114 protein-coding genes, 2 tRNA genes and 1 pseudogene (2 of these 117 cut by a window edge) are annotated in these 112,884 nt (G+C 65.2%); 66 read left to right on the top strand and 51 right to left on the bottom strand.

What is annotated here, in order from left to right:
* Both NATPE_RS13505 and NATPE_RS13500 read left to right on the top strand, forming a co-directional pair.
* On the top strand, positions 1-224 hold the 3' portion of the coding sequence (locus NATPE_RS13505) for a hypothetical protein (protein WP_006182046.1). The gene continues 949 nt to the left of window position 1, outside the view; the window shows 224 of its 1,173 coding nt (coding positions 950-1,173); the start codon falls outside the window, past its left edge; it ends in the stop codon at positions 222-224.
* Positions 225-322: 98 nt separating this feature from the next.
* Positions 323-547, top strand: a complete 225-nt coding sequence (locus NATPE_RS13500) for a hypothetical protein (RefSeq protein WP_006182045.1) — start codon at positions 323-325, stop codon at positions 545-547.
* A 32-nt stretch (positions 548-579) separates the two neighbouring features.
* On the opposite strand, the gene NATPE_RS13495 is transcribed toward NATPE_RS13500, so the two are convergent.
* The 3 genes from NATPE_RS13495 to NATPE_RS13485 all read right to left on the bottom strand — a co-directional run bounded on the left by NATPE_RS13495 (position 580) and on the right by NATPE_RS13485 (position 3,225).
* Positions 580-1,449 carry a class 1 fructose-bisphosphatase gene (locus NATPE_RS13495; RefSeq protein ID WP_006182044.1) on the bottom strand — a complete coding sequence of 290 codons (870 nt, stop codon included), beginning with the start codon at positions 1,447-1,449 and terminating at the stop codon, positions 580-582.
* A complete protein-coding gene (locus NATPE_RS13490) occupies positions 1,450-2,244 on the bottom strand; it encodes a class I fructose-bisphosphate aldolase (RefSeq protein ID WP_006182043.1) in 795 nt (264 codons plus the stop codon).
* A gap of 222 nt (positions 2,245-2,466) precedes the next feature.
* A complete protein-coding gene (locus tag NATPE_RS13485; protein ID WP_006182042.1) occupies positions 2,467-3,225 on the bottom strand; it encodes a DUF7409 domain-containing protein in 759 nt (252 codons plus the stop codon).
* A 116-nt stretch (positions 3,226-3,341) separates the two neighbouring features.
* On the opposite strand from NATPE_RS13485, the gene NATPE_RS13480 reads away from it, so the two are divergent.
* Both NATPE_RS13480 and NATPE_RS13475 read left to right on the top strand, forming a co-directional pair.
* The gene (locus NATPE_RS13480) at positions 3,342-4,196 is read left to right on the top strand and encodes a 3-hydroxyacyl-CoA dehydrogenase family protein (RefSeq protein ID WP_015299138.1); all 855 of its coding nucleotides are present in this window, start codon (positions 3,342-3,344) and stop codon (positions 4,194-4,196) included.
* 62 nt (positions 4,197-4,258) lie between these two features.
* Positions 4,259-5,605, top strand: coding sequence for a hypothetical protein (locus tag NATPE_RS13475; protein ID WP_006182041.1), 1,347 nt, complete (start codon positions 4,259-4,261; stop codon positions 5,603-5,605).
* Positions 5,606-5,647: 42 nt separating this feature from the next.
* On the opposite strand, the gene NATPE_RS13470 is transcribed toward NATPE_RS13475, so the two are convergent.
* Positions 5,648-7,126 (bottom strand): hypothetical protein, encoded by a 1,479-nt coding sequence (locus tag NATPE_RS13470; RefSeq protein WP_006182040.1) that lies wholly within the window; start codon positions 7,124-7,126, stop codon positions 5,648-5,650.
* 131 nt (positions 7,127-7,257) lie between these two features.
* Entirely contained in the window at positions 7,258-8,316 is a 1,059-nt protein-coding gene (locus NATPE_RS13465) for a phytoene/squalene synthase family protein (RefSeq protein WP_006182039.1), read from the bottom strand.
* Positions 8,317-8,466: 150 nt separating this feature from the next.
* Here NATPE_RS13465 and NATPE_RS13460 point away from each other — a divergent pair, with 150 nt between their 5' ends.
* From NATPE_RS13460 to NATPE_RS22740, 4 genes are all read left to right on the top strand, one after another.
* Positions 8,467-9,114, top strand: a complete 648-nt coding sequence (locus NATPE_RS13460) for an SDR family oxidoreductase (RefSeq protein ID WP_015299137.1) — start codon at positions 8,467-8,469, stop codon at positions 9,112-9,114.
* A 281-nt stretch (positions 9,115-9,395) separates the two neighbouring features.
* Complete coding sequence (locus NATPE_RS13455) at positions 9,396-11,048, top strand: long-chain fatty acid--CoA ligase (protein ID WP_015299136.1); 1,653 nt, start codon at positions 9,396-9,398, stop codon at positions 11,046-11,048.
* Between the two features lie 171 nt (positions 11,049-11,219).
* Positions 11,220-12,365, top strand: a complete 1,146-nt coding sequence (locus tag NATPE_RS13450; RefSeq protein ID WP_006182036.1) for an acyl-CoA dehydrogenase — start codon at positions 11,220-11,222, stop codon at positions 12,363-12,365.
* 123 nt (positions 12,366-12,488) lie between these two features.
* The gene (locus tag NATPE_RS22740; protein WP_006182035.1) at positions 12,489-12,650 is read left to right on the top strand and encodes a hypothetical protein; all 162 of its coding nucleotides are present in this window, start codon (positions 12,489-12,491) and stop codon (positions 12,648-12,650) included.
* 39 nt (positions 12,651-12,689) lie between these two features.
* On the opposite strand, the gene NATPE_RS13445 is transcribed toward NATPE_RS22740, so the two are convergent.
* Positions 12,690-12,980 carry a PadR family transcriptional regulator gene (locus NATPE_RS13445; RefSeq protein WP_006182034.1) on the bottom strand — a complete coding sequence of 97 codons (291 nt, stop codon included), beginning with the start codon at positions 12,978-12,980 and terminating at the stop codon, positions 12,690-12,692.
* A 39-nt stretch (positions 12,981-13,019) separates the two neighbouring features.
* Positions 13,020-13,919 (bottom strand): DUF3267 domain-containing protein, encoded by a 900-nt coding sequence (locus NATPE_RS13440; RefSeq protein WP_049804917.1) that lies wholly within the window; start codon positions 13,917-13,919, stop codon positions 13,020-13,022.
* Between the two features lie 107 nt (positions 13,920-14,026).
* Between NATPE_RS13440 and NATPE_RS13435 the strand changes: the two genes are divergently transcribed.
* Positions 14,027-14,320 carry a DUF7111 family protein gene (locus NATPE_RS13435; RefSeq protein ID WP_006182032.1) on the top strand — a complete coding sequence of 98 codons (294 nt, stop codon included), beginning with the start codon at positions 14,027-14,029 and terminating at the stop codon, positions 14,318-14,320.
* 42 nt (positions 14,321-14,362) lie between these two features.
* Here NATPE_RS13435 and NATPE_RS13430 read toward each other — a convergent pair whose 3' ends face one another.
* Positions 14,363-14,701, bottom strand: coding sequence for a DUF7410 domain-containing protein (locus NATPE_RS13430; RefSeq protein WP_006182031.1), 339 nt, complete (start codon positions 14,699-14,701; stop codon positions 14,363-14,365).
* A gap of 149 nt (positions 14,702-14,850) precedes the next feature.
* On the opposite strand from NATPE_RS13430, the gene NATPE_RS13425 reads away from it, so the two are divergent.
* Positions 14,851-16,272, top strand: a complete 1,422-nt coding sequence (locus tag NATPE_RS13425; protein WP_006182030.1) for a heme o synthase — start codon at positions 14,851-14,853, stop codon at positions 16,270-16,272.
* Positions 16,273-16,616: 344 nt separating this feature from the next.
* Positions 16,617-17,084, top strand: coding sequence for a GNAT family N-acetyltransferase (locus tag NATPE_RS13420; RefSeq protein WP_006182029.1), 468 nt, complete (start codon positions 16,617-16,619; stop codon positions 17,082-17,084).
* Positions 17,085-17,203: 119 nt separating this feature from the next.
* On the opposite strand, the gene NATPE_RS13415 is transcribed toward NATPE_RS13420, so the two are convergent.
* Together NATPE_RS13415 and NATPE_RS13410 are read right to left on the bottom strand one after the other, a co-directional pair.
* Positions 17,204-18,823, bottom strand: coding sequence for an SLC13 family permease (locus NATPE_RS13415; RefSeq protein WP_015299134.1), 1,620 nt, complete (start codon positions 18,821-18,823; stop codon positions 17,204-17,206).
* A gap of 56 nt (positions 18,824-18,879) precedes the next feature.
* On the bottom strand, positions 18,880-19,125 hold the full coding sequence (locus NATPE_RS13410) for a hypothetical protein (RefSeq protein ID WP_006182027.1): 246 nt from the start codon (positions 19,123-19,125) through the stop codon (positions 18,880-18,882).
* A 160-nt stretch (positions 19,126-19,285) separates the two neighbouring features.
* On the opposite strand from NATPE_RS13410, the gene NATPE_RS13405 reads away from it, so the two are divergent.
* The 4 genes from NATPE_RS13405 (at position 19,286) to NATPE_RS13390 (ending at position 22,468) form a co-directional block, all read left to right on the top strand.
* A complete protein-coding gene (locus tag NATPE_RS13405; protein ID WP_006182026.1) occupies positions 19,286-20,344 on the top strand; it encodes a M20/M25/M40 family metallo-hydrolase in 1,059 nt (352 codons plus the stop codon).
* Between the two features lie 138 nt (positions 20,345-20,482).
* The gene (locus NATPE_RS13400; RefSeq protein ID WP_006182025.1) at positions 20,483-21,649 is read left to right on the top strand and encodes a thiolase C-terminal domain-containing protein; all 1,167 of its coding nucleotides are present in this window, start codon (positions 20,483-20,485) and stop codon (positions 21,647-21,649) included.
* A complete protein-coding gene (locus NATPE_RS13395) occupies positions 21,649-22,044 on the top strand; it encodes a Zn-ribbon domain-containing OB-fold protein (protein WP_006182024.1) in 396 nt (131 codons plus the stop codon). The genes NATPE_RS13400 and NATPE_RS13395 overlap by 1 nt, the downstream gene beginning before the upstream one ends.
* 70 nt (positions 22,045-22,114) lie before the next feature.
* Positions 22,115-22,468, top strand: a complete 354-nt coding sequence (locus NATPE_RS13390; RefSeq protein WP_006182023.1) for a DUF502 domain-containing protein — start codon at positions 22,115-22,117, stop codon at positions 22,466-22,468.
* A 7-nt stretch (positions 22,469-22,475) separates the two neighbouring features.
* On the opposite strand, the gene NATPE_RS22735 is transcribed toward NATPE_RS13390, so the two are convergent.
* Positions 22,476-22,613 (bottom strand): hypothetical protein, encoded by a 138-nt coding sequence (locus NATPE_RS22735; protein ID WP_006182022.1) that lies wholly within the window; start codon positions 22,611-22,613, stop codon positions 22,476-22,478.
* 54 nt (positions 22,614-22,667) lie between these two features.
* Between NATPE_RS22735 and NATPE_RS13385 the strand changes: the two genes are divergently transcribed.
* The gene (locus NATPE_RS13385; RefSeq protein WP_006182021.1) at positions 22,668-23,903 is read left to right on the top strand and encodes an RNA-guided endonuclease TnpB family protein; all 1,236 of its coding nucleotides are present in this window, start codon (positions 22,668-22,670) and stop codon (positions 23,901-23,903) included.
* A gap of 57 nt (positions 23,904-23,960) precedes the next feature.
* Positions 23,961-24,329, top strand: a complete 369-nt coding sequence (locus NATPE_RS13380; RefSeq protein WP_006182020.1) for a DUF502 domain-containing protein — start codon at positions 23,961-23,963, stop codon at positions 24,327-24,329.
* A gap of 1 nt (position 24,330) precedes the next feature.
* Here NATPE_RS13380 and NATPE_RS13375 read toward each other — a convergent pair whose 3' ends face one another.
* The 3 genes from NATPE_RS13375 to NATPE_RS13365 all read right to left on the bottom strand — a co-directional run bounded on the left by NATPE_RS13375 (position 24,331) and on the right by NATPE_RS13365 (position 26,916).
* The gene (locus NATPE_RS13375; protein ID WP_006182019.1) at positions 24,331-25,269 is read right to left on the bottom strand and encodes an alpha/beta fold hydrolase; all 939 of its coding nucleotides are present in this window, start codon (positions 25,267-25,269) and stop codon (positions 24,331-24,333) included.
* Between the two features lie 139 nt (positions 25,270-25,408).
* Complete coding sequence (gene meaB, locus NATPE_RS13370) at positions 25,409-26,503, bottom strand: methylmalonyl Co-A mutase-associated GTPase MeaB (RefSeq protein WP_006182018.1); 1,095 nt, start codon at positions 26,501-26,503, stop codon at positions 25,409-25,411.
* Positions 26,500-26,916 (bottom strand): cobalamin B12-binding domain-containing protein, encoded by a 417-nt coding sequence (locus tag NATPE_RS13365; RefSeq protein WP_006182017.1) that lies wholly within the window; start codon positions 26,914-26,916, stop codon positions 26,500-26,502. The genes meaB and NATPE_RS13365 overlap by 4 nt, the downstream gene beginning before the upstream one ends.
* Before the next feature lie 222 nt (positions 26,917-27,138).
* Between NATPE_RS13365 and NATPE_RS13360 the strand changes: the two genes are divergently transcribed.
* Positions 27,139-27,813 carry an HD domain-containing protein gene (locus tag NATPE_RS13360; RefSeq protein ID WP_015299133.1) on the top strand — a complete coding sequence of 225 codons (675 nt, stop codon included), beginning with the start codon at positions 27,139-27,141 and terminating at the stop codon, positions 27,811-27,813.
* Positions 27,814-27,986: 173 nt separating this feature from the next.
* On the opposite strand, the gene NATPE_RS13355 is transcribed toward NATPE_RS13360, so the two are convergent.
* Both NATPE_RS13355 and NATPE_RS13350 read right to left on the bottom strand, forming a co-directional pair.
* Entirely contained in the window at positions 27,987-28,667 is a 681-nt protein-coding gene (locus NATPE_RS13355) for a LysE family translocator (RefSeq protein WP_006182015.1), read from the bottom strand.
* A 110-nt stretch (positions 28,668-28,777) separates the two neighbouring features.
* On the bottom strand, positions 28,778-29,401 hold the full coding sequence (locus NATPE_RS13350) for a class I SAM-dependent methyltransferase (protein WP_006182014.1): 624 nt from the start codon (positions 29,399-29,401) through the stop codon (positions 28,778-28,780).
* 177 nt (positions 29,402-29,578) lie between these two features.
* Between NATPE_RS13350 and NATPE_RS13345 the strand changes: the two genes are divergently transcribed.
* Positions 29,579-30,199, top strand: a complete 621-nt coding sequence (locus tag NATPE_RS13345; protein WP_006182013.1) for a TlpA family protein disulfide reductase — start codon at positions 29,579-29,581, stop codon at positions 30,197-30,199.
* A gap of 99 nt (positions 30,200-30,298) precedes the next feature.
* On the opposite strand, the gene NATPE_RS13340 is transcribed toward NATPE_RS13345, so the two are convergent.
* On the bottom strand, positions 30,299-32,830 hold the full coding sequence (locus NATPE_RS13340; RefSeq protein WP_006182012.1) for a DNA topoisomerase I: 2,532 nt from the start codon (positions 32,828-32,830) through the stop codon (positions 30,299-30,301).
* Between the two features lie 294 nt (positions 32,831-33,124).
* Between NATPE_RS13340 and NATPE_RS13335 the strand changes: the two genes are divergently transcribed.
* The 6 genes from NATPE_RS13335 to NATPE_RS13310 all read left to right on the top strand — a co-directional run bounded on the left by NATPE_RS13335 (position 33,125) and on the right by NATPE_RS13310 (position 39,120).
* A complete protein-coding gene (locus NATPE_RS13335; protein ID WP_006182011.1) occupies positions 33,125-33,364 on the top strand; it encodes a hypothetical protein in 240 nt (79 codons plus the stop codon).
* Positions 33,365-33,616: 252 nt separating this feature from the next.
* Positions 33,617-35,104 carry an MATE family efflux transporter gene (locus NATPE_RS13330; RefSeq protein WP_006182010.1) on the top strand — a complete coding sequence of 496 codons (1,488 nt, stop codon included), beginning with the start codon at positions 33,617-33,619 and terminating at the stop codon, positions 35,102-35,104.
* A 178-nt stretch (positions 35,105-35,282) separates the two neighbouring features.
* Positions 35,283-36,212 carry a sulfide-dependent adenosine diphosphate thiazole synthase gene (locus tag NATPE_RS13325; protein WP_006182009.1) on the top strand — a complete coding sequence of 310 codons (930 nt, stop codon included), beginning with the start codon at positions 35,283-35,285 and terminating at the stop codon, positions 36,210-36,212.
* A gap of 12 nt (positions 36,213-36,224) precedes the next feature.
* Positions 36,225-36,989, top strand: coding sequence for a DUF7001 family protein (locus tag NATPE_RS13320; RefSeq protein ID WP_006182008.1), 765 nt, complete (start codon positions 36,225-36,227; stop codon positions 36,987-36,989).
* Between the two features lie 82 nt (positions 36,990-37,071).
* Positions 37,072-37,482 carry an acyl-CoA thioesterase gene (locus NATPE_RS13315; RefSeq protein ID WP_006182007.1) on the top strand — a complete coding sequence of 137 codons (411 nt, stop codon included), beginning with the start codon at positions 37,072-37,074 and terminating at the stop codon, positions 37,480-37,482.
* 228 nt (positions 37,483-37,710) lie between these two features.
* On the top strand, positions 37,711-39,120 hold the full coding sequence (locus tag NATPE_RS13310) for an arylsulfotransferase family protein (protein ID WP_006182006.1): 1,410 nt from the start codon (positions 37,711-37,713) through the stop codon (positions 39,118-39,120).
* A gap of 12 nt (positions 39,121-39,132) precedes the next feature.
* Here NATPE_RS13310 and NATPE_RS13305 read toward each other — a convergent pair whose 3' ends face one another.
* The 7 genes from NATPE_RS13305 to leuS form a co-directional block, all read right to left on the bottom strand.
* Positions 39,133-39,513: a hypothetical protein gene (locus tag NATPE_RS13305; protein WP_006182005.1), complete on the bottom strand. Its 381-nt coding sequence runs from the start codon at positions 39,511-39,513 to the stop codon at positions 39,133-39,135.
* A 90-nt stretch (positions 39,514-39,603) separates the two neighbouring features.
* Positions 39,604-40,329: a class I SAM-dependent methyltransferase gene (locus NATPE_RS13300; protein WP_006182004.1), complete on the bottom strand. Its 726-nt coding sequence runs from the start codon at positions 40,327-40,329 to the stop codon at positions 39,604-39,606.
* Positions 40,330-40,343: 14 nt separating this feature from the next.
* Positions 40,344-41,243, bottom strand: a complete 900-nt coding sequence (locus NATPE_RS13295) for a thiamine-phosphate synthase family protein (RefSeq protein ID WP_006182003.1) — start codon at positions 41,241-41,243, stop codon at positions 40,344-40,346.
* A 67-nt stretch (positions 41,244-41,310) separates the two neighbouring features.
* On the bottom strand, positions 41,311-41,916 hold the full coding sequence (locus NATPE_RS13290) for a DUF420 domain-containing protein (protein WP_006182002.1): 606 nt from the start codon (positions 41,914-41,916) through the stop codon (positions 41,311-41,313).
* A 128-nt stretch (positions 41,917-42,044) separates the two neighbouring features.
* Complete coding sequence (locus NATPE_RS23305; protein WP_275040172.1) at positions 42,045-42,179, bottom strand: hypothetical protein; 135 nt, start codon at positions 42,177-42,179, stop codon at positions 42,045-42,047.
* 35 nt (positions 42,180-42,214) lie between these two features.
* On the bottom strand, positions 42,215-42,508 hold the full coding sequence (locus NATPE_RS13285) for a HalOD1 output domain-containing protein (RefSeq protein WP_006182001.1): 294 nt from the start codon (positions 42,506-42,508) through the stop codon (positions 42,215-42,217).
* Between the two features lie 108 nt (positions 42,509-42,616).
* The gene (gene leuS / locus NATPE_RS13280; protein ID WP_015299130.1) at positions 42,617-45,304 is read right to left on the bottom strand and encodes a leucine--tRNA ligase; all 2,688 of its coding nucleotides are present in this window, start codon (positions 45,302-45,304) and stop codon (positions 42,617-42,619) included.
* Between the two features lie 148 nt (positions 45,305-45,452).
* Here leuS and NATPE_RS13275 point away from each other — a divergent pair, with 148 nt between their 5' ends.
* The 3 genes from NATPE_RS13275 to NATPE_RS13265 all read left to right on the top strand — a co-directional run bounded on the left by NATPE_RS13275 (position 45,453) and on the right by NATPE_RS13265 (position 50,970).
* Positions 45,453-45,917: a hypothetical protein gene (locus tag NATPE_RS13275; RefSeq protein ID WP_006181999.1), complete on the top strand. Its 465-nt coding sequence runs from the start codon at positions 45,453-45,455 to the stop codon at positions 45,915-45,917.
* Positions 45,918-46,009: 92 nt separating this feature from the next.
* Complete coding sequence (locus NATPE_RS13270; RefSeq protein WP_006181998.1) at positions 46,010-47,008, top strand: SDR family oxidoreductase; 999 nt, start codon at positions 46,010-46,012, stop codon at positions 47,006-47,008.
* A gap of 155 nt (positions 47,009-47,163) precedes the next feature.
* Entirely contained in the window at positions 47,164-50,970 is a 3,807-nt protein-coding gene (locus NATPE_RS13265; RefSeq protein ID WP_006181997.1) for an Eco57I restriction-modification methylase domain-containing protein, read from the top strand.
* A 61-nt stretch (positions 50,971-51,031) separates the two neighbouring features.
* Here the strand turns inward: NATPE_RS13265 and NATPE_RS13260 are convergent, their stop codons facing one another.
* Positions 51,032-51,211, bottom strand: a complete 180-nt coding sequence (locus NATPE_RS13260; protein WP_015299128.1) for a hypothetical protein — start codon at positions 51,209-51,211, stop codon at positions 51,032-51,034.
* A gap of 223 nt (positions 51,212-51,434) precedes the next feature.
* Here NATPE_RS13260 and NATPE_RS13255 point away from each other — a divergent pair, with 223 nt between their 5' ends.
* The 8 genes from NATPE_RS13255 (at position 51,435) to NATPE_RS22325 (ending at position 57,671) form a co-directional block, all read left to right on the top strand.
* Complete coding sequence (locus NATPE_RS13255) at positions 51,435-52,592, top strand: Fic family protein (RefSeq protein ID WP_006181996.1); 1,158 nt, start codon at positions 51,435-51,437, stop codon at positions 52,590-52,592.
* 390 nt (positions 52,593-52,982) lie between these two features.
* Entirely contained in the window at positions 52,983-53,459 is a 477-nt protein-coding gene (locus NATPE_RS13245) for a type II toxin-antitoxin system death-on-curing family toxin (RefSeq protein WP_006181994.1), read from the top strand.
* Position 53,460: 1 nt separating this feature from the next.
* A complete protein-coding gene (locus NATPE_RS22730) occupies positions 53,461-53,604 on the top strand; it encodes a hypothetical protein (protein WP_006181993.1) in 144 nt (47 codons plus the stop codon).
* 148 nt (positions 53,605-53,752) lie between these two features.
* Positions 53,753-54,415 carry a tyrosine-type recombinase/integrase gene (locus tag NATPE_RS13240; protein ID WP_006181992.1) on the top strand — a complete coding sequence of 221 codons (663 nt, stop codon included), beginning with the start codon at positions 53,753-53,755 and terminating at the stop codon, positions 54,413-54,415.
* Positions 54,416-54,616: 201 nt separating this feature from the next.
* The gene (locus tag NATPE_RS22340; protein ID WP_152422588.1) at positions 54,617-54,961 is read left to right on the top strand and encodes a hypothetical protein; all 345 of its coding nucleotides are present in this window, start codon (positions 54,617-54,619) and stop codon (positions 54,959-54,961) included.
* Complete coding sequence (locus tag NATPE_RS22335; RefSeq protein WP_015299125.1) at positions 54,951-55,631, top strand: hypothetical protein; 681 nt, start codon at positions 54,951-54,953, stop codon at positions 55,629-55,631. The genes NATPE_RS22340 and NATPE_RS22335 overlap by 11 nt, the downstream gene beginning before the upstream one ends.
* Positions 55,628-56,488: a hypothetical protein gene (locus NATPE_RS22330; protein ID WP_015299124.1), complete on the top strand. Its 861-nt coding sequence runs from the start codon at positions 55,628-55,630 to the stop codon at positions 56,486-56,488. The genes NATPE_RS22335 and NATPE_RS22330 overlap by 4 nt, the downstream gene beginning before the upstream one ends.
* The gene (locus tag NATPE_RS22325; RefSeq protein ID WP_015299123.1) at positions 56,475-57,671 is read left to right on the top strand and encodes a hypothetical protein; all 1,197 of its coding nucleotides are present in this window, start codon (positions 56,475-56,477) and stop codon (positions 57,669-57,671) included. Before NATPE_RS22330 ends, NATPE_RS22325 begins: the two co-directional genes overlap by 14 nt.
* Before the next feature lie 387 nt (positions 57,672-58,058).
* Here NATPE_RS22325 and NATPE_RS23080 read toward each other — a convergent pair whose 3' ends face one another.
* Positions 58,059-58,370 (bottom strand): helix-turn-helix domain-containing protein, encoded by a 312-nt coding sequence (locus NATPE_RS23080; RefSeq protein ID WP_006181989.1) that lies wholly within the window; start codon positions 58,368-58,370, stop codon positions 58,059-58,061.
* A gap of 60 nt (positions 58,371-58,430) precedes the next feature.
* Between NATPE_RS23080 and NATPE_RS13235 the strand changes: the two are divergent.
* Positions 58,431-58,706: pseudogene (locus tag NATPE_RS13235) on the top strand (site-specific integrase); the annotation flags it as partial.
* 115 nt (positions 58,707-58,821) lie between these two features.
* Here the strand turns inward: NATPE_RS13235 and NATPE_RS13230 are convergent.
* Positions 58,822-58,893, bottom strand: a tRNA-Ala gene (locus NATPE_RS13230).
* Positions 58,894-59,047: 154 nt separating this feature from the next.
* Here NATPE_RS13230 and NATPE_RS13225 point away from each other — a divergent pair.
* The 5 genes from NATPE_RS13225 to NATPE_RS13205 all read left to right on the top strand — a co-directional run bounded on the left by NATPE_RS13225 (position 59,048) and on the right by NATPE_RS13205 (position 62,325).
* Positions 59,048-59,749, top strand: coding sequence for a class I SAM-dependent methyltransferase (locus NATPE_RS13225; RefSeq protein WP_006181987.1), 702 nt, complete (start codon positions 59,048-59,050; stop codon positions 59,747-59,749).
* Positions 59,750-60,009: 260 nt separating this feature from the next.
* Entirely contained in the window at positions 60,010-60,960 is a 951-nt protein-coding gene (locus tag NATPE_RS13220) for a beta propeller repeat protein (protein ID WP_006181986.1), read from the top strand.
* Between the two features lie 144 nt (positions 60,961-61,104).
* A tRNA-Gly gene (locus NATPE_RS13215) sits at positions 61,105-61,175 on the top strand.
* A 483-nt stretch (positions 61,176-61,658) separates the two neighbouring features.
* The gene (locus NATPE_RS13210) at positions 61,659-61,853 is read left to right on the top strand and encodes a cold-shock protein (protein ID WP_006181985.1); all 195 of its coding nucleotides are present in this window, start codon (positions 61,659-61,661) and stop codon (positions 61,851-61,853) included.
* 223 nt (positions 61,854-62,076) lie between these two features.
* A complete protein-coding gene (locus tag NATPE_RS13205; protein ID WP_241432759.1) occupies positions 62,077-62,325 on the top strand; it encodes a HalOD1 output domain-containing protein in 249 nt (82 codons plus the stop codon).
* A 49-nt stretch (positions 62,326-62,374) separates the two neighbouring features.
* Here the strand turns inward: NATPE_RS13205 and NATPE_RS13200 are convergent, their stop codons facing one another.
* Together NATPE_RS13200 and NATPE_RS13195 are read right to left on the bottom strand one after the other, a co-directional pair.
* Positions 62,375-63,187 (bottom strand): TrmB family transcriptional regulator, encoded by an 813-nt coding sequence (locus tag NATPE_RS13200; protein ID WP_006181983.1) that lies wholly within the window; start codon positions 63,185-63,187, stop codon positions 62,375-62,377.
* Positions 63,188-63,519: 332 nt separating this feature from the next.
* Positions 63,520-63,822 (bottom strand): hypothetical protein, encoded by a 303-nt coding sequence (locus tag NATPE_RS13195; RefSeq protein WP_006181982.1) that lies wholly within the window; start codon positions 63,820-63,822, stop codon positions 63,520-63,522.
* A gap of 234 nt (positions 63,823-64,056) precedes the next feature.
* On the opposite strand from NATPE_RS13195, the gene NATPE_RS13190 reads away from it, so the two are divergent.
* Positions 64,057-64,605 (top strand): GNAT family N-acetyltransferase, encoded by a 549-nt coding sequence (locus NATPE_RS13190; protein ID WP_015299122.1) that lies wholly within the window; start codon positions 64,057-64,059, stop codon positions 64,603-64,605.
* Positions 64,606-64,618: 13 nt separating this feature from the next.
* Here the strand turns inward: NATPE_RS13190 and NATPE_RS13185 are convergent, their stop codons facing one another.
* Complete coding sequence (locus tag NATPE_RS13185; RefSeq protein WP_006181980.1) at positions 64,619-65,476, bottom strand: hypothetical protein; 858 nt, start codon at positions 65,474-65,476, stop codon at positions 64,619-64,621.
* Positions 65,466-66,857: an outer membrane protein assembly factor BamB family protein gene (locus NATPE_RS13180; RefSeq protein WP_006181979.1), complete on the bottom strand. Its 1,392-nt coding sequence runs from the start codon at positions 66,855-66,857 to the stop codon at positions 65,466-65,468. Before NATPE_RS13180 ends, NATPE_RS13185 begins: the two co-directional genes overlap by 11 nt.
* Before the next feature lie 122 nt (positions 66,858-66,979).
* Between NATPE_RS13180 and fen the strand changes: the two genes are divergently transcribed.
* Positions 66,980-67,957 (top strand): flap endonuclease-1, encoded by a 978-nt coding sequence (gene fen, locus NATPE_RS13175; protein WP_006181978.1) that lies wholly within the window; start codon positions 66,980-66,982, stop codon positions 67,955-67,957.
* A 67-nt stretch (positions 67,958-68,024) separates the two neighbouring features.
* Here the strand turns inward: fen and NATPE_RS13170 are convergent, their stop codons facing one another.
* The 3 genes from NATPE_RS13170 to mvaD all read right to left on the bottom strand — a co-directional run bounded on the left by NATPE_RS13170 (position 68,025) and on the right by mvaD (position 70,055).
* Complete coding sequence (locus NATPE_RS13170; protein WP_006181977.1) at positions 68,025-68,312, bottom strand: HalOD1 output domain-containing protein; 288 nt, start codon at positions 68,310-68,312, stop codon at positions 68,025-68,027.
* A gap of 123 nt (positions 68,313-68,435) precedes the next feature.
* A complete protein-coding gene (locus tag NATPE_RS13165; protein ID WP_006181976.1) occupies positions 68,436-68,906 on the bottom strand; it encodes an Lrp/AsnC family transcriptional regulator in 471 nt (156 codons plus the stop codon).
* Positions 68,907-69,071: 165 nt separating this feature from the next.
* Positions 69,072-70,055: a phosphomevalonate decarboxylase MvaD gene (gene mvaD, locus NATPE_RS13160; RefSeq protein ID WP_015299120.1), complete on the bottom strand. Its 984-nt coding sequence runs from the start codon at positions 70,053-70,055 to the stop codon at positions 69,072-69,074.
* Positions 70,056-70,146: 91 nt separating this feature from the next.
* Here mvaD and nth point away from each other — a divergent pair, with 91 nt between their 5' ends.
* Positions 70,147-70,830, top strand: coding sequence for an endonuclease III (nth, locus tag NATPE_RS13155; protein WP_006181974.1), 684 nt, complete (start codon positions 70,147-70,149; stop codon positions 70,828-70,830).
* Between the two features lie 99 nt (positions 70,831-70,929).
* Complete coding sequence (locus tag NATPE_RS13150; protein ID WP_006181973.1) at positions 70,930-71,190, top strand: hypothetical protein; 261 nt, start codon at positions 70,930-70,932, stop codon at positions 71,188-71,190.
* Positions 71,191-71,239: 49 nt separating this feature from the next.
* Here the strand turns inward: NATPE_RS13150 and NATPE_RS13145 are convergent, their stop codons facing one another.
* Together NATPE_RS13145 and NATPE_RS13140 are read right to left on the bottom strand one after the other, a co-directional pair.
* Positions 71,240-72,043: an NAD(+)/NADH kinase gene (locus NATPE_RS13145; RefSeq protein ID WP_006181972.1), complete on the bottom strand. Its 804-nt coding sequence runs from the start codon at positions 72,041-72,043 to the stop codon at positions 71,240-71,242.
* Between the two features lie 77 nt (positions 72,044-72,120).
* Complete coding sequence (locus tag NATPE_RS13140; RefSeq protein WP_006181971.1) at positions 72,121-73,431, bottom strand: M20/M25/M40 family metallo-hydrolase; 1,311 nt, start codon at positions 73,429-73,431, stop codon at positions 72,121-72,123.
* A gap of 138 nt (positions 73,432-73,569) precedes the next feature.
* Here NATPE_RS13140 and NATPE_RS13135 point away from each other — a divergent pair, with 138 nt between their 5' ends.
* A complete protein-coding gene (locus NATPE_RS13135) occupies positions 73,570-74,634 on the top strand; it encodes a polyprenyl synthetase family protein (protein ID WP_006181970.1) in 1,065 nt (354 codons plus the stop codon).
* Positions 74,635-74,919: 285 nt separating this feature from the next.
* Here the strand turns inward: NATPE_RS13135 and pan1 are convergent, their stop codons facing one another.
* On the bottom strand, positions 74,920-76,137 hold the full coding sequence (gene pan1, locus NATPE_RS13130) for a proteasome-activating nucleotidase Pan1 (RefSeq protein ID WP_006181969.1): 1,218 nt from the start codon (positions 76,135-76,137) through the stop codon (positions 74,920-74,922).
* 125 nt (positions 76,138-76,262) lie between these two features.
* On the opposite strand from pan1, the gene NATPE_RS13125 reads away from it, so the two are divergent.
* Positions 76,263-76,532 (top strand): MarR family transcriptional regulator, encoded by a 270-nt coding sequence (locus NATPE_RS13125; protein ID WP_006181968.1) that lies wholly within the window; start codon positions 76,263-76,265, stop codon positions 76,530-76,532.
* A 43-nt stretch (positions 76,533-76,575) separates the two neighbouring features.
* Here the strand turns inward: NATPE_RS13125 and NATPE_RS22320 are convergent, their stop codons facing one another.
* Positions 76,576-76,995: a hypothetical protein gene (locus NATPE_RS22320; RefSeq protein WP_152422586.1), complete on the bottom strand. Its 420-nt coding sequence runs from the start codon at positions 76,993-76,995 to the stop codon at positions 76,576-76,578.
* Between the two features lie 494 nt (positions 76,996-77,489).
* Between NATPE_RS22320 and mre11 the strand changes: the two genes are divergently transcribed.
* Positions 77,490-78,863, top strand: a complete 1,374-nt coding sequence (gene mre11 / locus NATPE_RS13115) for a DNA double-strand break repair protein Mre11 (protein ID WP_006181966.1) — start codon at positions 77,490-77,492, stop codon at positions 78,861-78,863.
* Positions 78,860-81,547 (top strand): DNA double-strand break repair ATPase Rad50, encoded by a 2,688-nt coding sequence (gene rad50 / locus NATPE_RS13110; RefSeq protein ID WP_006181965.1) that lies wholly within the window; start codon positions 78,860-78,862, stop codon positions 81,545-81,547. Before mre11 ends, rad50 begins: the two co-directional genes overlap by 4 nt.
* An 18-nt stretch (positions 81,548-81,565) precedes the next feature.
* Here rad50 and NATPE_RS13105 read toward each other — a convergent pair whose 3' ends face one another.
* From NATPE_RS13105 to NATPE_RS13095, 3 genes are read right to left on the bottom strand one after another with little or no spacing between them, the layout of a single operon-like run.
* A complete protein-coding gene (locus NATPE_RS13105) occupies positions 81,566-82,024 on the bottom strand; it encodes a DUF7346 family protein (RefSeq protein WP_006181964.1) in 459 nt (152 codons plus the stop codon).
* Positions 82,021-82,635 (bottom strand): DUF7322 domain-containing protein, encoded by a 615-nt coding sequence (locus tag NATPE_RS13100; protein ID WP_006181963.1) that lies wholly within the window; start codon positions 82,633-82,635, stop codon positions 82,021-82,023. Before NATPE_RS13100 ends, NATPE_RS13105 begins: the two co-directional genes overlap by 4 nt.
* A gap of 57 nt (positions 82,636-82,692) precedes the next feature.
* Complete coding sequence (locus tag NATPE_RS13095) at positions 82,693-82,878, bottom strand: DUF7331 family protein (protein WP_006181962.1); 186 nt, start codon at positions 82,876-82,878, stop codon at positions 82,693-82,695.
* A 203-nt stretch (positions 82,879-83,081) separates the two neighbouring features.
* Here NATPE_RS13095 and NATPE_RS13090 point away from each other — a divergent pair, with 203 nt between their 5' ends.
* The 6 genes from NATPE_RS13090 to NATPE_RS13065 all read left to right on the top strand — a co-directional run bounded on the left by NATPE_RS13090 (position 83,082) and on the right by NATPE_RS13065 (position 92,088).
* Positions 83,082-87,047, top strand: coding sequence for an intein-containing DNA polymerase II (locus NATPE_RS13090; RefSeq protein ID WP_006181961.1), 3,966 nt, complete (start codon positions 83,082-83,084; stop codon positions 87,045-87,047).
* Between the two features lie 272 nt (positions 87,048-87,319).
* Positions 87,320-88,231, top strand: a complete 912-nt coding sequence (locus NATPE_RS13085) for an ABC transporter ATP-binding protein (protein WP_006181960.1) — start codon at positions 87,320-87,322, stop codon at positions 88,229-88,231.
* 59 nt (positions 88,232-88,290) lie between these two features.
* The gene (gene sufB / locus NATPE_RS13080; protein ID WP_006181959.1) at positions 88,291-89,721 is read left to right on the top strand and encodes a Fe-S cluster assembly protein SufB; all 1,431 of its coding nucleotides are present in this window, start codon (positions 88,291-88,293) and stop codon (positions 89,719-89,721) included.
* Position 89,722: 1 nt separating this feature from the next.
* A complete protein-coding gene (sufD, locus tag NATPE_RS13075; RefSeq protein WP_006181958.1) occupies positions 89,723-90,937 on the top strand; it encodes a Fe-S cluster assembly protein SufD in 1,215 nt (404 codons plus the stop codon).
* 88 nt (positions 90,938-91,025) lie between these two features.
* On the top strand, positions 91,026-91,520 hold the full coding sequence (locus tag NATPE_RS13070; protein WP_006181957.1) for a hypothetical protein: 495 nt from the start codon (positions 91,026-91,028) through the stop codon (positions 91,518-91,520).
* A 133-nt stretch (positions 91,521-91,653) separates the two neighbouring features.
* Positions 91,654-92,088 carry a metal-dependent transcriptional regulator gene (locus NATPE_RS13065; protein WP_006181956.1) on the top strand — a complete coding sequence of 145 codons (435 nt, stop codon included), beginning with the start codon at positions 91,654-91,656 and terminating at the stop codon, positions 92,086-92,088.
* A gap of 6 nt (positions 92,089-92,094) precedes the next feature.
* On the opposite strand, the gene NATPE_RS13060 is transcribed toward NATPE_RS13065, so the two are convergent.
* The 3 genes from NATPE_RS13060 to NATPE_RS13050 all read right to left on the bottom strand — a co-directional run bounded on the left by NATPE_RS13060 (position 92,095) and on the right by NATPE_RS13050 (position 96,702).
* On the bottom strand, positions 92,095-93,924 hold the full coding sequence (locus NATPE_RS13060) for a phospholipase D-like domain-containing protein (protein WP_006181955.1): 1,830 nt from the start codon (positions 93,922-93,924) through the stop codon (positions 92,095-92,097).
* 642 nt (positions 93,925-94,566) lie between these two features.
* Entirely contained in the window at positions 94,567-95,910 is a 1,344-nt protein-coding gene (locus NATPE_RS13055) for a HEAT repeat domain-containing protein (RefSeq protein WP_006181954.1), read from the bottom strand.
* Between the two features lie 66 nt (positions 95,911-95,976).
* Positions 95,977-96,702 (bottom strand): protein sorting system archaetidylserine synthase, encoded by a 726-nt coding sequence (locus NATPE_RS13050; RefSeq protein ID WP_006181953.1) that lies wholly within the window; start codon positions 96,700-96,702, stop codon positions 95,977-95,979.
* 137 nt (positions 96,703-96,839) lie between these two features.
* Between NATPE_RS13050 and NATPE_RS13045 the strand changes: the two genes are divergently transcribed.
* Both NATPE_RS13045 and NATPE_RS13040 read left to right on the top strand, forming a co-directional pair.
* Positions 96,840-97,277: a cupredoxin domain-containing protein gene (locus NATPE_RS13045; RefSeq protein ID WP_006181951.1), complete on the top strand. Its 438-nt coding sequence runs from the start codon at positions 96,840-96,842 to the stop codon at positions 97,275-97,277.
* A gap of 68 nt (positions 97,278-97,345) precedes the next feature.
* Entirely contained in the window at positions 97,346-97,660 is a 315-nt protein-coding gene (locus NATPE_RS13040; protein ID WP_006181950.1) for a putative quinol monooxygenase, read from the top strand.
* Positions 97,661-97,836: 176 nt separating this feature from the next.
* Here NATPE_RS13040 and NATPE_RS13035 read toward each other — a convergent pair whose 3' ends face one another.
* From NATPE_RS13035 to NATPE_RS13010, 6 genes are all read right to left on the bottom strand, one after another.
* Positions 97,837-98,457 carry a 30S ribosomal protein S3ae gene (locus NATPE_RS13035; RefSeq protein WP_006181949.1) on the bottom strand — a complete coding sequence of 207 codons (621 nt, stop codon included), beginning with the start codon at positions 98,455-98,457 and terminating at the stop codon, positions 97,837-97,839.
* A complete protein-coding gene (locus NATPE_RS13030; protein ID WP_006181948.1) occupies positions 98,450-98,740 on the bottom strand; it encodes a KEOPS complex subunit Pcc1 in 291 nt (96 codons plus the stop codon). The genes NATPE_RS13035 and NATPE_RS13030 overlap by 8 nt, the downstream gene beginning before the upstream one ends.
* The gene (locus tag NATPE_RS13025; RefSeq protein ID WP_006181947.1) at positions 98,737-99,951 is read right to left on the bottom strand and encodes a hypothetical protein; all 1,215 of its coding nucleotides are present in this window, start codon (positions 99,949-99,951) and stop codon (positions 98,737-98,739) included. Before NATPE_RS13025 ends, NATPE_RS13030 begins: the two co-directional genes overlap by 4 nt.
* Positions 99,952-99,957: 6 nt before the next feature.
* Positions 99,958-100,431, bottom strand: a complete 474-nt coding sequence (locus tag NATPE_RS13020; RefSeq protein WP_006181946.1) for a 30S ribosomal protein S15 — start codon at positions 100,429-100,431, stop codon at positions 99,958-99,960.
* A gap of 251 nt (positions 100,432-100,682) precedes the next feature.
* Positions 100,683-102,749 carry a type II secretion system F family protein gene (locus NATPE_RS13015; protein ID WP_006181945.1) on the bottom strand — a complete coding sequence of 689 codons (2,067 nt, stop codon included), beginning with the start codon at positions 102,747-102,749 and terminating at the stop codon, positions 100,683-100,685.
* Positions 102,746-104,602, bottom strand: a complete 1,857-nt coding sequence (locus tag NATPE_RS13010) for a type II/IV secretion system ATPase subunit (RefSeq protein WP_006181944.1) — start codon at positions 104,600-104,602, stop codon at positions 102,746-102,748. The genes NATPE_RS13015 and NATPE_RS13010 overlap by 4 nt, the downstream gene beginning before the upstream one ends.
* Positions 104,603-104,773: 171 nt before the next feature.
* Between NATPE_RS13010 and NATPE_RS13005 the strand changes: the two genes are divergently transcribed.
* The 5 genes from NATPE_RS13005 to NATPE_RS12985 all read left to right on the top strand — a co-directional run bounded on the left by NATPE_RS13005 (position 104,774) and on the right by NATPE_RS12985 (position 110,494).
* The gene (locus NATPE_RS13005; RefSeq protein ID WP_006181943.1) at positions 104,774-105,244 is read left to right on the top strand and encodes a DUF5793 family protein; all 471 of its coding nucleotides are present in this window, start codon (positions 104,774-104,776) and stop codon (positions 105,242-105,244) included.
* A gap of 89 nt (positions 105,245-105,333) precedes the next feature.
* Entirely contained in the window at positions 105,334-106,512 is a 1,179-nt protein-coding gene (locus tag NATPE_RS13000) for an ABC transporter ATP-binding protein (RefSeq protein WP_006181942.1), read from the top strand.
* A gap of 261 nt (positions 106,513-106,773) precedes the next feature.
* The gene (locus NATPE_RS12995; RefSeq protein ID WP_006181941.1) at positions 106,774-107,415 is read left to right on the top strand and encodes a DUF998 domain-containing protein; all 642 of its coding nucleotides are present in this window, start codon (positions 106,774-106,776) and stop codon (positions 107,413-107,415) included.
* 69 nt (positions 107,416-107,484) lie between these two features.
* Complete coding sequence (locus NATPE_RS12990; protein ID WP_006181940.1) at positions 107,485-107,763, top strand: UPF0058 family protein; 279 nt, start codon at positions 107,485-107,487, stop codon at positions 107,761-107,763.
* 67 nt (positions 107,764-107,830) lie between these two features.
* Positions 107,831-110,494 carry a DUF7527 domain-containing protein gene (locus NATPE_RS12985; protein ID WP_006181939.1) on the top strand — a complete coding sequence of 888 codons (2,664 nt, stop codon included), beginning with the start codon at positions 107,831-107,833 and terminating at the stop codon, positions 110,492-110,494.
* 151 nt (positions 110,495-110,645) lie between these two features.
* Here the strand turns inward: NATPE_RS12985 and NATPE_RS12980 are convergent, their stop codons facing one another.
* Positions 110,646-110,951 (bottom strand): hypothetical protein, encoded by a 306-nt coding sequence (locus tag NATPE_RS12980; protein ID WP_006181938.1) that lies wholly within the window; start codon positions 110,949-110,951, stop codon positions 110,646-110,648.
* A gap of 244 nt (positions 110,952-111,195) precedes the next feature.
* On the opposite strand from NATPE_RS12980, the gene NATPE_RS12975 reads away from it, so the two are divergent.
* The 3 genes from NATPE_RS12975 to NATPE_RS12965 all read left to right on the top strand — a co-directional run.
* Entirely contained in the window at positions 111,196-112,560 is a 1,365-nt protein-coding gene (locus NATPE_RS12975; protein ID WP_006181937.1) for an adenylosuccinate synthase, read from the top strand.
* 77 nt (positions 112,561-112,637) lie between these two features.
* Positions 112,638-112,832 carry a methytransferase partner Trm112 gene (locus NATPE_RS12970; protein WP_006181936.1) on the top strand — a complete coding sequence of 65 codons (195 nt, stop codon included), beginning with the start codon at positions 112,638-112,640 and terminating at the stop codon, positions 112,830-112,832.
* 12 nt (positions 112,833-112,844) lie between these two features.
* On the top strand, positions 112,845-112,884 hold the start of the coding sequence (locus NATPE_RS12965; RefSeq protein ID WP_006181935.1) for a DUF7524 family protein. Its footprint extends 545 nt past the window's final position; the window shows 40 of its 585 coding nt (coding positions 1-40); it begins with the start codon at positions 112,845-112,847; its stop codon lies off the right edge, out of view.

Here is a 112,884-nt window from a genome sequence, read left to right as displayed (position 1 = left end):
TCACGGACGACTTCTGCCGGCGCGGGCAGCTCCGCTGGGGCGGCGAGATGGACCTCACGGACGGCGATAGCGGCTCCGTGAGTTACCACCGCGATCCCGAGGGCGGGCCCGACGACGTCCTCATCGCCGGCTTCAACAACGCCCGGACCTGGTGGCCCGGCCAGAGCTACGTCTGGGGCGTGGGGGCCTATCGACTGACCGAAACACATGGCTATCACTTCTGAGCGACGACCGACGGGAGTCACGAGGATCGAATCGATGACCGACGGGGGTCACGAGGATCGAACCGAGGATCGACCAGAGTCACGAGGACCGAACCGCGATGCGTAACGATACCAGTCGGTCCGAGGAGGGCGCGACCGGACCCGTCAGAACGGCCGTCCGGACGATCGGCCGCGTCGTCGGGGATCTGATCGCCATCTCCCTGTGGGTCCTGTTTCTCACCCTGGCGTTCCTCGCGACCGGCTGGCCCCGCTGGGCGTTCTACGCGCTGTTGCTCGTCGGTGTTGGCGTCTACGTCGCCGTAACGGCCGCCTGGCTCGACTGACGATACCGAACAGCGAAAAACGGATCGGCGGGTTACGCGAGGGCCGCCTCGAGGCGCTCGATCAGCTCGTCGTTGCCGACGTGGACCGGCGTGCGATCGTGGAGGGCATCGGGTTCGACGGCGAGTAGCGAGCGGTCCCCGTTCGAGGAGCGCCCGCCGGCCCGTTCGACGACGTAGCCGATCGGGTTCCCCTCGAACTGCAGGCGGAGTTTGCCCTCGGGCCGGGACTCGAGGCCGGGGTAGCCGAAGGTGCCGCCGTATGTCAGTACCTGATTGACGTCGCCGATCAACGCGCCGCCGTACCGGAGTTTGAGTTCGTCCTCGATCTCGCGGGCGTACTCGCGGAAGTCCGCGGGCCAGTCCGGGACGCGGCCGCCGAAGCCGTAGACGACCGGCTCGTCGGGGAGGGTCACGTCGTCGTCGACGACGTTCCGCTCGCCCCCGGAGAGTTCGTACTCGGCGACGGTCTCCTCGGTGGCGATCACCATCGTCGTGATCGGGCCGTAGAGGACGAAGCCGGCCGCGACGAGGGTCTCACCGCGGGCGGGCAGTGCGGCGTCGTAGACGCCGAAGATCGTCCCCATGGTGTTGTTGGACTTGAGGTTCGAGGAGCCGTCGAGCGGGTCCACCGCGACGGCGTAGGCGTCGCCGTCGGCCGGATCCACACCGCAGTCGACGACGTCGGCGCGCTCCTCACTGGCGTACTGACCGACGCCGTCGATCCCGGCGAGGCGCTCGCCGAGCAGTTCGTCCGCCCAGACGTCCGCCTTGGCCTGGGTCTCGCCGCTTGGGTTTTCCTCGTCGACGGTCCCGCGGCGGCCGATCAGTCCCTGCCGTATCTCGGTCGCCGAGCGACTGATCGTCGCGACGATGTCCTCGACGACCGGGTCCGAGACCGTCATCTATTCGGTGGCCTCGAGCGCGGCGTCGGCCGTCGCTTCCTCGTAGATGACCTTCTCGAGGGCGTCCAGCAGTCGCGTCGGATCCTCGCGCTGCCAGACGTTGCGGCCGACGGCCAGCCCCTTCGCACCGGCGTCGATGACCGCCTCGACCTGTGAGAGGAACTCGTAGTCGGAGGTCTTCGAGCCGCCCGACATGATGACCTTCATGTCGCCGGCGCAGTCGACGGCGTGGGCCATCGCCTCCGGGCTCCCGGGGTACTTGACCTTCGCGATGTCGGCGCCCAGTTCGAGGGCCAGCCGCGTCGCGTAGGAGATCGTCGAGGGCTTGGTGTCGTTTTTCAGTCCCTGGCCGCGCGGGTAGGACCACATGACCATAGGGAGGTCGTACTCGCGGCCTTTCTCCTGGGCGTCGCGGAACTCCTCGACCATCTCGATCTCGTGGTTCGAGCCGCCGTAGACGGTAAATCCGAGGGCGTCGGCACCCAGTTCGGCGGCGTAGTCGACCGAGCAGTTGACCGCCGAGTCGGGCTCGCCCATCCAGAGGTTCGAGGTGCCGTTGAGCTTCAACAGGAGATTGACGTCGTCCTCGTAGCTTGGGTAGTAGCCCTCGGCGATCCCCTTCTGGACCGCCATCGCGGAGACGGCGTCGTGGGTCGCCGTCTCGAAGACCGTCGCCGGGTCGAGCTTCTCGGGAACCTCCTCGAAGTCGACGGGGCCGTGTTCTAAGCCGTGGTCCATCGCCAGAATCAGTGACTTGCCGTCGCGTACGATCGGGGAATCGTCGATCGGAATCATCTGTTAGACGGTCCAACAGTGCGCTATAAATCTCTGATGGTCCTGGTTGTCGATATTGAGTACACGTGTAGTAATAGCACGCTCTCGAGCCGTGCGACGTGACGGCGATCCGACTCGCCGAGGACTCGAAACGGGATCGAAATCAGCTATCGGGAGCTGACTGCCAACGCGGCGTCGGCTCGAGCGACGAGTGCTGCCAGCGTCACCGTGCTATCGCAGTCCTCACTCGAGTAATTCGCGGGCGTTGTGTCGCCACGTACGGACGTGCAGGACATTCAGATCGAGCGCCGTGGCGACGGTCATCGCGCTGATCGTCGCCAGCCGCTCGGCCGACTGGATTCCGGCCTCGGCCAGCCGATCGGCGTCGTCCGGGCCGACCCCGGTGACGGCGGTCACCGGGGTCGGCTTCGGATACGGCCGCTGTGAGGGACGCTCCCGACCGATCGAGACGGTCGCCTCGTCGTACTCGAAGGCCTGCCAGTCCTCGTCGTCGCTGACCGCGATCCACTCGCGTTCGGCCTCGCCCAGCCCGCGGACCTCGCTCGAGCGCCGCCCTAAGTCGCCGTTGGACTCGAACGACCACGGCAACGAGAAGCGCCTGCGGAGGGCGGCCGCGACGTCCTCGTCGACCCCGTTCTCGAGCAACAGTCGATAGGAGTACTCCTTGTCGACGACCGCCTCGGGGTCGATGTCGGCGGCCGCGAGCGCCTCGCGTTCGGCCGGCTCGATCGCCGCGTCCCGCTCCGAACCTGCGGGGGCTTCGTCGTCGGCGTCCGTGGTCGCGTCGTCAGTCGCCGCGAGCAGTTCGTCCTCGTCGAAGGCGAGTTCGACGGGGTCCGAACCGGCGTCGGCGACATCGGCGGTGTCGTCGCCGACGTCGACGGTGATCCCGATGTCGACGACGGTCGTGTCCCCGTCCTCCCCATCGCTCGCCGGGTCGGCTCCCGTCTCCGCGTCGCTGACGACTTCTTCCTTGCTCACGCGATTCACCGGTCGTGCGTAGCTCACACTGTCTCGTCTTGAAAGTTGCCCTCGCGCGCCGACACGACCCGCCAGCTGACCAGCACGCTTACGGCCGCGACGACGGAAGGGAGCGTATGGTTCGCGAGCAGCTCGACCGGATCGGCGTCGTCGGCGCGGGGACGATGGGCAGCGGCATCGCACAGGTCGCCGCCACGAACGGCTACGAGGTCGTCATGCGCGACATCGAATCGCAGTACGTCGAGAACGGCTTCGACACCATCGACGATAGTCTCAGCCGCCTCGAGAGTCGGGGTGCCCTCGAGGAAGCGCCGGCGACGATCCGCGACCGGATCGAGGGGACCACGCTCCTCGACGATCTCGGCGACTGTGATCTGGTCGTCGAGGCCGCCCTCGAGGAACTCGCAGTCAAGCAGGAGGTCTTCGCCGACTTAGAGCGGGTGTGTGCCGACGACGTAGTGCTGGCGACGAACACGAGTACGCTCTCGATCACCTCGATCGCCAGCGACCTCGAGTACCCGGAGCGCGTGATCGGGCTGCACTTCATGAACCCGGTGCCGATCATGGAGGGCGTCGAAGTGGTCGTCGGCGAGAAGACGACCGACACAGTGACCGAACTGGCCCACGACCTCGCCGCGGACCTCGGGAAGACGACCTGGGAGGCCGACGACAAGCCCGGCTTCGTCACCAACCGCATTCTCATGCCCTGGATCAACGAGGGAATCCGGGCCTACGACGAGGGCGTCGCCTCCAAAGACGACATCGACACGGGAATGGAACTCGGGACCAACGTGCCGATGGGGCCGCTGACGCTGGCCGACCACATCGGCCTCGACGTCTGTCTCCACGCCTCCGAGACGCTTCACGAGGAGTTAGGTGATCGGTACAAGCCCGCGTACCTCCTCAAGCGGAAGGTCGAGGCCGGCGACCTCGGTAAGAAGACGGGGCAGGGGTTCTACGAGTACGAATAGCCGCGCCCGTTCGTTTCACCTCGTCATAATTTATTTGGTGCCGACATGCGTCTGCGAAGACGATGCGAACCGCCCGCGTTCTCCCGCTCCTCCTCTGTTGGTGTCTCGTCGGACTGATCGCCGTCGTCGCGGTGGCGGCCGCACCGCCTCCGACACAGCTCTGTGGCGTCTGCGGACCCAGCGTCGCGAACGACGCCGAAATAGCGGGCGCGACCGGCCACGGAACCCTCGACATCTACATCGACGAGAACGGTGATTCGCTGTGGCACGCCCGGATCCCCGTCACCGCTTCGGCTGCCGAACGCTACCGGACCAACGCGAGCGCGCTCGAGGCCGCAGTCGATGCCGCCTGGGCTCACACCCACGCCGCAGAGGGCGACGTTCGGGCCGTCGAGACGGCGATCGAGGACGATACTGTCGTGGTGAACTACACCGTCGACGACGTCGCTCGTCGCGGCGTCGGCGACAGTCGGATCGTCGACTACTTCGCGACGGGCACGTCGTCCACGCGCTACGAGTTAGCGGCCGAGCGACTGACGATCCATACGCCCGACGGAACGACGATCACGAACCGTCTCCCCGCCGCTACAGTCGACGGTAACGAGGCGACCTGGGCGACCGAGGACGGTGGGGACCGTGACTTCGACGACCAGACGTACGTCACCTACGGCGAGGGTGGCCTCTTCGGGACCGCAAGGGGCTACGCGACCATCGGCCTCGCGGTCGGACCGTCGGCGCTCGCTCGCGGGTTGGCTATCGGGGCCGTCCCTGGCGCGCTGGTCGGTCTCCTCGGTATCGCGATCGGCCGTCCCGGACGCGGGTCTCCCGTGTTCGGGCGACTGGCAAGCCGCCTCGGCCTCGAGCGATCGACGGTCGAGGCAACGACGCTCGAGCGGTTGCTCGTCGCCGTCGGCGTCGGCGGCGCGATCGGCTTCCTCGGCTACGGTGCGGTGGCGACCGGGCGGGCGTTTCCGCCAGTCGCCGTCGTGCTGTCGTCGCTGGGGGCCGGATACGCGTTGCTCGGGCTGGCCGCCGCGCGAATCGGTCCCCGACTCGAGACGCGCGGGCTGTTCGTCCTCGCGGTCTTCGCGACGCTCGTCGCCGCCGCTTACACGCGATCGCTTGCCGGCGGGATCGCGTACCCGCTCCCCCTCCTGTTCGGGCTCGCTACCGCGCTCTTCCTGCCGATCGGCCACGCGTTCGAGTGCGGTCGGACGCCGGGGGCGCTACTCGGGGTCGTCGCGCTCGTTCCGAGTGTCGTCATCGCGATCGTCTATCCGACGAGTTCGATCGGCGTCTTGACCGTCCTCATCGGAACGATACTCTTTCTCCCGTGGGTCATCGTCGTCGGAGTCTTCGGCTGTCCGCTCGCGCTGCTCGGACGAACGCTCGCGGCAGAGGACGACTAACGACGCGATCGTTCGACGCCACGTCGCAACCCTCGCCCTCGATCAGCACGATCGTTCGACGACCGTCACCGTCTCCGCCGGCGGGGCCGCCCCCTCGAGCGCGATCCGCCGTTCAGTGTACGTCACGGTGACGCTCTCGACGGAACCACCGCTCGTCACGCTCGCCCGTTCGCACATGTAGCCAGCGAACCGTTCGGCGCGAGCATCGTTCTCGAGTAGCGAATAGAGGTACTTCCGCCAGCGGAAGTCGGGACCCGTGTCGGCCGCGGGCGGGTGATCGGCCCGAACGGCGGTGCCGCGAAGAACGTCGATATCGGGCCCACCGTCGACGTGGCCGACCACTGCGAATCCGCCGTCGGTCGTACTCGGATCGGGTGCGAACATCGTCCACTGATAGTCGTCCGGGACCCTCGAGTCGGCCGGCTCGAGACCGGCCGTCGCACCGAGCAACAGTCCGCTCCACAGGAGGACGACCGTCAGGACGCCGACGAGTGCGGCCGACCGGTACCGATGCGTTCGGTCCCGAACCGCCGCCGGCAGCGGGGAGCCGACGGACTGCGGGGGTGTCACGCGATCGATCCCGCTTCGGCAGGCCGTCAGGGGACGCTCGAGCGGGGCGACCCGACCGACCGCACCGGCGGCGACGCGCTCGAGGACGTCCCAGACACCCGGTGGGAGAAAGAGGAGGACCGCGGTGAACAGGACCGCCGGGAAGAGGCCGACCGCCATCGAGAACGCCATCCCGGAGACCGCGGCGAGAAACGCCGCGGCGTAGGCAGTTCGGAGACGGCCGGTGAGCAGGAGCAACAGGGGTGCGCCGGTCACGAGTCCCGCCCAGGCGTAGGTGCCGGCCGTGAGCGCGAGCGGGTCGGTCGCGACGGCGTCGGCGAGCGGGAGCGTCAGTTGGTCCTGCCGGAGCGCGTAGCCGAGGGCATCGCCGCTGTACCAGGTGCTGCCCTCGGTCTTGAGGACGGCGTTGCCGACGAACAGGGTGACGACGTGAACGAGGACCGCCGCGGTCGCCGGCGTCGTGATCAGCGCGTCGTTGCCTGCTCGCGTCGCGGCGTCGTTCCGTCCCGCCCCCTCTCGAGCGTCGATCGACCAGCGGTTGCCGAGTGGGAGAAAGACGGCAAGCACCAGCAGTTCGCGCAGGAGTCTGTCGGCCCCGTTCAGGACGAACGGGTTGCGAACGTGCAACGAGAAGAGCAAGAGTGCAGCGAGGGCCGTCGCGGTTCTCGTCCGGTAGCCGACCAGCAGTGCGACCGCGAAGAGCGCCGAACAGCCGAACAGAACAACCTGGAGCCACGGCTCGCCCGACAGCGCGTGAATCGAGTAGCGTCCGAGCGCGTACTGTTCGTAAAGGAGCGCCCGCGGCAACACGCCGTCGTCGGTGTAGAAGGCGCTGAGAAACCGCACCCGGTGACAGAGGTCGAACAGGAGGAGGGCACCGAGCGCGATGCGAAACACCGCCAGCGCGCGCTCGTCGATACCGACGCGGCGCTCGAGGGCGGGACGGACCATCGGGGTAGAACTCGTCAGGACGCTCGCATACGTCTTGTGTCTCCGCCGCGGGCCGGGCAACGGCGCTGCCGGTTCGGGTCAACGGCTCGAGAACGGCCCTCGTCGGGCGTTTCAGGCGCAGTGGTGGCCGTTCACTGATGGAGCGGCTGGTTGGCCATCTGCTCGCGCAGTTCGGCCAGTCGCGAGCGGGAGACGCCGTCCTCGAACTGCTGGAGGAGGGCAAAGACCTCCGCCCGCGAGACCTTCACGTCACCCTCGCGGACGACGTCCTCGGGCCGTTCGCGCAGTTCGCGGAGCGTGCCGACCGCGAGCAGATAGGGGATCGCCCACGCCGAGAGGCGGTTGCCGTTGTGTTCGGGGACGACCTCGAGGTATCGCTGGGCGTCGTCGAGGTAGCTCTCGGCGCGGCCTGTCACCCGCTTGATGACGTTCGTGACGCCACCGTGGTGGGCCTCGTCGGTGACTGCCTCGACATCGACGTCCTCCGCGGCGAGCCATTCGGCGGGAAGGTAGACGTTGTTCTCCTCGCGGTAGTCGTCGTCGACGTCTTTCGCGATGTTGACCAGCTGCAGGAGGAGGGCGAACGAGCGGGCGTTCTCCCGCATCTCGTCGGCCCGGTCCTGTGAGGTACCGCGGGCGACCAGCCCGGTGATCAGGGTGCCGACGGTCCCGGCAGCGTACCAGCAGTACTCCTCGAGTTCCTCGATTGTCTGTAAGCGCAGGCCGCCCTCGTCGGCGTACCGGTCGGTGAACATCGCCATCCCGTCGACGAGTTCCCGGACGGGGTCGCGCATGATCTCGCGAGGCTCTTCGTCGAGGGACTCGAACGTCCGCAGGACGCGGGGGGTCCGGGCGACGACCTCCCAGTCGTCGTTGCGGTCGTCGGGAATCCAGGGCTCGATGTCGTCCATGAACGCGTCGACCGACTCCGTCGCATCGGGATCGAGCAGCCGGTCGTACCGCGTGAGCAGTTCGGTCTGTCGCGCCGGCGGGATGTGGCCGGCGTCCTCGATGGTGTCCGCGATCCGACAGAGGAGATAGCCGAGACAGATGTGTCTCGCCATCGGCTCTTCGAGCCGATCGATCGTGATCGAAAAAGTCCGCGAAACGCCGTGAACCGCATCGTAACACCACTCGAGGTCGTCCTCGAGGTCGGCGTCTGGTTTGGGTTCGGGCTGGCCCGTGGTCATCTACTCGAGTTAGTTTCGTTATCATCCCGGAAAAACACCGCGGTCGCGGCGCGCTCTTCCGCCCGGCGCTCCGAGCGGGCCGGCCCGACCGATCGGGGGCCGGCAACTCCCGCCGAAACCCGTATGCGTGCGAGCGGCGAATCCGGACCCATGCATCAGTCGATACTCGTCGCCGGCTCCCACGGCGGGGTCGGTCAGCACGTAACGGCGCTGCTAGCCGAGGGCGACTACACCCCGCGAGCGATGATCCGCGACGAGTCCCAGCGGGAGGAACTGGAACGACTGGGCGGGGAACCGGTCGTTGCGGACCTGACCGAGCCGTCCACGCTCGAGCGCGCGCTCGAGGGCTGTGACGCCGTCGTGTTCGCGGCCGGCTCCGGCGGCGAGGACGTCTACGGCGTCGACCGCGACGGCGCGATCAATCTGATCGACGCCGCGGGCGAGGCGGGCATCGACCGGTTCGTCATGCTCAGTTCGATGGGGGCCGACGACCCGGATGCGGGGCCGGAGCCGCTGCGGGACTACCTGATCGCGAAGGCCGAAGCCGACGAGTACCTCCGACACAGCGGGCTCGAGTACACGATCGTCCGGCCGGGTGAACTGACAGACGAGTCCGGCACCGGCGAGATCCGGGCCGCCGAGGGGCTCGAGCTGGGCGAGGATGACATCCCGCGCGAGGACGTGGCCGCGACGCTCGTGGCCGCGATCGACTGCGAGCCCGTCGTCGGCGAGACGTTCGAGATCCTGTCGGGCGAGAACCCGATTCCGGACGCGCTCGAGGCCGTCGGCTCGATTTGAGCCCGTCGCGGAACGGACTGCAGAGACGAGTCCCTGTTCTATACTGGCAGTCGATGCATGTCCGACCGTACGGCTGCCGTGCGGTCGGTGTGTGAACCGTTTCGGTCGCCGGTGGCCGGCCACCTCTCGGACTCACACTTGTCTCGGCCGAGACGGATTGTATCGCCGAACCTCCAGCCGTTACGGGGACTGCAGACGATACGTTGGGCGAAAGAAGCGTCCGACCCCCATCATATGTATGGAAAGAATAATACAGTATTTCCCCCTCTATATAGGACGACATGCCAGCAGGTACTGATCAAACGCTTCGGCCGTTCTTGTGGCGGGCAAGCAAGCTGTATTCCGACACGGAGATCGTCTCCCGGAATCACGACGGGATGCAACGATACACGTACGGCGAGTACGAGCAGCGAACGAGCCAACTCGCGAACGCGCTCGACGAGTACGGAATCGAGGAAGGTGATCGGGTCGGAACCTTCTGTTGGAACCACTCGCGGCACTTCGAGACGTATTTCGCCGTGCCATCGATCGGGGCACAGCTCCATACGATCAACCCGCTGCTCCCCGACGCACACATCCAGTACATCGTCGACAATGCCGACGACGAACTGATCTTCGTCGACCAGTCGCTCGCACCGAAACTCGCGGGTGCCGTCGCCGACGCCGACGATGAGTTCGACGATATCGACTTCGTCGTCATGGGCAGCGAGTCGGCGGACGACCTCGAGGCAACACCGTACGAGTCGTTCATCGACGGCCACGAGACCGACTACGACTGGCCCGACGTCGACGAGGAACAGCCCGCGGGGATGTGTTACACCTCGGGGACGACCGGCAACCCGAAAGGCGTCGAATACACCCAGCAGATGCTCTGGAGCCACACGATGGCCTCCCAGACGCCCCAAGGAATCCCGATGGCCGACGACGACGTCGTCATGCCAGTGGTGCCGATGTTCCACGTCAACGCCTGGGGAATGCCGTTTACCGCGACCGCCGGCGGGGCCAAACAGGTCTTCCCCGGCCCCTCTCCCGAGCCCGAAGACCTCGCGTCCCTCATCGAAAACGAGGGCGTGACGATCAGCGCGGGCGTCCCGACCGTCTGGCTGGGGCTGATGGAGTACTGTACGGAGAACGACGTCGACCTCTCGACGCTCGATACCGTCATCGTCGGCGGCTCGGCCGCGCCGAAGTCGATGATCGAGTGGTTCGACACGCAAGGCGTCGAGGTGCTTCACGCCTGGGGGATGACCGAGATGGCGCCGATCGGTGCGGTCTCCCATCTCAAATCCGACCTGCAGAACGCGGACTACGACACGCGGGTCGAAAAGCGCGGTAAGCAAGGGCTGGTCGTTCCCGGCCTCGAGTTCAAGGTCATCGACGACGACGGCGAGGAGATCGAGTGGAACGGACAGGAGTTCGGCGAACTGTGGATCCGCGGGCCGTGGGTGACGACGGAGTACTTCGAGCGCCCCGAGGCCAACGAGACGGACTTCGAGGACGGCTGGCTCAAGACGGGTGACGTCGTCACCGTCGACGAGGACGGTTACATCAAGATCGTCGACCGCGAGAAGGACGTGATCAAATCGGGCGGCGAGTGGATCTCTTCGGTCGAACTCGAGAACGCGATCATGGCCCACGACGGCGTCGCCGAGGCGGCCGTCGTCGGCGTGCCCCACGAACGCTGGCAGGAACGACCGGTCGCGTTCGTCGTCCCCGCCGAGGGAGCCGATCGGGACGCGCTCGTCGACGAGGTCAACGAGATGCTCGCCGACGAGTATCCCAAGTGGTGGCTCCCGGACGAGATCGAGTTCATCAAGGAAGTGCCCAAGACGGCGACGGGCAAGTTCTCGAAGAAGGACATCCGCGAGGAGTACGCCGACCAGTCCCTCGTCGAGGGACAGGTTCCGGAAGACGCCGCGCCGGACGAGAACTGAGGCGATCGGCTGCCGATTTTTTGGGTCCGCGTTCGTACCGGGACCGAGTGCGGTTCGTCGTCGATTACTGCCGGTCGAGACATTACTGCACGACGTTGCTTCTCATGACACTAATGGGCACGATAGCGCAAAGAGAGAACAGTAAAGGATCATGATTCCTAATTCCGCCGTATGGACTTTGCACTCTCGGCCGAGCAGCAACAGATTCGGGACATGGTGTCGGAGTTCGTCGACGAGGAGGTCGTCCCCGTCGCCGAAGAGATCGACCACGACGACGAGTTCCCACAGGACCTCGTCGACCAGATGGCCGAACTGGGGCTGATGGGGATGCCCTTCCCCGAGGAGTACGGCGGTGCCGGGCTGGACTATCACTCCTACGCGATCGGGCTTGAGGAGATCGCCCGTGGCTCGGGCGGCCTGGGGACGATCGTCGCCGCCCACACCTCGCTGGCGGGCAACATGCTCTACGAGTTCGGCGACGAGTCCCAGAAAGAGGAGTACCTGACCCCCGTCGCGGCGGGCGAGGACATCGGGGCGTTCGCGCTCTCGGAAGCCGGTGCGGGCAGCGACGTGCCGGCGATGGAGACCACCGCCGAGAAAGACGGCGACGAGTACGTCATCAACGGCGGTAAACTCTGGATCTCGAACGGCTCCGTCGCGGATACGGTCACGCTCTTTGCCAAGACCGATCCCGATGCGGGGAACAAGGGCATTTCGTCCTTTATCGTCCGGCCCGAGGAGGACGACGGCTTCATCGTCGAAGGCACCGAGGACAAACTCGGTGACAAGGGCTGTCCGACCGCCGAACTCCGGTTCGACGACCTCCGGATCCCCGAAACGCGCCGGCTCGGCGAGGAAGGTGACGGCTTCGTCCACGCGCTGAAGACGCTCAACGGCGGTCGGATCACGATCGCCGCCCGCGGGGTCGGCATCGCCCGCGCGGCCTTCGAGGAGGCCCGTGACTACGCCGGCGAACGCGAGCAGTTCGGCCAGCCGATCGGCGAGTTCCAGTCGATCAAACACAAGCTCGCGGACATGGACACCAAGATCCAGGCCGCGAAGATGCTCATGCACAAGGCCGCCGACAAGAAGATCCGCGGCGAGGACTACATCAAGGACGCCTCGCAGGCCAAGCTCTACGCCTCCGAAGTCAGCCGCGAGGTCGCCAACGAGGGTATCCAGATCCACGGCGGCTACGGTTACACCAAGGACTTCGCCGCCCAGCGGTTCTACCGCGACGCCAAGCTCAACGAGATCTACGAGGGCACCAGCGAGGTGCTGCGGAACACGATCGGCGACCAACTGCTCGAGGAGTAACTCCCCGGCGCCCCCGCGAGTCGATACGGCTCGTGGATCGGTTGCCCTCACTCTTTGTCGCCCGGTTTTGTTTCTATTCTATCTATTCGTCATACTTATACAAGTGCCGAGCGCAGTGTGTCTATGGACCGAACGGAGTTGTTCCTCGCGATCATCGCGTACACACTGATCGTCCGAACGTTCGGCGAGGAAGCCGAGGGCGCGATGATTCCGCTGTTCGTCTTGCTGTTTGCGCTCCCGATCTACGTCGTCGTCCATCTGCTCAGAAACCCCTCGCTCGAGTGACGGCATGGCGAGCCGACCGCAGCCGCCACGCCGTCGCCGTCAGTCGTCGTCCTCGAGACAGTCACTGACCCAGTCGTAGTGGTCCCGGACTCGCCGTTTCCCGCCGTCGGTCAGTGCGTAAACGTCGTGCAGTCCTTCAGTCCGCTTCTCGACGAATCCAGCGTCGACCAGCGCCGACAGCGAGCCGTAGAACGATTTGGGCTCGAGCCGGTCGTCGTAGTGGGACTCGAGGCGCGTTTTCAGCTGCTGGCCGCGCAGTTCGCCGTCCGCGGCCGCGGCGAGCAGGAAACAGATGTCCCGCCGGCGGCCGCTCCGGAGCCACTTGGTCATACCGCGGGGTGGGCTACCGGCGGCTCGAGCGTTACGGTTTCACTCGAGGCGCTGTCGCAGCGTCGCGACGATCGTCCATGCGAGCCCGCCGAGGGCCGCTGCGCCGAGCATGGCTCGATCGCCGATCTCGAGGAGGGCGCTCCCGTCGGGGCGGCGGTCGTGCCGGACGAGCAGCCACCCCTGATCGGGATCGCCGAGGACGACGTCGCCGGAGCCGAAAGCCAGCGAGAGCAAGACGGCCACCAGCGCGTAGGTCACGACGGCGGCGAGGGTCCCAACGCTCCCGGTCACAAAGCGCGAGAGGATCCGCATTCCGGGCGACCGGTCGCTCGCACCCTCGTCGGTCCCGTAGATGCCAAAGCCCTGGACGCCGCCGGGCGGATCGCCGACGCGGACGTCGGCGGGGTACTGACAGAGGACCGCGGCCATCCAGAGGTCGCCGATCGAGCCGGCCGCGTTCGCCGCCAGCGGGACGACAAGCAGCGGCGACGGGGAGACGACCATCGCGGCGAGGCCGACGACGGTGATCACGGCAAACGGTGCGAGCAGGGCGATCAACAGCTGGTTGCGGGTGTAGCTCGAGCCGTCGGTCTCGGCGTAGGCGTAGGGGAGGACGAAGTGGGAGACGCCGACGCCGTAGCGCGGCGAGCCGCCGTATCGGGCCAGAAAGAGGCCATGCAGCAGTTCGTGAGGGACGACCACGACGACCAGCAGGCCGACGGAGACGGCCAGCCAGACGAGGACCGTCGGCGGCGACGACGGCGCGATCACGATCGGCTCGAGGGCGACGCCGCGGAGCCGGGCGAGGACGCGGGCGAACGCGTAGACCGCGCCGAAAAACCCCGCGGCGGAGACGACGAGCCACTGGAGGGCGACCGCCCGAGTGAGTCGGAACGTCGCGAGCGGGCGACGGGCCGTAGCGGCATCCGATCGGTTCACGGCCCGCATCTCGAAGGCGACCGAAAAATCGGTGTCGATGTTCGCCCCTCCCGGCGGGCTCGACCGGAACCGACAGTTTCCCGGTGATCGGTTCCCCACTGTCGCCCATGACCGACGAACGGACGGCCGACGCCAACGGGATCGCCGCGACCTACGACGAGACCGAGACCGAACGGATCCTGTCGTTCGAGCGCGACTCCGGAGCCGGCCCGAGCGCGACCGCCGCGATCGCACAGAACGTCGAGGGGTACGCCATGCTGAAGGTACGCCCGACGGCCGACGGCGACGAACTCGAGCGCTACTACGGGTTCGACATGGCGCTGGATCACGTCGGGGAACTGCTCGGCGTCCCGCCACACGACCTGCCGGTCCCCGAGGCCGCCGAAGATATGGGGATGTGAACGGACCGGCAACGAGGCCGGGAGAAGACGACGCTCCCCGGATCAGACGACGAACGCCGCGACGATTAACAGGCCGAAATAGATGACGACGACGGCACCGACGGCGTACAGGCGGACTCGTCGCATCGTCTTGCTTTCCGCACGGCGGGCCCGCTCGAGGGCTGCCCGCTCCCGGTCCGAGAGTCGCGCGGGGTGGGCGCGGCCCCGGTGGAGTCGTTCGTAGCGGACCCGCCGAAACGGCCGCCCGCAGTACGGACACCGCGCTGGCGGGTCGCCGTCTTTGCCACCCTCGGGCGCGTCGACTGCAGGTTCGGTGCCCGTCGTGGCTCCGCGGGTGGAACTCGCACCCGTCGGCGCGTGATCGCTCGAGTCGCCCGACACGGCGACGACTACGACGACCCGTCATATGCGTTTTCGGTCGGTTTTCGCCGACTGTCTCGCCGGCCGAGACGACCGGCATCGGTGTCCCGCTGTGGGAAAAAGCGGGAGCCCTAAATACGCGGAGTCGAAGGGTGTAGACGAGAATAGCCGTGGCAACAGAGTCGTTTCCCCGCCCCGTCGGCACGCGACATCGCTTCTCCGCACTGCTCGCAGCGACCGCGCTGGGCGTTTACCTCCTCCTCATCGTCGGCGCGACGACGTCGCTGACGAACGCCGCCGCGTCGTGTTCGACGTGGCCGACCTGTCACGCACCGGTCGATCCGCTGAGCCAGACCGAACTCGCGATCGCGTGGGCCCACCGGCTCGCCGCCGTCGTCGTCGGCCTGCTCGTGGCCGCGACGGCCGCCGCCGCCGTTTTCGGAGACGTCTCGAGCCGCGTCCGAACGACGCTGGCCGTCGCCGCCGTCCTCTATATCGTCCAGGTCGGCGTCGGTGCCGTCACCGCGACGATCGGCCCCGCCGCGATCGTCCCCGGGCTGCACCTCGGGCTCGGGCTCGTCATCTTCTCGGCGGTCGTCCTCGCGCTCGCCTGGGACTTAGAGATCGCGACCGGGAGCGAAGACGAGGACGGCGTCACCTCCCCGGAACCCCTCGAGGAGTCGGTCCCGACCGCGAGCGAACGCACGCTCCCCTCGAGTCGCCTGGCACGCGCCCGGCTGACCGCCTTCGCCTACTTCCAGATGATGAAGCCGCGCCTGATGTGGCTGCTCTGTCTGGTCGCCGCCGCCGGGATGGCCTTGGCTGCCGGCCCCGGCCTCGAGATCTATACGATCGTCGCGACGCTCGGTGGCGGCGTCCTCGCGATCGGTGCCAGCGGGACGTTCAACCACGTCCTCGAGCGCGACGTCGACCAGAAGATGTCCCGGACCGCCGAGCGCCCGCTCGCGGTGGATCTGATTCCGGTCCGGAACGCGCTGGCCTTCGGGCTCGCGTTGACCGGGCTGTCGCTTGCGGCCTTCCTGACGATCAACCGGCTGGCCGCGGCGCTCGGCCTGGCCGCGATCCTGTTTTACAGCGTCGTCTATACGCTCCTTCTCAAGCCGAACACGGTCCAGAACACCGTCATCGGCGGCGCTGCGGGGGCACTGCCCGCGCTGATCGGCTGGGCCGCCGTGACCAACGAGATCGGCTGGCCCGGCCTCGCGCTCGCGGCGGTCATCTTCCTGTGGACGCCGGCGCACTTCTACAACCTCGCGCTGGCCTACAAGGACGACTACGCCCGCGGTGGCTTCCCGATGATGCCGGTCGTCCGCGGCGAGACGGAGACCCGAAAGCAGATCATCTACTACATCGCCGCGACGCTCGTGAGTACGATCGCGCTGGCCTGGATCACTGACCTCGGCGCACTGTATGCCGGGACCGTCGTCGTCTTCGGCGGGATCTTCCTCTGGACCGCCGTGCGACTCCACTTCGAACAGACCGAGGCCGCCGCGTTCCGCTCGTTCCACGCCTCGAACGCCTTCCTCGGAGCCGTGCTGGTCGCGATCCTCGTGGACGCGCTGGCGTTCTGACCGATCGCGGTCTCGGCTCGAGCGGGCCGGTTCCGTCCCGGTTGGACGGCTGTCCGATGGATACCGCAACGTTACGGCCGGGGTGGAAGCCAACTCCGATGCCACGGAATACGCGCCTCTCCCGCTGTCGAGACAGTGCATCTGGGACACGGATAACACAGACGCGATCGATCTCATCGTTAGCCCTTGAGAACAGCGTGTTGAATAGAGCGTGTATTCAGTGACTGCTCGGCGTTTATTCCGCAGTTACTTGGGGTGGAGATACCGGTCACAGAACGATGTATCGTCCTGTTTTATTGACGCTTCCCCTCCGAATATATTATTGGAACGTAAGAAGTCGACGTATGGAACTCATAGAAGCCACAGCAGACGATCTCGATGCGTTAGTTGACCGCTGGCACTCCCTCGCACAGTCGATGGAAGCATACGACGAATTGAACCGACTCGTCCGTACGGATGTTCGTGATATCGCCAAGGACGGCTTCCAGAAGTACCTCGATGCCGAGAAGACCACTGCCTATCTCATCGTCCGCGAAAACGAGACCATCGGTTACGTCATCCTTCGGGAAGGCCACCACCCGTCCCGCCAGTATTCGGATTTCCTTCGCATCGTGGACCTGTTCATCGACGACGACCAACGGAGTCGCGGTCACGGCACATCGGTCGTCGAACGCGTAACAGAGATGGCCCGCGACAGAGGCTGTGATCACCTCAAAGTATCTTGTGAGTGGCAGAACGAAGATGCACGGCGGTTCTACCGGGAGACGGATTTCAGACCGAAACAGATCGAATACGTACAGTCACTGTCGTGACCACTCGCAAGATTCTGCCCTGCCGTACCGATCGACCTGGGATTTCGCGGATCTCGCAGCCCCTTCGATCCAGCACAACGACGAGATGCCTCGGTTGAATCACGTACCCTCGAGGCGGGTTACCAGAGCAGGTGTGGCCAGACGAACGTAAACAGGACCCAGATGATGGCCGTCAGCACGACCGTCATGATCGCGTTCAGGACCAGTCCCGCTCGGAGCATGTGGCGTTGTTTGACGTATCCGCTGCCGAAGACGATGGCGTTGGGTGGCGTCGCGACCGGCAGCGCGAACGCGAAGCTCGCGGCGATCGCGCCGGCGACGGAGAGAAAGAGCGCGGTCGAAAAGTCGGTCAGCCCGAGCGTCGCCGAGAAGACGCTCCCGAGGCTGATCAGAATGGGGACGATGATGCTGGTCGTCGCGGAGTTCGACGTCATTTCGGTGAGGAAGATGACGACCAGCACGACCGCGCCGATGACGAGGATAATCGGCGCGCCGACGAGCCCGCCGAACACGGTGTCTGCGATCCACTCCGTCGCGCCCGTGTCCGCCAGCGCGTTCGCGAGGGAGATCCCGCCGCCGAACAGCAACAGCGTTCCCCAGTCGATGTCGACCAGTTCGTCCCACTCCATCGTGTCGGCCAGCACGAGCGCGGGAATCGCCGCGACGCCGACCATGACGTAGTAGAGCAGCCCCTGATGGCCCTCGACGCCGAAGACCGTCATCCCCTCGCCGCCGAACACGGTCGTCATCCAGGTGGCTGGGAGGTACGGCTCGAAGAGGTCACCGAGCCCGCCGAGCATCCAGAGCCCCGCCGTCACGGCGAAGATCGCCGCCACCCGTTTCCCGCGGGGATCGAGTTCGCCTTCGGCCTCGAGTTGCTCCCGGGCGGTGGCTCGCGCCCGTTCGACGTCCGGCACCTCGGGCGGATACAGCACGTACGTCAGAAGGAACCAGACGAGTGGCAGCGTCACGACGACGACCGGGAACCCGACGAGGAACCAGTCGGTGAACCCGATCTCGTAGTCCAGAATGGCGTTGAGCTGGCCGACGAGGATCGCGTTCGGCGGCGTGCCGATGATCGTCCCGACGCCGCCGACGCTCGCGGCGTAGGCGGTCCCGAGCAGCATCGAAATCTGGAGGTTGGTAAAGGCAGCCGTCGATTCGGCGGTCCCGCCGTCGGCGGCCGTTTCGGCGGCATCACTCGCCCGATCCTGCTCGTCCGACGACGCAAGATCGTCCCGATCGAGGACCTGACTGAGGACGCCGACTGCGATCGGCATCATCATCGCGGCCGTCGCGGTGTTTGACACCCACATCGACAACACGGCGGTCACGACCATGATCGCGAAGATCAGCCGCCGCGGCGAACTGCCCATTTTGGCGATGGAATACAGCGCGATCCGCCGGTCGATATTGTACTTCTGGATCCCGTTAGCCAGCATGAACCCGGCTAAAAACAGGAAGATGATGTGATCGGCGAACCCGACGAGGGCCGCGTCCATCGAGTCGTAGACGCCGGTCCCCGTGAGCAAGACGGGAATCGTCAGCGCGGTGACCGCGAGCGGGAGCGCGCCGGTGACCCAGAGGAACCCGGCGAAGAACATCGTTGCGAGCGCGTACTGGCCCGTCATCGACAGCCCCGACGGCGACGGTGCGGCCGCGATTGCTACTGTCCCGATCCCTGCGAGGGCGAATAGGGATGTCCGGCGGTCTAAACCACCCAAAAGTCCGTGTATCATTGATACACGGAGGAATTATCATTATGGATCTTAAGCGCTTCCATTCGAGAGTTCCCTTAGAAGTGGTCGACGATCGCCCGCACCTGTTCGACGGTCAGTTCCGCAGCGTAGAGTTCCAGCAACGTCTTCCGGCGCGGTCGGGACAGGGACCGGCTCCCGCTCTCGAGCATCGAGAGGTGTGCCTGCATGAGGTCGTCTATTTCCCGTTCGACCGCCCGTTGTTCGTATCCGGCCGCAACACGGAGGAGTCGCCACGCCAGCGGGGAGATTCCCTCGGGATCGGGGAGGTCGGAAGTATCCATGAGCGTCAGTTACGGGAGACATACTACGGTGACTTGAAATGCGTTCCGTCCGGCGGCGGTGGAATCGTCGTTTCTGGCCCACGATCACCACGAATGTCGCGACGGGTGTGTCCGCGAAATCATAGTCGAATTTTTCACCTATCGGGACCCATGTCGGTACATGGAGCAACAACGCCGTCAGTTTCTCGACGAATTACTCACCACAGCGACGCCGTCGGGGTTCGAGACCCCGGGTCAACGTCGCTGGGTGGAGTACGTCGAGGAGTTTGCCGACGAGGTGAGAACCGACAGTTACGGCAACGCCGTCGCCGTGCTGGAAGGGAACGAGACGTCGATCGCCCTCACTGGACACAGCGACGAAATCGGCTTCATGGTGCGGGATATCGAAGAAAGCGGCATCCTCCGAATAACTCCTGTCGGGGGGTCGGACCGGACCGTCTCGAAGGGCCAGCACGTCCGTATTCATACCGATGCTGGGCCAGTTTCGGGAGTGATCGGTCAGACGGCGATTCATCTTCGTGATCACGAAGACGAATCGGTCGCCGATATCGACGAGCAGTATCTCGATATCGGCGCTGACGATGCGGCCGAAGCCGAGGAATTAGTCGAACGCGGCGATCCGGTTACGTTCGATCAAACGGTCTCCGAACTGGAGAACGGACGGATCGCAGCCCGTGGATTGGACAATCGTATCGGTATCTGGGCTGCGGCGGAAGCACTTCGGCGGGCAGCCGAACGTGACCACGAGGCAACGATCTATGCCGTCTCTACGGTTCAAGAGGAGGTCGGGTTACAGGGCGCGAAAATGGTCGGCTTCGATCTTGCACCCGATGCAGTAGTCGCGATAGACGTAACTCACGCGACGGATACTCCGGATATCACGTCAGCGCAACAAACCGGTGTCGAACTCGGTGATGGCCCAGTCGTCGTACGCGGAAGCGCGAACCATCCGCGACTCGTCGATGCGGTTCGGCAGACCGCCTCCGAGGCCGATATCGATATTCAGCTACAGGCATCGGGAACGAACACCGGGACGGATGCCGATGCGTTCTATACTTCGCGCGGGGGGATTCCATCGGTGAACGTCGGCGTCCCGAACCGCTATATGCACACACCCGTCGAGGTCGTGGACCTGGCGGATCTCGAGACGGTTGCCGAACTTCTGAGTGGCGTCCCAGCTACTGTTGCTGACTGCGATCTTTCCGCTGGCATCGAATAGTGCGAGCAGCCCCTCGTAGCGTTCGCCGTTCGTCGTGGGACAGGGCGATATCGATCGACCCGCCACCCAACTCACGCAAGTGGCATTCGTCGCCGTAACCGCCGAGTATTAACGGATCCGTCCACTACGCGTGTGTACATGAGTGACGTACGTGTTGCAGGGACAGGGCTGACGCCGTTCGGGAACAGTCCCGAGCGGACCAGCCGTGATCTCTTCGCGGAGGCGAGTATCGCGGCCTTCGAGGACAGCGGCGTTCCCCGCGAGGACGTCGAGGGCGTCTTCTATGGCAACTTTATGGGCGAACTCTCCGAGCATCAGGGCCACCAGGGGCCGCTGATGGCCGAAGCGGCCGGTGTCCAGGCCCCTGCGACCCGGTACGAGTCCGCGTGTGCCTCGAGCGGTACCGCGGTCCGCGAGGCGGTCACACGGATTCGCAACGGCGAGAACGACGTTCTCCTCGTCGGCGGTGCGGAGCGAATGACCAACCTCGGCACCGCTGGCGCGACGGAGGCGCTGGCGATCGCCGCCGACGACCTCTGGGAGGTACGGGCCGGCGTGACCTTCCCCGGCGCGTACGCGTTGATGGCTCGGGCCTACTTCGACGAGTTCGGCGGCGAACACGAGGATCTCGCCCATATCGCGGTCAAGAACCACGCCAACGCCCTCTCGAACGAGAAGGCCCAGTACCAGAGCGCGATCGAGGTCTCGGACGCCCTCGAGGCACCGCCGGTTTCCGAACCGCTCGGGCTCTACGACGCCTGTCCGATCTCGGACGGCGCGTCGGCGCTGGTCCTCACGAGCGAGTCTTACGCTGCGGAACACGACCTCGAGGCCCCGGTCGCGATCACGGGCACCGGACAGGGTGGCGACCGGATGGCGCTGCACGACCGCGAGTACCTCGCCCGCTCGCCCGCGGCCCGCGAAGCCGGCGCGGAAGCCTACGCCGACGCCGGCGTCTCGGCCGGCGACGTCGACCTCGCGGAGGTCCACGACTGCTTTACCATCGCCGAAGTGCTGGCACTCGAGGCGCTCGATCTCGAGCCGATCGGCGAGGGGATCACGGCCGCCCGCGACGGGCGGACGACCGCGGACGGCGAGACGCCGATCAACCTCTCGGGCGGGCTGAAGGCCAAAGGCCACCCGGTCGGTGCGACGGGTGCTTCCCAGATCGCCGAGGTGACCGACCTGCTGGCCGGTGAGCATCCAAACAGCGACCACGTCGCGGACGCGACGACCGGCGTCGCCCACAACGCGGGCGGCACGGTCGCGAGCGCGACCGTTCACGTTCTGGAGGTGATGGAGTAATGAGCGACGCCGAAGACACCGTCACTGACGCCGGCTTCGACGACTGGCTCGATGCCGCCGAGGACGGCACAGCCTACTACCTCGAGTGTCCCGAGGATCACACGTCCCTGCCACCGCGTCGGGTCTGTCCCGACTGTGGCGCGACCGACCTCGAGGAACTCGCCCTCCCGGACACCGGCGAGATTCGGACGTTCACCGTCACACACGTCCCGACGCCGGCCTTCGAGGAGGACGCCCCCTACGCGACGGCCGTCGTGGACTTCGGCCCCGTCAGCCTGACCGGCCAAGTCGTCGGGATCGACGTCGACGACGTCGAGACCGGCCTCGCGGTCGAACTCGAGATCGCGACCTCCGAGACGACCGGCGAGCGCGTGATCGGCCTGCGGCCGGCGTAAGCCGCCGGACGGCAGCAGCCATCGTCGTGTCTGCCGATGAGTATTTCATCCGCAAGACGATACGGCCGCTATGAACGTCTGGGACACTGTCAGGCAAAGCTTCGTTGCCGGACTCATTCTGGTCGCGCCACTGGTCGTCACGCTGTACGTCCTGCGGTTCCTCGTCAACTGGTCGTTACAGTTCGTGGATCCGCTCGTACGCACCGCGGGTTTGGCCCAGTACACCGGCAACGTGACGGTCGTCGCGCAGGCGTTTGCCGTGATACTGATCGCTGTTGCGGCCGTCGTTCTCGGCTTTCTCGCCCAGTTGAGCGTCGGCCGACACCTGTTCGGGAACGTCGGGCGACTCGTCAACGTCGTCCCATCTTTCTACAAGCAGGGAATCCCGCCCTTTAGGGCGGGAGGGAATGCGACACGGTGCTGACCAACGGCTACTCGGTGGCCGGGCCGGAATCCAACTCCCGTTGTGCGTGGAGTAGCATACCCTTCCACGTCAGCCCGTGGCGCTTCTTCGTCTCTTTCAGCGACTCGTACTGTTCTTCGTCTACCTCGAAGTTGATGTGTGGCATAAATCATTCTCGCACTCCGGTACACTTAACTTTGTCTACGTTCTATCTACGGGTGTGTCCGAGACGGTGACGAAGACGCTACAGGCCACGCTCGTCACGCCCACCACGGGCAAAGAGCAACGCCTACAGCGACTCTTAGACACTTACCGCGAAGCGCTCCACGACGCCTTCGACAACAAGGCTGACACAATGTCAGCCGTCAACGACATTGTGACGCCCTACGACCTGCCGTACCAAGCAAAAGACGCGCTCAAATTCTACGTCCCGAAACTCCGTTCGACGTACAACGCCGAGGAGTTGGACGACGAGCATCCGCTTCGACTCGTCAATCGGGCCGCGAAGTTCGACTACTCCGACGAGCGCGAACACGGCTTCGTGTGGCAGGCCCCGCAACCCGGACGCGGGACGAACTTCTGGATTCCACTCCGTATCAACCCGGAGCAAGAATCCCTATGGTTCGACCTGCTCTCCGAAGATGCGACGGTGGGCGAGTTGCGGCTACAGCGACACCGCATGTCGTGGGAGTTGCACGTCACCGCCGAGTACCCGGTCGAAGAACCGACCGATTCGGACGACCCGACGTACATCGGTTTCGACGTAGGCGAGAGCGCGTTGATTACGGGCTGTGCCCTCAAACGCGACGTGCCACGGAAGCCGATGCTCGTCAGCGGCAGTCGAGCGCGACACCTTCGCAAAGAAATGTTCACCACGCTCCGGCGGCTACAGTCGAGAGACGCCGCCGAGTGGCGCGTGGACGAACGATTCGATCACTACCAAAACTCCCTGACGGATGTTGTCGAGAAGGCGTCTCGGCAGGCCGTCGAATACGCCCAACAGTTCGAGAATCCCGTTATCGTCCTCGAAGACTTGTCGTACATCCGAGAGCGGTTGGACTGCGGGAAGTTCATGAACCGGCGGCTTCACGCGTGGGCGTTCGCCCGGCTACAGGGTCGAATCGAGGACAAAGCGACCGAGGCAGGCATTCGCGTCGAGTACATCAACGCGGCGTACACTTCACAAACCTGCTACGCCTGCAACCGGCTCGGTCGGCGGAAAGAGCAAGCGGAGTTCGTGTGTCCGCACGACGACTGCCACGTTTCTGAGTTCCAAGCAGATATTAACGCGGCGGCGAACATCGCCGGTCGCGCTAACCCGTGGGGAGAGAGCGTTCCTTGGGAACCGGAACGCGATGACTCACCTCGGGATAGGAGCGCCTGTGACAGCGCCACAGTCCACCGGGAGACGAGCGAGAAATCCTCGCAGATGACGCTCTCGGCGTACTCGGACTGAAACCTGCCAAGCCGGATTCCCACCGTGTGGGAAGCCCCGCCGTTCACGGCGGGGAGGATGTCACTGGTCAGTACGATCTACGGCAGCGTCCGGCAGGTCGCCGACTCGCTCGTCGAGCGCAAGACCAGCTACGAGAGCGTCGTGTTGGTCGAGTACCCCCGCGAGGGCGTCTACATGATCGGGCTCGTCACCGGTGAGGGACCCCGGGAGGCCGAGGCGATCGCCGGCAGTGACGTCTACAACGTCTTTCTGCCGAACAGTCCGAACCCGACCGCCGGCCGGCTCCTCTTGCTCCCCGAGGACCAGGTCCACGAGACCGATATGAGCGTCCGCCGCGGGATGCGCCTGATCGTAACGACCGGGATGGGCGACGAGCGGGCACCGGAGGGGGTGTCGCCGCAGCTACTCGAGCGCGTCGAACGCTGACTCAGTCGCCGGCGTCGGCCCGCGGAAGCTCCGCGGACAGGTATTCGACGAACTCGTCGGGGTGTTCGGCGTGGGGTAGTTGGGTCGCGTAGTCGATGACGACCAGATCGAGATCCGCGGCCGCCGCCAGATTCCGCCCGTCACGCAGCGGGACCAACTCGGCGTCGCGGCCCCAGACGAGCGTGATCGGGGTCTCGAGGGCGGCCAGCTCCGTCGCGAGGTCGAAGTCGGGATCGAGGGTGCCGGCGGCGAAGGAGGCTGGGGCATAACGCGACCCGGGCTGGTGGGCGCTCTCCCAGGCGTACTGGACCTCGTCGGCATCGATGCGATCGGCGTCGTAGTAGCCGTCGCGGTCGTAGAAGTGGCGGATCGAGGGCTTGCTCGCGAGCAGGTTGTACAGCGTCGTGCCGACGATCGGCGTCCGCAGGAGGGTGCGGACCCACGGCCGTTCGTCGGCCGTTTCGCCGGTCGGACAGATCAACACGAGGCGTTCGAAGTCGGTCTCGTCGGCGGCCTCGACGGCGAAGGAGCCCGACAGCGAGGAGGCGACGACGATCGGCTCGTCGGTCACGTCGCTTGCGAAATCGCGGACGAACTCCGCGTACAGCGTCGCGGAGTAGACCAGCGGCGGTCGTTCCGAGCGGCCGAAGCCGGGCAGGTCGACCGCGTAGACGTGGTAATCCTCCGCCAGCCGGTCGACGATCGGCTCGAACTCGTGGCTGCTCGCGCCCGCGTAGACCCCGTGGAGAAGCAACATGTCGGGGGCGTTGGGGTCGCCGGCGACCGTATACTGCGTCTCGATTCCGCGCCAGCGATACGTCCGTTCGATGCCGACGAGCGGGTTCTCGAGGTCGCCAGCGCGCCGCTTCAGGAGGCGGTTACCGAGAACGGCTCCACCGACGGTTCCGAGGGCTGCACCGAGGACTGTTCGGGCTTTCATACGCTGCCGTAAGTTGCCAACGAACTTAGGTCTCCGGTTCGGGAACGGTTTCTGCTAGGGTCCCGGTCACGGCCGGCGGAGACGGCGGTTTCGCCGGTGGGTCGAAGACTCGAGCGACGCCGCGTCGGTGCCGGCCGGCTCACTCCGTGCCCGATCCGTCCGACCCGGTCTCGAGGTTCTCGAGGCAGGTCGCGACGGGCTCGAGAACGTCGGTCGCGATCGAGTAGGGATCGGTCTCGCCCTGCCGGACGTCTTCCGCGAGGCCGTCGATTCCCCCGGCGGCCTCGAGTTCGGTCTCGAGCATGGCGTGGACGTCTTCGCGCAACAGGGTGCGGATCTCCTCGGCGTAGCGGGTACGTACCTGCTCGGCGTGTTCGCCGGAGGCAACGAGGTAGTCCCGATGGGCCGCGAGTTCGTCGATGAACTCGTCGACGCCGGTGCCGTGGATGGCGACGGTCTCGACGATCGGCGGCGTCCAGCCCGTGTCGGTCTCGTCGGCGTCGTCGGCCTCTCCGTCCCAGTCGTCGTGGGCGTCGATGATCTCCTGGCTGTGGTGGCCACCGCCCTCGTGGCCGCTCCCGTCGCCGAGTTGAACCATATCGCGGAGTTCTTGTACCGTCCGATCCGCGCCGTCGCGGTCGGCCTTGTTGACGACGAACACGTCGGCGATCTCGAGGATGCCCGCTTTCAGCGTCTGGATGTCGTCGCCCGAGCCAGGTGGGACGAGGACGGCGACGGTGTCTGCGGTTCGGACGATGTCGATCTCGTTCTGTCCGGCACCGACGGTTTCGATGATGATCTTGTCCTTGCCGAAGGCGTCCATGGCCTTGACGGCGTCCGCGGTGGCGGTCGAGAGTCCCCCGAGGGTTCCTCGGGCACTCATCGAGCGGACGAAGACGTCCATGTCGCCCACCGTGGAGGCCATCCGGATGCGGTCGCCGAGTACCGCCCCGCCGGTAAAGGGTGAGGACGGGTCGATCGCGATGACGCCGACCGTCTCGCCCCGATCGCGGTAGGTCTCGGCGAGCTTGTCGACCAGCGTCGACTTACCCGCGCCCGGCGAGCCGGTGATCCCGATCACGTCCGCGTTCCCGGTGTGGGCATACAGCTCCGAGACGAGGTCGCGATAGCCCGGTGCCCGGTTCTCGATCTTCGAGATCACGCGGGCGAGCGCACGGTGTTCCCCCGCGAGCAGGTCCTCGAGGAGCGACCGGTCGTCGGCGTCCATGGTCATCGCTGGGGCGCGTTCTCGCGGACGAACTCGATCGTCTCTTCGACGGAGGTTCCGGGGCCGAAGATGGCTGCGACACCCTGTTCTCTGAGTTCGTCGCGGTCCTCCTCGGGAATGACGCCGCCGGCCAGCACGAGCGTGTCCTCGGCCGCACCGTACTCCTCGAGGCCGTCCATGATCTTCGGGACGAGCGTGTCGTGGGCCCCCGAGAGGATGGAGATGCCGAGGACGTCGACGTCCTCTTGGACCGCTGCCTGGACGATTTCGTCGGGCGCTTTGTGGAGCCCGGAGTAGATGACCTCGAAGCCGGCATCCCGGAACGCGCGCGCGATGACGTGTGCGCCGCGATCGTGACCGTCGAGGCCGACTTTGGCGACGAGACACCGAATCGACTCCGCTTCCTGTTCGCTGCTCATACCCCCTACTTCCCGAGCCCGCGGTTTGACTTTAACGGAAGATCGTGGGAATCGTCGACGGAGCGTCGGGATTTCGCCGGGAGTCTGTCCCGTCGATCGGGGACGCTGTTCGACTCGTGACTGTCACGAGCGGGCGAAACCGTCACGAACCAAAGGCTAAAGAGCGAAACGACCGAACATTCAGTCAATGACTATCGTTCGTCTACTGCGGAGGGATCTATCGTGGGCGTCGAAATAAAGGAGACGCGGGTGTCCGACGCCGAACTCGAGGAGATGAAAGGGTTCGTCTTCGAGTATCTCGCGGCCAGTGTCGAGAAGGAAGAGGAGGGCGGCCGCATGCGCTGGTACCCGTGGCACTCCGCCGAGTACCGACACAACCACATCCTCAACGTGGTCGATCTCGCGACCGAGATCGCCGAGGAGGAGGGTGCCGACGTCGACGTCACTCGCGTCGCCGCCCTCTTTCACGACGTGGCCAAACTCGAGACCGATCAGGAACTCCACGCCGAGGCCGGGGCCCGGGTCGCCCGGGAGTTCCTCGAGTCGCGTGCGGACTATCCCGAGTCGTTCATCCAGCAGGTGTGTCGCGCCATCGAACACCACTCCTATCAGGGCGACCTGACGGACCTCGATTTGGAGACGCAGTGTCTCATCGAGGCCGACCTGCTCGACAAGGTCGGCGCGAACGGGACGGCGTTGATGCTGTTGCGGATGGGGTATGAGGCCCGCACACACATGGACTGTGACGAGATGGTCCAGCGCGTCTTAGAGCGGGGCTACGACGCCGCCTCTCGCGTCCAAAGCGACACCGCGGAGGGAATCGCCCACCAACGCCTGAAACGCGTCAAGTGGTTCAGCGAGTGGCTCGAGGACGAGATCGCCGCGCTGGGTGAGTGAGCCGTCGGCGCGCCAGTCCCCGCAACGACGGCCACGTATCGGAGCGTCGACCAGTCGACCAGTGGGTTCTTGCAGACATAGTCGCGAGACTGTCGGTAATAGTACGTGCCCCCTCGATCGCCGTCTATCGCAGCCCCCGCCATCTGCGAGCCGTTTCTCGTCGCGTCCGCGACTCAGACGAACTGTACCGTTCCCAATCCCAGGAAGGCGAGTCCGAACCCCGCGAGGACGACGGCGCTGCCCGCCGCGACGAGGGGGGCAAACGTGTCGACGCGTCGTCCGGCCCCGACCAGTGCCGCCGGGTAGCCCACGATCCAGCAACCGATCCCGCCGAAAAAGCCGAGCAAGAGCGCGGGTGAGCCGGTCCGGACGACGAGGGCCCCCTCGAGCAGCTCCCCGACGGCCGGCACGTACGCCAGCACGTCGAGCGTCCCGGGTTCGAGCAGGCCGACGCCGACGGTGAGCCAGAAGCCGATCTGGTAGGGGTTGGTCAGCGAGAGGACGAACGTCTTGTGGAACCCCCTCGAGACGCCCCGGTCGGCGTCGGTAAACGAACTCGCGGTCCGGGCGTCCCGGATCGCACCGACCGCGAAGTACAGCATGAGGACGCCGCCGGCGAGATAGAGCGCGGGTCGGACGATCGACACGCGGTCGATCACGGCGACGAACCCTGCGAGCGTGAGGCCGAAAAAGACCGCGTCGGCCAGCATGGCACCGAGCCCGGCCCGGAAGCCGGCGGGCCAGCCGCGGACGACGCTCTCCTCGGCGATGATCGCGTTCATCGGTCCCGGCGGGGCCGCGAGCGCGAGCCCGAAGACCACGCCGGCCAGTCCCGTCACGACGAGTTCGATCACGGCTATCGGGTTCGGGTGGGAGCCGCGGCGTGAAAAACACGACGAACCGCCCGTGGCGGGGACCGATCGTCAGTGGGACTGTCGGGACCGCACGGATCAGTTCCAGAGTATTACGGCTCGAGCGCCGCGTCCGACAGCCGCGGATAGGACTGCCTGCCGCCGCTCGAGCGTCTCGCGACGAGCGTCGCGACCGCGACCGGGTCGCCGTCGTCGGTCGGCCGCCGCCACTCGGTATACGAGAGGATCGTCAGGTCGAGACACGCCCGCAGCAGGTCGTTCGAGCGGTACCGATAGCGGTCGGTCGAGGGGCCCGCGACCGGGTCGCTCGAGCGGAGGTGGTGTTCGGAGACGAGGACGCCGCCGGGCGCGAGCGCCTCCTTGAGATCCGGGAGGTACTCGAGGGCGGCGAAGTAGCTCACGACGATCAGGTCGTATCGGCCCGGTTCCGGATCGAACTCGGCTAGGTCGGCCCGGGTCCAGTCGACATCGAGACCGCGCTCGTCGGCCCGCTCGCGTGCCGTCTCGATGGCCGCGTCGGAGACGTCGACTGCGTCGACGTCGTAGCCGCGCTCGGCCAGAAAGAGCGCGTTTCGCCCACTGCCGGTCGCCACATCCAGCGCGCGACCGTCGGGAAGCGTCTCGATCCGGCGCTCGAGGACTCCCACCGGATCGTCGCGGGGTTCGCGGTCTCGCTTCTCGTAGCGCTCGTTCCAGCGCTCGCGGTCGTCGTTCACGACCGTTCCGACGACTGCGGGTCCCTTAGTTCGTGTCCTCTCGCCGGCAGGTTCGACGTTCGGACCAGTGTCTTCTTTCAGTCTCGCGTACGTACTGGGACGTATGACGGCCCATCGAACCCGACCGTCGATCCCCACCACCGGCTCGCACGTCCGCGCCGCGGAGGTGAGTCGGCGATGAGACGGCGCGAACTGCTCGCGGGCGTCGGCAGTATTGGCGTCCTCGCGGGCGGAACCGGCGTTGTCCTCGCTGGCCTCCCGTCGTTCGGGACCGACGAACCGGCCGCCGACTCGGACGGCGACGACGGCTCGGAATGGCCGATCGAAGTCGAGACGATCGACGCTCGCGGCAGCGACGGCGGGACCGTGACGGTTCCAAACGACGGGATCACGGTCGCCGAGTTCTTCGTCACGGGCTGTGGCATGTGTCAGTCCCAGATGCCGCGCCTCGCCGAGGCTCGGTCGCGACTCGTCGACGACTACGGGGATGATCTCACGGTCCTCTCCGTTACCTACCAGTCGGCGGACTCGATGCCGGACGACGAACTCCGGTCCTGGTGGCGAACTCACGACGGAAACTGGGCCGTCGGCCGCGATACGACGTCGTCGCTGGCGGCGAACTACGGCATCGTCGGCTACCCGGTCACGACCGTCATCGACCACACGGGTGAGAAACGGTGGGAGAAACTTGGCGTCGGCTCCAGCGACGACATCGTTCGGGCGGTCGAGGACGCGTTCGAATCGTTCGAGGAGCGCGACGACGCCGGGGCCGAAACGAACGAATCCGCGACGGCCTGATCGGCCCCTGTCAGGTCGACCGTGACTGTTCTCACGCCCGCCGCTCGAGGGCGTGGACGACGTTCGACATCGCCTAGACGGCCAGCCGTGAACGGTCGGTCAGGCCTTCGCCTGCCAGCTCCGGATGCGATCCGCACTGACTCCCTCGACGTCGTCCGCAACGGCGTCGGGATCGGCCTCAGTTAGATCCTCGAGGTCCTCGATCCCTGCGTCGGCGAGTTTCTCGACGGTCTTGGCGCCGACGCCGTCCAGCGACTCGAGGTCGGAGCCGGAGTCGCTCTCGCGGGCCTGGAACTCCTGGTAATTACAGATCGGACAGCCCAACTCCCAAGGGTCGTCGCCGCTGTGGACGACGAGTTCTGGCAGGTCGTGGTCGTCGCAGTACTCGTCGGTGACCTCGATCTCGCCGCGGCGGGGCAGCGGCAACGAGTACTCGCAGTCCGGATAGCGGGTACAGCCGACGAGCCGGGAGCCGTTCTGGAGGGTTTTGATCGCCAGCTCCCCCCCGTGTTCCGCACCGCAGTCGGGACACTCACCCAGCACCGGCCCTTCGCCGGCGTCCTCGGCCTTACAGAGCGGACAGCCGTGAACGAACGTCTGCCGGCCCGCGAGCATCTTGACCTCGTTGAGCCCGTGGTCCTCGCACTCGTCCTCGAGGATCAGCGGCTTGCCCGTCGAGGGCAGCGGCAGGGTGTTCTCGCAGTCGGGATAGCCGTCACAGCCGATGAAGTACGAGCCGTGGCGGCTCCGGCGGACGAGCAGGTCTTCGCCACACTCCGGACAGGGGCCGAGTCGCTTGTCGTCTTTCAGCGACTTCCGGAGGTGGTCGCCGATCTCCTCGCGCGACTCGGCGAGGTTCTCGAAGATCTCCTCGAGCATTTCCCGGGACTCGTCGGTCACGTCGTCGAGCGTCGCCTCGCCGTTGGCGATGGCGTCCATGTCGGCCTCGAGTTGGGCGGTCATCTCCTCGCTGACGACGCGGTCGGCGTAGTTCTCGGCGGCGTCGACGACGGCCATCGCGAGCTTGGTCGGGCGCGGCGGATCGCTCTCGATATAGCCGCGGTCATATAATTTTTCCAGAGTATTGTGTCTCGTGCTTTTTGTCCCGATCCCCATTCCCTCCATGGTCTCAATGAGCCGGGACTGGCCGTATCTCCGGGGCGGCTGGGTCTGTTTGGCCTCGAGTTCGACGTCGGAGAGCGCCAGTTCCTCGCCCTCGTCGACGTCGGGGACGAAGTTCTCCGTCGTCGAGAAGTACGGATAGACGTCGTGGTAGCCGGGCTCGACCAGCCGCTTGCCGTTGGCCTTGAGCCGGTAGTCGTCGACGTCGGCGACGACCTTGAGGTGTTCCCACTCGGCGGCGTCGGCGACGGTCGCGTAGAACCGCCGGACGACGAGTTCGAAGATCTCCCACTCGTCGTCGGAGACGTCGCCGCGGCTCGGGATCTCGCCCGTCGGATGGATGGGGGGGTGGTCGGTCGTCTCCTCGTCGCCCTCCGTCGGGGTGATCTCGTCGGCCTCGAGCAGCGACTCGGCCGAGTCGCCCAGCGTCGAGTGCCCGGTGAACTCGTCTAACAGTTCCTCGGGGTCGAGGTCGTCGGGGTAGACGGTGTTGTCGGTCCGCGGGTACGTGATGTAGCCGGCAGTGTAGAGGTCCTCGGCGATCGACATCGCGCGCTTGGCCGAGTAGCCGATGGCACCGGCCGCCCGGATGAACTGGGTGGTGTTGAACGGCTCCGGGGGCGTGTCGGTTCGGGTCCGGCGGTTGACGTCGACGACGGTCGCGCTCTCGCGATCGGCGAGCGTCTCGTAGACCTCGTCCGCAGTTTCCTCCTCCCAGACGCGCTCGGCCTCGTTGCCGTCCTCGTCGCGGTAGAAGTACTGGGACTCGAAGCTCGTGTCGTCGTCTCGCGGTTCCTCACCGCTCGACGTCTCCGAGGCGCGTTGCGCCTCGCTCTTTCGTAAGTCCGCGAAGAGTTCCCAGTAGTCCTCGGGATCGAACGCCTCGATCTCGCGCTCGCGGTCGACGATCAGTTTCAGCGTCGGCGACTGGACCCGGCCGACGGAGATGAAGTCGTCGCCCAATTGGCCCGCCGACAGGGAGAGAAAGCGCGTGAGCGCGGCCCCCCAGATCAGGTCGATGATCTGGCGGGCCTCGCCGGCGGCCGCCAGATCGAAGTCGAGGTCGTCGGGCTCGTCGAACGCGTTCTGGACCTCGTTTTCGGTGATCGAGGAGAACCGCACCCGACGAATGGGAACGTCCTCGTCAACCTCCCGGACGATATCGTAGGCCTCCTTGCCGATCAGTTCGCCCTCGCGGTCGTAGTCGGTCGCGATCGTCACGCGCTCCGCGCGACGGGTCAACAGCCGCAGCGTCGCGACGATGTTCTCCTTCGTCGCCGTCTTCTCGACGTCGGCATCGATCAGCTCGACGGGCTCGACGTCGCGCCAGTCCGAGTACTCCGACGGGAAGTCGACGCCGACGACGTGGCCCGACAGCCCCACGCAGCGCTTGCCGCCCCACTCGTAGACGTTGACGCCGTTCTCCCGGCTCGAGTCGTAGGTCCCACCGGAGAGGATGTCGGCGATCCGGCGGGCCGCGTTGTCCTTCTCGGTGATTATCAGCTCCACCGCGGCTCACCTCCGGCTCGGCCGTCCGGTCGGGGTCGTCGCGGACGAGTGTCGGTCATCGTCGCTCGGTACGACTGAAGATCTGATAACGCTTTCGCCGAAAACCGGGAGACAGCGCGGGTGTGCGTGCGGTCGGGCGTCGCGCAGGCGCGTGGGGAGTACGAAAATAACTGCGCGGCGCACCGGCAGCGGGGACGGCTCGCTCGAGCGAACATCATGTGGTATGTTACCAGCCACCTTATATTCGCTCGAGTCATAGAGGAGATCGCGTGAACTCACGCGGAGAATACTGCAATGAAACAAACTCTCGGTGGATTCGATCTCGCGTGGCGCCTGATCGGCGGCGCACTCGTCGCGTTCGTCTTCGTCGCCTCCTTCGTCGGCCTCGTCTCGATCGGACTCGCCCTTACCGTGGTTCTGCTCGTCGCCGTTCCGGTGGCGCTCTCGACCGGTGCCCGTCGGCGGCGCGTCGTCAGCCGGTTGCCGGGGGTCGACACCCTATCGCGGCGACCCGGCGGAGGCAGAGTAGGCTGACGACGTCTCGATATAGTAGCCGCTGACAGTCATTGCACACCTGATCGAACGACGGCGTTGCGATCAGTGTGTGAATCGTTTCAGCGGCTACTGTAGAACGGCCGAACTAACCGATCGACTGGGTCTGTGATCCGCGAGCGGTTCGGAATCATCGCCAGAAGCGGCCGAGCGCCGCCGGCACCGGAACCGGCAACGGCTCCCGTGGGCCAATCCTTTTTACGATACCTGGCTGAGATTCACACACGAGATCTCGTGGCAGCGACGGACCCCGAGCGAAAGCGCGTCGACATGACGACGGGGGCGATTTCCCCGAACCTCCTCCGACTCGCGTGGCCGCTGGTCCTGGGGAACCTCCTCCAGACCGTCTACAACCTCGCCGATATGTTCTGGGTCGGCCGCGTGAGCAGCGACGCCGTCGCCGCCGTCTCGCTGATGTTTCCCCTCTCGTGGCTGTTCGTCTCGACCGCGATGGGGATCACCGCCGCGACCATCGCGCTGGTTTCCCAGTACGTCGGTGCGGGCGACGAACGAATCGCCGATCGCGTCGTCGCCCAGACGATCCTGCTCACGCTCGCCGTCTCGGCCGTCCTCGCCGGTCTCGGGTTCGCCACCCGGCGGCCGCTGCTCGAGTTGATCGGCGCTCGCGGGCCGGTGTTCGTCGAGGCGCTCGCGTATATCGAGGTGATCTTCCTGGCACTGCCGTTTACGTTCCTCTTCTTTGCCTTTCGGGCCTCGCTGCAGGGGGCGGGCGACACGAAGACGGCGATGTGGCTCGTCTTCGTCTCGGCCGGTCTCAACGTCGTCTTCGATCCGTTCTTGGTCCTCGGCTGGGGGCCGTTCCCGGCGATGGGGACGCGAGGCGCGGCCATCGCGACCTTCGTCTCGCGCGGGCTCGCCACTGCCGCCGGGATCGCCGTCCTGCTGGACGGTCGGTTCGGCGTTCGGCTCCGACTCGGCGATCTTTCCCCCGACGTTGCCCTCCTGAAACGGCTAATCGACGTCGGGTATCCGGCCACGCTCGATGGCTGGGCCCGGAGTTTCGCGGCGGTCGCGTTGGCCGGGTTCGTCGCCCGGTTCGGGGCCGCGCCCACGGCGGCGTTCGGGATCGGCGTTCGACTCATGTCGGTGACGTGGGCCGTGGCCGGGGCCGTCGGGCAGGCGACCGCGACCGGCGTCGGACAGAACCTCGGTGCGGAGTCTCCCGATCGGGCCGTCGCGGTCACGCGGACGGCCACCGCCGCGACGACGGTCTGTATCTTCGCCGTCGCGGCCGTGCTGTTTGTGTTTCCGGCGACCGCGATGGGGGCCTTCGTCGCCGATGCCGCCGTGATCGCCGAGGGCGTGGTCTTCCTGCGGATCACCGCCCTCTTCTGGGCCCCCTACGCCGGAGTCATGGTCATTCAGGGTGCGTTCCGCGGGGCCGGAGACACCCGCAAGGCGATGGTCCTCTCGATCCTCTCGCGGTGGGTCCTCCGGTTCCCGCTGGTGGTCGTCCTCGCGTTCGTCTGGTCCGTACCGATCCCCGGAACCGGCCTCGAGATCGCCGGGCTAGGCTGGGGTCCCGAAGGGATCTGGTGGGCGATGGTCGCCGGGATGGCCGGGTCATTCGTTGCGGCCGTAGTCTGGTTCCGTCGTGGGACCTGGACCGAGGGCGTCATCGACGACCGTCCCGAGCGAAGTCGGCCGCCGGATGGACGGCCGACCGGCGACGAGGACGACGCCGGGTTCGTCGACGACTGAGACGGACCGTCTCGGTTCGCACCCGCTTCTGACGCGACTCGAGGACCGGAGCCGCGTTCGACCGTGTTGATGCCCTCTTACACGGACGGAGCCGTCCGCGGGCCGCTCACGACCGCCGATCACGTTCGGGCATCGGCTGCGATAGACTTTTTACTACTAGGTCATACCACCTAGTTGTATGAGCGAATTCGAGCAGTTCAGTCAGGTCGGTGAAGCCGATGTCACCCGCGCGATCGGACAGGAGTGGACCGAGGAGTTCATGGACTTCTCGGACTCGGACGTTATCATCGTCGGCGGCGGCCCCTCGGGGCTGACCGCGGCGAAGGAACTCTCCGAGCGCGGCGTCCAGACGATGGTCGTCGAGAAGAACAACTACCTCGGGGGCGGCTTCTGGCTCGGTGGCTTCCTGATGAACAAGGTCACGGTACGGGACCCCGCACAGGAGATCCTCGCGGATCTCGACGTCGACTTCAAGGAGTCTCAGGACAGCGAAGGGCTCTACGTCGCGAACGGTCCCGAGGCCTGTTCGGGCCTCATCAAGGCCGCCTGCGACGCCGGCGCGAAGATGCAAAACATGACCGAGTTCACGGACATCGTCATCCGCGAGGACCACCGCGTCGGCGGCATCGTGATGAACTGGACGCCGGTGCATGCCCTGCCCCGCGAGATCACCTGCGTCGACCCGATCGCCGTCGAGGCCGACCTCGTCATCGACGCGACCGGCCACGACGCGATGGCAGTCAAGAAACTCGACGAACGGGGCGTCCTTGATGCGCCGGGCATCGGCGACGCCGAGGCGTCGGCGACCGGCATGGACCAGACCGGCGACGACTCCTACGGCGCGCCGGGTCACGACTCGCCGGGCCACGACTCGATGTGGGTCGGCAAGTCCGAGGACGCCGTCGTCGAACACACCGGCCTCGTCCACGACGGCCTCATCGCCACCGGAATGGCCACCGCGACGACCTACGGCCTCCCGCGGATGGGCCCGACCTTCGGTGCCATGCTCGTCTCCGGGAAACGGGCCGCCCAGGAAGCGCTCGACGAACTCGGGGTCGACGCCGACCCCGTCGAACTGACCTCGCGTGCGACGCCCGCGGACGACTGATCGCGGCCCCACATGGTCGAGCGTATCATCTGCTATCGAGCGCCGTCGACCGTCGCAGACGTCGACGCGGTCGCCGACTGGCTGGCCGCGCGGGTCGACGCCGACGTGGCCGTCCGGGACCGGTTCCTCGACGTCCACCGCACGGACGACCTCGCGGAGCGGTTCGCCGAGGCGCGGGTCCCCTCGCCCTACGAGCGCGAGACGGGCAACACGATGCTGGGGACGATCCGCTACGAGGAACGCGCCCTCGAGAACCCCGAACGTGAGGGCGGGGTCCTCTACGACGGCGTGCAGGTCCAGCGCGCGCTCAACGCCGCACTGCCCGCGGCCGAGCGCGGCCTCGAGACGCTGCACGTCCCGGTTCTCGACCGGGCGATCGGCACCTGGGGCGACCACGACGGCCGCTGGCACAAGCGCGTGACCGTCCTCGGGCAGCCGGCGCTGGTCTCGGTGCCCGGGCTCTACGAGGCTCCCGCAAAGCCCGAGTCCTACTACAAAGAAAAGCAACGTCACGCACTGCTCTCGGGCGATACGCCGCCCCGGGAGGTCCTCGAGAATCAGGTCGACGGCGAGTTCCTGATCGCGGACGATCCCCGGACCACCGACGTGCTGAAAGGGACGGTGTTACAGGGGCATCACTACCTCGAGACCGGCGAGGCGTTTTGCGACCGCGAGGGCTGTCGCCTGTTCAACGCCCACTATCAGGCGGACCTGCTCGCGGCCCACCTTCGCGAGCCGGCGTTCTGTGACGACCACGCGCGACTGTACGGGCCGTGAGATCGACCGTCCGCGTCGCCGTCTCGCGGACGGAGCCGTAACCGGTACGTATTTTTGATCCAGTCCGCTTCGACAACGTACAATGAGTGCGGAGTTTACCGTCGACGTTCCCGTTCGCTATCGCGATCTCGACCCGTTGAATCACGTCAATCACGCCGTCTACGCCAGCTACCTCGAGGCGGCCCGGACCGACTACCTCGGGGACGTCGCCGAACTGCGCTCCGAGGACATCTCCTTCGTCATCGCGAACCTCGAGATCTCCTACGAGCGGCCGATCAGAATGGGCGACGAGCCGACGGTCGCGCTGTGGGTCTCGCACCTGGGCGAGACGAGCTGTACGATGCACTATGAGATTCGGGTCGACGGCGATATCGCGGCGACCGCCGAGACGACTATCGTTCACGTCGATCCCGAGACGGAGCGGCCGAGCCCCATCCCGGACGGGATCGCCGACCGCATTCGGGCGTACGAAGGGCTCGAGGCCGCGGCGTAATCGGCGAATCTGCGTCGCGCTCGCGTCCGCCGCGGGCGTCGGTCCGAACGAAGCGGTCCGGCGACCGGAACTCTCAGGGGCTGCAATCGCACGGTCACGGTTTTCCGTTCGGGTGTGGCCGAGTCGATACGGGTTCGATGACGCGACTCGCCGATCACCGTTACGCCAGACGGGACTGCGACGGAACCGCTACGGACGAGCCGCGTCCGGCTCGAGGGGGACCGAACCGTGGGTGACGGATCACAGTCGCGCGGTCGGGTCCGGTCGGGTATCGCCCGCGTTCGAGTGGGAATCACGCGGACCCGGCTCCGTGCGCTCTTCGCCGTGTTGCTCCTCGCCTCGGCAGTCGTCGTCGCCAGCGCGGCATCCGAGAGCCTCTCGACAGGGTCCGCCGACGCCGTCCCAGAGGCCCCACCGACGGAGAATCACACGGTCGTCACCGAGTCGGGGCGGGCGGGGACGATCACCGCCTACGCGCCCGACGGCGAGGTCGTCTATTACAACAACTCGCGAACGAAGTACTTCGACGTCGACCCCGTCGAGGGACAGCCCCTGACGGTCGAGTACACCGCGACCGACACGATCCACACGGCGGGACCGACCTGTGGCGACCCGCCGTGTGCCCGCAACGTCATCGAGCGGGCGAACCTCACCACCGGCGAGGTCGAGGTCGTCTACGAACGCTACGACCACGCGGAGAACGCCGGCGAGTGGCACGACGCCGATCGCATCGACGAGGACCACGTCGTCGTGGCCGACATCATCGCGGATCAGGTCTTCGTCGTCGACACCGAGACGGAGATCGTCGAGTGGCTCTGGGACGCCCAGAGCGCGTTCGATCTCGAGAGCGGCCACTCTTTCCCCAATGATTGGACCCACATCAACGACGTCGAGTACGTTGAGGACGGTCGGATGGCGGGCCGGATCATGGTTAGCGTCCGCAATCAGGATCAGGTCGTCTTTCTCGATCGCGACGAGGGTTTGCTCGAGGACTGGACGCTGGGCAGCGAGAACGAGTACGATATCCTCCACGAGCAGCACAATCCAGACTACATTCCCGAGCGTCGGGGCGGCCCCGCGATCGTCGTCGCGGACTCGGAAAACGGCCGCGTCCAGGAGTTCCAGCGCGAGGACGGCGAGTGGACCCGGACCTGGCAGTGGGAAGACGACCAGGTCCAGTGGCCTCGCGACGCCGACCGACTGCCCAACGGCAACACGCTGATCACCGATACGCACGGCAACCGCGTGCTGGAAGTCAACGAGAGCGGCGCGATCGTCTGGCAGGTCGACTCGACGCTGGCCTACGACGCCGAACGCCTCGAGACGGGCGCCGAGAGCGCCGGCGGACACAGCGCCCGGTCGCTCGGGCTCGAGTCGCGGACGGTCGCCGAGGGTGCCGGCGGTGGGTCGGGACTCGGACCGCTCGAGTTCCTCGGCGGTCTCGTCGAGTCGGTCCTCCCACACCGGGTCACCAACGCGTTGCTCTTCGTCGCCCCGGTCTGGGTCGGCAAGACCGAGGCCGTCGCCATCGCCGGCGGCGTCCTGACGGGGTTGTGCTGGGCCGTCCTCGAGGCCCGGTGGCGACTCCGCGACGCCGGTATCGGATTCAGATCCCCCGTCACTCGCGACCGCGAGTGACCGTCGCGGCTATCAGCGGCGGCCGTCGCCGTCTGCTCGACCCGAGGGCGCGACTTCGCTCCGGCTCTCGACGCTGCTCGAGCGCGAGACGCCGTGCCGGAGCGGCAGCCGCATCCAGAGGACGCGGCCGATGATCGCACAGAGTGCGGTGGCAAGCAGCAGCGAGCAGAAGTACCACGGCTTGGACTGGACTACCGCGAGCCCCCGCGTCGATGCGGGCACGACGCCGATCGCCAGCAGGTAGAACCCCGAGAGGGCGGCCAGCGACGACCGGTGATGGCCGTGCCAGTAGAGGATCCCGACGAGAACCCCCGAGAGCAGCCCCAGCTGCCCGGAGTGTAGCTCCGGGATCGTGCTGAAGATCGACGAGAGGACGTTCGCAACGGTCGCCATGTCCGACACTCCTCGGGGGTGCCTCTATCGGTTGCCCTGTACGTGGACAGCTACTATGACGGCCCCGCTCTCCCCGTGCCGACGGCTAGCCTACTCGAGCCGACCCCCGGTCAGCCGAACGACGCCGAACAGGTGGGTTTCGTCCGCGACGGCGACAGCCCGTTCCCGGAGCCGGGCGTGGGCGGCGTCGATCTTCGCGTCGAGTCGCAGATGGGGCGGGTCGTCGTAGCGCAGTCGCGTCGTCGGCGGCGTCGAGAGGACGACGATCGCCCGGAAGACGGCGTTGACCGGCGGCGCGTACCACTCGTCGCTCCGGGCGGCGTTCGCGAGGACGACGTGCCCCCCGGAGCCGACCAGCTCACACCAGTCGTCGACCGCGCCTGCCGGGTCTGCGAGCATACCGACGACGAACGTGGCGAGGACGGCGTCGACGCCACCGGCCGCGACGTCCTCTCCGTCCACACTATCATCGCCGTTCGCGAACGACCGCGCCGCCTCGAGCCCGACCGGGGGTTCCGTCGCGTCCCCCTGTAGGACGTGGACGTTGTCGTACTCGGCGGTCGCGGCTCGCGCCCGCTCGAGGACCGGCCGGGTGAAATCGATCCCGATCACGGTCCCCTCGGGGCCCACCTGTTCGCGCAGATACGGGAGGTTCGCACCGGTGCCACAGCCCATCTCGACGACGGTGTCGCCGGGCTCGAGGCGGCAGGCAGCGGCCGCTCGTCGTCGGAGACGGGCGATCCCCGGCGTCTCGCGCGCGATCAGGTCGTAGCACCGGGCCCAGCGGCCGTAGAACTCCTGTGCGGATTCGGACATCGTGCGGCGTCGGCTCAGACCAGCGATCGGATCGTGTCCGCGACCGACTCCGCGTCCGATCCGAGGACGTAGATCAGCGGCTCGATCCCCATCCCGCCGGTCTGGTAGAGGACGGTCGCTTCGGGTTCCTCCTCGATCGCCGCGCCGACGCTCGAGGCGACGTCGCCCGACTCGTCGAACTCGGCGGCGACGTGGCCCCGCTGAGCCAACTCATCGATCAGATCCGGATCGTACGTGACGTTGATCCCGGCCGCGACGGCGGCCCCGTGGCGGCGGGCGGCGAGCAGCACGCGCGCGACGTGTTCGGAGACGCCGAACTCGGGGTCGGCGGGGACGGTCGCCCGCCCCTTCACGTCGAAGATCCGGCCCGGGACGCCGGCCACGTCGTCGACCCCTTCGGCGTCGGGCGTACAGGCGACGAGGTTCGAGCCGACCGCAGGGATCAGCCCCGTAAAGCCGCTCGTGGTCTCGAGGACCCGCAGCCCCCGGCGCAGCGAGGAGAGGACTCGCTCGCTCGAGCGCAGGTCGCTCTCGGGGTCGTGGACCCGAAAGCTCGAGCCGTGGTCTGCTAGTTCCGGGACGGCCTCCTCGTGGAGCTGTGCGAGGAGGTCGCCGCCGCTCTCCAGTTCGCGGATCAGGACCTCGAGTTCGATCAGGGCCTGGACCGGCGAGGTTTCGCCGCCGGCCAGCCCGCTGCCGAGTTCGTCGACGAGGGACTGGACGCGGTCGTCGTCTGCGATGCGGTCGTTGACGGTCACGTCGCCGTGGGCGTACTTCGAGACGGCACTCTGGCTGATGCCGAGGACCGCGGCCACCTCGCTCTGGGTGAGTCCGCGATCGCGGAGATCGCCGGCAAGCAGCGAGCGGACGGTGGGCAGAAACTCGTCCACGACGATTTCTTCGACGAATTGCATTCGTTGCTCGAGGCTATGACCGGCGCGGGGATAACTTGTGGGTCCTGCGGGACGGTGGTCCGGTCGGTCAGAACAGTACTGGGACCAGCATCGCCGCGAACTCGTAGTCGAAGACGTGATTGAGCAGGACGTAGGTGACGACCCCGAGGAACAGACTCAGGATCCACGCGGCGGCGGCGATCCGCCCGACCCGGGCGTGAGCCGTTCGGCGCAGTTCCGCGGGCGTGTGGGTCAGCCCGAGAATCAGGGCGTAGAGGACCACGGGGACGGACACGATCGAGAGGATGATGTGGATCGCGAGCATGACCAGGTAGGCGTAGTAGACCGGATCGGGGCCGACGAACTCCTTGGTCCCGCCGCCGCCGACCTTCAGCAGGTAGACGACCAGAAAGCCCAGGATCAGGACAAATCCCGAGACCATCGCCAGCCGGTGTTTCTCGACCTCGCCGTTGCGGATCCAGTACCAGCCGAGCGTCAGGACGATCGTCGCGGTGGTGTTGATACCCGCGATGAGATGCGAGAGCAGGTTGACCTGTGCGTTCGTCAGGTCGGGGTAGATCGGCACGTCCAGCAGGAAGGTGCCAAGTACCAGCGCGTAGCCGACGATGGTCAGGAGGATCGTCGCACCCTTCGGCCGCTCCCGGAGTCGCCGTCTCGCGTCAGCGGTTGCCATTGCCGGACGTTAGGAGTACCACCCTTTCACCCTTGCTGTTCCAGCAGACCGCGTCCGAAACGCAACGTCGTTCGCTCGAGTCGGCCGAGCCGTCTCTCGCCCGTCTCCTCGTCCGCCATCGCACGGTTTCAGTCACGCTCGAACGGCAGCCGGTTGCGCCGCTCGCGGACCAGCGGTCGCAGTTCGAAGCGGGAGCGCTCGGTGTCACCGGCCCCGCCACTCGAGCGGCCGGAGGCCGGTGTCGGGAGCGCGGAGAAAGCCACTGTTCCGAGACGCCGATCAGGGTCCGACGGGCCGTTCAGTCGGCCGGCTCAGTCGGCTCCTCGAGCGCGACCCGACCGTCCCGATCGACGGTCACGTCGTAGCCACAGAACCGAAACGAGACGGTGCCGCTCGGTCGGTCCGTGCCGTCCGACCGGGCAGCGAAGAGCCCGTCGAGCGCCGTCGGATCGACGACGGCGTGTAGCGGTTCGTACGCCGGCGGGGCGAGTCCCTCCGGTGTGACGCCTTCGGCCTCGGCGACGGCTTCGATCACCGCCTGACTCGGCGGCCGGTTCGACGGTTCGCCAACGGTATCGCCACCCTCCACCATCGTGTTCGGGGCTTTCCATGCCGGTAGAATAAAACTACCTCTCGACCGCCGGGCCGCCCACTCACTGCGGCCGACCACCGAGCGGCCGACCGCCGCCGCTGCCCCCGATCACTCGATGCGGATCGCGGGTTTGCCCGGCCGGGCCTTGGCCGCGAGGTCGTCGGCGGCGTCGGCCTGTCGGACGGCGACGGTCGCGCCGAACTCGTCGGTGACGAGCCAGTCGGCACGCTCGAGGACGGCCAGTTCGCGGTCGGCCGGCAGCATGTCCTCGCCGTCCCCGCCGTCGCGGCCGGTGAGTCGACCGACAAATGCGGCGACTCGCTCGCGGTCGGCAGCAATCTCGAGCGCGCCGTGATCGAAGAGTCGGTCGACGATCCCGTCGACATCGATCCCGTCGCCGCCGGCGGCGTCGGCGACCAGTTCGGCCGCCCGGTACTTCCAGTCGGCGGCGACGACCAGTTCGATCCGGTCGGGCTCGTCGATGTCGGCGACGTCGACGATGTCCCGGACGTCCTCGAGGGTGCGGTCGACGAGTTGGCGTTCTCGCTGGTAGGCCCCGACGTCGCCGTCGGGTTCGGGCCAGTCGGCCTCGACGACCAGTCTCTCGCCGCGGAGCTTGTTCCAACACTCCTCGCCGAGGTGGGGGGCCATCGGCGCGATCAGCGCGGCCAGGGTCAGCAGACCGCGTCGGTGGACCGCGCCGTTGGGACGGTCGTACTCGCGGTAGCGCCGGAGCAGTCGGGCGAGTTCCCGGATCTCGGTGGCGGCCCGATGGAATCGGAATCGTTCGTACTCCTCGGTCGCCGCCGCGATGGTTCGGTCGATCTCCCGGGCCACGTAGTCGTCGTGGTCGCGGCGCTCAATTCGGGTGTCGCCCTCGTCGACGAAGTCCGCGGCCATCCCGTAGAGGGTCTGCTGGAGGTCGTAGGCCCCGCGGACGTTGTTGGCGGTCCACTCGAAGTCCTGTTCGGGGTGGGCCGCCGAGAGGACGAACAGCCGGGTCGTCTCCGCGCCGTACTCCTCGGGGACGACGACGTTGCCTTTCGAACTGGACATCTTTTCGCCGTCGTACAGGACCGTCCCCTGACTCTTGAGTTCCCGAATCGGTTCCCGTTCCTCGAGCAGTCCGAGATCGGCAAGCGCCTTCGTGAAAAAGCGGGTGTAGAGCAGGTGCAAGACGGCGTGTTCGTCGCCGCCGACGTAGACGTCGACGGGCAGCCAGTCGTCGGCACGGTCGACGTCGAAGGGTGCGTCCGCGAGGTCGGGCGAGAGGAATCGCAGGTAGTACCACGAGGAGTCGACGAAGGTGTCCATCGTGTCGGTCTCGCGCTCGGCCGACGCGCCGCAGTCCGGGCACGTCGTCTCTTTCCACTCCTCAGCGGCGTCTAACGGGTTTCCGGTCGTCCGGACGAACTCGGGGAGTTCGACGGGAAGTTCGTCCTCGGGCACCGTGACGGGGCCGCAGTCGTCGCAGTGAACGATCGGGATCGGCGTCCCCCAGTAGCGCTGCCGGGAGATCAACCAATCGCGCAGCCGGTAGGTGACGTCGGCCTCGAGGGCGTCGTTTTCCGCCACGATCCGCTCGCGGGCACGCTCGCTCGCCACGCCGTCGTACTCGCCGCTTTCCTCGAGAACGCCCTCGCCGGTGTAGGCCGCCGTTTCGACGTCGGCGTCGTCTGCGGGTCGGATCACGCGCTCGATCGGCAGGTCGTGTTCGTCGGCGAAGGCGTGGTCGCGCTCGTTGTGTGCGGGGACGCCCATCACGGCCCCGGTCCCGACGTCCTCGAGGACGTAGCCGGCGACGTAGACCGGCAGTTCGTCGCCGGTCAGGGGGTGGACGGCGGTCGCGTCGGTCTCGACACCGTCGAAGCCGACCTCGTCGGGGTCACGGGTGCGGGCGGTGTCGACGTACTCGGCGACGGCGTCGTCGGTCTCGGCCAGCTCCCGGGCGAGGTCGTGGCCGGGCGAGACCGCGAGGTAGGTCGCGCCGTGGATCGTTTCGGGGCGGGTGCTGAACACGTCGACGGTGCCGGCGTCACTACCGTCACCGCGGTCGTCGTCGCTGCCCCCATCGTGGGACACGTCGAACGTGATCCTTGTTCCCTCCTGTCGGCCGATCCAGTTTCGCTGTATCTCGCGGACCCCCTCGGGCCAGCCCTCGAGGTCGTCGAGTCCTTCGTGGAGTTCCTCGGCGTAGTCGGTGATCGTGAAGAACCACTGGTCGAGTTCCCGCCGCCCGACGGGCGTCTCACAGCGCCAGCAGACCCGCTCGCCATCGTCCTCACTGACCTGCGCGTCGGCCAGCACCGTTTCGCAGTCCGGACACCAGTTGACCGCCGCCGCCTCGTACTCGACGAGGTCCTCCTCGTAGAAGCGTTCGAACAGCCACTGGTTCCACCGGTAATAGTCCGGCTCGCAGGTGGTGATCTCGCGCGACCAGTCGTAGCCAAAGCCCATCGTCTCGAGTTCCTCGCGCATGCGCCGGATGCAGGCCTCGGTCCACGAGCGGGGGTCGGTCTTGCGCTCGAAGGCAGCGTTCTCCGCGGGGAGGCCGAACGCGTCCCACCCCATCGGGTGGAGGACGTCGTCGCCGCGCATTCGCCGATAGCGGGCGTAGGCGTCCGTGATCGCGTAGTTACGGACGTGTCCCATGTGAAGCGTCCCCGACGTGTAGGGAAACATCCCAAGGACGTACGTCGGGTCGACGGCGTCGTCGTCGAGTTCGTAGACGTCGTCGCGTTCCCAGACGTACTGCCAGAACTCCTGCACCTGCGCGTGATCGTAATGACTCGTCATAGTCGGCGAGATCCGTTGGCTGTCACTGTGCGGGCCGCCCATATCATTGTTCGGACGCGCTCGAGCGGACGGCAGAGACGGCGGGCGACGCCGTCCCGGCTGTTGGCCGCGCGTAACAAAGCGGGAAGCGCGCCTATTGGCGAGCCGAATGCCCCAGTCTCGAGACGATTCGCCGTCGACGGCAGCGCTGCTCGGGACCGTCACCGCGGTCCTGCTCGCGGTCGCCGTGGTTGCTGTCGCCTTGGCTCCGAGCCTGCAACCGGCGAGTCCCCCGGGCGGCGGGGGTTCGATCGACGAGTCATCGGCGGCCGGCGAGAACGCGACCGATGCGAACGAGACGGCGGCCGGCGACCGGTCCGATGGGCCACTCGAGCGCGTCGACACGACCGCCGAGGGGGACGAGCCCGGCATGGCGGATCGGGATCGAGCGGCCGAGGGCGACCCCGAAGCGCCGACTGACGACGACCGCGGATCACCGGAGGACGACCGCGGGCAGCCGGCCGGCGACGGTCGGGGACCGCCCGACGGCACCGAGCGTGGCCCACCGGACGGGGCCGGACCACCCGGCGGTGATCGCGGTCCGCCCGACGGCGCCGGTCCGTCGGGCCGGTAACGCCAGCTACGCCCGGACCTGTCGGTTCCCGTGACGGTCCGTTCGATCGGCCGACGCGGAACCCCTTCTGTCGGGCCGTCGTAGGCGCTCGCATGCCATCGACCGCACTCGTGACCGGCTGTTCGTCCGGGATCGGCTACGAAACCGCCCGCGCCCTGCTGGACGAGGGGTGGCGCGTCTACGCGACCGCTCGCGATCGTGACCGGCCGGGCCTCGAGCGGCTGGCCGACCGCGGGGCCGACATCGCGGCGCTCGATCTCACCGAGCCCGAGGCGCCCGGCCGCGTCGTCTCGCGGATCCGCGAGGAGGCCGGCGGCGTCGACTGTCTGGTCAACAACGCGGGCTACGGGCAGTTCGGGCCCGTCGAGGACGTGCCGACCCGCCTGCTCGAGCGCCAGTTCGCGGTTCACTGTTTCGGGCCACACCGGTTGATTCGTGCGGTATTGCCGGGGATGCGCGAACGGGGTCGCGGCCGGATCGTGAACGTGACCAGCGCCGCGGACCGGCTCGCGCTTGCTGGTATCGGGGGTTACACGGCCTCGAAGTGGGCGCTGGCGAGTCTCAGCGACGCGCTTCGACAGGAGTTGTCGGAGACCGAGATCGCGGTCGTCGTCGTCCAGCCGGGGATCGTCGCGACGCCGTTCTACGACCGCGCGCTGGCGGCCGTCGAGGACGCGGCCGCGAGCGCGGAGTCGCCGCGACCCGACGCCGACGGGGCGACCCCCGATCACGACCCCACGACCGCGGCGCGCAGGAACGTGACCGTCGTCGGATCGGACGGGAACACCGACCTCTATCGGATCCTCGAGCGGCTCCGAGCCGTCGAGGGCGGCGGGCCGTTCGTCAACGAACCCGAGCGGGTTGCCGAGACGGTCCGGGAGGCCGCGACCGCTCGAACTCCCGACACGCACTACCGCGTCGGGCCGGTCCCGCTGCTGGGCTCGCTGTACGGCACTCTCGTTCCCGCGACGATCCGGGACCGACTCACTCGACTCGGGATCCGCCTCGCCGCGAGCGAACCCGTGCTGGACCTGCTCGAGCGACGGACGCCCGACGCCGCGCCGGATCGGTATCCGCGCGGTGATCGATGACGCGGCCGGGTCATCGTCTCGAGTCGTCGGAGACTGAGGAAAACCTATGTGTCGCGGGCCTGACGTGGGAAGGGACACAGCACCGGAGCCGCCCGATCGCTATCGGCTCCTCGCGTCCCGCCGGCCCGCCCGGCCCGCGAGCTGTCCACACAGCCATGCAGTCGCCACACGTTCGCGCCGTTCACGGCCCGTTCTCGAGCGCCTTCCTCGAGCGGCGGCTCCCGGAGACCGACGAGTGGGATACGATCGACGACGCCGACTGCCGCGAGACGTTCGACGACCTGCGCCGCTGTTGGGAGCGGGTCCGTGACTCGGCGGCGACCGACGCCATCGAGGAGCGATTCGTTCGTCCGGCGTTCCGGACTCTTGGACTGTCGGTCGTCCCGATCGAGTCGACCGGGCCACCGCGAAGTCGGCCGGATTACGCGATTCTGGCGGGCGACGACGGGGCCGAGCGCACGGCGCGAACCGACCGTCCAGATCGTGCCGATTTGGACGCGGCCGCGAGCGAGGTCCCGGACGCGGCCGTCGCGATCGCCGACGTCAGGTCGTGGGGCCGAGACCTCGACGGGCGCGGGGCCGCCGGAGACGATCGACCCGCCGAGAACCCCAGTCACAGGCTCCACGTCGCCGTGCAGGAGAACGACGTTCGCTGGGGTGTCCTGACGAACGGCCGGCGATGGCGGCTCTACGACGCCTCGACCAGCGGCCGGCTGGATTCGTACTACGAAGTCGACCTTCCCGCGATCCTCGAGGCCGACGATCACGAAGCGTTCAGGTACGTCTACTACTTCTTTCGCGGCGCTGCCTTTCGCCCGAACGCCGAGGGCGACTGCGTCCTCGATCGCGCAGCCGAACGGTCGGCCGGCCACGCGCAGACACTCCGGGACAACCTCCGATCGAACGTCGCCGAGGCCGTCGCCGTCGTCGCCGACGGCTTACTCGCGTCGCCCGCTACCGACCTCGATCGGGACGCCCTCGACGAGAGCGACCGCGAACTGCTCTTCGAGGCCTCCCTCACCGCCGTCTATCGGCTGCTGATCGGGGTCGTGGTCGAACGCGAACGGACGGACTCGAGCGCGAACGACCGGTTTGACGGCGGCGGCCTGCGGTCGTGCATGCGCTCGATCGCGCTCGGTCCCGACGCGTCAGTGCAGTCCGACGCATCCGACGATATCGGCGGGGACGACGCCTGGACGTGCCTCGAGGATCGACTCGAGCGACTGGCCGGCGTCTCTAGCTCCCGCTCCGCGGACGAGCGCTCGAGCCCCGCATTGTGCTTTCTCGCCGCACACGGTGTCCGCGACGACAGCCTGTCGCACGCGCTCGACCTGCTCGCCCGACGGGACGGGAACGGGCGGCTCGCGTTCGTCCCCGCGTCGCTCGACGTCCGCGACCTCGGACGCGTCTACGAACGGCTGCTCGAGGCGCGCCTCGAGATCGCCGACGAACCACTCGCGCTGATTGACGGCGAGTACGTCCCGGCCGACGGGGGCCCCGTCGCCGTCGACCGGGGGGAGCCGTATCTCGCCGCCGACGGGAGCCACCGGAAGACCTCGGGCTCGTACTACACGCCGCCGTCCATGGTCGAGTACGTCGTCGATCGAACCGTCGGGCCGCTCCTGTCGGAGATCCGCGCCGACCTCGCAGATCACGACCCCGAGGCGGACGCGCCGTTCGCGGAACGGGTCGCCGACCGCGTGTTCGATCTCGCCGTCCTCGACCCCGCGATGGGCAGCGGCCACTTCCTGACCGCGGTCGTCGACGCGCTCACCCGAGCCCTCGTCGCCGCACAGGAACGACAGGCCCGCGAGCGGGGACTCGAGTCCCTCGCCTCCGAGCGCGACGCCGACTGGGCCCGCCGACGGGTCGCCCAGCACTGCGTCTACGGCGTCGATCGCCGTCCCCTCGCGGTGGAACTGGCGACCGCGTCGCTCCGGCTCCGGACGCTGACCGCCGACCGGCCGCCCGTGGCCCTCGAGGGTCATCTCCGGGCCGGGAACGCACTGGTCGGCAGCGACCGCGACCCGCTCGGAACGGCGACCCCGGGACGGGGGGAACCGATCGATCGCGATCCCCACCGCCGGCGACTCGAGACGATCGCGAACGTTCGGACCGCCCGCGCGTTCGGCCTCGAGTGTGTCCCGGACGACGCGGTCGATCGGCTGCTGGCCGCGCTCGACGGTGACGGAGACGAAGCGTGGGATCGTCTTTCACGGACCGAGTGGTTCACCGCCGCACAGCAGGCGGCTGCGGCCAACGGCTTCCTCCACTGGGGGCTGGCGTTCCCCGAACGGTTCTCCGACCCGGCTGGCCGCCCGCTCGACGACCCCGGCTTCGACGCGGTCGTCGGCAACCCGCCCTGGGTCGCGACCGCGGGCCGGGCCGACATCAGCGCGTCGCTCGAGCCCACGCTCCGCTCGTACCTCGCGGACGCGTTCGTCACGACCGAGAACCAGTTCGACCTCTACGTCGCCTGCTACGAACGGGCGGTCCGCCTGTCGACGGACGGGCGCGTCGGGTTCGTCGTCCCTGACTCGATCCTCACCCGCGAGGGCAACGCGCCACTCAGGGAATTCCTTCTGGCGAACGCCCCGCCGTCGACGATCGTCCGCGTCGGCGCGGCGTTCGACGGCGTCGAAACGGGCGCGGCGATCGTCGTCAGCGGCGGCGACACCTCCAGCGACGGCGATGCCATGGTCGACTGTGCCGATACGACCGACGTAGGTGACCTCGACGCGCTGTCCTACAAATCGATCCCCGGCTCGGTCTTCGAGTCGCAGGACGCCGCCCGGTTTCGCATCTATCTGGACGCCGAGACGCGACGCGTGCTGTCGACGCTCGAGGAACGGCCGGCTCTGGGTTCGTTTATCGACATCTCCCGCGGCGAAGAGATCGGCAAGCGCGCCGATTCCCTCGCCGACAGCCCGGGGGCAAACCGCCGTCCGATCGCGCCCGGCGCGGCGATCCGCCGGTACGGACTCGACACGGACGAACTCCGATACGTCGATCCGGCCGACCTGGCGAAAGCCGAGCGACAGTACGAGAGCCCGAAACTCCTCCTCCGACAGACCGGCGACGCCCTCGTCGCCGCCTACGACGCCGACGACCTCGCGACGATCAAGTCGGTATACAACGTCCGGCTCGAGTCGGGATCGGCGGCCGCGCTGAAACACCTGCTCGGCGTCCTGAACTCGTCGGTACTCGCCTTCTATCACCACTACAAACACGCCGCCTATCGCGCCGTCTTCCCCCAGCTCAACCAGTCCACCGTCGAGTCGTTGCCCGTTCCGATGGCCGACGCTCCCGATCCGGAACTCGTCGCAGCCGTCGACGAACGGCGCTCGCTGACCGCCGAGCGAGCCACCCTCTCGCTGGCGCTTCCCGACTACCTCGGCGACTACCGAACTGGTCCGTCGGTCGGCGACCTCCCCATCGTCCGTCGAGCTGACGGCGTAGCGACGACGCCCCTCGTGGCGACGACGACCGATCGGCCGACCCTGAAACTCGGCTCCGTCACCGTCGACGACGGCACGACGTTCCGACTCTCGGCGACCGTCCGGTACAAGCCCGACGACGCTGCCGTCGACACCGACCGCTGGGGGTACGCCGAAACCGATCCCATCCCCGCTCTCGAGATCACCGATCCCGACGACGACCGGGCAGCGCTGCTCGCGGCGTTCGTCCCCCACGCGGTCTCGGCAGGCGACGGGGCCGCGAGTTGCAGACGCGACGCGACGAAGACGATCTCCCCGCTCGATCGACTCGAGTCGCTGGCCCTACCCCGACTCGAGGACGTCGCCGACGGACTCGCGGCCTATCGTGAGGCTCGGGAGCGTGTAGCGGCGTTGGACACACGACTCGAGGCGCTCGACCGCCGGATCGACGAGCGAGTCAGTGCGTTGTACGACCTTTCGGAGACGGAGCGCGAGACCGTCCGACGCGAGTTCGGGGACGAGTGAGCGCGGTTGGCGACGGCCCGTAGACGGTTTCGTTGTTCAAAAACTCTCGAGCGACTGCCCGCTACTGGCACCGCGACGAGCGCTCGTCAGCGTGGTTCTCACGCTTCACTTCGTCGGCGCTTCGATCCGTGGTGTCTTCCCCTCGATCGAGGGCGCTGCGTCGCTCGTGCCGGTGGTTCTCGTCCGTCCACACGTCGCTGTCAGTCAGGGCCTGCGTAGCCGGATCGAAATTCATCGCCATGCGCCGGTCGACCGGCCGAATTCGGATATAAGAGCGCGTCAGGTCCGCAGTTAGCCGACGTAGATGGTGGCGGTCCGCGGTAATCCGCAGTCAACCGCTGTCACGAGGGGCCCGTTCTCCAAACCTCCCGTCTCGTATTTTGAGTGGGGCCGCCTCAGACACGAGTAATCAAATCGGTTTAAAAGCGGTATGATTAACACGCCGGAGTTCGTGGTCTAGTCAAATGCGGACTCGAGAACTTCCGGAAGAGGCTCCTGGCCACTATCTCGAGTCTCATCCACATCCATACTACGTTCCGGACAAGCTCCCCCTCTCGAGGGGGATCGATATCGACGACGAACTCACGGAGCGTATCGCCGACGCGTCCTTTCAACTCGGCCGGATCGACGGGATCAGTCCAACCGTCGATTTCTCGCCGGTTCTCTACACGTCACTCGTCCGCCTCGAGGCCGTCGAGACCGCCGAAATAGAAGGGGCCGATGTCGACGTGGACGAGGTATACGCCCATCACACGCGGACCAGCGGAGACGAGACCGTCGACGTGAGTCGGGACTTGCAGGAGGTTCTGAACGCCGAACGTGCCCTTCAGAAGGGATTCAACGCGATCAAACAGGGCGAGTCGATAACGCTCGATCTCCTCCAGTCGCTCCACGAGTTGCTCCTCGAAAACGTCCGGAACGAGGGTGAGGTCGTCGGAGACTGGCGGACGACCGATGTCCACCTTCCCTCTCCGTACGCCAGTCAACCGCCGTTCGTTCCCCCGCCGCACGGATCGGTGTCCGAGCTGATGGACTCGCTAGAGACGTACATCCAGATGGGCGGCCAATATCACCCGCTCGTCGATCTCGCGATTACGCATTACCAGTTCGAGACGATTCACCCCTGTGAGGACGGGAACGGCCGACTCGGCCGCATTCTCATCGTCCTACAGCTCTGCGCTGCGGGCTATCTGAGCGAGCCGTATCTCTATCCGAGCGCCTACTTCAATCGCAACAAGCAGGAATACGTCGAGAAGATGCGCGCTGTGAGCGAAACCGGGGACTGGCGCGACTGGATCGCGTTCTTCATCGAAGGGATCGAGGTGCAGGCACGGGACTCGTACGAGCGGACACAGCGGCTGATAGAACTTCGGCGCGACTACGAGCAACGGTATCCGCACCAGAAAACGAGCCATCGCCTTGCGCGGGGCGTCTTCGACATGCCGTACTTCACCCCCAACGATGTCCAAGACGAGTACGATGTCAGTCGACAGACCGCGTACAACGCCATCGAGGAGTTAGTATCCGACGGAGTCCTCGTCGAGACGACTGGCAAACAGCGGAATCAGGAGTACAAAGCGATCGATATCTTCGACATCCTCGAGCGACGGCCGGATCACTAACTCGGCGATCGCGAGGAGATTTCGGTCGTGATAGACCTCGTCGATAGGCTTCTCGTCAGTCGGTGGCGGGTTGTCTGACCCATGCTCAGATGGGACTCTCGAGCGAGTGATAGCGGTCGGGAATATCATAGTCTTGTACTGCTGAGACCAATGTTTAAACAGTTTCAGGACCAGTTAGGAACGTAGCCATGCCGATCCACCAGTTGACACAAGTTGGTCGTACGTCGGGCGGTGTTGTACTCCCGAAGGGCGAACTTCGGGCGCTCGGATTGGTAGACGAGGACGGGAACGTGAAAGATCAGCCGGTGCGGGTGACGCGGACCGATACCGGGACGTGGGAGGTATCAGTGATCGATCCGAACGACTACCCGAACGCAGAGGCATGATGCGATGAGATATCTGAGCGTCGACGACGTACTGACGATTCACGAACTGATCGTCGAGGACGATCCGGAGACGGATCCGGGTGTGCAACACCGATCGGACATCGGATACGCGACCGGCTTTATCGAAGCCGGCGCGTTCGGCCAGAAGCCTGAGACGATCCACGAAAAGGCATTTCACCTCATGCGGCTGTTGACGGCAAACCATCCGTTCGTCGACGGCAACAAGCGGACCGCACTTTCGTCGACGGTCGCCTTCTACGCCCTCAACGGGTTCGACTTTGACTACGGAAACGAGATTCGGACCCTCCTGAAGCAACTCGCAACGGACGAGAGCGAAGTCGACCAGCAAGCCGCTATCGAGCAGTTCGAAGAGACGGCGGCTCCGATCGATCCAGACGTACAGGTCGCGGTTCTCAGTTTCTTCGATCTCGAGGAACGGGCACGAAACGACTATCCCGGTAGCGATCAAAACGAGGGATAAGATGGCGAGTCAACCAGACCAACCGGACGCCGACGAACTCACGGACATGGATCCTGACGAAGTTCGTGAGCGGATGCTCCGGTTCATCGTCAAACGAGATATGGATCGGCACCGCGATATCTACGACGCGCTGGCCGACGAGTAGCTCTTTTTCGAGAGGCTAGCCTTTCGGATTACCCTGTCCGCGAAGCCGGTCTTCGAGGACAATTTACCCCGAGACCGGGTCCGATTCCCGTACTGATAACCCTATTCTTCATGGTTTGTTGGGCTAAAACTGAGTATCGAGGACAGCGATGAGACTGAAGCCCTACCCGCAACGCGAAGGGAAGCGCGTGTGGTTGAGTGAAGACGAACTGCAGGCCGTGATCGACGAGGCGGAGGACAACCGCCAGATGATCGCGTTCCTGCTCGCCGGTCGATGTGGACTCCGTCGCTGCGAGATCGTCCAGATAACGCCCGCCGATGTCGTCGAGACGCCGACCGGGACGCACCTGCGCGTCTGGGAGGATGTCGCGAAACAGGAACACTACCGTGAGCCACCGGTCCCTGACCAACTGGCGACGTATATCGACGCCCACACCGACGCCGCCGGGATCGCACCGGACGAACCGGTCGTCGACGTGACCGCCAAGACAGTCTACCGCTGGGTGCAGCGAGCTGCCGAACGACTCCACGCCGAGAGCGGCGATCGCGGCTGGTCGTTTCTCGATGTCCACGACCTGCGGCGGACCTGGGGGACGAATCTACTCGAGCAGGGTGTCCTACCGTCAGTTGTGATGGACTGGGGCGGCTGGGAAGATTGGGAAACGTTCCGGCGGCACTACCTCGGTGAATTCTCGCCAGAGGCGATTCGACGGGAGCGGGGGAAGGTAAATTACCTCGAAGATGATGTCTCAAGTAGGATCGAAGTCGTGCAGCCACCGGCAACAACGACCGAAACGAACCACGTTCACTGACTATCGAATGGAATCACGGCGAGAGTGGGGTTATACTGATCTCTCCTCGATGTTCACAATCTACGCCCTACTCGGGGTAACCTACTCGAGTTGAGCATGGTGCTGTCATACATATCACTTAGCTAAAATTTGATGTATGTAATACCACCAAATTCGTCTCAGACGAAAAATATAAATGTTGTACACAATGTTCTTCGGGTAATGTCTGAGGATGTGTCGGATGAATATGACCCAATAAAGTTTAATCCTTTAAGAGAAATGTTGAAAGATGAAACAGATTGCCAAACAACGAAAGATGGTGTAGAATTACTAAAGGACCAGTTGGAATTTCTTGCTATACAGCTCTGGATACAAGCGAGCAAACAGACTCGTGATGATGGCCGAAGCCAAGTTACAAAGGATGATGTCCAAGATGCTTATGATGAACTCAGAGAGCCGCATGATCTATTGAAAGAATCTGCAGATGAAATGCGTGAGAAAGCACGAGAGATGGATAAATTAGCTGAAAAGTCTCCTGTTTTCGCAAACAAAGATAATGACGACTGACGCTTTCTTTCTCCGGGAAGATGAATATTCTACACCAGAAAAGAGAGATAGAATCGTTCAGGATGTTATTGATCCAAATGACCCGAAAATTCGGGAAATGTTCGAAGATATTGGGGTGAGTCATTCAGACAATATAAATAAAACACAGCATCTCGACTTGGTTAAGGAAGTGTGTAGTACAGGGAATTATGAAGAATATATTGACTATCTATTTTCCGAATATGGGAAGAAAGGCGATAAGTTTAATATTCAGCTATTTGAGAATAGTGGCGGTACGTTGAATAGGAACACACTAACTGAGAATTTAGCAACAAGGGAGGGAAAGGACCTCCAATCCGAATTCAGTCACCGACGGGATTTGCCCTTGGTTCTGAATGAAGTAAATGAGGCTGAGAATACAATAGACGTATCTTTCCAAACCATCGAGAAGGAAGAAAAAATAAACCCTACTGATGACTTGCCTGTTGTTATTTACAAAGACGGTAATGAAGTCGAGGAGTACAGGGGAGAGGGATATGAAATAAGGGCACCAGCAACATACAAAATTGAGGCCAGGATTTATATCGACAAGGGGCTTATTGCGGTTTCCAATCAATCGGGAATTCGTGAAGGCGATCAAACAGATATCGTAGAAATAATTGGTGCACTTGGACGGAAAACAGAACAATGAACTCCGGAAGTATTCCGCGAATTGAATTAAATGGGACAGAACTCCTGCTATTAGCACTAGAAAGGGATGGGAAGGTTAGCGATATGGGGTATAAGTTCTATAGTGATCTTCGAAGAGCAAACTATAGTGGTGACCCCAGTGGAGATACGATGGGCCACCAACTTGTAGAAGATTCACATGACAGAGGTGACCTAAGAAAAATTTGGTTTTATGTGAGCTATCCAGAAGATCCGTTCGAAGGTGAACGAAATGTTCAACTAAGGGTCTACGAAGATGGTCACATCACCTCGACCCAACCAGTCGAGCCAAACCTATTCGATGAGATTGTTGATGATATAGATAAAATAAAGAGATATCGAGACTATCTATCAACAATAGACGAATTAATAGATTTGTTCTTAGAAGATGAATACCGGACAACATCTAGATCTAGACGTAGAAGAATCGCCTCTAAATTTAAACAATCTTTTGAGGACTCGATCAATGAATATTTCGACTATAACAATTACTCTGAGACAGAATTGGAATTATATATGAATATATTTGCGAACTTGGGTGTTGGGATTATTGATTCTGGTGTTCCAGATACAGACGACATAGATGGCGTACATGAAATCAAGAGAACTGAATTTGATAATTATTCAGAGGACAAGTATACCGTTGATAGGTTTTTCGAACTTTATGCGGACCATGTATTAGATATACAAACAATCAATCAGGGAGATTTAGCAAACCACCTGAATTATATTCTATCTATCCGAAAAGACTTGCCATCAAATCGGAGTTCAGATGTCGAGTCTTGGGCAAAACCACTCTCACTCATTGATCATATTCGGGAAAAGTATGAGCTTGCCTGAACGTGCAGCTTTTCTTCAGGATTGCTACTTTCATGAGCCTCATCCAAACCCATTTGAAATCAAAGTTGAAAGAAAGAGACTAAAGAAGTCCGCAGATTCTTTTGGATATCCTCCTGATGTTGTTGATCGCTCAAAGAGATTCTTTTCTGTGAGCGAGGTGGATATTTGTGACATCTGTGAGGACCGTCCATCGTATTGTACTCACAATGCGGGAAAAGAAACAATTGAAGAATGGACTCTCGAGATAGAGCAGTTTGTAAAACAGGAGTGGGCAGAGTGGTTTAAGGAAAACACCTCTTTTGGTGTAGGTGATGTGGAAAAAAGACCGTCAGGAATCTTAGTATTAGAGTGTGAAGTCGACTCTGTTAAGGTTGATTTTCTTCTCTTTACAACGGAGCGACAAGCTTCTGAATATACTTTTTCTGATGAGGCACCCGAGTTTGGTATTGGTTTTTTGCATCCAGATATCCTCGAGGGGTTATCTGAATCGGAGAGGATATTTGCTTGGACTGAGCCATTAGAAGATCGGTTTGAATCATCTGCCGACGAAAAATTAGACGACTTTTTTGGCACATCTGGAAACCGTTTACTGAATGTGGATCAGATAAGTACGAAAAAGTCAGTTATTATATCATCTATTCAGGAATACCTTAATAAAATCGGATATGATCCACAGTCAAATATTGGATCGTCTGTGAGAGAAGCAAACCGTCATAGAATACCTGTCTCCGAACGTGGGCTAACCGCAGGAATTAGATCTGACGACGAAAAAGTTGTTCTTTGCGAGTGTGACCTGGTTAATGACCTACATATACATCGATTTTCGGGCGGAAAGTTGACTGATGCAGAAGAATCCCCAGAACTTAGTCATTTGATTGATGAGGTAAATCGACTATCTGACTCAAGAGCAGACTTAGACAGTACAATCAACTCACTTAGTAAAATGTCTAGTTGGTTTAGCGCTGTAGCAGCATTAACTGGAATCCTATCCCTATTCGGGAATACTGATGAACTCTTGAACTATCTGGTAGATGATTTGGGGCTCGATTTCATCGATCCCACCGTCGGATTCATACTCCTGTTGGTGACCATTGGAGTTCTTCTCTTTGTTGGGTTATTCTCTCTTTCCGTGTTCATACTCGAATGGAGGTTTGATTGGGAGATAGTCGACTATGTAGACTGACTAATTCTCATTACCTCATAGAATAGCGTCATTTGAACTCACGCCCAAAGGACACTCTTGGCGTGATTTTGACGGTTATGGGAGGGTTGTGAGAATCCTTATTTTGGAGCGCTCGAGGCGATGGCACCGGCCGATTCTCAACATCAAACTCGCCATCGAGGTACCTCTGTCCTTCGCAGGTGATTTCGTACATGTTGCTATCCTCGAAGATCGGAGCAACTAGTCCGACCTGAGAAAGCATTAGACATCGCTCCTCGACCCGCCCACGTGACGCAGTGAGTTTGACAGCTTGAGACATATGCTGCGGTGTCGACCACGGATCCTCCGAAAGATGCTCGAGAATCCGTTCATCAAGCGTACACATCCAGCGGGCGGGTTTTCGGCTCATTAGGATTGAGTGGTTCCACTGGCACTCGGTCCGTCTCTCGAGTCGCCGCCGTTGAGGTAGGTCTCGTTTTCGGCGTCGTACTCCTCATCGAGGTATGCTTCGCCTCGCTCGGTAATCGTATAGACTCCGTTTCCAAGAGGAGTAAGAAGACCATGTTCTGCAAGTTTCTTGCATCGTCGGGATACCGAGGACGGAGAGATACGAATAGCGTCCCTCTCAGTGAGATCCCCAACCCGACCTGCATCTTCGTCACGACTGATCTCGAGGATCCGATCATCCCAGATCGTCATCCATGTCCCAGATTGTCTCATTACGTTCTCAAACGGCACAATAATACCTAACTCTCCGCAATTTACTGATTAAACCAAAGTCTATCTGTACCCTGCATGATCGAGGACTGTCCCCACGACCACGAGCCGATGGGTTGCGAGGCGACGGAGTACGGCCACTACTCGCAGTGTCCGAGCAGTCTCTCGCCGCACACGATCCGGCGCGGGGCGATCACCCACCAGCTCCGTGAGGACATTCCCGAGAAGATCGTCAGCGATCGCTGCGACGTATCCTCGGAAGTCCTCGAGCGCCACTACGACCGCCGTACAGACCGCGAGAAGAGGGAACAGCGACGCGACTTCATCGAAGACCTATAGACAGGAACATGACCCACGAACAAGCGGCTGAAAGCATCGACTCACGGATAGTCTTGAGAACACCCTCAAACGTACGTATTCGGGAAGTAGAAGGTCTGAAACGACAAAACAGCGATGGACTCGCCGGGATTTGAACCCGGGGCCTCTCCCATGCCAAGGGAGTGATCTACCCCTGATCTACGAGCCCTCGAGCGCATTCTCCAGTTCCCGTCGGGAATAGATAAACCCCTCGAATTCATCGAGGTCCGTCACGGATACACATTCGTCGGGGCGACACGGGCAACCCGCCGTTGCTCGCGGTGGCGAACGCTTTTTGACCGTTCCGGGACGAGGGCCAACGGATGGCCGGGAACCGGGACCGAACGCAGCGTCGGGACGAAAGTGATGTGAAACGCGGCGATGTCCGGGAGACGTACGACCGGATCGCGACTCACTTCGCGTCCACGCGCGAGTACGCGTGGCCGGAGGTCGAATCGTTCGTCGCGTCCCACGCGACCGATCGGGGCTCCGATGCGGTGGGGCTCGACCTGGGCTGTGGCAACTGTCGCCACGCCGAACTGCTCGCAGCCGAGTGTGGGTCCGTCGTCGGCCTCGACGTGAGCCGTGGCCTGCTCGAGACGGGTCGGGAACGCGCCCTCGAGCGGAGGTTCGACGTTGAGTTGGTCCAGGGAGACGCGGCCGCGCTGCCGCTTACTGACGACGGCGTCGACCTAGCGGTCTACGTCGCGACGCTGCATCACCTGCCGACGCGAGCGGCACGGCTGGCAAGCCTCGACGAACTCGCTCGCGTGTTGTCCCCGGACGGTCGTGCGTTGGTCAGTGCGTGGTCGACCGCTCACGACCGGTTCGATGCGACTGAGGGATTCGATACGACCGTCGAGTGGACCCTCCCCGGCGGCGAGCCGGTCGATCGGTTCTATCATATTTACGCGCCCGAGGAGTTCGAGGCCGACCTCGCTGCCAGCGACCTCACGCTCCGGGAGTGGGAACTCTCGAGCGGGAACTGTTATGCCACGGTCGTGGGCGCGGGCCAGTCGGGATAGACAACCGTGCCCCGGAACCGGTTTCGGTCGCGATCGTTCGGCCGACAGTCGCCCGGTGGCTGTGGTGGTAGTTGTTCCCGTGACAGGTGATTCCACAAGCGATCCGACTCGCTATTTTAGCCGGTCGAATCCGTAGATATCGGCTCCAGTCCCACTCGATGAAAACGGTTTGAAATCGAGTAAAAGGTCCGGAATAGACGCTAACGATCTGAAGAACGTCCGGCTTTTATGATGGTCTCGTCACCAGACCGAGATGCGCTATGACGCGCTTGACTCGACGTTCGACGCTGAAGGTCGCAGGCGCATCGCTTGCCGCAGCCACCGTCCCCGCGACGGCTGCCGCCGCCGAGAGCGACGACGGGTGGACCGTCGTCGAGACGCCGGTCGATAGCACCCTCCACGACGTCGCCTACACGGCCACGAACCCGCACGCGGTCGCGGGCGGCGGACTGGTGATCGAACGCACCGCCACCGGCTGGGAGGTCGTCCTGCAGGGCGGCCCGACCGGCAACGGGAACGACCTCTACGGGGTCGACACCACCGACGACGGCGAGCGGCTCTGGATCGTCGGCTCGAGTGGTGCGATCGGCGAGTACGACGTAACGACCGGGAACCTGGTCGACCGCTCGGCGCCCAACGATTACACGGCGAACTTCAACGACGTCTCCGTCACCGGTCCCGCCGGTGAGGCTGACGTCTACGTGGCCGACGACTCCGGCTCGATCCACTACAGCTTCGACAACGGTAAGGAGGGCACCTGGAACTACGAGGTGCCGGGCAGCGGCTCCGGGCTGAACGCGATCGAGTGCTACGCCGACGGCGCGGGCCACGTCATCGACACCAACGGGAAGGTCTTCGCCACCGACGACGGCGTCACCTGGAACCCGATCGGCATCGAGGACGCCGGCGTCACCTACTACGGACTCGACAGCGACGCCGAAGACGACGTCTACGTCAGCGGCGGTAACGCGTCCGTCTTCGACTACACCGGCAGCCGCTGGATCCCCGAGAGCCTCGGCGACGCCGCCCTCTTCGACATCGAAACCGAGGCCGGCACGGGCTACACCGTCGGCAGCGGCGGCGCGGTGTTCGAACTCGAGGACGGCGAGTGGGTCCAGAACACGACGCCGGTCGGCGAAAACCTCCGTGCCGTCGCCACCGGCGATGTCGACATCGTCGTCGGCTCCTCGGGCTCGCTGCTCGAGCGGTAACCGCCGGCCGACCCGCGGACCACCCAGTAGCCCGCTGATCGCTGAGTACCGATCTCCCGTTTTTCCCTCGGCGACCGTGATCGCGAGCGGGCGGCGACACAGAAAAGGAAGAGCCTTAAACGTGGACCGAAAAGCCGGTGATGCGCGCGGATGGTCTAGTGGTAGGACCTGAGCCTTCCAAGCTCATGGCCCGGGTTCAAATCCCGGTCCGCGCATTGCTGTCGCGAGCAAACTCGAGAGCGACAGCAATCGGAAGAGAGACTTGAAGCACGCGAGTCGCAGCGCGACCGTCGTGAGTGACCGTCTCGCAGTCGGGTTCAAATCCCGGTCCGCGCACTTTTCGACGAGCAGACGACGGGAACAACGCGTCGAGGCCACAGTTCCGAACTCGCTAGAGACAGCAGTACTCGGCCCCGTTTGCGGGACGCTGTGCGATGACTCGAGCCGGTGACAGGCCGGACCGACCGCCGTCGGTCGCGGGGTGGCTCGAGCGATGGCGGATCGAGCGGTTCAGAAGTGTCGATGCGGCGGAAGCAACAGATCATTCCGACGGTGCAGTCGCTTATTCGGACAAAAATACGAGTGATGGACGAAAACACAGACAGACTATGCTATTCTAAACACTCGTCTACTCGATATGGGTTTTGGAAAACAGATGCAGAACACTTATCCGTGTATCGGACTTTCGTCTAATCGCAATGGCAAACGGAACGGTTGATTTCTTCAACGACACGGGCGGTTACGGTTTCATCGAGACTGACGACGCGGACGAGGACGTTTTCTTCCACATGGAGGACGTTGGCGGTCCGGACCTCGAAGAAGGCACAGACATCGAGTTCGACATCGAGCAGGCCCCCAAGGGCCCGCGAGCGACGAACGTCGTTCGTAACTAACACGGGTTCGCACCGTCGTCTTACGGCGACGTCGCGTGACTTCGTTTCTTCGACACCCTTCCCCTCGAGAGCCATCGGTCGATACCCGCGGTGACGACCGGCGTGGCTCAAGAGTGACGACGCCGCCGAAATCGGTCGCCGGCTGTCTCTCGAGTCCTCACAACGGTTATATAGTCCTCCATGTCGTCGTGGGTTTACTGCACCGGTGATCACCGTGGACGATGTGATCGTACGACGTGAGTTCGATTGGTCGGAGACGCCGCCGAGCATCGCTATCGTGACTGTGATCGCCGATCTCGAGAACGTCGATCCGATCGACCTCCCGACGACCGCCGAGATGACGCTGTACTCGTATATCGATCCCGGTGCGCTGGACGCTCTCGTCGCCGGTGATCACGTCGTCGTATCGTTTTCCATGGCGGAGTATCGGATTCGGATCGACGGCACCGAACTGACAGTGGCTACCGATTGATTTTCACCGACGACAGTCGTGAACTGCTGTACGCAACGCCCGCTTGCGGTTACGGTTCCGAGTCCTCGACGGCGGTCAGTCCCGACGAGATCAACCGCCGGAGTAACACGACGATTCCGTTCTCGAGGCCGCTGGCGAAGATCGCCTGTTCGGCCGAGTCCTCGCTGTTGGGATAGTACGAGCCGATCAGCAACGCCTCCCGATCGACGAGCAGGATGCGACTGATCGCGACTTCGTGGTCGGTTCCCGATCCGATGAGAAAATCCAGGTTCGTCTCGAACACGCGGGCGGCCGGGAGTTCCGTTTCCAGCCGGGAGGTAATGCCGTCGGTCCGGCCGCCGAGGATGACCTGGACGTCCTGATCGACCGCATCGTGTAACGTCTCGTAGAGCGGGTCAGACAGGAGCGATTCGTCGGCAACGACCAGTGCGATCTCGCTGGTGGCCTCCGTGAGTAGATCGAGCGTTCGCGATTCGATCGCGTCGCGTCCGGTCAGTGACCACACCTCCTGCATCCGGTCGTCATCGGACTCGGTCTCGCGGTGTTCGACGGTTTCGAGATATGACTCGAGGGTGTCGACCCGGTCGTCGTATTTCTGGCGGAGGGTCCGCGTGGCCTCGTCGATGCCGACCGCCCGAAACTGTTGGGGGCTCGAGTGTCGTACTTCGACGAGTCCCTGTGACTCGAGTACCCGAATGGCGTCGTAGACCCGCGTTCGGGGAACCTCCGAGATCTCGTGTATTTCCTTCGCTGTACCGCTGGGTAGCCGCGTCAACGCCAGAAAACACCGGGCTTCGTACTCTTGAAGACCGAGATCCTGGAGTAGACTAACCGCCTCGTTCGTAATGTCGTCCTGTGTCATGGCCCAACCACGTGTCCGGCGTTCCGAACACGTACAATAGGAACTGACGGCGGGAAAAGGATTCGTGTATGGCTTGGAATCAGTAGTGGGAACCGCCGAAAACGGCGGTTTTAGCCGAACTATCGCATTCACCCGGATTATCACACAAGCTACTTGAGTCTACGCCCGATATGGTTCGCTGGCGCGCCCCGTTACGGCCCAACCACGGCGGGGCGTGTCGTTTCGTTCGCGGATCCGTTCGACTTCGCTTCTCAGCAGTCGCCACTAGTGACGGGACAGCGTCTCCGCCAATCCGCTCTCGAGATCGGTAACACCGAACTGCGGTCCGCCGCTCAGAACCAGCCATCGGGGAGTTCGTCCCGATTGTCGTCCAGTAGCTCGAGCAGCGGCTGTATCTCGCCGAACCGCGGCCCTTTGACGACGGTTTCGTCCTCGCGGTGCCACTCGATGTAGCCGTAGTCGGCCAGTTTCGGGAGGTGGACGTGATATTTCCGTGTCAGCTCGTCGCCCGCCTCGTCGATCTCCCAGTGAAGGCCGTCGCCCGTCGAGACGTCTTGTGGGTTGTGAGTCAAGAGACTGAGCAACAACCGTCGCCGGTGACCGTCTGCCAGCGCATCGAACGCGTCATCGACCATATGGGGGTACCTCTGTCAGTTGACAGCATGACTGCTCACTTGACGTAGTGCGGTTTTCACGCAGCGATTGTGTTTTGAGTAACCGAGTGAACGGATCGTTTGAGGCGACGGAAACTGGCCGGAACCGATCGATAGGGACGGGTCTCACCATCGTCTCCGTCGACATCGACGACGATTGCCCCACGGGACCGTCCGATTCCGAGGGTTGTTGTGCGATCCCCGCGAAGCGAAGCCGTGGAGTACGATCTGCTCGGTTGGCCACCCGACGGCCCGACACTCCGGCTCGATCACGAACGGTTCAGCTACGCCGGCAAGTTCGTCATGACGAACACGGGCAAGGCCGTCGCCCGTACTGACAACGGCCGGCTCGTCGCCGCCGTCGCGTTCAACGAGGACCGGACTGACGCCGACACGCTGTGGCTACGGTACGTCACCGTCGATCGGGACCGGCGTGGCGAGGGGATCGGCCCCGCGCTCTGTCGGCTGGTCCGCGATCGTGCCCTCGAGCGAGGCTACGAGCGACTCCGGATCGCCGTCAACAACCCCTTCGCCTACGAAGCACTCTACCGGACCGGCTTCGCCTACACCGGCGAGACGACCGGGATCGCCGAACTGATCCTCGAGTACCCGATGCCGGACGATCCCGATACCGCGACGTGGACCGACCGCGAGCGGTACCAGGCCGGCCTCGAGGAATACCGCGATCGGGACCTCTCCGACGCGGAGGAACGGTTCCTCGAGTCGCGAACCGGGAGCGACCCGCCGGAGATCGGCTGTGAGTGAGTGTATAGCGCGGCTACTGCAGTCGGATCCGATACAGCGCGGTGACCGCGACGGCGTGGGCCGTCCCCGTGACGGTCGCGCTGAGGACGGTCGCCAGCGTGGCTCCGGCGGTCGTCGACGACGCGAGCCGCGAAACGCCGGTTAGTGCGTAGCCGACGTAGCCGAGGCCGACCAGTATCGCTAGAATGGTGCCGGGACTCGCAACCGCGTAGTCGAGGCTCTCGATCACGGCCGCGATGGGTCGTTTCCCGCCGACGACGATGATTGCGGGAGCGACGAACAGCCAGACGAGGAACGGAGCGAGCGTGAACAGCGCCACGAGTGCGAGTCCGACGCCAGCACTGGCCGGGCTCGACAGGAACAGCGCGCCGAACAGGACGCTATCGATGACGACGACGTACGCGACGAGCCAGGCGACTCGATCGAGCGGCGGCGTGAGCCCGTCCGTGTCGGCGTCCGCCAGCCACAGGCAGCCGGCGAACGCGACCGCCGTCGCGGCGCTTATCGCGACCTGCCAACCGACGAAGGCGACGAGAAACCGGGGTTTCATTCCGGTGAGAAGCGCGGGGCTCATCTCGACCGTCGGCTCGAGCCGCGGGACGAACGGCAGCGAGAGCCGGACCAGGCCGCCCTCGGGAAACGGGGCGAGGCCGATTGGATAGGGCGACTCGAGCCTGGCGACCGTGCTTGTGGCTCCGAGCGCGCCGGCGACGGCGAATGGGATGGCCAGCGATGGCCGCCCGCGGAGCAGGGCGAACGCGGTCGCGAGAATCGACCTGAGACCGGGACCGGCCCCGAGGTTCGAGACGAGTGGCTCCGAGTTCGTCTCGCCCTCGGTTACGGTGTCGGAATCGGAGTCGTCAGTCGCCATCGTCCCCGAGCCCGTAGAGCATCAGTGTCGTCCCAATAACGATACGGTCGCCGGCGACGATCGCCGGCGTCAGGGCGGCGCGTTCGATTTCGCCGCCGCCCGAGGTCCCGACTGTTTCCGTGAACGTCCACAGCCGTTCGCCGTCCGCCGTCGCGAGGGCGTGGAGGCCCGCACTGCCAGGGACGAGCAGGAGATCCCCGGCGACCGTCGGCGGCGGGTCCCCCTCGGTCAGGGTACTGCCGGGCACGTCGTCGAGGGTTTCCGTCCACCGAACGGCGCCGTCCTCACGGTCGACGGCTGCGACGCCGATCGGGTCCGATCCCTCGTCCGCCTCGATCGTGCCGACGTGATAGATGGTCGTCTCGTCGACGGCGAGTCCGACGTGAGCGCCGCGGTCGAGCGGGCGAGTCCAGCCGCGATCCCCCGATGCCGCGTCGAGTTCGCGGATCCGAACCGCCCGTCCCGAGTCCGATTCCGTCCATCCGACGGTGTAGACCGTCCCGCCGCGTGCCGTCATGCTGTTGCCGGCCTCGACCCGCCACTCGAGCGTCCGTCCCTCGCCGACGGTCCACTGGCGAGTGCCGTCCACGAGGTCGAGTCCGACAAGCACCGGTCCGCCCAGGACGCGCCCTTTCACGACGACGGTCCCGGTTGTGGTGTCGACGACGTGGTCGATGGGAACGAGCGAGTACTCGTCGTCGGGGTTGGCGGCCGCGAGGGCGTATCGCCAGCACTCACTGCCGTCGTCGGGGGTGACGGCCGAAACGGTTCCCTGCGGATGGAGGCTAACGACGGTCCCGTCCGCGACGACCGGTGTACCGGACAGTGTCGCATCCGCACCGAATCCGCCGGGCGGTGCCACATCGACCCCCTCATCGTCGATCCACCAGCGAGCCAGATCATCGCCGAGTCCCGAGACGCTCTCGGGCCAGCCGTCAGGGTCGGCGGCGTAGCCGGCGATCACGCCACCGTAGGGGACGAGCAACACGCCGTCCCGGTAGACCGTCGTCGAGGCGAACGCCATCGGGCCGGCGCTCCGGCCGAAGCCACCGTAGGTATTGGAGACGTCACCGTCGCCGGTCTCCGCGTCGACGACGAACAGGCCGTTGGCGGACTGGCAGTAGACGGTCCCGTTCGCGACGACTGGCGGGAGCCACCCGGACGCACTGACCGAGCGCGACCAAGCGACCTCGACGCCGTCCCGTGGCAGGGTGGCGTCCGGGACGAACCGTGTCCGGCCCGGATCGCGGCCGTACATTCGCCAGTCGGCCTCGCTCGCGGCGGGCGTCCGATCGGCGCCGAGACAGCCCGCGCCCGCGCCGAGTAGCGTTCCGACGCCGGCGAGTACTGCTCGACGGCGAGGGCTCGAGGCGTTATTCATGTTATCAATTAGTGTATATTCATTTCGTAACCGGAATAAAGATTCGTATCGACGCTGATCGACTCGGTACCGCAGGCGGCCGAAGCCAACGATTCAAATCCCGGTCGACCCAACTACCGCCAATGGGAAACGCTGCACTCCGGGAGATCGCCGCGATCGAGGAGATCCCCTTCGACGATATCGAGGGTGTCGTCGCCGTCGACGCGCACAACTGGCTCTATCGCTATCTGACGACGACGGTCAAATGGACCGACAGCGCGAAGTACACGACCGCCGACGGGACCGAGGTCGCTAACCTCGTCGGCATCGTGCAGGGGCTGCCGAAGTTCTTCGAACACGACATCACGCCGGTGATGGTCTTCGACGGCGGCCCCTCCGAGTTGAAAGACGACGAGATCGAGTCCCGGCGCGAACAGCGCCGCAGCTACGAAGAACAACTCGAGACCGCCCGCGAGGAGGGCGACGCGGTCGCTATCGCACAACTCGAGTCCCGAACCCAGCGGCTGACGCCGACGATTCAGGAGACCAGCCGCGAACTCCTGCGCCTGCTCGACGTGCCGATCGTCGAAGCGCCGGCGGAAGGCGAGGCCCAGGCCGCCCACATGGTCAAACACGGCGACGCCGACTACGTCGGCTCCGAGGACTACGACGCCTTACTCTTCGGCGCGCCGCTTACCTTGCGGCAGCTGACCAGCAAGGGCGACCCCGAACTGATGGACCTCGCGGCGACGCTGAAGCGCCACGACCTGACCCTCGAACAGTTGATCGACGCGGCGATCCTCATCGGGACCGACTTCAACGACGGGGTGTCGGGGATCGGTCCGAAGACGGCGCTGTCGGCGATCGCGGAACACGGCGATCTCTGGAGCGTCCTCGAGGCGCGGGGCGATCACGTCGAACACGGCGACCGGGTCCGCCAGCTGTTTCGCGATCCCGACGTAACCGACGACTACGGGTTCGACCCCGAGATCGAACCGGATCTCGAGGCCGCACGCGAGTACGTCACCGGAGAGTGGGGCATCGACGCCGGCGAGGTCGAACGCGGCTTCGAGCGCATCGAGGAGAGCGTCACGCAGACGGGACTGGACCGCTGGACGTAGCATCGCGGAGCCGATCGATCGGCGGAACAGTGACCCGTACTGACTGGTCGGTTCGTCTAAGACGCAGTCACTCGCACCCGGTAGCCCCCTCGCTCGAGCAGTCGTTCTCGGTCGCCGCCGGGAGTTCGACGCGCCCGTCTCCCGTTACGACGACGGGCCGGCCCTGATATCGGAATCGGACGCGAAGGTCCCTCGAACCGGAGCGGACGAGCGAGTCGAGGGCTTCGGGATCGACCCGCTCGTACAGCGGCGGCCTGAGATCTAGCGGGGTCGTATCGAGAGCCGATGCGACCGCCCTGACGACGGTCTCGCTCGGTGGGCGACGCTCCGTGATCTTCGAATGGGGGTCGGACATCACCCCACGCTATCGGTGTCGGCTCCTAAAAACTATCTCCGATCGTATATTTCTTCGGCGGGACTTCAATCACCCATCGAATCGGCCGAGGACGGAATACGCTTCGGAAAACTTGCCACGAAATCAGCCGTCGGTCGTATACTTCTTCCCGAGGTGGTTGAACGTCCGGTCGTTCGCCGCGACGACGACGCTCGTCTCCGTGACCTCGACGCCGAGATCGTTGAGATCGTCGGCGATCTCCTCGGCGCGTTCTTGCGATCGACTCACGAGTTCGATGTGGAGGTCGTCTTCGTCGGTCAGCAACTGCCTGACGCCGATGACGTTCTCGATGTCGGCGACCTCGTCGACGATCCCGTCGTCGTCGCCCTGCATCGTGCCGACCAACAGCATCCGGTGTTCGAACCCGGCCGCCTCGTAGTCGACCCCGGGCGTATAGCCCGTGATGATCCCTCGCTCCTCGAGGTCGTTGATCCGTGCTGCGACGGTACTCGAAGCGAGATCGACTCGATCGCCGATCGACTCGGTGGTTGCGTTCCGGGCGTCGTCCTGCAGTACGTGGAGAATCGCCATATCGTCCCTGTCGAGATCGGCCATCAGCGAGTCACTACGCCCATACTCGGCCACACGGTATATAAGGTTCATTCAGCACAGCCTACTGAAAACGAGGATCCGGAACGGCAGTACGACGGCCCTCTCGCCCTCGAGCCGACGAAACGACACCGATCAGCAGCGGTCGGGGGCCGTCTTACGGCCCGGTCCTCAGAACAGGTGGTCGTCGTCCTCGAGCAGCCGTGCGGGGCCACCGACGTCCCAGACGGTGGTGGAGACGCCGCAGTCGGCGACGGCTTCCTCGACCTCGTCGGCGTGTTCCTCCGTGGTGTTGACGTAGACGCTGGCTCCGGTGTCCGTCGAGAAGTAGACGGGGATGTCTTCCTCCTCGCGGAGTTCACGGACTGTGTTGAAGATCGCGAGGGTGGCCGGCTGCCAGTAGACCCAGCCCGAGGGACCGGTCATGGTCGTCGCGGCCAGCGACAGCGAGTCGTGTTCGGCGCGTTCGAACACGCCCTCGAAGTCGTCGTTGCGCAGGGAGTCACGCATCTTCGCGATCTGTTCGTGGATGTGGGCGTTGCGGGCCTGGAACATGTGGCTGTCGGCGGCCTCGCGGTGGGCGTCGTCGGTATCCTTGTGGTAGGGAACGAGGCCGACGATGATCTTGAGATCCTCGTGGAGGTTCGAGGGGACCCGTTCGGAGCGACAGTCCTCGTCGTTCATCCCGGTGCGGAGATGCGAGAAAGCGCCGGTGACTGCTCGCGCGGCCGAGGCCGACCCGACGCGGGCGATCGTCGAAATCTCCCCCTTCGAGGCGTCCAGTTCGGCCGCCTCGGCCAGGGCCATCGCCGCGGCCGCAAAGCCCGAGGAGGACGACCCCAGCCCGACGTTCGTCGGGAAGCTGTTCTCGCTCTCGAGGCGGACCGGGTAGACGGTGTGGGCGGCGTCGGACTTCGAGCGGGCCTTCTCGACGACGGCCTCGACCCGTTCGTACGCTCGCCCCTCGAGTTCCTCGCCGTCGACGATGAAGGTGTCCTCGTCGTAATCCATCGAGAACTCGACGGTCGTGCGGGTGTGGCTGGGGGCCGTACAGACGCTGATACTGTCGTGATAGGGGAGCCGCTCGATCTCGTCGCGCATCCCGTGATACTTGACCAGTCCCTGAATGGGGTGGGCCATGGCCGTGGCTTTCATACCCTGATAGGTGGCTGAAGGCCGCTTAAAGCTCACGGCATCCGCCGACCCGAACCCGAACGCTGAAACGAGCCGACGCTAACCACGCCTTATGGGAACGCCACGGGACTCGACGCAGGCCCAAGCCGAGGTAGTGGTCGACCGCCTCGAGGACGAATACCCCGACTCGACGATCTCGTTGCGGTACTCGAACCGCCTCGAGCTGCTGATCGCGGTGATCCTCTCGGCCCAGTGTACGGACGAACGGGTCAACAAGGAGACGAAACACCTCTTCGAGAAGTACGACGGCCCCGAAGACTACGCGACCGTCGATCAGGACGAACTCGCCGAGGACCTGAACTCGATCACCTACTACAACAGCAAGGCGGGGTACATCCGCGACTCCTGTGCGACGATCCTCGAGGACCACGACGGCGAGGTGCCCGACACGATGGACGAACTGACCGAGCTATCGGGAGTGGGTCGGAAGACGGCCAACGTCGTCCTCCAGCACGGCCACGACATCGTCGAGGGAATCGTCGTCGACACGCACGTCCAGCGGCTCTCGCGGCGGCTAGGGCTGACCGAGGAGGAGTACCCCGAACGCATCGAGGAGGACCTGATCGAGATCGTCCCCGAGGGGAGCTGGCAGGAGTTTACCCACCTCTGTATCGATCACGGACGGGCGGTCTGTACGGCACAAAACCCAGACTGCGGCGACTGCGTACTGGCGGACGTCTGCCCCTCGGAGAAGGGTGACGGCGAGATCGATCTCGCCTCCGGCGATCCCTGGTAACCGGTGCGCTACGGGCCGGAAACGGCGGAACATCCCAGGCCGCCAGTCGCAAGCCCAACGCCTTTTCGCGGACCGCGGGTATCCCCGGACGGGATCACCATGTCCGATACATCCGACGAACGCGACGACACCGGCAAGGACGAACACGGGCGCGACATCCAACTCGAACACGAGGCGACCGATCCCGAAGAGGCCCGCGACGAAGAGGGGCTCACTGAGGAGGAGAAAGAGGCCCGCGAGCGGGAGGCCGAACGAGAGCGCGAGCAGGACATCGACGAGGGATCGGTCGACCGGGAGGACGACGCCCTCGAGAACCAGAACCCGGATAACCACCGCGACGAGGAGCCGTACAACGGGTAGCTCCCGTGCGGTCCGTCGCTCCGCGATCGACGCCGTTTTTCGCGCGCTTTCAGTCGTCCGCGAGACGCCGTTCCGGGACCGAGAGCGTCGATAGCCGGTCGGTAACGGCGACGGTGACTCGCCGGTCGGTAGTGACGGCGCCGACGGCGTCGCCGTCGGCAACGAGCGTCACGTCGCTTTCCTCGCGCTCGACCGTAACGTCCAGCCCGTCGTTCGGCAGGACCCACTGTCGCGTCTGGGTCACGAACGGACCGATGGGGGCGACCGCGACGGCGTCGACGGCCGCCGATAGCTGCGGTGCGTCGACGGCGCTGGCGTACCCGTGGGTGCCGGCCGGCGTGGCCACGACGACGCCGTCGGCCCGAAACGTCGCAACGGACGACCCACGGCTGTAAACGCCGTACTCCGAGATGCGGGCCGGCTCGTCGGTGATCAGGGTGACATCGAACAGTGCGCGCTCTCGAGCGATCGGATCGCTCTCGCCGGAACGCGATTCGAGTGCGGCCTCGAGAACCGGTCGGTCCTGGCGGGTCGCCGCCCCCCGAAGTACCTGCCGAACCGCGTCGGACAGCCGCTCTCGGTCGACCGACTCGATTCCGCAAACCGGACCGACCGGGAGGACGGGCGTGTCGACGCCGGCACGGGTGAGTGCCGACAGCCCCGCTTCGCCGGGGATCACGAGCAGCGACGGCGTCGCCGCGAGAACCCCCTCGAGCCCGCCGTCGACGACCGTCCCACCGGCGTCGGCGACCGCCCCCTCGAGGCGGTCGACCTCGATGGGCTCGGTCTCGTCGTCCTCGGGGTCGACGACGCCGACGACGGGGGAGTCGCCCGCACTCCACGCGGCATCCATGGCCGCCAATTCACACGGCCCGCTCAAAAGCGTACGGTTGTCGTTGTGTGACGGCGGCCGGACGGGGGGCGGCGTCGCTACCCGTCGTAGGGCCAGTCGCCGGTGATCTTCATCCCCTCGGCCAGCCCCTGTGACTCGAGATCGGCGGCGATGGCGTCGGTATCCCGGTGGTCGACGGTCGTGTCCGCCCGGGCGAGTTCGACGACGTACTCGGTCAGCAGGATCGCCTGTTCGCGCAGGGTTCTGGGCTCGAGTTTCTCGATGGTGTCGGCGAAGGTATGTCCCCAGCCCCGACCCGGCCCCTCGGACTTCGCTTTCACGTGACAGCCGGGGACGCCCCGCTCGACGAACGGCCAGTGGTCGCTGTGGGGGCCAAGCGTCGGGACCGTCTCGATCGGGTGGTCGTACCGGTCCGCGACCTCGTTGGCGGCCGCTTGGAGGCCGCCGAACCCGTGGGTGACGATCGACAGCGTCCGATCGCGGACGACGCCGTCGTTGTTGACGACCGCTTTGATGCGTTCGGGATCGGCCGCCGCGGCGAACCGTTCGGAGCCGGTCAGTCCGACTTCCTCCGCGCCGAACGCGACGAACTCGATGCGGGTCTCGAGGTCGGCTTCACGGGCCGCGAGCGCGTTCGCGAGTTCGACGACCATCGCGGTGCCGGCCCCGTTGTCCATCGCCCCCTCAGCGATGTCGTGGGCGTCGACGTGGCTGGTCACGAGGACGCGCTCGTCGGTGTCGGGCCCGAGTTCTGCATGGACGTTCTGACTCTCAGCGGCGTGGATATCGGCGTCGACCGACAGCGTGATCTCGTCGCCGTCGAACCGGCGCGCCAGACGCGCGCCGACCTCGCTCGAGACGCCGACGGCCGGGATCGGCCCGATCGGCTGGTCCGTCCAGCCGACGCTGCCGGTCGGCGGCAGACAGCCCTCGACGTGGTTGCGGTAGACGAACCCGACCGCGCCGTTCTCGATCGCGTGGAAGTACTTCTCACGGCGGTGGAGATACCGGTCGTAGTAGTCCGGCACGTCGCTGCGGACCATGACGATCGTTCCCTCGAGGTCGGTCTCCTCGAAGTCGGCGGGCAGCCCGTAGCCGAGATCGACCAGCGGTGCGTCGACCCGGTCCGCAGGGCTGCGCGGCAGTGCGATACAGTCTTGGCTCGTCTCGCCGGCTTCGATCCCGCTGTCTGCCCGTTCCCAGCCCTGTATCTCGAACGGCTCGAGGCGGGCGTTTCGCGCGCCGGCGTCGGCCAGCGCGTCCCGGGTCAGTTCGGCGGCCTCGCGTTCGCCCTCGCTGCCTGCCATGCGGTTCCCCACGTCGACCAGGGCCTCGAGGTGGTCCCAACCGACGTCGCTCTCGAAGACGTTGCCGATCCACTCGGACATGTCCGAGCTATCACGGTAAGCCCGGGTAACGGTTCCGCTCGCGGCGCCGGTCCGCCGTTGGAACTGTCCCGGGGTTGATGACAGTTCAGTCACACGGAACTACGAATCTTTTTTACGCCGCTCCCTCTCGGACCGCGTATGCGGGAAACGCTTGCCGACTGGCGACCGGCTATCGACGACGCCATCGCTGAACTGGTCCCACGTGAGATCGACGCCGACTACCTCGAATCGTACTTCGGATCACCGACCTACGCGTACGATCCCAAGGGTATCCAGCAAGCCCTCGCGACACCGTTGTGGGACCTGCTCGACCGTGGCGGCAAACGCTGGCGGGCGGTCCTCTTTCTCGTCTTCATGGAGGGGTTCGGGGAGGATCCCGCCGAGTATCTCCCCTACGCCTGCATTCCGGAGATCCTGCACAACGGGACGATTATCGTCGACGATGTCGAGGACGGGGCCACGATCCGTCGTGGAGAGCCAGCGCTCCACCGCGTCTACGGCCGCGACATCGCGCTCAACGCCGGCAACGCGATGTACTTCCTGCCGCTGAAGATCATCACGAACGACCCGGCCGACCTCCCGGCCGACCGGCAACTCGCCGCCTACGAGATGCTCATGGAGGAACTCAACCGGACGCATCTCGGGCAGGGCATGGACATCTGCTGGCACAACGAGCGCGAGGTCCGAATCGGTACCGAGGAATACCTCGAGATGTGCGCGTGCAAGACCGGCTGTCTCGGGCGGATCGTCGCGCGACTGGCCGCGATCATCGCCGACCAGCCCTCCGAAGTCGAGGCGGCGGTCGCGAAGTACGCGGAACTGACCGCGGTCGCCTTCCAGATCGGCGACGACATCTTGGACGTCGAGAACTCGCTGGGGCGGGCCGGCGACTTCGGCAAGGCGTTCGGCAACGATATCCGCGAGGGCAAGAAGACGCTCATGGTCATTCACGCGATCGAAGCGAGCGATCCCGAACGCGCCGACCGACTCCAGACGATTCTGGCGGCCGACGACACCACCGACGACGACGTCAGTGAGGCCCTCGAGATCATCGCCGACGCCGGCAGCATCGAGTACGCTCGCGATCGCGCCCTCGAACTGGCGGCGCAGGCCCGTGCCGAGATCGACGGTCTCGGCTTCGACGACGAAACGACCCGCAAGCTCGAGGAATTCACCGAGTTCGTCATCGAACGCGACGAGTGACGCCGGGTCGAAACGGGCGTCGCTTCGGCCGTCGAACGGCACTGACGCCGCTCGAGAGCGGTGATAAATCGGTGGACAGAAACTGCGAGTACCCCTACCCGCTGTCCACCGTCCTACCCGATGGGTAGGCGTTGGGCAGAATATGTCTTGTGGTCCCGTCCGCTCTCGAGGGGGCTCGACCGAACGAGTCGCTCGTCGTTCTGCAACGAAGCCAGTAGTTACGGCACCGACCGCGGTTTGCGTCGAAAGCGGTGTGAGAAACGGCGTCGACCTCCCGACGCGGTCTCAGGCGAAGGTCTTCGAGACGTCCTCGGTCTCGTCGGACTCGGCCTGAACCTTGTCCCAGGCGTTGCGGAAGTCCTCCATCCGGATCTCGGTGCGGTCGTCGCGGATGGCGAACATGCCGGCCTCGGTACAGACGGCTTTGATGTCGGCACCGGAGGCGTTGTCGGCCTCTTCGGCCAGTTCGGCGAATTCGACGTCGTCGGCGACGTTCATCCCACGGGTGTGGATCTCGAAGATGATCTCGCGACCCTCGGCGTTGGGCTTTGGTACCTCGATCAGGCGGTCAAACCGACCGGGCCGGAGGATGGCGCGGTCGAGCATGTCGAAGCGGTTGGTCGCGGCGATGATCCGGATCTCGCCTCGCTCCTCGAAGCCGTCCATCTCGCTGAGTAGTTGCATCATCGTCCGCTGGACCTCGGCGTCGCCGGAGGTCTTCGACTCCGTTCGCTTTGCCGCGATGGCGTCGATCTCGTCGATGAAGATAACTGCGGGTTCGTGTTCGCGGGCGACGTCGAAGAGGTCTCGAACCAGCTTCGCGCCCTCGCCGATGAACTTGTGGACCAGTTCCGAGCCGGCCATCTTGATGAAGGTGGCGTCGGTCTGGTTGGCGACGGCCTTCGCGAGCATCGTCTTCCCCGTCCCCGGCGGCCCGTAGAGTAAAACGCCGCTCGGCGGATCGATGCCCACGTCGTCGAACATCTCGGGCTTCTCGAGGGGCATCTCGACGGTCTCGCGGACCTCCTGCATCTGCTCCTCGAGCCCGCCGATGTCCTCATAGCTGACCTCGGGGCTCTCGGTGACTTCCATCACACGGGCGCGGACGTCGGTCTCGTTCGAGAGGGGCTTGACGATCGACAGCGAGTTGTTGACCGCGACCCGGGCGTCGGGTTCGAGATCGTCGCGCATCTCGTCGGTGACCTCGGTCAGGGCCTCCTGGTTGTTCCCGTGCTGTTTGATGATGACGCCCTCCTCCGTGACTTCCTGCACGGTGGCGACGAACAGCGGGGACTGCTTGAGCTTCTTGTTCTCGTGTGTGAGCCGCTCGAGTTTCTGCTGGTACTTGTTGTTCTCGGCGTTGGCGTCGAGGAGTTTGTCGCGCATCTCCTCGTTTTGCGCCTCGAGGATCTCCAGCCGTTCCTCGAGCGCCTGGATTTTCTCCTGTTGGGACGCCTCGTCCTCGTCGTATGGGAGGTCGACGTCGTCCACGGTGTCGCTCATCACCCGACCTTTGGGTGTTGGTTCTTAAGAGACTTCGGGTAGGTGCACTCAACTCGAGGTATAACTGATGGACATTAATAGGAATAGAAAATATTATTACCCCGTATTCGGAATGGAGGAGTAAGATGAGTGCTTCAGAGCCGCTTCGACAGGAGACCAACGAGCGTGGAACGTGGGATGACGTCCGAGACCTGCCCCCGAGTGCGAAACTCGTCGCGAAGGTCCTCGAGTACAACGACACGATGACTCAGCAACAGCTCGCCGACGAGACGCTGTTGCCCTCGCGGACGGTTCGGTACGCCCTGAACCGACTCGATGAGGAGAACGTCATCGACTCGCGCTTTTCGTTCTCCGACGCCCGCAAGCGGCTGTACAGCCTCGACATTCAGTCGTAGCCCTCATTCGAGTAGACGTCGCTGTTCTCGTCTCCGAGTCCGTTCAAGAAGAGCGTCGCTGACCCCGCCGCTTCCAAGCGATAGCGATGCACACTCCGCCCCCGACAAACGCGAGGAGACGAACACCGACGAGCTGGGTCGGCTCTCGCGGACGCTGTACTTCCCTCGCCGTCCGATAGTATACGTCGCCGTCGTGGACGACCGGATCATGCCGCTCGAATACGGGTAGTCGCCGGTCGAGGACGGTAACTGATCCCGTCTCGGCGGCTTCCCGTACCGCGACGGGCATTCGTCGGCTCGGAACTGCGATCCGCTCGACTGCGTCCATGGGCGAGACCTCGCGCAGCGACAGTCGCGTCGTGTTCCCCTCGGTCCGTGTGTCGGGGACGTAGAACCCGTCGTCAATCGACACGAGCGTATATCTGCTCCACGCCCGCTTATACCGCTCCGTCGAGACGTTCAATCGGCCCATGGGTCGATCGGACTCGATCGGTCCCTGCTCCAGTATTCTCCTCTCGAGTGTACACGCCCGTTCGACGGGGTCACCACCACACTGGAGGGTCTGATCGGATCGATGGATGACCGTTTTCGCGGTCGACTCGTTGGTAACTCGCTCGATGTCGTACCTGACTCGTGTTTCCGATCCGTCGAGAGTTTCGGGGACCAGATAGATCGGATTCAGTAACAGCCCTACGCCGATCAACAGCAGGACGCTTGTTTTCAACTTGTTAGAATCCATACAAATAATTTAATTTTTATTTATATATTAGTTACGTCAACAGGGTAGTCCGCCTCGAGCGGAACGGGACGTAGCCACGTTGCCGACGGGCCCTGCGTCGACTCGATCGCTCCGACGCTTCCCTCGGTCTGTCGGGTCTCGCCGCCGTTCGGACCGGCCGGTTTACTTTCACCTCGATCACCGAACCCCTTTAGGGCGGGCTCGCCAACGACTGGCCAATGACGCGGGTTATCCATACGGGCGATACCCACATCGGGTACCAGCAGTACAACTCGCCCGAGCGACGACGGGACTTCCTCGAGGCCTTCCGCTCGGTCGTCGAGGACGCCGTCGCCGATGACGTCGATGCGGTGATCCACGCCGGCGACCTCTTTCACGACCGCCGGCCGAGCCTCGTCGACCTGCAGGGCACCGTCGATATCCTCCGAACACTCTCGGCGGCCGAAATCCCCTTTCTGGCCGTCGTCGGCAACCACGAGTCGAAACGCGACGCCCAGTGGCTCGATCTCTTCGCCGATCTCGGCCTCGCGACGCGACTCGGTGCCGAACCGGTCGTCGTCGACGACGTCGCCGTCTACGGCCTCGACTTCGTCCCCCGGTCCCGGCGTGAGGACCTCGAGTACGAGTTCGATCCCGTCCCCGCCGAGGCCGACCATGCGACCCTCGTGAGCCACGGTCTCTTCGAACCGTTCGCGCACGCGGACTGGGATACGGACACCGTCCTCGCGGCGTCGACGGTCGATTTCGACGCCCTCCTAGTGGGGGACAACCACAAACCGGATACCGCCGAGGTGCGTGACACCTGGGTCACCTACTGCGGGTCGACCGAGCGAGCGAGCGCCAGCGAGCGCGCGGACCGGGGCTACAACCTCGTGGATTTCGACGACGAGGTCGCGATCAGTCGCCGCGGGCTGACCGACACCCGCGAGTTCGTCTTCGTCGACGTGGACCTGGCCGAAGGCGAGGGCGTCGACCGCGTTCAGGAGCGGGTCCGCCAGCACGACCTCGCGGACGCGGTCGTTATCATCACCGTCGAGGGCGAGGGCCGGCCGATCACCCCCGCTGCGATCGAGGAACTCGCGATCGATCGCGGGGCGCTGGTCGCCCGGGTCAACGACCGCCGGGAGCTACCCGACGAGGACGAGGATGTCTCGGTGAGCTTCGCCGACCCCGACGCCGCCGTCCGCGAGCGGGTGCGCGAACTGGGCCTGAGCGACGCCGCCCGCGAGATCGACGAAACCGTCCGGACCGACGACCTGGCCGACGCGAACGTCCGCGAGCGCGTCGAACGCCGGGTCCGGGACCTCCTCGAGGAGGACACGTCGGCGCTCGAGCCCGCGCCCGACCGGGAGCCAGCCGACGACGACGTGACGACGGTCGCCGACGAACTCGAGACGGCGGAAGCCGACTCGAGCGGTGCCGGAGCCGACGGTGAGACGGAGCCGACGGCCGCCGACGGCGACGGTGGGGCGGCCACCGACGAGGACGGTGCAGTCGCCGATGCGGCCGACGGGTCCGGAGAGGGAGACGCCCGAGCGGACGACGACGCCGACGCTGACGCCGACACCGCCTCGCTGGGTGATTTCGCGTGAGGGTCGACCGCGTTCGCCTGCTGAATTTCAAGTGTTACGGCGACGCCGACCTGACGCTCGAGCGCGGGGTCACCGTCGTCCACGGCGTCAACGGCAGCGGGAAGTCGACGCTGCTCGAGGCGGTCTTCTTCGCGCTCTACGGCTCGAAGGCCTTGGACGACCGCACCCTCGACGACGTGATCACGACCGGCGAGGAGGAGGCCGAGGTCGAACTCTGGTTCACCCACGACGGCCACGAGTACCACATTGAGCGCCGGCTCAAACTGCGCGGCGACCGCGCGACTACGACCAAGTGCGTCCTCGAGACGCCAATGGAGACGATCGAGGGGGCCCGCGACGTCCGCCGCGAAGTCACGGAACTCCTGCGGATGGACGCCGAGGCGTTCGTCAACTGCGCGTACGTCCGCCAGGGCGAGGTCAACAAGCTCATCCACGCCTCGCCGAGCGACCGCCAGGACATGATCGACGACCTCCTCCAACTGGGCGCGCTCGAGGACTACCGCGAGCGGGCCAGCGAGGCCCGACTCGGCGTCAAAACGGTACTCGACGGCCAGCGGGAGATCCTCGAAAACGTCCGACGAAAGGTTCAGGAGAAAGAAAAGAAGGACCTCCACGAGCGGTTGAACAGCCTCGAGTCCAACCGGAACGACGTCACAGAGGAGATCGATCACTACGAGACACAGCGCGAGCAGGCCCAAGAAACCCTGGAAGCCGCGGTGGACGTCCTCGAACGTCACGAGGAGACCCGCGAGGAGATCGCAACGCTCGACGAGGAGATCGAGGAGTTGCGCTCGAAGATCAGCGACACCGAGCGCAAGCGCGACGAGGCCGGCGACGAGATCAGCGAGATCCGAGACCGACGCGAGGAACTCGCAGACGAGCGCGCCGACCTCGTTGCGGCCGTCGATCTCGAGGTCGACGAACCCGACGAAACAGTGGTTCAGGACCACATCGACGACCTCGAGGACCGCGACGAGGAACTCCGGGACGAACTCGAAGACGTTCGCGTGACGATCACGGAGGGGAACAACGAGGTCGAGCGGCTCCGTGAGGAGGCCGACGACCTCGAGGAAAACGCCGAAGCGGCCCGGAAGGAGGCCGACGACCTCGAGGAACAGATCGAGGCCGACGAGGCAGCCATCGCGGATCGCGAGGCGAAACTCGACGACCTCGACGACGACATCGAATCCGCGCAGGCGACGTTCGACGACGCGCCGGTCGAGTTCGGCGCGGCCGAATCATACCTCGAGGACCTCGAGACCGAGCGCGACGAACTGGTGTCGCGAATCAACGACGTCACCGCCGATATCAGGACTGCCGAGAACGCGATCGAGGATGGCGAACGACTGCTCGAGGAAGGGAAGTGTCCCGAGTGCGGCCAGCCGGTCGAGGACTCACCGCACGTGGATGTCCTGGGTGATCGCCGGGAGGAACTCGCCGACCTCGAAGCCGAGCGGGCGACTCTCGAGACCGAGCGCGACGAGATAGACGAGCGGATCGATCGCGCCGAGGAACTGCGAGACGCCGAGCGGCGGGTCGACCGGCTCGAGGAAAACCGGGACAACATCGAACAACTGCTCGCGGAAAAACGCGAGAGCCTCGCGGACCGGCGCGAGCAGCGCGATCGGCTCCGTGACGACGCCGAGGAGTACGAGGCCGAGGCCGAGGAGAAACGGGCGGCAGCCACAGACCGCGAGGACGAGGTCGCCGATGCCCGGGCGGAACTCGGCGAAATCAACACCGAGCGGGGGGAGATCAAAGAGACGCTCGAGACGCTCGAGCGAATCTCGGAGATCACCGACGAGCAGGCCGCTCTCGAGACGGAGATCGAGAACCTGCGCGAGCGGCGAGCCGACTGGGAGACGATGAACGACGAGCGCCGCGAGACGCTCTCGGAAAAGCGCGACCGCAAGCGCGACCTCGAGTCGGAGTTCGACGAGGACCGCGTCGAGACCGCCCGCGAGGACAAGGCCAACGCCGAGCAGTACATCGACAAGGTCGACGGGAAACTCGACGAACTCGAGGCCCAGCGCGACGAGATTCAGAACGCGATCGGTGCCGCCGAGAACGAACTCGCGGAACTCGAGGAACGACGCGAGGAACTCGAAACCGTCGAAGAACGGTGTGAGCGTCTCGAGTCGCTGTACGAGGAGGCCGAGACGCTCCAGACCACCTACGGCGAGTTGCGCGCGGAACTGCGCCAGCGCAACGTCGAGACGTTAGAGCGATTGCTCAACGAGACGTTCGAACTGGTCTATCAGAACGATTCCTACGCCGCGATCGATCTGGACGGCGACTATCGATTGACGGTCTATCAGAAGGACGGCGAGGCCCTCGAACCCGAACAGCTCTCGGGCGGCGAGCGGGCGCTGTTCAACCTCAGTCTGCGGTGTGCGATCTACCGGCTGCTCGCGGAGGGCGTCGAGGGATCGGCACCGATGCCGCCGCTGATCTTAGACGAGCCGACGGTCTTCCTCGATTCGGGCCACGTCACGCAACTGGTCTCGCTGATCGAGTCGATGCGCAACGACTTCGGCGTCGAACAGATCGTCGTCGTCAGCCACGACGAGGAACTCGTCGGCGCGGCCGACTCGCTCGTCCGCGTCGAAAAGGACGCCACGTCGAACCGCTCGCGACTCGAGCGAGGCCAGCCGCCCGAGTCGGAACTGCTCGCGTCGGACTGAGGAAACGGGACCGCCCGCTCAGGCGGTGTCGTCATCCGACTCGGCCGTCGAGTCGACGGTCGGTCGGATCGTCTCGAGCGCCGTCTCGCAGTCTGCGGTCACTCGATACCCGCGTTCCCCCGCGACCTCGGTCTCCTCGAGCAGGCCGGCGGCCGAGAGGACCGTCAGGCGGCCGTGCAGGTCGCTCTCGCAGAAGTCGTAGGCGTCGAGCAGGGTCCGGACCCCGAGCGGCCCCCGCTCGGTGAGTTCGATGAGGAGGCCAAGCGTCTCCGCGTCGTGAACGTTCGTCAGGAGGGTAAGAACCGGGTCTGGGACGCTTTGTGCTGCCGTCTCGAGGGCCGTTTGATCGACGGCCTCGAGGCGGTCGTTTCGGATGTAACACTCGTTGCCGGTTTCGGGATCGCGGACCAGGCTCGCGCCCTCGGAGCGTTTGCGAAGCAGGTACCGCTTTCCGGTATCGTCCTCGACTGTGTTCATGAGCGGTCGTTTCCGTTCGGTGACTGGCGTTGGGTCACCGACCCTGAAGTAGTTTCGGCCGCGTCGTCGGATGCCGTCTCGGCCGGCTGGCCGTCGGCCTCCACCGCAGCGCCAGACTCTCCCCCGTCGGAGTCCGATGACGGGTCGGGATCGGCCTCGTCGGGTTCGTCGGCCCCATCGCGAAACCGCCGGTAGCGCCGGACGGCGAACCCGAACAGTACCACGCCGGCGACGACCAGTGCAACCGCGTGTGTCGAGCCTCCCTCGAACACCAGCATGAGGGACCCAAGCGAGACGGCCAGAACGGCGGCGTTGAGAACCAACACGAGCGCCCAGAAGGTCTGGAGGAGGTCCGCGGATGCGTCCGTTTCCCCCATCTCCACTTCGGGGGGTTCGATCGCGCTCGAGAGGTCATCGAGATCGTCCGGACCGTCGTCTCCCGACACCTGTGGGATGGTCAACCCGTCGCTGTCGGGGTCGTAGTACTCCTCTTCGGGGTCCCACTCCTCGGGTTCGTTCTCGGTCCGGTCGAAGACCACACGCGAACCGTCGGGCAGCGGAAGGAAAAGCGTTCGCTTCGCGGCCGGTTCATACGGCCTGTTGTACGTCATTTACGGTGCAACCCCGACCGCCTTGCGGTTGCACCGGGCTCGGTACAACGGACCGTATCAGGCCAGTTCTGAGAGGGTAAGCGTCCGGGAGGTTTCCACCCAGGCGAGCGGGTTCTCGGCGTCATAGAAGACGACGCCGTCCTCGGTCTCGTAGGACTCGATGGTCGCAGTCCCCGCCGGCTGGCTACTCGGTTCGCGCCGGTCCGTCGCGTCGTCGTTTAGGTAGGTGGACACATCGATCACCTGAACGCATGCTAAGTGTTACCACGTTATATGTCTTGTTGCCCCCGCAAGTGTTCCCTCGAACGCCGTCTCGCTGGTCCGATGAGACCGTGTCCTGCGCGTGACTGTTCGCAATGGCCGCCCCCTTCCGAACGACCCGCCGCGAGCCCTTCGCGGGCGGGGATTGCAGGGGTTTTTATCCGGCGACTGCCAACCGGAGTACCATGACTGAGGCGGGCCAGACCGGACTCACGGAGTTCGGCGGCGACTCCGAGGCAGCCGACGACCGGCCGGAGGAAGAGGCCGTCGCCGTCGCCGGCAACGGCGGTAGCGACGCCGCGGAGGTGATCGACGTCGTCGAGGAAACCCTCCCCGAATCCGAGGGCGACCTCGAACTCGCCGTGATGCAGGTCGACTACACCATCGTCGGCTACGGCGACGAGGAACGACCCATCATGCACGTGTTCGGGCGTACCCCCGATGAGGAACTCGAACACGTCCAGATCGTCGGTTTCAAACCCTACTTCTACGCGCCGACGGAGAGCCTCGAGCGACCGCCGGCGGAAGAGTACGACCGACTGACCGGCAGCAGGGAGTACGACCACGACGGCGACCCCTACGAGAGCATCCGGGGGGAGAGACTCACCAAAATCTTCGGCCAGACCCCCCGCGACGTCGGGCAGGTCCGCGACGACTTCGAACACTACGAAGCCGATATCCTGTTCCCGAACCGCTTTCTGATCGACAAGGACATCCGCAGCGGAATGCGGGTACCCGAACGACGGGCCGAGGACGACTCGCTGGTCGTCCCCCACGACGAGGTCGAACCGGTCGACGTCGACGCCGACCCCCGCATCAACACCTTCGACATCGAGGTCGACGACCGGTCGGGCTTTCCCGAGGACGGCGAGGAGCCGATCGTCTGTCTCACCAGCCACGACTCCTACCGCGACGAGTACGTGATGTGGCTCTACGAGGCCCCGATCGGCGACGGCGAGACTCCGGCCGAGATCGACGACTACGACCCGATCGAGGGCGAGATCGACCACGAGGTCCGCAGTTTCGAGGAAGAGGAGGCCATGCTCGAGGCCTTCATCGAGTACGTCGACGAGACCGACCCCGACGTCCTGACCGGCTGGAACTTCGAGGACTTCGACGCGCCCTATTTCCTCGACCGACTCGAGGAACTCGCCGGGTCCCACCACGAGTACGACCTCTCGATCGATCGGCTCTCACGCGTCGACGAGGTCTGGCGCAGCAACTGGGGCGGCCCGGACATCAAGGGTCGCGTCGTCTTCGACCTGCTCTATGGCTATCAGCGGATGGTCTTCTCCGAGCTGGATTCCTACCGGCTCGACGCCGTCGGCGAGGCGGAGCTGGGCGTCGGCAAGGAACGCTACGCCGGCGATATCGGCGACCTCTGGGAGGAGGACCCGACCCAACTGCTCGCGTACAACCTCCGGGACGTCGAACTCTGTGTCGAACTCGACCGCCAGCAGGAGATCATCCCCTTCTGGGACGAAGTCCGGGCGTTCGTCGGCTGCAAACTCGAGGACGCGCCGACGCCGGGCGATGCGGTCGACATGTACGTCCTCCATGAGGCCCACGGCCGCTTCGCGCTGCCCTCGAAGGGCCAACAGGAGGCCGGCGAGGAATACGAGGGTGGCGCGGTGTTCGAGCCCATCACGGGCGTCAAGGAGAACGTCACCGTACTGGACCTGAAGTCGCTGTACCCGATGTGTATGACGACGATCAACGCCTCCCCGGAAACGAAAGTCGACCCCGACGAGTACGACGGGGAGACCTACGTTGCGCCGACGGGGACCCACTTCCGGAAGGAACCCGACGGCGTCAACCGCGAGATGATCACGGAACTGCTCGCCGAGCGCGAGGAGAAAAAGGAACTGCGAGACCAGCACGAACCCGGCTCGCCAGAGTACGAACAGTACGACCGTCAGCAGGGCGCGGTAAAGGTCATCATGAACTGCTTTACGCCGGATACGGAGGTCTTGACTCCGAACGGCGTTCGCGATATCACCGACCTCGAGGTCGGTGACGAGGTGTATTCACTCGATCCGGAGACGGAAGAACTAGAGGTTAAGCCCGTCGTCGAAACGCACGACTATCCCGACTACGACGGTGACCTAATAGACATCGAGACGAGCAAAATCGACTTCCGCGTTACGCCGAACCACCGGATGCTCGTCCGCAAGAACGAGACGAACGGGATCACCGAGGACGAATACGGGTTCGTCGAGGCCGGGGACCTCGACCGAGCAACGAACTACGAGCTACCACACGATTGGGACGGGCCCGGCGGAGAGGAACTAGCGGAAGTCGATCTCACGGAACTGATAGACGGTGAATACGAGGTTTGGGTCCGACCGTCGGTTCATGGTCGGACGTTCACCGCAGAACTCGGTTGGACTCCCCGTCGTGTTCCGAAGGCCGATATCGGGAAAACGGGGTACGTCTTCACTGCCGAGGAGTTCGAAGAACACCGTGAATATATCGAAAGTGTCTGTGAGACGAGCTTCGTCCACCGAGAATCCGGCCGGAAGTGGATTCCACGGACGTACGATGGCGATGACTTCCTCGACCTGCTGGCATGGTTCGTGACGGAGGGGAACGTCTACACGTCTGAAGACAAGCAGTTCGGCGAGAACTTCCGTGGATCGGCGACGAAAATACAACTTGCACAGGAAAAACTCCCCATGACCGATGGGGGTGGTAATCACCACGCGACGATCGGCGAACTACTCGACGATATGGGATTCGACTACTACGTCGACGACCGTTCGTATTCGGTCACGTCGAAGCTTCTCGGTAATCTGCTGCGGTCTCTCTGTGGGGACGGGAGCTTCGAGAAGCGAATCCCGGAGTTCGTCTTCGATTGCAGTCGCCGACAGAAACGACGGTTCCTCGAGGGACTCATCGACGGCGATGGCGACCGTCAGGTAAATTCATGGCGCTACTCCACATCCAGCGACCGGCTTCGAGATGATGTCCTTCGACTCTGTGCGCACCTTGGTTTAACGGCCAACTACAGTCGAGACAGCGGCACGTGGCGGATCTACGTTACTGAAGAGTCGAAGAATACGCTTCGGATGCACCGGAGTTCCTCCCGAAGCACGGCCGAAAACGGCGTCTACTGTGTCACTGTCGAGGATAATCACACGCTGCTCGCAGGTCGAAACGGGAAGTTCCAGTTCGTCGGTCAGTCGCTGTACGGCGTCTCCGGCTGGGAGCAGTTCCGGCTCTACGACAAGGAGGCCGCCTCGGCGATCACCGCCACCGGTCGCGAAGTCATCGAGTTTACTGACTCGGCCGCACAGGAACTGGACTACCAAGTCACCTACGGGGACACGGACAGCGTCATGCTCGAGTTGGGCCCCGACGTGCCCAAGGAAGAGGCTCTCGAGCAGTCCTTTGAGATCGAGGAGTACATCAACGGCCGCTACGACGACTTCGCGAAAGACGATCTGAACGCTGAGTTCCATCGCTTCCAGATCGAGTTCGAGAAGCTCTACCGGCGGTTCTTCCAGGCGGGCAAGAAGAAACGCTACGCGGGCCACATCACCTGGAAGGAAGGCAAGGACGTCAACGACGTCGACATCGTCGGCTTCGAGTACCAGCGGTCCGATATCGCACCGATCACCAAGGAGGTCCAGCACCGCGTCATCGAGATGATCGTCCGCGAGGGCGACATCGAGGGTGCCAAGGAGTACGTCAACGGCGTCATCGAAGACGTGTTGGCGGGCGAGATCTCCCTCGAGGAGATCGCCATCCCCGGCGGGATCGGCAAGCGACTCGACAACTACGACACCGACACGGCACAGGTCCGCGGCGCCAAGTATGCCAACCTGCTGCTCGGCACCAACTTCCAGCGGGGCAGCAAGCCCAAGCGACTCTATCTCGAGCGGGTCGATCCATCGTTCTTCGAACGGCTCGAGGCGGAGGAAGGGTTCGACGCCCGGACTGACCCGCTCTACGGTGCGTTCAAGCGCGATCCCGACGTGATCTGTTTCGAGTACGAGGACCAGATCCCCGAGGCGTTCGCGGTCGACTACGAGAAGATGCTCGAGAAGACCTTGCAGGGGCCGATCGAGCGCATCCTCGAAGCACTGGACATCTCCTGGGACGAAGTGAAAAACGGCCAGGAACAGAAAGGTCTCGACTCCTTTATGTAGCACGTCGGGACGCTTCGGTCCCGGTCGTCGCTTCTTATCGCAGCCGTTCCGACGAGTTTTCCCGCCGTCTTCGGGGTTCGAACAGCCCCGTAATCCGTTCCTGTGGCCCTGCCGATCCCATCGGGGAATAGGGGTCTATATGGCGGTATTTCTCCATCTACCCAAAGGCTGGTTTTCGAATGGGAAACTTATTTTGCTAATGCAGGACTGTATCCAATTGGATACGAAACCGTTATCAGTCATACGGCCCATCGTTCGAGTGACAGAGTACTATGGCACGTCTCGAACTATCCAACCTGCACGCGGAAGTAGCGGAGGGCGACGAGCAGATTCTCGAGGGGGTCGACCTCGAGGTCCAGTCGGGCGAGATCCACGCCCTGATGGGCCCGAACGGCTCCGGGAAGTCGACGACCGCGAAGGTCATCGCCGGCCATCCCGCCTACGAGGTCACCGAGGGCGAGGTTCTTCTCCACCTCGAGGACGACGAGTTCGGCGAGGACATCGAGATCGACGAGGACCAGCGCACCTGGAACCTGCTCGATCTCGAACCCAACGAACGTGCCGCGCTCGGGATCTTCCTCGGCTTCCAGTACCCCGCCGAGATCGAGGGCGTCACGATGACGAACTTCCTCCGCACGGCGCTGAACGCCAAGATCGAAGAGCGCGAGGAACTCTTCGAGGACGAGGACGGCGAGGACGAAGCGGAAGAGGACGACGAAGGCTTCGAGAACTCGCCGATGGAAGGCCCCGCGGACGAGGGCGAGGTCGGCGTCGCCGAGTTCCAGGGCATCCTCCAGGAGAAGATGGAGCAGCTGGAGATGGACGAGAAGTTCGCCCAGCGCTATCTCAACGCCGGCTTCTCCGGCGGCGAGAAGAAGCAAAACGAAGTGCTGCAGGCCGCCATCCTCGAGCCCTCGGTCGCCGTACTGGACGAGATCGACTCCGGGCTCGACATCGACCGCCTGCAGGACGTTTCGGAGGGCATCAACGCCCTGCGCGACGAGCAGGGCACCGGCATCCTGCAGATCACCCACTACCAGCGCATCCTCGACTACGTCGAGCCCGATCACGTCCACGTGATGCTCGACGGCCAGATCGCCAAAAGCGGCGGTCCCGAACTCGCCGAGAAACTCGAGGACAAAGGGTACGACTGGGTCCGCGAAGACGTCTACGGCACTGCGTAACCGGATTCGACTAGAACAACCGTAATAACGCTACAGCCGTAAACACAACTACATCAATCATGAGTTCCGATCAAGACCACCTAAAAGAGACAGACACTGAGGCCCGGTTCGAGTTCAAGAAAGAGGAGAACTCCGCCGTCAGATCCGGCAAAGGCCTGACCGAAGAGGTCATCCGCATGATCTCCGAGGACAAGGACGAGCCCGACTGGATGCTCGAGCGGCGTCTCCGTGCGCTCGAGCAGTATCACAACATGCCGATGCCGTCCGACTGGCCCGGCATGCCCGACCTCTCCGAACTGGATGTCGAGGAGATCATTCCCTACATCCGACCGGACGTCGACAAACGCGAAGGCGTCGACGACTGGACGGAGCTGCCCGACGAGATTCAGGACACCTTCGACAAGCTCGGCATCCCGGAAGCGGAGAAGAACGCCCTCTCGGGCGTGGGTGCCCAGTACGAGTCCGAGGTCGTCTACCAGAACATGCAAGAGCAGTGGGAGGAGAAAGGCGTCATCTTCTGTAACATGGATGAGGCCGTCCGCGAACATCCCGAGCTCGTCAAAGAGCACTTCATGACGACCTGCGTGCCCCCGAGCGACAACAAGTTCGCCGCCTTGCACGGGGCCGTCTGGTCCGGCGGGTCGTTCGTCTACGTCCCCGAAGACGTGACCGTCGAGATGCCGGTGCAGGCCTACTTCCGGATGAACTCGGAAGGGATGGGCCAGTTCGAACACACGCTCATCATCGCCGAGGAAGGCTCCGAGGTCCACTACATCGAGGGCTGTTCCGCGCCCAAGTACGGGACCCACAACCTCCACTCCGGCGGCGTCGAGGTCTTCGTCGGCGAGGACGCTCACGTTCAGTACTCGACCGTGCAGAACTGGTCGAAGAACACGTTCAACCTGAACACCAAGCGCGCCATCTGCGAGGAGAACGGGACGATGGAGTGGGTCTCTGGCAGCATGGGCTCGAAAGTGACCATGCTCTACCCGTGTACCATCCTCAAGGGTCGCGGCTCGACCGACACCCACATCACCATCGCCCTGGCGGGCGAAGGACAGGACATCGACACCGGCGCGAAGGTCTACCACAACGCGCCCGAGACGAGTTCGACCATCGAGTCCAAGTCGATCTCCAAGGACGGCGGCCGCACCAACTACCGCGGCCTCGTCCACATCGCCGACGGCGCCGAGAACGCCTCGACCGCCGTCGAGTGCGACGCCCTGATGTTCGACAACGAGTCGACCTCGGACACCATGCCGTACATGGAAATCGAGGAGTCGAAGGTCGACGTCGCCCACGAGGCGACCGTCGGCAAGATCGGCGACGAGGACATCTTCTATCTGCAGTCGCGCGGACTGGACGACGACGACGCCAAGAAGATGATCGTCGCCGGCTTCATCGAGCCGATCACGGAGGAACTGCCGATCGAGTACGCGGTCGAGCTCAACCGCCTCATCGAACTCGAGATGGAGGGGAGCCTCGGATAATATGAGTACGCAGGTACACGCCAATCTGACGGAGGAACAGGTACGCGAAATTTCGGGCGACCTCGACGAGCCCGACTGGCTCCTCGAGACGCGTCTCGAGGCGCTTGCGGCGCTCGAGGACCTCGAGATGCCCGAAGTCATCCGGACGCCGGGTCGGGACTGGACGAACCTCCACGAACTCGACTTCGAGTCCCTCGTCGATCCGCTGAACGCGGCCGAGGACAAGGACCAGGTCGGCCCTGAGGAGGCCGAGGTTCTCTCGTGGGCCGACGCGGTCCAGGAACACGAGGACCTCCTGCAGGACCACTTCGGCAGCATCGTCGACCCCCAGGAGAACTACCTGACGGCGCTCTCTACGGCGCTGTTTAGCACCGGCACGGTAATCTACGTCCCCGAGGGCGTCGACGCCGAGGACGTCACCGTCCGGACCGAGCAGAACTCCCGCTCGCTGTTTAACTACACGCTCGTCGTCACCGAGGAGTCGTCCTCGGTCACGATCCTCGAGCGCCAGTCGACTGGCGAAGAGGCCGAGGAGCAGTACTACAGCGGGATTGTCGAGGTCGCCGCCGGCGAGAACAGCTACGTCCAGTACGGCAGCCTCCAGAACCTCTCGGAGGAGGCCTACAACTTCACGCTCAAGCGCGGTGTCGCTGACACCTACGCCACGATCGACTGGATCGAGGGCAACCTCGGCACCCAGCTGACGAAGACAGAGGTCTCGACGGAACTGCGCGGCGACTCCTCGGAGACGCAGATCGTCGGTGCCTTCTACGGCCACAACGACCAGCACTTCGACCTCGACGCGAAGGTCTGGCATCGTGCGGAACACACGACGGCCGACCTCGTGACCCGCGGCGTCACCGACGACGTCGCCCGCTCGGTCTACGAGGGCGTCCAGGACGTCGGCTCCGACGCGTGGGACACCAGCTCCTACCAGCGCGAGAACACGCTGATGCTCTCCGACGAGAGCGAGGCCGACGCCTCCCCGAAGCTGATCATCAACAACCACGACACTGAGGCCAGCCACTCCGCGACGGTCGGCCAGATCGATCAGGAGGACCTGTTCTACATGACCTCCCGCGGTGTCGACCCCCGCGCGGCCCGAAACATGCTCGTCGAGGGCTTCTTCGTGCCCGTTCTCGCGGAGATCGACGTCGACGAACTCCGCGAGGACCTCGAGGACCTGATCGGAGCGCGACTCCGCCAGCGAGACTGAGCGCCGTCGCCGATCGACCGTCGTTTTTCCGCGATTCCGACATCCGCGCTCCGAGACGACTAAGTAACCGCGGCTCCCTTGTCGTGATATGAGTCTGGGACAGCGTGTCTCGAGCGACCACCAGCTGACCCGATTGCTACAGATCGGGGTCGTGCTGGAGGAACTCGTCGAGTCACGCGCCGCCCACCACATCGAGTCGCTCCCGCCCGACGAGCGGGCGACGGTCGACGCGGAGGTGGAGGAGTTGCTCGCGGAGGCCGCCACGGAGTCGGCCGACCACCGCGAGCGACTCGAGGCGCTGATCGACGATCTCGAGGCCGAGACGGTCGGATACGAGGAGATAAACGCCTTAGTCGACGCCCAGTACGGACCGCCTGAGGACACGGACGGCGTCCTCTATGACCAACTTGCAAACGAGGAGACCGCCTACAAGTTCTACGACGACCTGATCGAGGCGATCGAGGCCTCCGACTCCGAGTTCGCGGTCGACCGCGAGCGACTCCTCGAGACGCTGTCCGGCATCCGCGAGGAGGAAAAGGAGGGCGTCGAGGAAGTGACCGCAATTATGGAGCAGCGAGCATGATCGGGGCGATCGTCACCGCGACCGGGGCTGGAACGGCCGCGGAGTCGGCGGCATCGTCCATGACGCGTATCGACGCCCGGCCGCGAGACTGCCGGCGAGGAACCGACGTGTCACACACCGACGGAGGGACGGCATGAACACTGCAGATCAATACCTCAAGGCGATCTATCTGGCCCAGCGCATCGAGGACGGGCCTGCATCGACCGGTACGCTCGCGGACCTGCTCGAGGTGAGCCCGGCCAGCGTCAACGAGATGATCGGCAAACTCGAGGACCGCGAGCTAGTCGACCACGAGAAGTACAAGGGCGCGAGTCTGACCAACGAGGGGCTCGAGCGCGCCCACGACGCCCTCCAGACCTACTGTATCATCGAGCGGTTCCTCGCGAACGTCCTCGAGGTCGAGGAGTTCAAAGACGAGGCCCGCGCCCTAGAGAGCGTCATCGACGACACCGTCGCGGAGCGGCTCGACACGATCATCGACCGACCCGACCAGTGTCCCGACTGTTTCGACGCCGAGGAGGACTGCTGTGAGCTGCTCGAACTCGAGGCCAGCGGCCACGCCGACTGAGCCGGCTCAGTCCTCGTCGTTCGCGTCCGGCGTGACCGGGTCCACAGCCGACTCGTTCTCCACGGCCGACTCGCCCCCGAACCTGACATAGCGCCGGCCGACGACCGCGGCGACAGCAAGTGCAACCGCGACCGCGACGCCGGCACCGATCGGGAACGACCACGAGTCGCCCGCCCAATCCGACTCGAAGACGGTCGCGTAGTAGTCGGCGACCGCCTCGCCGTGAAGTGCCACCAACACCTCCCGGTTGTTCTCGAGCGAGTTCGAATTCCAGTTGGCGCTGCCGACGACCGCCGTCTCGCCGTCGATCACGATCCCTTTCGCGTGTATCTTCTCGAAGCGGTCCGTGTCACCGACGAGTCGAACCTCGAGGGGCAGGTTCTCCCGATCCGCGATCCGCTCGAGATCCGCCGCCAGCACCTCGTTCTCCGCGGCGTTGTACCGCGCCGAGCCGACCAGGATACGGACCTCGACCCCACGGCGGGCGGCCGCGAGCGTGGCCTCGAGCAGCGAGACGTCGTCGGCGATCGACGGCTGGAGGACGAGGATCTCCTCGTCGGCGCTTGCGAGCATCGCCGTCAGCCGGGCGTCGGCGTTGTCCGGCGCGAGCAGGAGTTCGGCCGACTCGACTGGCACCGGAGTCGGCTCGTGGGTCGTGGGATACTCGGGAGCGGACGAGGAGTAGACCGGCCCGTCGTCGGTAAACGTCGTGTTCCTGCGATAGGCCGCGCCCGTGGTCGTATCCCGGCCCGCGAAGTCGGCCCTGAAGACGGTCGCCAGGTCGGCCGCGAGGGGGTCGGACTCGAGGCGAATACCCCAGCCGCGGCTGCTCTCGCCGCCGACACCGGACGGCTTCCAGTTCTCGGTGGTGACCAGCAGGTGGTCGTCGGCGACGGCGTATTTGGGGTGGTGATACCGGTATCGCGAGTCCTCGCCGCCGATGACGCGTACCTCGACGCCGCCGTTCGCGAGCGTCTCGAGGACGCCCTCGGTCGCCGCGGGCGTACCCCCGACTGGGCTGGCTTCGAGGAGGACCGCGACCTCGACGCCGCGATCGGCCGCGTCCACGAGGTCGGCAGCGATCGCCTCGGAGGTGACGGTGTAGCCGGCCAGCAGGAGTCGGTCGTCGGCGTTGCGGATCGTCTCCCGCGGGATCCCGGGACCGTCGGGGAGGACGAACGCCGTGGCGTCGTCGACGGCGGCCGTCGAAACGGGGAGGCAGGTGGCGTCGCGGGGCCACCACTGGCCGTCGCTCCGGCGGTTCGCCTCGCCGTCGGCCGGTGCCGTTCGATACCATTTTTCGGCCGTCGGTGCCCGGTCGTAGGAGACCGAGTCGACGGTCGCCGTCGCGTTTCGGAGCCGGAGGTCGTCGCCGTCGGCCGCAAGCCGGAGCCGACCCTCGAGTTCTCTGACGGGAACGTCGGTCAGTGTCTCCGTCACGTTGGGGGCCATCGAGAGGGCGATCCGTCCGGTCACGGTTTCGTTCGGAAGCCGGGCCGTCGTGTGGCCGTCGGTCAGCGTCAGGTTCCCGAGTCGGGTATCGGGCGGCGTCTCGAGGACGACGAACTCGCCGACGTTCTCGTCGGTCGTCGGATTCGGATAGAGGCCGGCGATCCGGGGTTCGTCAGGCGTCTCCGTGCTGGTGGAGTTCGTTTCGCCCGCTCGAGGCGGGCAGGCGAGGTCGGTTGCGTTCGCCGGCTGATCGGCGGTCGCTCGAGCGAGGGCACGATCGGCTACTGCCGGTTCGTTGGCGACGGCAAAGCCCGCCAGTAGCGCCGTGCTGACGACGAGCCCACAGACGACCGCGGCCGCGAGGGCGGCCCGCAGGGGATCCATCGCTCCGTCTGGCCGGCCGTTCGTACTTAAACTGTCGGGGCCGACTCGAGCGGACTGGGTACCGACCGGACGAGCGGCCCGTACGAGATGAGGGAACCGACGGCTTCCGACGGACTGACCGGCCGACGTGCGGTGGCGCGCGCTGTCGGTCGACTGAACGAACGTGAAGGCGGCCGATGACACTGTGCGAGGGATGAGCGAACGAACGGAGCGCGGCGCTTCGCGCCGCGCGAGTACGTGAGTGAATCGGCTGGGGAGGGCGTGGCGACTCCCCGTCGCCACGATAGCAGGACGAGTATCGATCGATACCCGTCTTTCCGAAACCGGACGGGCGTCCTGCTATCGTGGCAGCTAGGGGATCCACATCCTCCCCAGCCGATTTCTCCTCACGGGTGCGACGCACCCGTTCGGATGGTTCGCGGGACCGCAGGTCCCGCGCTAACGCTCGGTCGCCTTGCTCCCTCGCTCAGCCACTGGAAGACGCTTCGCGTCTTCCAAGCAGTCGCTCGTTTCACTCGCGACGACCTCGCGCAGTGTCGAATCGCGGCGAACCCGCGGGTGAGCCGCGATCCAGCGCGCGCCACCGCAGCAGCGGCTGTTGGGCAGGACCGAACGACGTGACAAACCACCGCCGACACCGCGTCAGGCCGCGGGCTCGAGGTCGGCGTTCTCGGCCTCGGCCTGGACGAGATAGGCCCGGTCGTCGTCGTAGTCGGCGACGATCTCGAGGGCCTCCTGTGTGCCGATGCGGTTGAGCGCCCACGCGGCGCTGGCCCGGACGCGGTCGGCCTCGTCGTCCGCGAGGACGTCCGCGAGCGGCTCGATGGCACGGGTGTCGCCGATCAGGCCGAGCGCGCGGGCGGCCCAGCTGCGGACGTCGGCTTCTTCGGCGACGAGTTGCTGGGCGATCGGCTCGACCGCGTCTTCGGCACCGATCTCGCCGAGGGCACGGAAGGCGGGTTGCTGGAGGTTCGGATTGGAGTCGACGTAGTCGACCAGCGTCTCGACGACCTCCTCGTCGGCGACGCCGATCTTCCCGAGGATGCGCATGGCGGCCTTATCGCGGCGGTTGGCCTTCTGCAACATTGCGTCGGTGGCCGGTTCCGCGCGCGAGCCCATGCGCTCGAGCGACTCCATGCAGTGTTCTTCCATGAAATCGGAGTCGAAGGTCTCGAGGGCAAGCAGGATCATCTCGACGTTGCCCTGCTTCTCGTGGACCTTCAGCGCGTGCCACTCCGGCGGGAAGTCCTTGACGTGATCGAGGACATCGTAGTAGCCCTCGCGGCGCAGCTGTTCGCGAATCTCGAGGTCGGTCCACTCGGTGGCGTCGTCCACGCCGCCCTCCAGGTCGTCGGTGGCCGTGAGCAGGCCGGCGATCGTCTCGGCGTCGTCGTCGGCGTCGAGACCGGCGTCGGCGACGGCGTCGGCCGCGTCGTCGAGCGTGGCCTCGAGTTGGTCGGACACGTCGTCGCCCTCGTTGACCAGCGTGACCGACGTCTCGAGCAGGTCGTTCAGCTCGTCGAGGAAGCTATCGACGGCCTCGATCAGCTCGGCGTTGCCCTCCTCGGTCCAGCGGGTGCCCGTGATCGTCCCGCTGACGCCCTCGATCTCGCTCACCACGTCCTCGCCGTAGGGACCGCGCTGGTCCTCGAGGTCGGACTCGAGATCCGAGAGATCGCTCTCGATCTCGTCGTACTGCTCCTGGAGTTCCTCCTCCGGGGCCGGCTCCTCGTCTTCCTCGTCCTCGTCGTCGGTTTCCGGCGGCTCCGGCACCTCGACGCTCTCGAGTTCCGCCCGGAACGACTCGAGGTCGGCCTCGACGACATCTAAGTCGTCCTCGGTCTCGGCCGCCTCGAGGCTCGATTCGAGGGCCTCGAGGTCGGCGGCGAGTCCGTCGAGGCGCTCCCGGATCGCCTCGAGGTCTACGGGTTCTTGCTCGTCTGCCCCCGCTTCGGCCGCGTCGTCAGTTGCCTCGTCCTCGCTCATGGTTCCACCTCGGGACGACGCCGACGCGTGACGGTGTACATATCCTACGGTCGTGTCAGGACGGCCCTAAGCGTTTCCATGCACGTCGACCTCGCCGGTGCGTTCGGCGTCGCCCCAGTAGAACCAGGGGCTGAGTGTCATGTAGGCCAACCCGAGCGTCAGGAGGGCGTAGGGGAACGTCCGGCCGGCGAGGTCGGGGACGAGAATCGCGAGCGCGTGGACGATCCCCATGATGCCGGCGTCGCGGGCGAGCAGGTCGGGGTACTGGATCCGGGAGACCATCAGGTAACAGAACGCGCCGGTGACGCCGAGGACGAGCCACGGCTGGGTCTCGCCGGCGAGGATCGCCGCACCCAGCACGGTCGCAGCTAGTGTCGTCTGGACGCCCTCGGTGTAACTGCCGGAGATGTCGTAGGCGGTGTACATCCCGAGCCGGGTGACGGCCATGGCGACGAACAGCGCACAGACGCCGGCCACCGCGAGCAGTTCCGGCGTGATCGTGTCGAAATCGACCGCGAGGCCGTCCGTGACGACGGTAAAGGAGAGGACCGCGGGGGCGAGGGCGAAGGAGGCGACGTCGGCGAGCGAGTCGAGGTACGGCCCGGCCTCGGTGCCGCCGTAGCGGCGCGCGAGGATGCCGTCGAGCCCGTCCGCGATCGCCGCCAGGAGGATCAGTCGGGCGGCCAGATCGATGTCGACGGCCGCGACGACGACGGCGACGAATCCCAGGGCGGCGTTCGCGATCGTCACCGCGTCGGCGACACCGAGTCGACCGACGAACCGGGGGAGCATATCGCCGAGTCGGCGGGGCGTTCCCTTACGTGTTTTCGTTTCCACGGATCGGCCGTCCGCGAGTCGGGGCGGAGGCTACTCCTACGGACCGGGAATCGAACCGGGGTGATTATACCGGGAGTCCCCTAAGCGCCCGTATGAACCGGCGCGCCTATCTCGCTACCGTCGGCACTGCCACCGCTGTCGGACTGGCCGGCTGTTCGTCCGCGCTCAGCGTGTTCGACGACGATTCCTGTACTGGCGAAGACTGTCATATCGGCATGACTCGGACCGAGTTCCGGCCCGAATCCTACGAGGTCTCCGTCGGCGAGACCGTCGTCTGGAAGAACACGAGCGAGGCCTATCACACCGTGACCGCCTTCGAGTCGAGCATCCCCGACGGGGCCGACTACTTCGCCACCGGCGGGTTCGAGGACCAGGCGACGGCGTACGAAGCCTGGCACGAGGATCAAGGCGGTCGTCTCTCGTCCCGCGAGACCTTCGAACACACCTTCGAGGTTCCCGGCACCTACGATTACGTCTGTATCCCCCACGAGCGAGCGGAGATGCTGGGCGAAATCGTCGTCACCGAGTGAGCCGCGGACCAAAAACGGGGTCCCGCCTTGCCCGTGTGCCTACCTTTATCACGCCTCGCCCGCACCGTGTGCCCGGCACGATCGTTATCCACGCGAGTTTCCCGATCGACCCTGACCGCCGCGAAGAGGCCCTCGAGCTGATCGCGGACCTCGTCGCCGAATCGCAGGCCGAAGACGGCATCCTCGACTACCGAGCCACGACCGATATTGCCGAGCCGAACGTCGTCCGCTTCTTCGAGCGCTACGAGGACGAAGCGGCCGTCGGCGCACACGCCCGGAGCGACCACTACCAGGAGTTCGAAGCCACGCTGCCGGACCTGCTCGCCGGCGAGCCCGAGGTCACCCGGTTCGACGTCGACTCGGCCGCGGACGTCGAACTGTAGCGGCCAGCTACTCGCTCGAGCGATCGGCGACCACCTCGAGCGGAGCGGCGGCGGCGCTGCCCACCGGTAGCTGCGTCGGTTCGGGCGAGCCGGAATAGCGACGGCTCACGGTTCAGGTCGTCGTCAAAATACGAAATTTCGGTCGGGCGAGCGATGACGAGCCGCGCCGATCGCGGTCAGTCCTCGACGTCGACCGCGGTCGCTTCCTCTTCGGCGACTTCCTCGGGGTGGGCCTCGAGGGTGGTCTTCTGGATCTCGACGCGTCGCAGCGGGTAGATCGTCTTGGCCTCGCCGTAGATGGCGGAGGAGAGACGACCTTCGACGACGCTGTCGACGAGTTCCTCGAAGGAGCGCTCCTCGGCGGCTTCCTCGATCATCTCGACCATCTGCTCGCGGATGGCCTTCTCCTGGCTCGCGTCGGCCTTCTTGGTCGTGAAGGCGACGGGCTGGATCTGGACGCGGTAGTCGTCCGTCGTGAGGACGGTGACGTAGGCCTCGATCTTGGAGGCACCGCGTCGGACGAGCGAGCGCAGGTAGTCCCGCGTCAGCGAGTGCTCGACGAACTCGGTGTAGGCCGAGTCGCTGCCGACGTCCGTGATCTTGAAGGTCAGCTTCGTGTTGTTCTCGCTGGCGTTGTTGTTGAGGTCGCCAAGCGTCGTTTCGATGGTTCGGTCGTAGACTTTCTCCGGTTCGTCAGCGGGGGTTTCGCCGAGTTCCTGGCGGTCGAACTGTTCGGGTGCCAGGACGGTGTACCACCGCTTCTCCTGTTTCGCGCGTGAAACTGATCGTTCACTCATTGTATGTTGTATCGGTGTCGTGGTCGGACACAGGTCCCGTGTCCGTCGGTCGGTCGTCCTGTTCGGTTCGCGCCGTCGACGCGACGTCGATCGCGACGGCGAGGTTGACGACGTAGTCGTCGACCGTCGACTGCAGGCCGCTGGTCGTCTCGCGGTCGATCCGCGTGACGACCGTGCCGTCGTCGACCGTCGTCGCCATCTCGTCGGTGTTGTCCGGCTCGAGCGCCCGTGCGACCAGCGCTGCGTCGTCGTGGGTCGTCCGGATCGTCGCTCGCCGGCTCATAGCAGTTCCCTCGCTGTCGTGACGATCGTCTCGTCCTCGAGTCCGGGGCCGAAGCGCAGGTAGCCGCGGCGATGGCCGACGTCGTATTCGACGCCGCCATCGGCGTCGGGCTCAGCCGTGTCGGTCGCCGGGACCGCATCCGCGAGGTCCCGCGAAATCGCCTCAAGCGCCGCGCCGAGAGCGTCGGCGTCGCGGGTCGCGATCGCAGCCTCGTCCTCGCCGAGTGCGAGGGCGGCCGGCTCCGGCGACCGGAAGTCGACCGCGAGCCGTGCGACCGTCTCGACGGGGGCGTCGTCGACGTCGACGACGACCAGCCCGTCGTAGCGGTCGATCGAGGCGTCGGCAAGCGCCGCGTGGGCGCGGCGGCCGTGATCGCGCCAGCCCTCGAGCGCCCGGTCGCGGACGTCGTGGCCGAGCGCGAGCGCCGTTGCGGTGCCGGGCTCGGTCCGGGCCAGTGCCGCGAGGACGTCGGCGAAGCCGCCCAGCGTCGCGACGGCGGCCTCGGGCGTGGCGTAGGGCCGGAGCGCCCGGCCGATCGCCTCGGCGGCGGCGTCGGTCGCCGCGTCGGCACCGACGGTATCGAGCGCGACCAGCGATCCGATCGCGCGGCGATCGTCCGCCTCGAGCGCGTCGGGATCGGCGGCGAGGTCGGCGAGCGCCTCGCGCGTCGCCTCCGGGTCGCCGGACCACGGCGCGTGCAGCCGCGTCGAGTGGGCGAGTCCGTCGACCGGATCGGCGGTCGGCACCGCGACGCCGGGTCGCCGGTCGACGACGCCGCGCTCGAGCGCGCGTTCGACGAGCCACTCGCTTTCGCCCGCGCCGGGGTCGCCCCCGGCGGCGACGACGCCGGCCAGCGCGAGGACTGGATCCGGAATCGTGCCGAGATCGCGGACGAGATCGACGGCCTCGAGCGCCGCGGGTCGGTCGGTCGCCGGTAGCCGGATCGCATCGGTGGCAGCCGCGTCAGCGGTGCCGACGACGACCGTGGCGTCGCCGTCGGCGGTCGGCGCGCGCATGCGCCGCGCCCGCTCGGCGATCGTCCGGCCGACGGTGATCTGATACGGCGTATCGCGCTCGGCAAGCGCCCTCGCGAGGAGGGCGCTGGCGGCGATGGCGTCGCCGTCGGCCCGCGCGATCAGCCGGACGAAGCCGGCGCTCTCGAGCGCGGTCGTGGCGGACGACGACGGTGCGGATCGACCCTCGGTTGCCATGTGGCGTTACTCGGCGTCTTCGATGAGTTCCTTCGCGAGTTCGGGCGTGTACGTGAAGTCAGGCTCGAGTTCGTCGCCGCGGTAGTAGTCGGCCAGGCGACGGACCTTCGCTTCGGTGTTCTGCAGAGCGCGTTTGTTCTGGTGGTCCTGCTGGTTCTGCTGGACGTGTTCGCGCAGGCGCACCGCACGCTCCATCAGGTTCCAGAGGTCCTCGGGGATGTCCGCTCGCGCGTCGTTCTCCTCGAGGATCTCGGTGATTTTCTTCCCGGTCGCCAGCTTGACGTCCGGAATCGGGGTGCCGGTGACGCCCTCGTCACGCAGCTTCATCCCGATCTGGCTCGGGTCGTGACCCTGCTCGGCCAGTTCGACGACCCGCGATTCGATGTCTTCTGGGTCGACGTCGCTCCACTCCGGTGGTTCGTCTGCCGAGGGCTTGTCCGAACCGGACGAGCCGCGTCGGCGGGTGTGCATTCGTGCCATTGTTGAGGATAGGAATCGCACTGACCGCTGCGTTGTACTGCTCTCGTCTGCACTTCCGCAATCCCAAGCCGCCCCAAAGAGCGGGCGGCGGAGTCGGATTTGCGGCCGTGCGCTTCCCACTACCGCTTCCGGGGTCGGAGACTAAAGGGTTTCTCATCGCCGGTCAACGCCTCGGACGGTTCGCTGTCTCGATGTCCCTGGGATCGCAGGGCGGTCGCGGTCCCATCGGCAATGACTGACAGGAGACCGTATCACAGGACGACCGTGAAGAGCCCGATGGTAAGTGCGAGCATGATCGCGGCGTGTTTCGCGCCGGCCCTGACGTCGCCGGTACTCAACTGGCCGGCGATCAGTCCCGACAGCAGCCCCTGTACCAGCGTCGCGTGGTAAAACAGCGTCGCGTAGGCCTCGGCGTCGCCTCCCGAGAGACCTCCCAGTTCGGTCGTGCCGGTCCCCGAGGCGATCTCCGCCCCCTCGGTCGGGAGGTTCGGCAGGAGATAGCCCGACAGCACGCCGATGATGAACAGAAAGACCAGAAAGGAGACGTAGACGACGACCACGTACTCGAGCATCGCTTGCCGGCGTTCGCGCTCGAGTCGACGGTCGGCGGCGGCGCCGCGAGCGGCGATGCGAAGCGTGGTCCCGAGGTTGCCGCTGGCCGCCATCGATTCGGTCAGCAGCGTCACGACCCGGGAGACCGACCGGGTGCCGACGCGACCCTCGAACCGGCGGAGCGCGGTCTGAAGGTCCGCACCCCACTCGACGTCGGCCCAGACGCGGTCGAGTTCGTCGCCGAGCGGCCCGAGTTCGGAGTCCCGGACGCGGTCGATCGCCGCGACGATCGAGGATCCGGCCTCGTTGGCGCTGGCGAGTCGATCGAGCAGGTCCGGCACCGCGGCCTCGATCGCCGAGAGCCGGCGACGCCGAACCTCCTCGGCGACCGCGAAGACGCCGATCGCGAACAGCGCCCCGACTGCGATGGTGTCGTCGACCGCGGTCACGGCGACCTCGCCCGCGAGGGGCGAGTGGCGACCGACGAACGCCGCGAGGACGAGGGGAACGGTAATCACGAACGTCAGCGACGGCCGTCCGACGAGCGTTCGGAGTGGCTGCCCGAGCCGCTCTCGAAGGCCACGGAGCCGCCGGTAGTACCGAACGCGCTCGACGTTGGGATGCGGCCGCGCCCCCGGCAGATCGGGGGCGCGTTCGGTCGGGACGGCGTCGACCGACGGGGACTCGAGGGCCTGTTCACCTCCGCTGGAGCCACGGCCCGGCGTGAGGTCCTCGGTTACCGTACTCAGGTAAACGACGAACCCGAGGTTTGCAAGCGGCAGGAACAGGTAGACGAGGAGCTGCAGTTGCCCGAACGTCTCGCCCGCGGCGATCCCGATGACCACGAGGATGGTGATCAGAAAGAGCGGCCCGGCGACCAGCACCGTGACGTAGGCTTCGGCAAGCGTCGCGAGCAGCCCGAGCGCGCTCTCTTGCTGGGACTCGGCCTCCTCCCGGTAGTCTCGATACTGGCGCTCGAGGAACGTCGAGAGGGGCTGTCCGCTCCGGAGGACGCCGACGAGGTTCTCGGTGAACTCCCGGAACTGGGGGCTCGGCGAGCGCCGCCCCATCGTCTCGAGGGCGGTGATCACGTCGGTACCGAACGTGTCCATCTCCCTGACCGCGACCGAGAACTCGGCGGCGACCTCGCCGTAGGTGTCCTCCTGGTCGGCGAGGACCCGGACTGCATCGGGGACGGCCATCCCGCTCTTCGAGAGGGCATAGAGGAAGGCGACGGCCGCGGGGAGACTCGCCTCGATTCGGCGGGCACGGCCGTCCGCGAGGTAGCTCGGATACCACCACCGGAACCAGTAGGTCCCCGCGCCGGCGACGGCCCCGACGGTCACCGCCGAGCCGAGCAAGAGCGCGGCGAGTTCGATCGCGGACAGCGACGGGACACCGGCCAGCCCCGCGAGGAACGCGAGGGGTCCCGGGACCGCTGCCCGGATGGTCTCGGGATCGATCGCGAGCAGCGACAGCAGTCCCCAGCCGGCGTAGATCCCGAGGACGGCACCGACGACGGTGGCGATCGTGGCGTACAGCAGCGTCGTCGCCCCGTACTCGCGATCGGTCGTCGGGAGCTGTGCGGCCCGCAGGGCCGCCCGTCGGTCCGGTCGCTCGCCGCGAAACAGATCGACGTGGGACCCGAAGCAGCGATTCGCGATCCGGGCGAGAACGCGATCGACCCGGGCGACGTATCTCGCCGCCGCGATCGGGACGAGACACGCCAGTGCGAGCGCCAGCGGGAGGAAAGGGACCAGTCTCATCGGTCCCGAGGGACGTCCGGTCCCCCGCTCGAGTCCGCAGCATCGGAGTCGGCGGCCGGAACACTCCCGTCCGCGAGCCCGTCCTCGCCTCCGGTTCGGTTCTCGTCCCCGTGCCCCTCGTCGGCCCCGTCTTCGGCCTCGAGCCGGCTCTCGACCCCGATCCGCTCGAGGACGCCCGCCTTGTCGCTGTAGTACTCGTTGACCATGGCGGTGAACCGTCGGTAGTCGCTGATCCCGTTCTCGCGGAGGTACTCGAGGAACTGCTTGCGGTTCTCGAGTTCGGCGAGCAACTCCGTCTGGCTCCAGCCACGTTCGTCGCGGATCTCCGAGAGGACGCGGCTCTTGGCGCTCCGAAAGCTGTCGCTCTCGCTGTCCCAGCTGTAGGCCGTCGAGTAGTCGAGTTCGCCAGTACGCTGGTCGACGCCCTCGATCTCGGCGAGGACCTTGTTGCGGCGCACGCGCCCGTCGCCGGCCCGGGTCAGGGTCTGGACCGAGAGGATGTCGAGACTCTGGACCATCGATCGGGGAACGTTGATCGGCTCGCTCTCGAGGCGGTTGATCGCCGTCTGGACCGAGTCGGCGTGCATCGTCGAATAGGTCGTGTGGCCGGTGTTCATGGCCTGGAAGAGCGTCATCGCCTCCTCGCCGCGGACCTCGCCGACGACGATGTACTCCGGGCGGTGACGCAGCGCCGATCGCAGCAGATCGTACATCGTCACGTCGGTCCCCTCGTGGACCCGCTCGCGGGTGATCGCGGAGAGCCAGTTGTCGTGAGAGAGTTGCAGTTCGCGGGTGTCCTCGATCGTCACCACCTTCGACCGGGGCGGGACGAACATCGAGACGGCGTTCATGCTCGTCGTCTTCCCCGAGGCGGTCCCGCCCGCGAAGATCAGACTCTTGTTGTGTTCGATCGCCAGCCAGAGGTAGGCCAACTGTTCGACGCCGAAGGTCCCGTACTCGAGCAGGTCGATCGGGGTGAACGGCTCGTCGGCGTACTTGCGGATGGTAAAGGCCGAGCCGCGGGGAGTGACCTCCTCACCGAGCGCGAGTTCGGCCCGCGAGCCGTCCGGCAGGGTCGTCTCGACCATCGGATCGCCGATCGAGATGTGTCGCCCCGAGTGTTGGGCGAGTCCGACGACGAACCGATCGAGCGCGTCCGCCTCGAACGAGACGTCGGTCTCGATGTCGGTGTACTCGTCGTGATAGACGAAGATCGGCAGCTCGTAGCCGTCACAGGAGACGTCCTCGACGTGGGGATCGTGCATGATCGGCGCGAGCCGGCCGTAGCCCCGGAAATCCCGGTAGAGGTAGTAAAACAGGCGATAGAACGTCGCGGTGTCGACCGCGGCACCGTAGCGCTCGAGGTACTCGCGGACCGTCTCCCGGAGCAAAGACTCGACGTCGTCGCCGTCCTCGGCGCGATACAGGAGCGGATCGCGGACGTCCTCGAACAGCGTCTCGAGCAGCACCGCTTCGTCATCGCGCAGCCGCGGTTCGACGGGCCGGTAGCGGTGTTCGTTGGCCTCGTGATCGTAGCCGATCGTGATGTACGAGAAGGGGGCGTCGACCCAGTAGCGTTCGATCACCTCGAGGTCTCCGGGATCGTCGAGTTCGACGAGCGGCCCGTGCGTGTCCGGTTCGTAGTCGCCGACATCGACGGTCGATCCACGGAGCGTCTCGACGACCCGCCGGACGACCCGCCGCGCGGTCTCGATCGTCGAATCCTCGGCGTCGCCGCCCGCGGCCGCGGCCGGTTCCGCGATCTCCTCGATGGCCCCGTCGGCTGCGCTATCGGTCGCGCCCGCGACCGCCGGCTCGTCGTCGGCTCGAGGAGTCGTGTCCCGCTGGTCCATGATCAGGGCTCCGTGACAGTCCGGACGCGACCGGCATAAATGAGGCGGCCGTTTCGATCACCGATCGACGTAGCGCGTGCGACGGCGAGGCGACGTGCGTCGACCCCGTCGTATGAACGGGTTGCTGTGCGTTACGTTCATACCGTGGGAGTCCGAACTACCGCGTACGGAATGAGGCGCGAGCACTTCACGCTAGACGTCACGCACATCGACTGGGTCGAAACCGACGGCGAACCACGCAAGCCATCGGTATCGATCGACTTCACCGGCCCGGCGACGATGCTTCGCGAGCGCCTGACTGGCCCCGACGGCGACGTCCTCGACGCGAGCGAGACCGACGTCGCACTCCGGCTCCAGGGGCCGCTCGGGGACGACACTCAGGGAGTCGTGAGCGTGACCAACCGGGTCACCGGCGAGTTCATTCTCGAACTCAACGAGGACGCTGACGACGTCCTGCAGTTCATCCGCGCGGCCCGGGGCTACGGCGAGGCGGCCGCCGAGGACGACGGCCGCTACGAGGTCACGATCACGCTCGATGGCGACCAGTTCGTCAGCTACGACAAGGGAACGTTCCTCGTCTACGACGACGACGGGAGCCTGCTTCGCCAGCACAGCCTGATCCCGAGCGGCGTCGAACTCTAGGCTCCCAGCGACTGGGAGCCGACCGGCAATTATAAGTGTTTTAGGGCCGCCTAAAGGGAATGTACGCCGGCAGACGCCGGAGAGGACCCATGGCGAACGGACACCTACTTACTACGGCCGCCGAGGACGGAACGCGGGAACCTACTGGAGCGCCGACGGCCGATGAGGCGGTCCTCGAGCTCGACGGCATCGCCAAGCGATACGGCAGCGAGGACGTCATCGGCGACCTGTCGCTGTCAGTTCGCGACGGCGAAATCTTGACCCTGCTTGGCCCCTCCGGCTGTGGGAAGACCACGACGCTCCGGCTGATCGCCGGCCTCGAGCGACCCAACGACGGCCGGGTTCGATTGGAAGGCGACACCGTCGCCGGTGAGGGCCGGTTCGTGCCGCCGGAACAACGCGACGTCGGGGTCGTCTTTCAAGACTTCGCCCTCTTTCCACATCTGAGCGCACGCGAAAACGTCGCCTTCGGGCTGAAAGACTGGACGGAGAGCGAGCGCGACGCCCGTGTCGACGAACTGCTCGAACTCGTCGGGCTTGCCGACCACGGCGACGACCACCCGGACGAACTCTCGGGTGGCCAGCAACAGCGGATCGCGCTCGCCCGATCGCTCGCGCCCGAGCCGGAGATGCTGTTGCTCGACGAGCCCTTCTCGAATCTGGACGTGGACCTCCGCGTCGAGATGCGCGAGGAGGTCCGCCGGATCATCAAAGAAACGGGCGTGACCGCGGTTTCGGTCACTCACGATCAGGAGGAGGCGCTGTCGATCTCCGACCGAGTCGCCGTGATGAACGACGGCGACATCGAACAGATCGACACCCCACAGCGGGTCTTCCAACAGCCCGAATCACGGTTCGTCGCGGGCTTTCTCGGCCATGCCAGTTTCCTCCCGGGCGAGGTCCATGGCGATCACGTCGATACCGCGCTCGGGCGCGTCCTCCGCGACGACGTCAACGGGCTCGCCCACCAGTACGACGGCAGCATCGTCGACCTGCTGGTGCGGCCCGACGACGTGACGGCCTACCCCGCAGAGGGGGCGGAGGCCGACGGCCGGGTCGTCTACCGCCGCTATCTCGGTCCGACGGTCCTCTATCGGGTCGAACTCGACGGCGGCGAAACGATCGAGTGCATGCACAACCACTCCGACCGGATCGATCTTGACGAACGCGTCGGGGTCCGGGTCACCGCCGATCACGACCTCGCGTGGTTCCCCGCCGACCACCGCGAGGACGAGACCGACGCGGCTGTGACCTCCGACGACGACTGAAACGGACTGTCGCCCCGACGTCACGAGTAGACGAGCAACAGCGCCAGTACGAGCGTCGGACTGAGCCGGACTCCACCGAGGACAACCACCGGTAGTACCGCGGCCGGAAGCGTCGAGGCGACGATCACACTGAGGATCACGACCTGGAGTCCGATGACCGCGTTCAGTCGCCGGACGACTCCTGTAATTAAACAAACATAATCGGAAATAGATATATGTCTTCGGGACTCCGTCCAGAACGGAACTCCCGCGACGCTATCCATGACTGAGACGAAGCGAATCGCGACCTACTGTGGAATCGCCGCCCCGGTCGTCACGCTCGGGGCCATCCTCCTCGCGACGTTCGTGGCTCCCCCCGAGACGTTTACCTGGCGCACGCGAGCGCTCTCGGACATGGGCCGGTACGGTGCGCCGACGTTCCCGCTTTTCAACGGCGGTCTGATCGTCGGCGGACTGATCGGCTTCCCATTCGCCTGGCGGCTGTGGACCGCGAGTCGCAACCGACTCGAGCGGGCCGGCATCGTATTGCTCGCGGTGACCGTACTCGGACAGATCGGCGTCGGGATCTTCTTTCTCGAGCATACGGCCGTCTACCTCGAGCGGAGTTTCCACGCCGTCGCGGCGCTATCGGTGTTCGGCGTCGCCCCGTTCGCGGGCTGGGTCTACGGGGCCGGGGCGGCGCTGGCCGGCGACCGCCGATTGGCCCTCTCGTCGATTCTCATCGGACTCGTCCACCCGCTCGCGTGGGCAGTGTGGATACTCTCGCTGGACGGCGGGGCCGATACCGACACGTGGTTCGCCGTCCCCGAGTTCGTCGCCGCCGTCGCCTTCGGCGGCTGGGTCCTCCTGCTCGCGGTCACGATCGCATCCCGGAACGACGACACCGGCTGGTCGGCACGCTGAACGCCTCGAGCCGGATTTGCGACGTCTCGCCACACAACGCTTAACTTCAAACCGTTCCAAGCGGTGTGTATGCATAAAGACGAACTTCTCGAGCTCCACGAAGAACTCGTCGTCATCATGGAGTACTTCTCGGAGCGCGAGGAGGTCGACGAAACGCTGTTCGATCCCTACCGCCAACTCGACGTCGATCCCTCGCACGTCCACAAGTCCAAGAGCGAACACAAACACGCCGTTTTCGTGCTTGGCAACGCCCTAGCGAGTGCGATGAGCGAAGACGAGTTCTCGAGCGCCGGCCGGATCGGCAAGCGGATGAAGGAACTGGCCGAGGACGCCGAATCGAAAATATAACTCGCGGCGGAATTTAGCGCCGTAGTCTAGGCGAAACGTATTTGGTGTGGTTCCCGCTTGTTGACGTATGGACCCGCGCACGCAAGAGCGCGTCGAGGAGTGGGACTCCCGCCCGTTCAGCGGCGGTTTCGATGGCCTCTCCGATCTCGCTGCCGCCGATTTCTCGGGTGCCGTCTCGGGACACGGCACGTGGCTCTTTATGCTCAATGGCCGGATCGTCGGCGTCGTCGACGGCGACATCGACGACTTCGAAACCGCCTCGGGGACCCGCTACGAGGCACCACACCCGTCGCTGCCGCTACTCTGTGCGATGGAGGAACGCGGCGGCGACACGAGGGCGAAGTACTACACCAACGAGACGCCGCTCCGGGAGGTCGATAACACCCTCCAGAGCGGCTCGTTTACCGGCTACATCGAACTGAGCGAGAACGTCCTCAGCGGCGACTACTACGCCGTCTACTACGGTGGTCGCCGGATGGCCGCCGCCTACATCGGCAACGCCGAACGGCTGCTGACCGGCGACGAGGCCTTCGAGCGCGCGGCCGACGAGGTCGGCATCTACGAAGTCATCGACGTCGATATCGACGTGACCGACGTTCCGGGTGCGGCCGACGACGAGCCGGCGGCCGGGGACACGACCGACAGCGCGGCCGGCTCGAGTCGGACAGCGGGCACCGACTCGGCGTCCAGTACCGGGACGGCCGGGGCCGGGGCAAACGCCGCGACCGATGCCGATCCGGCTTCCGACTCGACCGCATCCGCGGCCGACAGCCCGACGACCGATCCGACGGACTCGTCTATCGAGCCGATCGACGTTTCGGGAGCGGACTCGGTCGAGGCCGATCCGATCGAGGACGTGGCCGCCGCCGACACCGAATCGACCGAGGGCGTGGCCGACGACGCGTCGTCGCTGTCGTCGGAGATCGATCTGACGGAGGACCCGTCGGGGATCACCGCGACCGACGAGGTCGACACCGAACCCGAACCGACCGGTATTACCGACGCGGAGTCGGCTATCGATACCGACCCGTCCGGCAGTCAGGAGCCGGCCCCCGACGGTACTGCCGACGCCGGTTCGGTGACGAGCCCCGCGGCTGCAGAGACGAAACGGCAAGACGCCGCCGACACTAGCGCGACCTCGCAGTCCGACGCCGATCGAGGGACGACGGAGCCGGCCGATCCCACGACCACCGGGGCCGAAGACGGGGCCGCCGACGGCCCGACAGCGACGGAGCCGGCGGCATCTGCCGAGGCGGCCGAACCCGTGGACGACGCCACCGACTCGAGCGAACCGACCGGAGTCGAGACGGACCGTCCCACGGACCCGGACCTCGCCGAGGTCGAGGCGGCAGCCGAGGAACTGGACCGCAACGATATTTCGTGGGTCGACGAGGACGACGCGGACTCGACGGTCGAGGGTCCCGCGACACCCACCGATCCCACGACGGCCGAGGACGCCGAGACGCCCGACGGCGACCTCGAGGAGGAACTCGAGCGCGAGGAACAGTGGCGGGAGACGCGGCGCATCCCGTCGATCGATCCGGACAACAGCGAGTCGGAGTCGGCGTCCGACGAGCGCACGCGTTCGGGCGACCGGTCCGCGACGGCGACCGGTTCCCGGTCGAGCGACGGGCGGACTGACTCGAGCGCGACCCAAACCCCGTCGACGACGGCGGAGACGACCACGACGGGAGCGAGTCAGGACGCGTCCCGCGACCGGGCCGCCGGTAGCGGGGACACCGACGCGAGCGGTCGGTCGGCCGCGACCGATGCCGCAAGCGAGCGGGTCGCCGCACTGACCGAGAAACTCGAGACGCTTCAGGAGCGATACGGGGCTCTCGAGACGAGAGCCGAGGAACTCGAGGCCGAACGCGACCGGCTGCGATCGGAGAACGACGACCTCTCGTCGACGGTCGAGCGGCTCCAGTCCCGGATCGAGAGCCTCGAGACGGAACTCGAACGGGCGCGAGAAGCCGACAGTGAAACGACCGACTCCGGTGCCAGTACCCAGCTCTCGGCCCAGCGAGCGCTCGCGGGGACGAACCTCTTCGTCCGGTACGCCTCGAAGAGTCAGCCGACCCTCGAGACGGCCCACGACGGCGACGCCGACCGCAGCGAGGTCGCATCGAACCTGCAACTCGAACATCACACGCAGTTCGATTCGGCCGATGCGGCCGTCGACGGCCGGCCGTACGACGAGTTCCTCGCTGCCTCGATGGAGTACCGGTTCGTCGACTGGCTCACCGCGACCTTGCTGTACGAGATCCGTGACACCGGCAACGCCGACGGGCTGGGCGACCTCTACGACGCGATCCCCCGCATCGACCGGGCCGAACTCGGCGCGACGATCTCGCTCGAGGACGACGACACCGAGGACGTCCCCGACGAGGTCACCTTCGACATCGTCGCGTTCGACAAGATGGGGAATCCGCTCGTGCTGGTCGCGCTCAACGACTCGCGAGAGCCTGCGACCCAGGACACCCTCGAGGAACTCGAGGCGGCCGCCTCCGCGGTCAAGGCCAACTACCCGGATCTGGCCGCGGCGATCGCGGTCACCTCGAGTTTCTTCGAACCCGGCGCGCTCGAGGTGGCCGAGCAGGCCACCAGCGGCGGACTGCTTAGCCGCGGCTCGAAGCTCAGTTACGTCAACCTCTCGCGCAAGACGGGGTATCACCTCTGTCTGGTCGAATCGCGATCGGAAGGGTTCCACATGAACGTGCCCGAACTGTAGGCTCGCGGGTTCCGAACTCGTTTTCGACGGCTGTCCGGCGATCGCTCGACGGGTTCTGGCAGTCGCTACCGCGGTTGAAAACGGCGATGAGAAATCGGTTCGCGTCGACTCCGATCGCGGGGACGGGCGATGTCCGAAGCGAGCGGAGGGACTATCCTTCGATCTCGGCGACGTCTTCGATCTTCATGCCTTCGAGCTTGTCGACGATGTCGTCGATCTTGCCGTCGAGTTCGTCGACGAACTCGGCGGTGCGCTCGGTCTTGATCGCACCCTGGCTCGAGGGCTCGATCAGGTTCTCTTCCTCGAGGACCCGGAGGGAGTACCGGACTTTGTGGTGGGGGTAGCCGGTCTCGTTCGACATCTTGACGATGCCGATCGGCTCGTTCTCGATGACCATCTTCAGGACCTGCAGATGGCGTTCCAGCATATCGACTTCCTTCTCAAGTCGGTCTATCATGGCATTTGTTAACTTGTCTTTGGACCTTTTAAAGGTTGCCCTCGAGAACTGAAACGTCCACTCTCAACTCAATGCTCGTTCCTGTCAGTAGTTAACGCTTCCGATCGGGGCAACGCCACGACACAGTATCGGTCGTGTCACACGTTATCCCGTCGTTGGTGCTGTGCGCATAAATACTGATACCTTCTGGACGGACCCGTATACCGTAATCTGTTTATCGGCCCGGCATGAACCCGCCGCTGTTATGACCGTCACTATCGTCGGGTCGCAACTCGGCGACGAAGGCAAGGGTGGCGTCGTCGACCTCTACGGCGACGCCGCCGATGTCGTCGCCCGCTATCAGGGCGGCGACAACGCCGGCCATACCGTCGTTCACGACGGTGAGAAGTACAAACTATCGCTGGTACCCTCCGGTGCCGTCCGGGGCAAGATCGGCGTCCTCGGCAACGGCTGTGTCGTCAACCCCGAGACGCTGTTCGACGAGATCGACACGCTCCGCGAACGCGGGCTCGATCCGGACGTCCGCGTCGCCGAGCGTGCCCACGTCATCCTCCCCTATCACCGCGCGCTCGACGGGATCGAGGAGGAGGAGAAAGACGACTTGGCCGCCGGCACGACCAAACGCGGCATCGGCCCGACCTACGAGGACAAGGCCGGCCGCCGCGGCGTCCGGATCGGCGATCTGCTCGACCCCGACACGCTGCGCGAACGCCTCGAGTACGTCGTTCCCCAGAAGAAGGCCCTCGCCGAGGACGTCTTCGACAAGGAGACCGGCGAGGCGTTCGACATCGACCACCTCTATGACACCTACCGCGAGTACGGCGAGCGCCTCGCCGAGGAGGGGATGACTGTCGACTGCGGGACCTTCCTGCAAGAGCGCATCGACGCCGGCGAGAACGTCATGCTCGAGGGCGCGCAGGGGACCTCCCTCGACATCGACCACGGTGTCTACCCCTACGTCACCTCCTCGAACCCGACCGCGGGCGGGGCGACCGTCGGCACCGGCCTCGGTCCGACCGTCGTCGGCGAGGGCGAGGTCATTGGCATCGTCAAAGCCTACCTCTCGCGGGTCGGTACCGGCCCGCTGCCGACCGAACTCGGCGGTGTCGAGGGACAGACGCCCGATTACGATCCCGACGAGGGAGCCGCCGAAGACGAGGAGGAACTCGCGACCTACATCCGCGACGAGGGCGGGGAGTACGGCACCGTCACCGGCCGCCCCCGCCGCGTCGGCTGGCTCGACATGCCAATGTTGCGCCACGCGGCCCGCGCGAACGGCTTCACCGGGCTCGCAGTCAACCACGTCGACGTGCTGGCCGGCCTCGACGAGGTCAAAGTCGGCCACAGCTACGAGTTCGACGGCGAGGAGATCTTCACGATGCCCTCGACGACTGAACAGTGGGGCCGCTGTGAGGCCACGTTCAAGTCCTTCGACGGCTGGCCCGAGGTCGACTGGGCCGCGGTCGCCGAGGACGGCTACGAGGCGATCCCCGAGAACGCCCGGACCTACCTCGAGTACGTCAGCGACGAACTCGATGCGCCGGTCTACGCCGTCGGCGTCGGCCCCGGCCGTGAGGAGACCGTCGTCGTCAAGAACCCCTACGAGTAGGCGTCAGCGACCGAACGGGGTCGAATCGCTCGGAGCGTTCCCGAAACCTTTTGCTGGAGGCGACTCGCCTACGTAGTATGAAGGAGTCGCTGCTGGAGATTCTCTGCTGTCCGCTCGACAAACACGATCTGGAACTCGAGGACGCCGACTACGACGGTGAGGAGGTCGTCGACGGCGCGCTCGTCTGTACCGAGTGCGGCGAATCCTACCCCATCGAGGACGGCATCCCGAACCTGCTGCCGCCGGACATGCGCGAGGAGACCCCGGCATAGGGCCAGCCAGTCATGCCCGACACCGAGGTCACCGTTCACGTCAACCGCGAGT

It is taken from the genome of Natrinema pellirubrum DSM 15624, from assembly GCF_000230735.2.
GTDB lineage: Archaea > Halobacteriota > Halobacteria > Halobacteriales > Natrialbaceae > Natrinema > Natrinema pellirubrum.
This window is presented reverse-complemented; position numbering and strand designations above follow the sequence as displayed.

Coding starts and splice junctions, on each gene's coding strand:
- NATPE_RS13500 (WP_006182045.1), top strand. CDS start 323: ATGCGTAACGATACCAGTCGGTCCGAGGAGGGCGCGACCGGACCCGTC.
- NATPE_RS13495 (WP_006182044.1), bottom strand. CDS start 1,449: ATGACGGTCTCGGACCCGGTCGTCGAGGACATCGTCGCGACGATCAGT.
- NATPE_RS13490 (WP_006182043.1), bottom strand. CDS start 2,244: ATGATTCCGATCGACGATTCCCCGATCGTACGCGACGGCAAGTCACTG.
- NATPE_RS13480 (WP_015299138.1), top strand. CDS start 3,342: ATGGTTCGCGAGCAGCTCGACCGGATCGGCGTCGTCGGCGCGGGGACG.
- NATPE_RS13475 (WP_006182041.1), top strand. CDS start 4,259: ATGCGAACCGCCCGCGTTCTCCCGCTCCTCCTCTGTTGGTGTCTCGTC.
- NATPE_RS13470 (WP_006182040.1), bottom strand. CDS start 7,126: ATGGTCCGTCCCGCCCTCGAGCGCCGCGTCGGTATCGACGAGCGCGCG.
- NATPE_RS13465 (WP_006182039.1), bottom strand. CDS start 8,316: ATGACCACGGGCCAGCCCGAACCCAAACCAGACGCCGACCTCGAGGAC.
- NATPE_RS13460 (WP_015299137.1), top strand. CDS start 8,467: ATGCATCAGTCGATACTCGTCGCCGGCTCCCACGGCGGGGTCGGTCAG.
- NATPE_RS13455 (WP_015299136.1), top strand. CDS start 9,396: ATGCCAGCAGGTACTGATCAAACGCTTCGGCCGTTCTTGTGGCGGGCA.
- NATPE_RS13450 (WP_006182036.1), top strand. CDS start 11,220: ATGGACTTTGCACTCTCGGCCGAGCAGCAACAGATTCGGGACATGGTG.
- NATPE_RS22740 (WP_006182035.1), top strand. CDS start 12,489: ATGGACCGAACGGAGTTGTTCCTCGCGATCATCGCGTACACACTGATC.
- NATPE_RS13445 (WP_006182034.1), bottom strand. CDS start 12,980: ATGACCAAGTGGCTCCGGAGCGGCCGCCGGCGGGACATCTGTTTCCTG.
- NATPE_RS13435 (WP_006182032.1), top strand. CDS start 14,027: ATGACCGACGAACGGACGGCCGACGCCAACGGGATCGCCGCGACCTAC.
- NATPE_RS13420 (WP_006182029.1), top strand. CDS start 16,617: ATGGAACTCATAGAAGCCACAGCAGACGATCTCGATGCGTTAGTTGAC.
- NATPE_RS13415 (WP_015299134.1), bottom strand. CDS start 18,823: ATGATACACGGACTTTTGGGTGGTTTAGACCGCCGGACATCCCTATTC.
- NATPE_RS13410 (WP_006182027.1), bottom strand. CDS start 19,125: ATGGATACTTCCGACCTCCCCGATCCCGAGGGAATCTCCCCGCTGGCG.
- NATPE_RS13405 (WP_006182026.1), top strand. CDS start 19,286: ATGGAGCAACAACGCCGTCAGTTTCTCGACGAATTACTCACCACAGCG.
- NATPE_RS13400 (WP_006182025.1), top strand. CDS start 20,483: ATGAGTGACGTACGTGTTGCAGGGACAGGGCTGACGCCGTTCGGGAAC.
- NATPE_RS13395 (WP_006182024.1), top strand. CDS start 21,649: ATGAGCGACGCCGAAGACACCGTCACTGACGCCGGCTTCGACGACTGG.
- NATPE_RS13390 (WP_006182023.1), top strand. CDS start 22,115: ATGAACGTCTGGGACACTGTCAGGCAAAGCTTCGTTGCCGGACTCATT.
- NATPE_RS22735 (WP_006182022.1), bottom strand. CDS start 22,613: ATGCCACACATCAACTTCGAGGTAGACGAAGAACAGTACGAGTCGCTG.
- NATPE_RS13380 (WP_006182020.1), top strand. CDS start 23,961: ATGTCACTGGTCAGTACGATCTACGGCAGCGTCCGGCAGGTCGCCGAC.
- NATPE_RS13375 (WP_006182019.1), bottom strand. CDS start 25,269: ATGAAAGCCCGAACAGTCCTCGGTGCAGCCCTCGGAACCGTCGGTGGA.
- meaB (WP_006182018.1), bottom strand. CDS start 26,503: ATGACCATGGACGCCGACGACCGGTCGCTCCTCGAGGACCTGCTCGCG.
- NATPE_RS13365 (WP_006182017.1), bottom strand. CDS start 26,916: ATGAGCAGCGAACAGGAAGCGGAGTCGATTCGGTGTCTCGTCGCCAAA.
- NATPE_RS13345 (WP_006182013.1), top strand. CDS start 29,579: ATGAGACGGCGCGAACTGCTCGCGGGCGTCGGCAGTATTGGCGTCCTC.
- NATPE_RS13335 (WP_006182011.1), top strand. CDS start 33,125: ATGAAACAAACTCTCGGTGGATTCGATCTCGCGTGGCGCCTGATCGGC.
- NATPE_RS13325 (WP_006182009.1), top strand. CDS start 35,283: ATGAGCGAATTCGAGCAGTTCAGTCAGGTCGGTGAAGCCGATGTCACC.
- NATPE_RS13320 (WP_006182008.1), top strand. CDS start 36,225: ATGGTCGAGCGTATCATCTGCTATCGAGCGCCGTCGACCGTCGCAGAC.
- NATPE_RS13315 (WP_006182007.1), top strand. CDS start 37,072: ATGAGTGCGGAGTTTACCGTCGACGTTCCCGTTCGCTATCGCGATCTC.
- NATPE_RS13305 (WP_006182005.1), bottom strand. CDS start 39,513: ATGGCGACCGTTGCGAACGTCCTCTCGTCGATCTTCAGCACGATCCCG.
- NATPE_RS13300 (WP_006182004.1), bottom strand. CDS start 40,329: ATGTCCGAATCCGCACAGGAGTTCTACGGCCGCTGGGCCCGGTGCTAC.
- NATPE_RS13295 (WP_006182003.1), bottom strand. CDS start 41,243: ATGCAATTCGTCGAAGAAATCGTCGTGGACGAGTTTCTGCCCACCGTC.
- NATPE_RS13290 (WP_006182002.1), bottom strand. CDS start 41,916: ATGGCAACCGCTGACGCGAGACGGCGACTCCGGGAGCGGCCGAAGGGT.
- NATPE_RS13285 (WP_006182001.1), bottom strand. CDS start 42,508: ATGGTGGAGGGTGGCGATACCGTTGGCGAACCGTCGAACCGGCCGCCG.
- leuS (WP_015299130.1), bottom strand. CDS start 45,304: ATGACGAGTCATTACGATCACGCGCAGGTGCAGGAGTTCTGGCAGTAC.
- NATPE_RS13275 (WP_006181999.1), top strand. CDS start 45,453: ATGCCCCAGTCTCGAGACGATTCGCCGTCGACGGCAGCGCTGCTCGGG.
- NATPE_RS13270 (WP_006181998.1), top strand. CDS start 46,010: ATGCCATCGACCGCACTCGTGACCGGCTGTTCGTCCGGGATCGGCTAC.
- NATPE_RS13265 (WP_006181997.1), top strand. CDS start 47,164: ATGCAGTCGCCACACGTTCGCGCCGTTCACGGCCCGTTCTCGAGCGCC.
- NATPE_RS13260 (WP_015299128.1), bottom strand. CDS start 51,211: ATGGCGATGAATTTCGATCCGGCTACGCAGGCCCTGACTGACAGCGAC.
- NATPE_RS13255 (WP_006181996.1), top strand. CDS start 51,435: ATGCGGACTCGAGAACTTCCGGAAGAGGCTCCTGGCCACTATCTCGAG.
- NATPE_RS13245 (WP_006181994.1), top strand. CDS start 52,983: ATGAGATATCTGAGCGTCGACGACGTACTGACGATTCACGAACTGATC.
- NATPE_RS22730 (WP_006181993.1), top strand. CDS start 53,461: ATGGCGAGTCAACCAGACCAACCGGACGCCGACGAACTCACGGACATG.
- NATPE_RS13240 (WP_006181992.1), top strand. CDS start 53,753: ATGAGACTGAAGCCCTACCCGCAACGCGAAGGGAAGCGCGTGTGGTTG.
- NATPE_RS22340 (WP_152422588.1), top strand. CDS start 54,617: ATGTCTGAGGATGTGTCGGATGAATATGACCCAATAAAGTTTAATCCT.
- NATPE_RS22335 (WP_015299125.1), top strand. CDS start 54,951: ATGACGACTGACGCTTTCTTTCTCCGGGAAGATGAATATTCTACACCA.
- NATPE_RS22330 (WP_015299124.1), top strand. CDS start 55,628: ATGAACTCCGGAAGTATTCCGCGAATTGAATTAAATGGGACAGAACTC.
- NATPE_RS22325 (WP_015299123.1), top strand. CDS start 56,475: ATGAGCTTGCCTGAACGTGCAGCTTTTCTTCAGGATTGCTACTTTCAT.
- NATPE_RS23080 (WP_006181989.1), bottom strand. CDS start 58,370: ATGAGACAATCTGGGACATGGATGACGATCTGGGATGATCGGATCCTC.
- NATPE_RS13225 (WP_006181987.1), top strand. CDS start 59,048: ATGGCCGGGAACCGGGACCGAACGCAGCGTCGGGACGAAAGTGATGTG.
- NATPE_RS13220 (WP_006181986.1), top strand. CDS start 60,010: ATGACGCGCTTGACTCGACGTTCGACGCTGAAGGTCGCAGGCGCATCG.
- NATPE_RS13210 (WP_006181985.1), top strand. CDS start 61,659: ATGGCAAACGGAACGGTTGATTTCTTCAACGACACGGGCGGTTACGGT.
- NATPE_RS13200 (WP_006181983.1), bottom strand. CDS start 63,187: ATGACACAGGACGACATTACGAACGAGGCGGTTAGTCTACTCCAGGAT.
- NATPE_RS13195 (WP_006181982.1), bottom strand. CDS start 63,822: ATGGTCGATGACGCGTTCGATGCGCTGGCAGACGGTCACCGGCGACGG.
- NATPE_RS13185 (WP_006181980.1), bottom strand. CDS start 65,476: ATGGCGACTGACGACTCCGATTCCGACACCGTAACCGAGGGCGAGACG.
- NATPE_RS13180 (WP_006181979.1), bottom strand. CDS start 66,857: ATGAATAACGCCTCGAGCCCTCGCCGTCGAGCAGTACTCGCCGGCGTC.
- fen (WP_006181978.1), top strand. CDS start 66,980: ATGGGAAACGCTGCACTCCGGGAGATCGCCGCGATCGAGGAGATCCCC.
- NATPE_RS13170 (WP_006181977.1), bottom strand. CDS start 68,312: ATGTCCGACCCCCATTCGAAGATCACGGAGCGTCGCCCACCGAGCGAG.
- NATPE_RS13165 (WP_006181976.1), bottom strand. CDS start 68,906: ATGGCCGATCTCGACAGGGACGATATGGCGATTCTCCACGTACTGCAG.
- mvaD (WP_015299120.1), bottom strand. CDS start 70,055: ATGAAAGCCACGGCCATGGCCCACCCCATTCAGGGACTGGTCAAGTAT.
- nth (WP_006181974.1), top strand. CDS start 70,147: ATGGGAACGCCACGGGACTCGACGCAGGCCCAAGCCGAGGTAGTGGTC.
- NATPE_RS13150 (WP_006181973.1), top strand. CDS start 70,930: ATGTCCGATACATCCGACGAACGCGACGACACCGGCAAGGACGAACAC.
- NATPE_RS13145 (WP_006181972.1), bottom strand. CDS start 72,043: ATGGATGCCGCGTGGAGTGCGGGCGACTCCCCCGTCGTCGGCGTCGTC.
- NATPE_RS13140 (WP_006181971.1), bottom strand. CDS start 73,431: ATGTCCGAGTGGATCGGCAACGTCTTCGAGAGCGACGTCGGTTGGGAC.
- NATPE_RS13135 (WP_006181970.1), top strand. CDS start 73,570: ATGCGGGAAACGCTTGCCGACTGGCGACCGGCTATCGACGACGCCATC.
- pan1 (WP_006181969.1), bottom strand. CDS start 76,137: ATGAGCGACACCGTGGACGACGTCGACCTCCCATACGACGAGGACGAG.
- NATPE_RS13125 (WP_006181968.1), top strand. CDS start 76,263: ATGAGTGCTTCAGAGCCGCTTCGACAGGAGACCAACGAGCGTGGAACG.
- mre11 (WP_006181966.1), top strand. CDS start 77,490: ATGACGCGGGTTATCCATACGGGCGATACCCACATCGGGTACCAGCAG.
- NATPE_RS13105 (WP_006181964.1), bottom strand. CDS start 82,024: ATGAACACAGTCGAGGACGATACCGGAAAGCGGTACCTGCTTCGCAAA.
- NATPE_RS13100 (WP_006181963.1), bottom strand. CDS start 82,635: ATGACGTACAACAGGCCGTATGAACCGGCCGCGAAGCGAACGCTTTTC.
- NATPE_RS13090 (WP_006181961.1), top strand. CDS start 83,082: ATGACTGAGGCGGGCCAGACCGGACTCACGGAGTTCGGCGGCGACTCC.
- NATPE_RS13085 (WP_006181960.1), top strand. CDS start 87,320: ATGGCACGTCTCGAACTATCCAACCTGCACGCGGAAGTAGCGGAGGGC.
- sufB (WP_006181959.1), top strand. CDS start 88,291: ATGAGTTCCGATCAAGACCACCTAAAAGAGACAGACACTGAGGCCCGG.
- sufD (WP_006181958.1), top strand. CDS start 89,723: ATGAGTACGCAGGTACACGCCAATCTGACGGAGGAACAGGTACGCGAA.
- NATPE_RS13070 (WP_006181957.1), top strand. CDS start 91,026: ATGAGTCTGGGACAGCGTGTCTCGAGCGACCACCAGCTGACCCGATTG.
- NATPE_RS13065 (WP_006181956.1), top strand. CDS start 91,654: ATGAACACTGCAGATCAATACCTCAAGGCGATCTATCTGGCCCAGCGC.
- NATPE_RS13060 (WP_006181955.1), bottom strand. CDS start 93,924: ATGGATCCCCTGCGGGCCGCCCTCGCGGCCGCGGTCGTCTGTGGGCTC.
- NATPE_RS13055 (WP_006181954.1), bottom strand. CDS start 95,910: ATGAGCGAGGACGAGGCAACTGACGACGCGGCCGAAGCGGGGGCAGAC.
- NATPE_RS13050 (WP_006181953.1), bottom strand. CDS start 96,702: ATGCTCCCCCGGTTCGTCGGTCGACTCGGTGTCGCCGACGCGGTGACG.
- NATPE_RS13045 (WP_006181951.1), top strand. CDS start 96,840: ATGAACCGGCGCGCCTATCTCGCTACCGTCGGCACTGCCACCGCTGTC.
- NATPE_RS13035 (WP_006181949.1), bottom strand. CDS start 98,457: ATGAGTGAACGATCAGTTTCACGCGCGAAACAGGAGAAGCGGTGGTAC.
- NATPE_RS13030 (WP_006181948.1), bottom strand. CDS start 98,740: ATGAGCCGGCGAGCGACGATCCGGACGACCCACGACGACGCAGCGCTG.
- NATPE_RS13025 (WP_006181947.1), bottom strand. CDS start 99,951: ATGGCAACCGAGGGTCGATCCGCACCGTCGTCGTCCGCCACGACCGCG.
- NATPE_RS13020 (WP_006181946.1), bottom strand. CDS start 100,431: ATGGCACGAATGCACACCCGCCGACGCGGCTCGTCCGGTTCGGACAAG.
- NATPE_RS13015 (WP_006181945.1), bottom strand. CDS start 102,749: ATGAGACTGGTCCCTTTCCTCCCGCTGGCGCTCGCACTGGCGTGTCTC.
- NATPE_RS13010 (WP_006181944.1), bottom strand. CDS start 104,602: ATGGACCAGCGGGACACGACTCCTCGAGCCGACGACGAGCCGGCGGTC.
- NATPE_RS13005 (WP_006181943.1), top strand. CDS start 104,774: ATGAGGCGCGAGCACTTCACGCTAGACGTCACGCACATCGACTGGGTC.
- NATPE_RS13000 (WP_006181942.1), top strand. CDS start 105,334: ATGGCGAACGGACACCTACTTACTACGGCCGCCGAGGACGGAACGCGG.
- NATPE_RS12995 (WP_006181941.1), top strand. CDS start 106,774: ATGACTGAGACGAAGCGAATCGCGACCTACTGTGGAATCGCCGCCCCG.
- NATPE_RS12990 (WP_006181940.1), top strand. CDS start 107,485: ATGCATAAAGACGAACTTCTCGAGCTCCACGAAGAACTCGTCGTCATC.
- NATPE_RS12985 (WP_006181939.1), top strand. CDS start 107,831: ATGGACCCGCGCACGCAAGAGCGCGTCGAGGAGTGGGACTCCCGCCCG.
- NATPE_RS12980 (WP_006181938.1), bottom strand. CDS start 110,951: ATGATAGACCGACTTGAGAAGGAAGTCGATATGCTGGAACGCCATCTG.
- NATPE_RS12975 (WP_006181937.1), top strand. CDS start 111,196: ATGACCGTCACTATCGTCGGGTCGCAACTCGGCGACGAAGGCAAGGGT.
- NATPE_RS12970 (WP_006181936.1), top strand. CDS start 112,638: ATGAAGGAGTCGCTGCTGGAGATTCTCTGCTGTCCGCTCGACAAACAC.